General features: G+C 49.3%; 86 protein-coding genes, 2 tRNA genes and 1 riboswitch (1 of these 89 running past the window's edge). Of the genes, 52 read left to right on the plus strand and 36 right to left on the minus strand.

Features of this window, described 5'->3' with window-relative positions; all coding sequences use genetic code 11:
* The first annotated feature begins 579 nt into the window (after nt 1-579).
* The 16 genes from ACSR9A_RS17580 (at nt 580) to ACSR9A_RS17655 (ending at nt 17,430) form a co-directional block, all read left to right on the plus strand.
* Nucleotides 580-1,272: a class I SAM-dependent methyltransferase gene (locus ACSR9A_RS17580; RefSeq protein WP_473758605.1), complete on the plus strand. Its 693-nt coding sequence runs from the start codon at nt 580-582 to the stop codon at nt 1,270-1,272.
* Nucleotides 1,273-1,286: 14 nt separating this feature from the next.
* Nucleotides 1,287-1,484: a Rid family hydrolase gene (locus tag ACSR9A_RS17585; RefSeq protein WP_473758606.1), complete on the plus strand. Its 198-nt coding sequence runs from the start codon at nt 1,287-1,289 to the stop codon at nt 1,482-1,484.
* Between the two features lie 241 nt (nt 1,485-1,725).
* A complete protein-coding gene (gene guaB / locus ACSR9A_RS17590) occupies nt 1,726-3,183 on the plus strand; it encodes an IMP dehydrogenase (RefSeq protein WP_473758607.1) in 1,458 nt (485 codons plus the stop codon).
* 377 nt (nt 3,184-3,560) lie between these two features.
* On the plus strand, nt 3,561-4,850 hold the full coding sequence (locus ACSR9A_RS17595) for a D-alanyl-D-alanine carboxypeptidase family protein (protein WP_473758608.1): 1,290 nt from the start codon (nt 3,561-3,563) through the stop codon (nt 4,848-4,850).
* 153 nt (nt 4,851-5,003) lie between these two features.
* Nucleotides 5,004-5,885 (plus strand): pyridoxal 5'-phosphate synthase lyase subunit PdxS, encoded by an 882-nt coding sequence (pdxS, locus tag ACSR9A_RS17600; RefSeq protein WP_473758609.1) that lies wholly within the window; start codon nt 5,004-5,006, stop codon nt 5,883-5,885.
* Between the two features lie 134 nt (nt 5,886-6,019).
* On the plus strand, nt 6,020-6,601 hold the full coding sequence (gene pdxT, locus ACSR9A_RS17605; protein ID WP_473758610.1) for a pyridoxal 5'-phosphate synthase glutaminase subunit PdxT: 582 nt from the start codon (nt 6,020-6,022) through the stop codon (nt 6,599-6,601).
* A 21-nt stretch (nt 6,602-6,622) separates the two neighbouring features.
* Nucleotides 6,623-7,906 carry a serine--tRNA ligase gene (gene serS / locus ACSR9A_RS17610; RefSeq protein WP_473758611.1) on the plus strand — a complete coding sequence of 428 codons (1,284 nt, stop codon included), beginning with the start codon at nt 6,623-6,625 and terminating at the stop codon, nt 7,904-7,906.
* A 93-nt stretch (nt 7,907-7,999) separates the two neighbouring features.
* Nucleotides 8,000-8,088 (plus strand) — tRNA-Ser (locus tag ACSR9A_RS17615).
* Nucleotides 8,089-8,347: 259 nt separating this feature from the next.
* Nucleotides 8,348-8,695, plus strand: a complete 348-nt coding sequence (locus tag ACSR9A_RS17620; protein WP_473758612.1) for a hypothetical protein — start codon at nt 8,348-8,350, stop codon at nt 8,693-8,695.
* A gap of 15 nt (nt 8,696-8,710) precedes the next feature.
* Entirely contained in the window at nt 8,711-8,869 is a 159-nt protein-coding gene (locus ACSR9A_RS17625) for a small acid-soluble spore protein P (RefSeq protein WP_473758613.1), read from the plus strand.
* 137 nt (nt 8,870-9,006) lie between these two features.
* Entirely contained in the window at nt 9,007-10,050 is a 1,044-nt protein-coding gene (locus tag ACSR9A_RS17630; protein ID WP_473758614.1) for a hypothetical protein, read from the plus strand.
* A gap of 152 nt (nt 10,051-10,202) precedes the next feature.
* Nucleotides 10,203-10,949: a DsbA family oxidoreductase gene (locus ACSR9A_RS17635; protein ID WP_473758615.1), complete on the plus strand. Its 747-nt coding sequence runs from the start codon at nt 10,203-10,205 to the stop codon at nt 10,947-10,949.
* A gap of 296 nt (nt 10,950-11,245) precedes the next feature.
* Nucleotides 11,246-11,617, plus strand: coding sequence for a NucA/NucB deoxyribonuclease domain-containing protein (locus ACSR9A_RS17640; protein WP_473758706.1), 372 nt, complete (start codon nt 11,246-11,248; stop codon nt 11,615-11,617).
* Between the two features lie 404 nt (nt 11,618-12,021).
* The gene (locus ACSR9A_RS17645) at nt 12,022-14,724 is read left to right on the plus strand and encodes a BclA C-terminal domain-containing protein (protein ID WP_473758616.1); all 2,703 of its coding nucleotides are present in this window, start codon (nt 12,022-12,024) and stop codon (nt 14,722-14,724) included.
* A gap of 77 nt (nt 14,725-14,801) precedes the next feature.
* A complete protein-coding gene (locus tag ACSR9A_RS17650) occupies nt 14,802-15,905 on the plus strand; it encodes a tetratricopeptide repeat-containing glycosyltransferase family 2 protein (protein WP_473758617.1) in 1,104 nt (367 codons plus the stop codon).
* Complete coding sequence (locus ACSR9A_RS17655) at nt 15,898-17,430, plus strand: glycosyltransferase family 2 protein (protein ID WP_473758618.1); 1,533 nt, start codon at nt 15,898-15,900, stop codon at nt 17,428-17,430. The genes ACSR9A_RS17650 and ACSR9A_RS17655 overlap by 8 nt, the downstream gene beginning before the upstream one ends.
* Nucleotides 17,431-17,525: 95 nt before the next feature.
* Here ACSR9A_RS17655 and ACSR9A_RS17660 read toward each other — a convergent pair whose 3' ends face one another.
* Both ACSR9A_RS17660 and ACSR9A_RS17665 read right to left on the minus strand, forming a co-directional pair.
* A complete protein-coding gene (locus tag ACSR9A_RS17660) occupies nt 17,526-18,371 on the minus strand; it encodes an AIM24 family protein (protein WP_473758619.1) in 846 nt (281 codons plus the stop codon).
* A gap of 32 nt (nt 18,372-18,403) precedes the next feature.
* Nucleotides 18,404-18,964, minus strand: coding sequence for a TerD family protein (locus ACSR9A_RS17665; RefSeq protein ID WP_341282817.1), 561 nt, complete (start codon nt 18,962-18,964; stop codon nt 18,404-18,406).
* A 717-nt stretch (nt 18,965-19,681) separates the two neighbouring features.
* Here ACSR9A_RS17665 and ACSR9A_RS17670 point away from each other — a divergent pair.
* A complete protein-coding gene (locus ACSR9A_RS17670; RefSeq protein ID WP_473758620.1) occupies nt 19,682-24,382 on the plus strand; it encodes a glycosyl hydrolase in 4,701 nt (1,566 codons plus the stop codon).
* A gap of 49 nt (nt 24,383-24,431) precedes the next feature.
* On the opposite strand, the gene ACSR9A_RS17675 is transcribed toward ACSR9A_RS17670, so the two are convergent.
* The 3 genes from ACSR9A_RS17675 to ACSR9A_RS17685 form a co-directional block, all read right to left on the minus strand.
* Nucleotides 24,432-24,797, minus strand: coding sequence for a hypothetical protein (locus ACSR9A_RS17675; RefSeq protein WP_473758621.1), 366 nt, complete (start codon nt 24,795-24,797; stop codon nt 24,432-24,434).
* Between the two features lie 143 nt (nt 24,798-24,940).
* The gene (locus ACSR9A_RS17680) at nt 24,941-25,333 is read right to left on the minus strand and encodes a MerR family transcriptional regulator (RefSeq protein ID WP_473758622.1); all 393 of its coding nucleotides are present in this window, start codon (nt 25,331-25,333) and stop codon (nt 24,941-24,943) included.
* A 32-nt stretch (nt 25,334-25,365) separates the two neighbouring features.
* The gene (locus ACSR9A_RS17685; RefSeq protein WP_473758623.1) at nt 25,366-26,823 is read right to left on the minus strand and encodes an alpha/beta hydrolase; all 1,458 of its coding nucleotides are present in this window, start codon (nt 26,821-26,823) and stop codon (nt 25,366-25,368) included.
* A gap of 202 nt (nt 26,824-27,025) precedes the next feature.
* Here ACSR9A_RS17685 and ACSR9A_RS17690 point away from each other — a divergent pair, with 202 nt between their 5' ends.
* The 9 genes from ACSR9A_RS17690 to ACSR9A_RS17730 all read left to right on the plus strand — a co-directional run bounded on the left by ACSR9A_RS17690 (nt 27,026) and on the right by ACSR9A_RS17730 (nt 43,951).
* Entirely contained in the window at nt 27,026-28,828 is a 1,803-nt protein-coding gene (locus ACSR9A_RS17690) for a cache domain-containing sensor histidine kinase (protein ID WP_473758624.1), read from the plus strand.
* The gene (locus ACSR9A_RS17695) at nt 28,821-30,443 is read left to right on the plus strand and encodes a response regulator transcription factor (protein ID WP_473758625.1); all 1,623 of its coding nucleotides are present in this window, start codon (nt 28,821-28,823) and stop codon (nt 30,441-30,443) included. The genes ACSR9A_RS17690 and ACSR9A_RS17695 overlap by 8 nt, the downstream gene beginning before the upstream one ends.
* Before the next feature lie 86 nt (nt 30,444-30,529).
* Nucleotides 30,530-31,444, plus strand: coding sequence for a carbohydrate ABC transporter permease (locus tag ACSR9A_RS17700; RefSeq protein ID WP_473758626.1), 915 nt, complete (start codon nt 30,530-30,532; stop codon nt 31,442-31,444).
* Between the two features lie 9 nt (nt 31,445-31,453).
* Nucleotides 31,454-32,293: a carbohydrate ABC transporter permease gene (locus ACSR9A_RS17705; RefSeq protein WP_473758627.1), complete on the plus strand. Its 840-nt coding sequence runs from the start codon at nt 31,454-31,456 to the stop codon at nt 32,291-32,293.
* A 139-nt stretch (nt 32,294-32,432) separates the two neighbouring features.
* On the plus strand, nt 32,433-33,782 hold the full coding sequence (locus ACSR9A_RS17710; protein WP_473758628.1) for an ABC transporter substrate-binding protein: 1,350 nt from the start codon (nt 32,433-32,435) through the stop codon (nt 33,780-33,782).
* A gap of 222 nt (nt 33,783-34,004) precedes the next feature.
* Entirely contained in the window at nt 34,005-35,672 is a 1,668-nt protein-coding gene (locus ACSR9A_RS17715) for an MGH1-like glycoside hydrolase domain-containing protein (protein ID WP_473758629.1), read from the plus strand.
* Nucleotides 35,673-36,071: 399 nt separating this feature from the next.
* Nucleotides 36,072-42,254: a rhamnogalacturonan lyase family protein gene (locus tag ACSR9A_RS17720; RefSeq protein WP_473758630.1), complete on the plus strand. Its 6,183-nt coding sequence runs from the start codon at nt 36,072-36,074 to the stop codon at nt 42,252-42,254.
* 244 nt (nt 42,255-42,498) lie between these two features.
* On the plus strand, nt 42,499-42,636 hold the full coding sequence (locus ACSR9A_RS17725) for a hypothetical protein (RefSeq protein WP_473758631.1): 138 nt from the start codon (nt 42,499-42,501) through the stop codon (nt 42,634-42,636).
* Between the two features lie 376 nt (nt 42,637-43,012).
* Complete coding sequence (locus ACSR9A_RS17730; protein ID WP_473758633.1) at nt 43,013-43,951, plus strand: NADP-dependent oxidoreductase; 939 nt, start codon at nt 43,013-43,015, stop codon at nt 43,949-43,951.
* Nucleotides 43,952-44,124: 173 nt separating this feature from the next.
* Here ACSR9A_RS17730 and ACSR9A_RS17735 read toward each other — a convergent pair whose 3' ends face one another.
* The gene (locus ACSR9A_RS17735) at nt 44,125-45,069 is read right to left on the minus strand and encodes an alpha/beta fold hydrolase (RefSeq protein ID WP_473758634.1); all 945 of its coding nucleotides are present in this window, start codon (nt 45,067-45,069) and stop codon (nt 44,125-44,127) included.
* Nucleotides 45,070-45,166: 97 nt separating this feature from the next.
* Between ACSR9A_RS17735 and ACSR9A_RS17740 the strand changes: the two genes are divergently transcribed.
* Nucleotides 45,167-46,078, plus strand: a complete 912-nt coding sequence (locus tag ACSR9A_RS17740) for a helix-turn-helix transcriptional regulator (RefSeq protein ID WP_473758635.1) — start codon at nt 45,167-45,169, stop codon at nt 46,076-46,078.
* Nucleotides 46,079-46,223: 145 nt separating this feature from the next.
* Entirely contained in the window at nt 46,224-47,195 is a 972-nt protein-coding gene (locus ACSR9A_RS17745; RefSeq protein ID WP_473758636.1) for a YndJ family transporter, read from the plus strand.
* 143 nt (nt 47,196-47,338) lie between these two features.
* Here the strand turns inward: ACSR9A_RS17745 and phnE (ACSR9A_RS17750) are convergent, their stop codons facing one another.
* The 4 genes from phnE (ACSR9A_RS17750) to ACSR9A_RS17765 all read right to left on the minus strand — a co-directional run bounded on the left by phnE (ACSR9A_RS17750) (nt 47,339) and on the right by ACSR9A_RS17765 (nt 50,859).
* Complete coding sequence (phnE, locus tag ACSR9A_RS17750) at nt 47,339-48,145, minus strand: phosphonate ABC transporter, permease protein PhnE (protein ID WP_473758637.1); 807 nt, start codon at nt 48,143-48,145, stop codon at nt 47,339-47,341.
* Nucleotides 48,142-48,948 carry a phosphonate ABC transporter, permease protein PhnE gene (phnE, locus tag ACSR9A_RS17755; RefSeq protein WP_473758638.1) on the minus strand — a complete coding sequence of 269 codons (807 nt, stop codon included), beginning with the start codon at nt 48,946-48,948 and terminating at the stop codon, nt 48,142-48,144. Before phnE (ACSR9A_RS17755) ends, phnE (ACSR9A_RS17750) begins: the two co-directional genes overlap by 4 nt.
* Entirely contained in the window at nt 48,945-49,718 is a 774-nt protein-coding gene (gene phnC, locus ACSR9A_RS17760; RefSeq protein WP_473758639.1) for a phosphonate ABC transporter ATP-binding protein, read from the minus strand. The genes phnE (ACSR9A_RS17755) and phnC overlap by 4 nt, the downstream gene beginning before the upstream one ends.
* A 142-nt stretch (nt 49,719-49,860) precedes the next feature.
* The gene (locus tag ACSR9A_RS17765; protein ID WP_473758640.1) at nt 49,861-50,859 is read right to left on the minus strand and encodes a phosphate/phosphite/phosphonate ABC transporter substrate-binding protein; all 999 of its coding nucleotides are present in this window, start codon (nt 50,857-50,859) and stop codon (nt 49,861-49,863) included.
* A 183-nt stretch (nt 50,860-51,042) separates the two neighbouring features.
* Here ACSR9A_RS17765 and ACSR9A_RS17770 point away from each other — a divergent pair, with 183 nt between their 5' ends.
* Nucleotides 51,043-52,635, plus strand: a complete 1,593-nt coding sequence (locus tag ACSR9A_RS17770) for a bifunctional metallophosphatase/5'-nucleotidase (protein ID WP_473758641.1) — start codon at nt 51,043-51,045, stop codon at nt 52,633-52,635.
* Between the two features lie 236 nt (nt 52,636-52,871).
* Here ACSR9A_RS17770 and ACSR9A_RS17775 read toward each other — a convergent pair whose 3' ends face one another.
* Nucleotides 52,872-56,204 carry an OmpL47-type beta-barrel domain-containing protein gene (locus tag ACSR9A_RS17775; RefSeq protein ID WP_473758642.1) on the minus strand — a complete coding sequence of 1,111 codons (3,333 nt, stop codon included), beginning with the start codon at nt 56,202-56,204 and terminating at the stop codon, nt 52,872-52,874.
* 321 nt (nt 56,205-56,525) lie between these two features.
* Here ACSR9A_RS17775 and ACSR9A_RS17780 point away from each other — a divergent pair, with 321 nt between their 5' ends.
* Nucleotides 56,526-57,821: a galactokinase gene (locus tag ACSR9A_RS17780; RefSeq protein ID WP_473758643.1), complete on the plus strand. Its 1,296-nt coding sequence runs from the start codon at nt 56,526-56,528 to the stop codon at nt 57,819-57,821.
* Nucleotides 57,822-58,182: 361 nt separating this feature from the next.
* Nucleotides 58,183-63,366: an InlB B-repeat-containing protein gene (locus ACSR9A_RS17785; protein WP_473758644.1), complete on the plus strand. Its 5,184-nt coding sequence runs from the start codon at nt 58,183-58,185 to the stop codon at nt 63,364-63,366.
* A 187-nt stretch (nt 63,367-63,553) separates the two neighbouring features.
* Here ACSR9A_RS17785 and ACSR9A_RS17790 read toward each other — a convergent pair whose 3' ends face one another.
* From ACSR9A_RS17790 to ACSR9A_RS17805, 4 genes are all read right to left on the minus strand, one after another.
* The gene (locus tag ACSR9A_RS17790; RefSeq protein WP_473758645.1) at nt 63,554-64,483 is read right to left on the minus strand and encodes a response regulator; all 930 of its coding nucleotides are present in this window, start codon (nt 64,481-64,483) and stop codon (nt 63,554-63,556) included.
* Nucleotides 64,480-66,303 (minus strand): histidine kinase, encoded by a 1,824-nt coding sequence (locus ACSR9A_RS17795; RefSeq protein WP_473758646.1) that lies wholly within the window; start codon nt 66,301-66,303, stop codon nt 64,480-64,482. Before ACSR9A_RS17795 ends, ACSR9A_RS17790 begins: the two co-directional genes overlap by 4 nt.
* 385 nt (nt 66,304-66,688) lie before the next feature.
* Nucleotides 66,689-66,765 (minus strand) — tRNA-Arg (locus tag ACSR9A_RS17800).
* Nucleotides 66,766-66,887: 122 nt separating this feature from the next.
* Nucleotides 66,888-68,087 carry an ROK family transcriptional regulator gene (locus tag ACSR9A_RS17805; protein ID WP_473758647.1) on the minus strand — a complete coding sequence of 400 codons (1,200 nt, stop codon included), beginning with the start codon at nt 68,085-68,087 and terminating at the stop codon, nt 66,888-66,890.
* A gap of 265 nt (nt 68,088-68,352) precedes the next feature.
* On the opposite strand from ACSR9A_RS17805, the gene ACSR9A_RS17810 reads away from it, so the two are divergent.
* From ACSR9A_RS17810 to ACSR9A_RS17825, 4 genes are all read left to right on the plus strand, one after another.
* The gene (locus ACSR9A_RS17810) at nt 68,353-68,982 is read left to right on the plus strand and encodes a chromate transporter (RefSeq protein WP_473758648.1); all 630 of its coding nucleotides are present in this window, start codon (nt 68,353-68,355) and stop codon (nt 68,980-68,982) included.
* Nucleotides 68,983-69,009: 27 nt separating this feature from the next.
* Nucleotides 69,010-69,540, plus strand: a complete 531-nt coding sequence (locus tag ACSR9A_RS17815; protein WP_473758649.1) for a chromate transporter — start codon at nt 69,010-69,012, stop codon at nt 69,538-69,540.
* Nucleotides 69,541-70,080: 540 nt separating this feature from the next.
* Nucleotides 70,081-70,923 carry a methyl-accepting chemotaxis protein gene (locus tag ACSR9A_RS17820; protein ID WP_473758650.1) on the plus strand — a complete coding sequence of 281 codons (843 nt, stop codon included), beginning with the start codon at nt 70,081-70,083 and terminating at the stop codon, nt 70,921-70,923.
* A gap of 559 nt (nt 70,924-71,482) precedes the next feature.
* Nucleotides 71,483-71,677 carry an aspartyl-phosphate phosphatase Spo0E family protein gene (locus ACSR9A_RS17825; protein ID WP_046229618.1) on the plus strand — a complete coding sequence of 65 codons (195 nt, stop codon included), beginning with the start codon at nt 71,483-71,485 and terminating at the stop codon, nt 71,675-71,677.
* A gap of 4 nt (nt 71,678-71,681) precedes the next feature.
* On the opposite strand, the gene tadA is transcribed toward ACSR9A_RS17825, so the two are convergent.
* Nucleotides 71,682-72,152, minus strand: a complete 471-nt coding sequence (tadA, locus tag ACSR9A_RS17830) for a tRNA adenosine(34) deaminase TadA (RefSeq protein WP_341280413.1) — start codon at nt 72,150-72,152, stop codon at nt 71,682-71,684.
* 215 nt (nt 72,153-72,367) lie between these two features.
* Here tadA and ACSR9A_RS17835 point away from each other — a divergent pair, with 215 nt between their 5' ends.
* From ACSR9A_RS17835 to ACSR9A_RS17850, 4 genes are all read left to right on the plus strand, one after another.
* Nucleotides 72,368-74,254, plus strand: coding sequence for an ATP-binding protein (locus ACSR9A_RS17835; protein WP_473758651.1), 1,887 nt, complete (start codon nt 72,368-72,370; stop codon nt 74,252-74,254).
* Nucleotides 74,255-74,290: 36 nt separating this feature from the next.
* Nucleotides 74,291-75,004 carry a 23S rRNA pseudouridine(2604) synthase RluF gene (rluF, locus tag ACSR9A_RS17840; protein ID WP_341280415.1) on the plus strand — a complete coding sequence of 238 codons (714 nt, stop codon included), beginning with the start codon at nt 74,291-74,293 and terminating at the stop codon, nt 75,002-75,004.
* A 288-nt stretch (nt 75,005-75,292) separates the two neighbouring features.
* Nucleotides 75,293-75,724 (plus strand): MarR family winged helix-turn-helix transcriptional regulator, encoded by a 432-nt coding sequence (locus ACSR9A_RS17845; protein WP_473758652.1) that lies wholly within the window; start codon nt 75,293-75,295, stop codon nt 75,722-75,724.
* A gap of 158 nt (nt 75,725-75,882) precedes the next feature.
* Entirely contained in the window at nt 75,883-76,905 is a 1,023-nt protein-coding gene (locus ACSR9A_RS17850; protein WP_473758653.1) for an NADH:flavin oxidoreductase/NADH oxidase, read from the plus strand.
* Between the two features lie 176 nt (nt 76,906-77,081).
* Here the strand turns inward: ACSR9A_RS17850 and motB are convergent, their stop codons facing one another.
* Both motB and motA read right to left on the minus strand, forming a co-directional pair.
* Nucleotides 77,082-77,921 (minus strand): flagellar motor protein MotB, encoded by an 840-nt coding sequence (gene motB, locus ACSR9A_RS17855; RefSeq protein WP_473758654.1) that lies wholly within the window; start codon nt 77,919-77,921, stop codon nt 77,082-77,084.
* A complete protein-coding gene (gene motA, locus ACSR9A_RS17860) occupies nt 77,905-78,705 on the minus strand; it encodes a flagellar motor stator protein MotA (protein ID WP_473758655.1) in 801 nt (266 codons plus the stop codon). The genes motB and motA overlap by 17 nt, the downstream gene beginning before the upstream one ends.
* 163 nt (nt 78,706-78,868) lie before the next feature.
* Between motA and ACSR9A_RS17865 the strand changes: the two genes are divergently transcribed.
* The 4 genes from ACSR9A_RS17865 to ACSR9A_RS17880 all read left to right on the plus strand — a co-directional run bounded on the left by ACSR9A_RS17865 (nt 78,869) and on the right by ACSR9A_RS17880 (nt 83,455).
* Nucleotides 78,869-79,162: a hypothetical protein gene (locus tag ACSR9A_RS17865; RefSeq protein WP_473758656.1), complete on the plus strand. Its 294-nt coding sequence runs from the start codon at nt 78,869-78,871 to the stop codon at nt 79,160-79,162.
* A 162-nt stretch (nt 79,163-79,324) separates the two neighbouring features.
* Nucleotides 79,325-80,608: an EAL domain-containing protein gene (locus ACSR9A_RS17870; protein ID WP_473758657.1), complete on the plus strand. Its 1,284-nt coding sequence runs from the start codon at nt 79,325-79,327 to the stop codon at nt 80,606-80,608.
* Nucleotides 80,609-80,718: 110 nt separating this feature from the next.
* Complete coding sequence (locus ACSR9A_RS17875; RefSeq protein WP_473758658.1) at nt 80,719-82,182, plus strand: aminotransferase-like domain-containing protein; 1,464 nt, start codon at nt 80,719-80,721, stop codon at nt 82,180-82,182.
* Between the two features lie 61 nt (nt 82,183-82,243).
* On the plus strand, nt 82,244-83,455 hold the full coding sequence (locus ACSR9A_RS17880; protein ID WP_473758659.1) for an aminotransferase class I/II-fold pyridoxal phosphate-dependent enzyme: 1,212 nt from the start codon (nt 82,244-82,246) through the stop codon (nt 83,453-83,455).
* 52 nt (nt 83,456-83,507) lie between these two features.
* Here ACSR9A_RS17880 and ACSR9A_RS17885 read toward each other — a convergent pair whose 3' ends face one another.
* The 5 genes from ACSR9A_RS17885 to ACSR9A_RS17905 all read right to left on the minus strand — a co-directional run bounded on the left by ACSR9A_RS17885 (nt 83,508) and on the right by ACSR9A_RS17905 (nt 89,616).
* On the minus strand, nt 83,508-84,035 hold the full coding sequence (locus ACSR9A_RS17885) for a GNAT family N-acetyltransferase (protein ID WP_473758660.1): 528 nt from the start codon (nt 84,033-84,035) through the stop codon (nt 83,508-83,510).
* A 2-nt stretch (nt 84,036-84,037) separates the two neighbouring features.
* Entirely contained in the window at nt 84,038-85,402 is a 1,365-nt protein-coding gene (locus ACSR9A_RS17890; protein WP_473758661.1) for a cryptochrome/photolyase family protein, read from the minus strand.
* Between the two features lie 134 nt (nt 85,403-85,536).
* On the minus strand, nt 85,537-86,007 hold the full coding sequence (locus ACSR9A_RS17895; RefSeq protein ID WP_341282819.1) for a C40 family peptidase: 471 nt from the start codon (nt 86,005-86,007) through the stop codon (nt 85,537-85,539).
* 1 nt (nt 86,008) lies between these two features.
* A riboswitch (cyclic di-AMP (ydaO/yuaA leader) is annotated at nt 86,009-86,180 on the minus strand.
* A gap of 502 nt (nt 86,181-86,682) precedes the next feature.
* Nucleotides 86,683-87,498, minus strand: a complete 816-nt coding sequence (locus tag ACSR9A_RS17900) for a hypothetical protein (protein ID WP_473758662.1) — start codon at nt 87,496-87,498, stop codon at nt 86,683-86,685.
* Between the two features lie 15 nt (nt 87,499-87,513).
* Entirely contained in the window at nt 87,514-89,616 is a 2,103-nt protein-coding gene (locus ACSR9A_RS17905) for a M1 family metallopeptidase (protein ID WP_473758663.1), read from the minus strand.
* 253 nt (nt 89,617-89,869) lie between these two features.
* Here ACSR9A_RS17905 and ACSR9A_RS17910 point away from each other — a divergent pair, with 253 nt between their 5' ends.
* The 5 genes from ACSR9A_RS17910 to ACSR9A_RS17930 all read left to right on the plus strand — a co-directional run bounded on the left by ACSR9A_RS17910 (nt 89,870) and on the right by ACSR9A_RS17930 (nt 93,615).
* Nucleotides 89,870-90,382, plus strand: a complete 513-nt coding sequence (locus ACSR9A_RS17910; RefSeq protein WP_056035079.1) for a YwhD family protein — start codon at nt 89,870-89,872, stop codon at nt 90,380-90,382.
* Between the two features lie 87 nt (nt 90,383-90,469).
* Nucleotides 90,470-91,126 (plus strand): RNA polymerase sigma factor, encoded by a 657-nt coding sequence (locus ACSR9A_RS17915; RefSeq protein WP_473758664.1) that lies wholly within the window; start codon nt 90,470-90,472, stop codon nt 91,124-91,126.
* Nucleotides 91,123-91,758 carry a zf-HC2 domain-containing protein gene (locus tag ACSR9A_RS17920; protein ID WP_473758665.1) on the plus strand — a complete coding sequence of 212 codons (636 nt, stop codon included), beginning with the start codon at nt 91,123-91,125 and terminating at the stop codon, nt 91,756-91,758. Before ACSR9A_RS17915 ends, ACSR9A_RS17920 begins: the two co-directional genes overlap by 4 nt.
* 25 nt (nt 91,759-91,783) lie before the next feature.
* Nucleotides 91,784-92,986, plus strand: a complete 1,203-nt coding sequence (locus ACSR9A_RS17925; protein WP_473758666.1) for a hypothetical protein — start codon at nt 91,784-91,786, stop codon at nt 92,984-92,986.
* Nucleotides 92,983-93,615: a hypothetical protein gene (locus tag ACSR9A_RS17930; RefSeq protein ID WP_473758667.1), complete on the plus strand. Its 633-nt coding sequence runs from the start codon at nt 92,983-92,985 to the stop codon at nt 93,613-93,615. Before ACSR9A_RS17925 ends, ACSR9A_RS17930 begins: the two co-directional genes overlap by 4 nt.
* 74 nt (nt 93,616-93,689) lie before the next feature.
* On the opposite strand, the gene ACSR9A_RS17935 is transcribed toward ACSR9A_RS17930, so the two are convergent.
* The 4 genes from ACSR9A_RS17935 to ACSR9A_RS17950 form a co-directional block, all read right to left on the minus strand.
* Nucleotides 93,690-94,481: an alpha/beta hydrolase gene (locus ACSR9A_RS17935; RefSeq protein WP_473758668.1), complete on the minus strand. Its 792-nt coding sequence runs from the start codon at nt 94,479-94,481 to the stop codon at nt 93,690-93,692.
* A 27-nt stretch (nt 94,482-94,508) separates the two neighbouring features.
* Complete coding sequence (locus ACSR9A_RS17940) at nt 94,509-95,339, minus strand: carbohydrate ABC transporter permease (protein ID WP_473758669.1); 831 nt, start codon at nt 95,337-95,339, stop codon at nt 94,509-94,511.
* 21 nt (nt 95,340-95,360) lie between these two features.
* A complete protein-coding gene (locus tag ACSR9A_RS17945; RefSeq protein WP_473758670.1) occupies nt 95,361-96,248 on the minus strand; it encodes a carbohydrate ABC transporter permease in 888 nt (295 codons plus the stop codon).
* A gap of 97 nt (nt 96,249-96,345) precedes the next feature.
* Entirely contained in the window at nt 96,346-97,611 is a 1,266-nt protein-coding gene (locus ACSR9A_RS17950; protein ID WP_473758671.1) for a sugar ABC transporter substrate-binding protein, read from the minus strand.
* Nucleotides 97,612-98,285: 674 nt separating this feature from the next.
* Here ACSR9A_RS17950 and ACSR9A_RS17955 point away from each other — a divergent pair.
* Nucleotides 98,286-101,648: a GH36-type glycosyl hydrolase domain-containing protein gene (locus ACSR9A_RS17955; RefSeq protein WP_473758707.1), complete on the plus strand. Its 3,363-nt coding sequence runs from the start codon at nt 98,286-98,288 to the stop codon at nt 101,646-101,648.
* Between the two features lie 431 nt (nt 101,649-102,079).
* On the plus strand, nt 102,080-103,066 hold the full coding sequence (locus ACSR9A_RS17960) for a LacI family DNA-binding transcriptional regulator (protein ID WP_473758672.1): 987 nt from the start codon (nt 102,080-102,082) through the stop codon (nt 103,064-103,066).
* A 44-nt stretch (nt 103,067-103,110) separates the two neighbouring features.
* On the opposite strand, the gene ACSR9A_RS17965 is transcribed toward ACSR9A_RS17960, so the two are convergent.
* The 7 genes from ACSR9A_RS17965 to ACSR9A_RS17995 form a co-directional block, all read right to left on the minus strand.
* Nucleotides 103,111-103,839, minus strand: coding sequence for a peptidylprolyl isomerase (locus ACSR9A_RS17965; RefSeq protein ID WP_473758708.1), 729 nt, complete (start codon nt 103,837-103,839; stop codon nt 103,111-103,113).
* A 180-nt stretch (nt 103,840-104,019) separates the two neighbouring features.
* Entirely contained in the window at nt 104,020-104,343 is a 324-nt protein-coding gene (gene cyoD / locus ACSR9A_RS17970; protein WP_341280440.1) for a cytochrome o ubiquinol oxidase subunit IV, read from the minus strand.
* A 1-nt stretch (nt 104,344) separates the two neighbouring features.
* A complete protein-coding gene (cyoC, locus tag ACSR9A_RS17975) occupies nt 104,345-104,977 on the minus strand; it encodes a cytochrome o ubiquinol oxidase subunit III (protein ID WP_338553968.1) in 633 nt (210 codons plus the stop codon).
* Entirely contained in the window at nt 104,977-106,950 is a 1,974-nt protein-coding gene (locus ACSR9A_RS17980) for a cbb3-type cytochrome c oxidase subunit I (RefSeq protein WP_473758673.1), read from the minus strand. The genes cyoC and ACSR9A_RS17980 overlap by 1 nt, the downstream gene beginning before the upstream one ends.
* 24 nt (nt 106,951-106,974) lie before the next feature.
* Nucleotides 106,975-107,940, minus strand: a complete 966-nt coding sequence (cyoA, locus tag ACSR9A_RS17985; RefSeq protein ID WP_473758709.1) for a ubiquinol oxidase subunit II — start codon at nt 107,938-107,940, stop codon at nt 106,975-106,977.
* A gap of 391 nt (nt 107,941-108,331) precedes the next feature.
* Complete coding sequence (locus ACSR9A_RS17990; protein WP_473758674.1) at nt 108,332-108,601, minus strand: hypothetical protein; 270 nt, start codon at nt 108,599-108,601, stop codon at nt 108,332-108,334.
* A 139-nt stretch (nt 108,602-108,740) separates the two neighbouring features.
* Entirely contained in the window at nt 108,741-110,795 is a 2,055-nt protein-coding gene (locus ACSR9A_RS17995; RefSeq protein ID WP_473758710.1) for a transglycosylase domain-containing protein, read from the minus strand.
* A 355-nt stretch (nt 110,796-111,150) separates the two neighbouring features.
* Here ACSR9A_RS17995 and speE point away from each other — a divergent pair, with 355 nt between their 5' ends.
* Together speE and speB are read left to right on the plus strand one after the other, a co-directional pair.
* Nucleotides 111,151-111,978 carry a polyamine aminopropyltransferase gene (gene speE, locus ACSR9A_RS18000; RefSeq protein WP_341280444.1) on the plus strand — a complete coding sequence of 276 codons (828 nt, stop codon included), beginning with the start codon at nt 111,151-111,153 and terminating at the stop codon, nt 111,976-111,978.
* Nucleotides 111,979-112,009: 31 nt separating this feature from the next.
* A complete protein-coding gene (speB, locus tag ACSR9A_RS18005) occupies nt 112,010-112,879 on the plus strand; it encodes an agmatinase (protein WP_046229589.1) in 870 nt (289 codons plus the stop codon).
* 147 nt (nt 112,880-113,026) lie between these two features.
* Here speB and ACSR9A_RS18010 read toward each other — a convergent pair whose 3' ends face one another.
* Nucleotides 113,027-113,578, minus strand: a complete 552-nt coding sequence (locus ACSR9A_RS18010) for a guanylate kinase (RefSeq protein ID WP_056035029.1) — start codon at nt 113,576-113,578, stop codon at nt 113,027-113,029.
* 158 nt (nt 113,579-113,736) lie between these two features.
* Nucleotides 113,737-115,343, minus strand: partial view of a PucR family transcriptional regulator gene (locus ACSR9A_RS18015; RefSeq protein WP_473758675.1) — the 3' portion only. 91 nt of this gene lie beyond the right edge of the window; only the last 1,607 of its 1,698 coding nucleotides appear in the window; the start codon falls outside the window, past its right edge; its stop codon occupies nt 113,737-113,739.

Raw genomic sequence — 115,343 nt, forward strand, 5'->3', positions numbered from 1 at the left:
TCAATAATTTAGATAGCGCCAAAGACCTTTTGTTCAGAGGGTCTTTGGCGTTTTATATTTCATATGCTTACCTACCGTATGCATAACTCCTATATAGGTCTTTTAAGCTTTATAGACGATATGGATTAGCTGTTTACTCGTGTTTGCAGGGGAAATTACCTAATGATTATCGGAGATAGGATTTTAAATAAGGACATTCCGTGACGATTGTTGCTGAGTTTATAATATTATTTATCGCGAAATAAACGCAGTTTAACTTTTAAATAAGTAGCAAATTGCGAATTTTTAAGTAGCATAATATTTCTGAAAATACACCTCGTTTATGGGAATGAATAACTACCTTAGCATAATTTCAGCTACAAAATATAAATAGTGATAGTGATGAGCTATCGATATCCAACCTATTTGATAATATTCTAATTAAAATATCTGTTTGATTTTGTAAAGTATTATTATAGTATGAATATATGCGTTCGGCTCTAAAGCGACTGTATTTTAGTTTGTTTTACAAATACTGTGGCGGTAATATGGACTTGCTGAGCTTTCTAAAAATGCGGAACGCAGCAGGAGGTTTTGGGGATGGAACAGTCTATTAAAACGTTGTTTGATCAAGTTGCGAAGGAATATGATGTACAGCGGCATCAGCTGATTCCCTGCTTTGATGAGTTTTATGGAACAGCTGTGAATTGGGTGCACACAACGAAGCAGAAGCCTCGTATTTTGGATCTTGGTGCTGGTACTGGCTTGTTCGCTGCGTTGGTTCAGCAAAAATATCCGCATGCTGAGTTTACCTTGATTGATTTAAGTGAAGAGATGATGAAAGCGGCTCGATCGAGATTTGAGGACAGTCAGCAGCTCGAGTACATTGTAGCGGACTATACGAAGTACACATTTAAGCAAAAATATGACATCATTATTTCGTCCTTATCCATTCATCACTTGAGCCACGAGTCCAAGCAGGAGCTGTTTCATACCGTGTATGGGCTTCTGGAGGAGGATGGCAGCTTTATTAATGCTGACCAAGCTGCTGGAAGCTTTCCTTGCTTTGATCACGCTTATAAGAGCATATGGGAGCAGCAGATTGGCAAAGGGGAATTGACTGAGCAGGCCATACAGTCCGCGATTGAGCGCAGAAAGCTGGATCAGAACGCAACGGTCAATGATCAGCTGAAGTGGCTGCACGATAGTGGCTTTGCAGCCGCTGATTGTGTCTATAAGCAGCATGAGTTTGCTGTTTTTGCAGCGTTTAAGCAAGCTCCTGAATATATTTAATCGGCAATGACATAATGGAGCAGACGGAGCTAGGTCTAGTACATATCGTCCAAGTAAATGTGTTTCTAACGAGTATGTATGATTTTAAAGCGATGAATGCCGTTTATGAAACAGATTTCCCCGCACCTTACCCGGCAAGTAGGACAATCGGTGGAGCGGCGCTGCTGCTAGGAGCTAAAAAAGAAATTGAAATGTTTTCATACAAACGCTGAGCTTAATACCGTGCAGAAGGTTAAACTTGTAACCTCTTTTATTACAGACAATCCGCTGCTTTTAAATACAAAGCTGCTGCATGTAAGCGTAATGCTTCTATTTAGTGAGAAAATTCAGACAAAATGCTTATTGCAAAACGGGAAATGCCAGCCTTGTGCCAGCCTTGACAGCCCATGACCCCTCTGCTAATATTGCAATAATATACGTGAAGACGGCTCAATTTAAGGGAGGAACATATTCGTGTGGGAATCAAAATTTGCCAAGGAAGGCCTAACATTTGATGATGTGCTGCTCGTTCCAAGGAAATCGGAAGTACTGCCAAGAGAATCGGATATTTCGACAAAACTTTCTGCTAACATCAAGCTGAATATTCCATTGATCAGCGCAGGGATGGACACGGTTACGGAAGCAGCTCTTGCTATTGCAATAGCGCGTGAGGGCGGAATCGGCATTATTCACAAGAATATGTCCATTGCACAACAAGCGGAAGAAGTAGATCGCGTGAAACGCTCGGAAAGCGGCGTTATTACGAATCCATTCTCGCTTACAGCAGATCACCATGTGTATGATGCGGAAGAATTAATGGGTAAATATCGCATTTCGGGCGTACCGATTGTAGATGCTGACAAGAAGCTTGTTGGTATTCTGACGAATCGTGACCTACGTTTTATACATGATTATTCCATTAAAATCCATGAAGTCATGACACGTGACAATGTAGTAACGGCTCCAGTCGGCACGACGCTTACTGAGGCTGAGGTATTGCTGCAAAAGCACAAAATTGAGAAATTGCCATTGGTGGACGATTCGAATACGCTCAAAGGCTTGATTACAATCAAGGACATTGAGAAGGCGATTCAATTCCCTAATGCTGCAAAAGATACCCATGGCCGCTTGCTTTGCGGAGCAGCTGTTGGTATTTCTAAAGATACAATGGATCGTACGGAAGCACTTGTACAAGCTGGCATCGATATTCTCGTTGTAGACTCTGCACACGGCCATCATATCAATATCATTGAGGCAGTTCGCAAAATCCGCAAGCAATACCCAGAATTGACGATTATTGCAGGTAATGTGGCTACAGGCGAAGCTACACGTGATTTGATTGAAGCAGGCGCATCTGTCGTTAAAGTCGGCATTGGTCCAGGCTCGATCTGTACAACACGTGTAATCGCTGGTATCGGCGTACCACAGATTACAGCGATTTATGACTGTGCTTCCGTTGCTCGTGAATACAATGTTCCGGTTATCGCTGATGGCGGTATCAAATATTCCGGCGATATTACGAAAGCAATTGCAGCAGGCGCAAGCGCAATTATGATCGGCAGCTTGTTTGCAGGTACATCTGAAAGCCCTGGCGAAACAGAGATTTTCCAAGGCAGAAGCTTTAAAGTTTATCGCGGTATGGGTTCCCTTGGCGCAATGAAAGAAGGCAGCAAGGACCGTTACTTCCAAGAAAATGAGAACAAGCTAGTTCCAGAAGGCATTGAAGGCCGTGTGCCATTCAAAGGTCCTTTGTCGGATACCGTTCATCAGTTGCTTGGCGGCTTGCGTTCCGGTATGGGCTATTGCGGCACTTCAAACCTGGAGCAGCTGAAAAACGATACTCACTTTATCCGCATTTCGGGTGCAGGACTTCGTGAAAGCCATCCACATGATGTGCAAATCACAAAGGAAGCGCCTAACTACTCGCTTTAATATCCCGACTAACGGGCCAGAGACAGACCACAAGAAAGCGGAACTTCGCTTTTGTCGGGTCTGTCTTTTTTTCAAATATATGCATTTATAGGTTTCATCCGTATAATCAGCTTATATTTCACCTTCGAAACGGAAGCTTTGCCCCCAGAGGATGGCGACAGCTGTTTACGCTTGAATAGCAGGCATTGATTTAGAGCCACTATTTTACATGGTAATTATTGCTTTAGGGCAGTTTCAAGGGGTCTTAGCCGCTCAAATGGGCTTCCTGCAAGGGCTCAGCTGGAGAAAGGGGCTAAGCGCAGTAGAGGTTTAATTCCCCTGCTTGCATGTGATACAATTAACAACGACAAACTTTCGGATGAAAAGGGGAGAAGACGTTGAAGGCAAAGGTAAAGCCGATTAAACTGACATCGGTTGTCGCCGCTTTTATGGCGATGTGGTTGGTTATTCTGTCATTAGGGTCTGGTGCAGCAGCGGCTGCAGGTAAGGAAGATTGGGTCAATAACACTTTGGGCATGGAATTATCATCAGCCATTCTAATAGATGCAGATTCGGGACAAGTCATCTATGAAGTCAATGCGGATACGCCGCGTCCTCCTGCCAGCATGACGAAGCTCATGACGGAGTATATCGTACTTGAGGAAATTACGAATAAAAGATTAACTTGGGATCAGGTCGTTACCGTTAGTGAAGAAGCAGCGAATACTCCTGCAGATGGCTCGCAAATTTATTTGGCGCAAGGCGATCAGCATACGGTAAAGGACTTATATATTGCTATGGCAGTAGGCTCGGCGAATGATGCAACGATTGCTCTTGCTTCGCAAATTAGCGGTAGTGAGCAGAGCTTTGTTGCCAAGATGAATGAAACGGCGAAAGAGCTGGGCCTGACGACGGCTCATTTTACAAGTGCGACAGGCTTGCTTGATACAACCCTTATTTCGGCTCGCGATATGGCGAAGCTGGCACAAACGATTTTGAAAAAACATCCGGACTTTCTCGATTATTCGAAAATTCAGGAATACAAATTTCGTCAGCGGGATACAGCGACCATGAAGAACTATAACTGGATGTTGGAAACGAACAAAAGCAATACGTATTTACGTGCGTATGCCTATGAGGGCGTGGACGGCATGAAAACCGGCTATATTTCGGCAGCTGGCTATACGTTTACGGGTACTGTTAAGCGAGGCGATACGCGTTATATCAGCGTCGTAATGAATACAAAGTCAAAAGAAGCCCGTTTCTTTGAAACAGCAAAGATGTACGACTATGCATTCAACAACTTTGAGAAGAAATCGGTGCTTCCTGCAAAATCTGTAGTAGAAACGCTGGAATCGGTTAAAATTAAGAAGGGTGTCGAAAAGACCGTCCCAGCTGTTACCGAGTCCGACATCACTTTTACGGTTAAAAAGGGTGCTGAACCTAAGATTGAGCTGAAGGAAAGCAACATTTTGAAAGAGGAAGAACTGGTTGCTCCCATTACAGCTGGTCAGAAGCTAGGAACGGTCACTTATGAGTACACGGATGCTGAAGGAAACAAAGTGGACAGAACGGTTAATTTGATTGCCTCGGAGGATGTGGAAAAAGGCGGCTGGCTGCGTCTGATGTTCCGCGCTATCGGCCAATTTTTCGTCGGACTGTTCAATGATATTGTGAATCTGTTTTAATGACATAAATACAGGGAAAACAATAGTTGTCGATTAAGGAGCGTTCCTGTAAAATTAGTGCCTAGAGCTAGTATCGATATTATATTGGGAGCTAAGCGTAAACCTTTCAGAATGAAGGTCGCTGTGTAAAACCTTGAGGAGGATTTTTTGAAAATGGAAACAGGAACTTCGCGTGTAAAACGTGGTATGGCTGAAATGCAAAAAGGCGGCGTCATCATGGACGTTATGAACGCTGAGCAAGCAAAAGTAGCAGAGGCGGCAGGTGCAACAGCAGTTATGGCGCTGGAGCGCGTTCCTTCCGATATCCGTGCAGCAGGCGGCGTTGCCCGTATGGCTGACCCAACCATCGTAGAAGAGGTTATGAAAGTCGTATCGATTCCAGTTATGGCGAAAGCGCGTATTGGCCACTATATAGAGGCGAAAGTGCTTGAATCGATGGGCGTTGACTATATTGACGAGAGCGAAGTTTTGACTCCGGCAGACGAAGTGTTCCACATTAGCAAAAATGAATTTACGATTCCTTTCGTATGTGGCGCTAAAGACCTTGGCGAAGCGCTTCGCCGTATTCAAGAAGGAGCAGCAATGCTTCGTACAAAAGGTGAGCCGGGAACAGGAAACATTGTTGAGGCTGTTCGCCACCTTCGTCTGATCAATGGTCAAATCCGTAAAATTCAAGGTTTGTCGAAGGACGAGCTGTATAATGAAGCGAAGGTTCTGGGCGTTGCTTATGACCTGCTTCTGGGCGTGCACGAGAGCGGCAAGCTGCCAGTCGTTAACTTTGCAGCAGGCGGCGTAGCAACACCTTCTGACGCAGCACTGATGATGCACCTGGGCGCTGACGGCGTGTTCGTAGGATCGGGTATTTTTAAATCCGACAGCCCGGAGAAATTTGCTCGTGCTATCGTAGAAGCTACAACTCATTACCAAGACTACAAATTGATCGCAGAAGTATCGAAAAACTTGGGAGCGCCAATGAAGGGTATTGAAATTTCCAAGCTGGACGCTTCGCAGCGTATGCAGGATCGCGGAATTTAAGCAACAAGCTTGGATAAGGTGAAACGGCCGAAAGCCGTCTTTTGGCGGCGCGGCGCGTTTCAGTCCGAGAAATATAAGCCCATTTATAAGGGGAAACTTATAAATTCTTATATTTTAAGAAAGGCGTGTAGGCGATGAAAATTGGTGTACTTGCGCTTCAAGGCGCAGTTGCAGAGCATATACGCAGTTTGGAGGCGGCGGGCGCGGAAGCGGTCGCCGTTAAACAAACCTCGCAGCTTGATGAGCTGCAGGGTCTTGTTATTCCAGGCGGCGAAAGCACGACGATAGGCAAGCTGATCCGCCAATACGGCTTCTTAGAAGCGATTCAAGCTTTTTCTGAGCAATCCAAGCCGATTTTTGGCACTTGCGCGGGAATGATTTTGCTTGCTGAACGTATTGAAGGACAAGAGGATGCGCATCTGAAGCTCATGGATATGACGGTGGAGCGCAATGCTTTTGGAAGACAGCGGGAGAGCTTCGAAACCGATCTCGACATTAAAGGCATTGATGAACAGGTTCGCGCGGTATTCATTCGTGCTCCTTTGATCAAAGAAGTTGGATCGCAGGTTGATGTGCTTTCGGAATACAAAGGCGAAATTGTGGCGGCTCGGCAGGGACATTTGCTAGCAGCATCCTTTCATCCTGAGTTGACCGATGATTACCGTTTGCATGCCTATTTTGTCGATATGATTAAACAATTGGCAGTGAGCCGGTAGCAGAGAGGAGTCCACCCAAGCGTGATAGATATAAAATGGCTGCGTAATGAATTCGCAAAAGTAGAGCAAGGGCTGACAAATCGCGGTAAATCGCTTGATTTAATCGCAGATTTCCCTGTTCTAGATACAAAGCGCCGTGACCTGTTGCAGGAAACGGATCAGCTGAAAAACCGCCGCAACATCGTATCGCAGGAAGTGGCGAAGCTGAAGAAGACAGGCGGCGATGCCGATGCGCTGATTATCGAAATGCGTGAAGTGGGCGATCGGATTAAGCAATTGGACGAGGAAGTTCGCGCTGTAGAGGTGCAAGTCGACGAGCTTATGCTTTCGATTCCCAATGTGCCGCATGAAAGCGTGCCAATTGGGGCTTCCGAGGATGATAATGTAGAGCTTCGCCGGATTGGCGAGCAGCCAGCATTTGATTTCGAGCCGAGAGCCCATTGGGATCTTGCACAAGAGCTTGGCATTCTTGATTTCGAGCGTGCAGCTAAGGTGACGGGCTCTCGCTTTACGTTTTATCGTGGTTTAGGTGCCCGCCTGGAGCGTGCGCTGATTAACTTTATGATGGATCTACATAGTGATAAGCACGGTTATGAGGAAGTACTGCCGCCTTATTTGGTCAACCGCGACAGCTTGATTGGAACAGGACAGCTTCCGAAATTCGAAGAGGATTTGTTCAAAATTTCCGACTCGGATTATTATCTGATTCCAACGGCCGAGGTTCCGGTTACGAATCTTCATCGTGAAGAGATTTTGTCGCTTGAAGAGCTGCCGAAGCATTTTGTAGCGTATAGCTCTTGCTTCCGCTCAGAGGCGGGGGCAGCAGGCCGAGATACACGCGGCTTGATTCGTCAGCATCAATTCAACAAAGTCGAGCTGATCAAGCTTGCGAAGCCGGAAGAGTCCTACGATGAGCTGGAGAAGATGACGGCGAATGCGGAGAAGGTGCTGGAGCTGTTGGGCTTGTCGTATCGCGTCCTCGCTTTGTGCACAGGCGATATGGGCTTCACCGCTGCGAAAACCTATGACCTTGAAGTATGGCTGCCAAGTGCAGGCACATACCGGGAAATCTCCTCGTGCTCGAACGTAGAGGACTTTCAGGCGCGCCGTGCAGGCATTCGCTTCCGCAGAGACGTGAAGAGCAAGCCGGAATTCGTGCATACGCTTAACGGCTCAGGTCTTGCGGTAGGCCGTACCGTTGCGGCTATTCTTGAAAATTACCAACAAGCGGACGGATCCATTGTCATTCCTGAAGTATTGCGTGCCTACATGGGCGGAATCAGCGTAATTGGACCTAAAGCCTAAAGTTTTTAAAGCTATACTATCCGCAGGTTAAAGATGGGGTTGATTTTCATTTTTAACCTGTGGTATAATAATTTTTGTGATGATTTTGTATACGGAGAGGTACCGAAGCGGTCATAACGGGGCGGTCTTGAAAACCGTTAGGGGGCAACTCCACGTGGGTTCGAATCCCACCCTCTCCGCCAATTTAATAAATGATAACGTCCAGCCTTACGGTTTGGGCGTTTTTTTTGTTGTCTGGGATTGGGGATAACGTCTGAGCAAGAGTTATCCCCAATATCCACTGTAGTCATGTGGATAAAATGTATATAATGTGGATAACTAGCATGGAATGTGTATAGAACTGTGGATAACGCTTGCTTAAGCGTGTGATTATGCTTGATTTTGCCTGAATAATTGGCGGGCTCGCGCCGCATCTTATAGGATGTGGAGGTGTTGATAAAGATGGCTAAAAAAGATGAGCTGACCTACAGCCAGCCAGAGCTGGTGGAGGCATGGAATCGAACGCTGCCGGAAATGATGAACAAGCCGGATAAATGCCAGGTAGCAGCCGATGAGGCAGATCCAAAATCGCTGCGAATTACGATTCAGTCAGCGGGACACCAGTCGTATGAAATTGATTTTAAGGTAACCTATGTGGATAGCCGTGAAATTAAAGTAGAGCTTGTCGATGTGGAAAAGGATCATCAGGCTGTGGATGAACGCACAGATATTCTTCAACAACTGATTCATGATTATAAGCGTCATATCCATGAATGCGCCCAAGCGCTTGGGCAGCTTACACACGCTTAAAAGGAGGACGATGATATGAGCAAGCCAGACAGCGTGCCTGTACCTGAGGCGCAGCGTCAATCTCAAGACAAAAGAAGCCGCAATGATGACTCAGCCCAGCAGGAGCCTTTGTCCGGATCGAAAAAAACAAAGAAGAAAAACCATACTTCGCACCTAAATCCGGAAGGATCTTAAAATCAAGGTAATCATACAAAAGTCCCGTTTCTTCTCGAAGATTCGGGATTTTTTGGATATTGCTTCTATGTGCGGTCGTTTTGTTATAAAATAGGGGGGATGTCATTCAGAGATACAAATAGGGAGGATCAACTAGAATGAAAAACAGACTACATAAAGTGGCTATGCTATTTATCGCTGCTGCTTTAATTATTGTCGCAGGCTGCAGCGCGAGTGCGTCGCCTAAGGAATCTTTGGAGAAAGCTACTCAAAAAATGACGGAAGTCACCTCATATGAGTCCACAATGTCCTTTGGGATAGATGAGCTTACGGTGCCAGACGAATTGCTGCAGGGGGAGGGAGCTGGAGCGCAATACGCCATCAACCTGCTTAAAGGCGCTAAAGTAAATGTTAAAGCAGTATATCAAAAAGAACCGCTGCGCACAGATATGGAAATGGATATTACGGCAGCTGGCCTTTCTGTTAAAATTCCGATGATTTTGACTGACAAAAAGATGTATGTGAAAATTCCAGCGCTTCCGATGCTTATGCTGCCAGAGCAATACACGGACAAATTTGTGGAGATTGATCTGGAGGAGCTGTCAAAGCAAGCGGAAACAGGAGCCATGATGGACACGGCTGCCCAGCAGAAGCTTGGTCAAGAAGTGAGCGGCATTATTTTAAAACATTTTGATGAGAAAACGTATTTTTCTACGCTGAAAAAAGAAGATGCAGCGCTCCCTGAAGGGGTAGAGGCTGATCAAGTGGTTCGCTTCCAAATTAATGGAGGAAACTATCAGCAGGCTGTAGAAACCATCGTTAATCAAGTGCTTCCAGAGCTAATCGACACGTTGACGAAAAACGAAGATTTCATGAAAATGATAGATAGCACGAATGAGGATGTAACGAAGCTGAAGGCAGATTTTGAAGCCAACAAGCAAGAAACATTGGAACAACTGAAAGCAAACTTGAAAATCAATGATTTCTCTATTGTAGGAGCCATTAAAGATGGCTATTTATCGCAGCAGACTGCTAAAATCAATGTAGACTTTACGGATGAAAGCGGCGGTATCGTGAAAATTGGCGGTTCGTTAACAGCTGAATATCACAACATTAATAAAGCGCCTAAATTCCTGTATGAAATTCCGACCGACGCAGTTAAAATGGATGAGCTGATGTCTGGCATGGGACTAGGTCTGTAACTTTATAGCTTAAAATGATACAAAAGGAGCCGCCCATTCTAAGCGAATGAGCGGTTTTTTTTATAACGCTGTGGCAGTAGCCTTAATGATACTATTGCTTTAAAAAGTAAAGTATATTACTATACGTATATGAGTTTAAAGGAGGAATTGTAATGCAAATAGATGTATGGTCAGATTTCGCATGTCCGTTTTGTTATATTGGTAAAAAGAGACTGGAGGGCGCATTAGCAAAGTTTGAGCATGGCAAGCATGTGAAGGTTGTGTTCCGCAGCTTTGAGCTGGACCCTAACGCCGCGATCAGCTACGAGCATGATGTGCATGAAATGCTGTCCCGTAAATACGGCATGCCACGCGAGAAAGCAATCGAGATGAACAGCGATTTGGCGAAGCAGGCGGCATCTGTTGGTTTGACCTTTAACTTCGATACGCTGGTGCTGACGAATACGTTTGATGCGCACCGCTTAACCCATTTTGCAGCAAAATACGGCAAGCAAGACGAGATGTCGGAAAGACTTTTCCGTGCATATTTTACCGATTCCAAGCATCTGGGAGAGCGCGATACACTTGCTGATCTGGCTGCCGAGGTTGGACTAGATCGTCAAGAGGCGCTTGCTGTGCTGGAAAGCGATGCTCATGCACAGGACGTTCGTGGCGATGAGGAGGAGGCTTCGCGAATAGGCGTGCGTGGCGTGCCATTCTTCGTCATTAATCGCAAATACGCGATATCGGGTGCTCAGCCGAATGAAGTGTTCCTGAATGCAATTAAGCAGGCTTGGGATGAAGCGTATCCGGCTCTGACCGTCATCAATGATTTGCCGAATGATGCGGATGGCGCAGCTTGCTCGGATGGCACTTGTGCGCCCTCGGCGGCTCAGGATGCTAATCCAGACAAGGCGTAATTTTATATATAGCGGAGTTTATAAATAGAAGCGGATTTCAGTGAAGGCTGGGGTAGCGGGCAAGTGACGCTGCTTCAGCTTTTTTTGAAATATAAAAAAGGATAGGTATTACCTTGCAGGGATGAAAAATATAATTTGTCCGAGGGTTGTCCTCTGGCCTTTATGATGAGAAAATGAGGAAAAAGAGCATCAGGAGGCTGTGCGCGTTGAAAAGAAAGTCCCGTAAAAAGAAGTTTAAAGTGAAAAATGCCCTTATTTCCTTGCTTATTATGCTGGCCTTGGCCGGAGCGTCGTATATGGGCTGGCTCGATGAGCTGGCGAAAGATTGGAACACGGCAGAAGGAACAGATTACACGTTATATTTTCCGACGGATCGATACCCGGAGACAGGCAAGCATATCAAAGATGCGATTGCAGCGGGGAGATCCCCCATTTGTACGATTGATCGGGAAGGCGCGGATCAGAATCGGAAGAAATCTTTGCAGGGCGTCAAAGTGAAAAAAGGCTTTGATCGCGATGAATGGCCAATGGCTATGTGCGCAGAAGGCGGGAGCGGAGCGCATATTGCTTATATTGACCCATCGGATAATCGCGGGGCAGGGTCATGGGTGAGCAACCAGCTGGAGAAATATCCGAATGGATCTAGAATTGCTTTTGTCATCAAATAAGAAAGCACTTATTGTAGGTTAAAGTCTAATTGTCTGCGTTGCTGCAGAGGATTGGGCTTTTTTTTATATTCAGGGGCTGGGTGAATACCGTGTTGCATATTGGGTTCAAACATAGACTGGTGTAACGATGATAAAAGTCTATTTTTTATATTTTTGAATAGGAAGCAAGCAAATAACCAGGTAAAGAGGGATGAAGATGAACAGGGGACGGAAATCGCAAGAGCTGAGCAAATGGATTAAGCAGCTCCAACACGTAAAAGGTTTAATACGTCAAAATCGTGTTAAACGAGCTAGTGCACATATTCGACATGTCATTTCGGCATGCAGGCGCACAGTGAGTAAAAAGCGTTAATGCTAAAAAATAATGGGAGATGAGCAGGTTGGCGAAAAGAAGAGCAAGTTGTTTGCGTAAATTAAATCTCGCCATTCTTGAATTGAAATTAGCGCGGAGGCTGGCGGGTAGAAATAATATTGTCCGGGCGGAACGCGAAGTGATCGATTCGATTTTGCTGCTGACAGAGGCACTGAAATGTCTCGATGAGCACCGTAATAGGAAACCTCGGCATAGCCATATTCACTGGTCAACACATGCAAGACGGGGGAAACGCGGCCCGAGGGGCGCTAGGGGGCCAAGGGGAGTTAGAGGTTTTAGCGGTTCAGCTGGAACGGATGGGTCAACTGGAGCAACGGGTCCGGCAGGAGCACCGGGAGCAGCAGGAACTCCTGGCGTAGTAGGGCAGCCTGGAGCGATGGGCCTTCCCGGTGCGATGGGTCCAGCGGGATTGCCTGGCGTGCAAGGAGCTGCGGGAGCCATTGGGCCAGCCGGGGCGAATGGCGCTGCGGGAGCTACAGGAGCGACTGGTGTAACTGGAGGAACAGGGGCCGGATTGGGAGGAATAGTGGCCTTTAATCCGCTAGTTGCTGCAGCATATCCAGTAAATCAGGTCGTTACATTCAATGGCAGCACATATATTGTGAATACAGCGCCGCCTAGCGGGGTACCAGGGAGCTCAGCTGACTATACACTGCTTGCCGGTGCAGGAGCCGCTGGTGCAGTTGGAGCAAACGGGGCTGCTGGTTCCGCCGGAGCGACGGGAGCGACTGGCGCAACGGGGGTGGGACTGGTAGGGATGGTGGCTTTTGATCCGCTGGTCGCCCCAACATATCCAGTAAATCAGACAGTTACATTCAATGGGAGCACGTACGTCGTTAATACGGCACCTCCAAGCGGAGTACCAGGAGACTCGGCAGATTATTGGATGCTTGCCGGTGCAGGGGCTACTGGTACGACTGGTACGAAAGGTGCTACGGGGGCAGGAGTGACCGGAGTGACCGGAGTGACCGGAGCGCCTGGTTCTACAGGTACAACTGGAGTGACCGGGGCAACTGGCGTTACAGGGGCAGGGGTTACAGGCTCGACCGGAGTAACCGGGGCAACGGGCATTACCGGAGAGACAGGAGCTTCAGGCTCGACTGGGGCGACTGGTGTAACTGGGCTTACAGGTGTGACGGGCTTGACCGGAGCGACTGGTACAAATGGGGTAACCGGTGTAACAGGAGACACAGGTTCGACGGGCGTGACTGGTGCCACAGGAGCGACAGGTGTGACTGGAGCAACAGGTGTGACTGGAACGACCGGATCGACAGGAGTGACCGGAGAGACGGGAGTCACAGGTGCAACAGGTGTGACTGGAACGACCGGATTGACAGGTGCAACCGGAGTCACCGGAGTAACAGGTATAACCGGAGTGACTGGAGTCACAGGTGCAACAGGTGTGACTGGAACGACTGGATCGACAGGCGTAACAGGTGTGACTGGAACGACCGGATCGACAGGTGCAACCGGAGTCACAGGAGTGACCGGAGAGACGGGAGTAACAGGTATAACCGGAGCGACTGGAGTCACTGGAGCAACAGGTGTGACTGGAACGACTGGATCGACAGGAGTGACCGGAGAGACGGGAGTAACAGGTATAACCGGGGCGACCGGAGTCACAGGTGCAACAGGTGTGACGGGATCGACTGGATCGACAGGAGCGACCGGAGAGACGGGAGTAACAGGTATAACCGGGGCGACTGGAGTCACAGGTGCAACAGGTGTGACGGGAACGACTGGATCGACAGGAGTGACGGGAGTAACAGGTATAACCGGAGCGACTGGAGTCACTGGAGCAACAGGTGTGACTGGAACGACTGGATCGACAGGAGCGACCGGAGAGACGGGAGTAACAGGTATAACCGGGGCGACTGGAGTCACAGGTGCAACAGGTGTGACTGGAACGACTGGATCGACCGGAGTAACAGGTATAACCGGAGCGACTGGAGTCACTGGATCGACAGGAGTGACAGGAGAGACGGGAGTAACAGGTATAACTGGAGCGACTGGAGTCACTGGCGCCACAGGTGTGACTGGAACGACCGGAGTAACAGGTATAACCGGAGCGACTGGAGTCACAGGTGCAACAGGTGTGACTGGATCGACAGGAACGACCGGAGAGACGGGAGTAACAGGTATAACCGGGGTGACTGGATCGACTGGATCGACAGGTGCAACCGGAGTCACAGGTGCAACAGGTGTAACCGGAGTGACCGGGGCAACGGGAATAACCGGAGCGACTGGATCTACGGGTATAACAGGAGCCACTGGCGCCACAGGAGCGACTGGCATTACCGGTACTACCGGCACTACGGGTGTTAGTACGACAGCTGTTTCTTCTTTTGCAGCCAATACGACGGGAGGCATTATTGCGGTTGTGCTTGGAGGTACGAATGTACCGCTCCCAAGCTCTCAAAATATCGCCGCAGGCATAACGGTCAATGGGGCTAACGATACGTTCACAGTTGCTGCAACCGGCAGATATTATATTACGTACCAAATTAATTTGACAGCGTCGTTACTGGTCGGCTCGCGTTTATTAATTAACGGGGTAGCAAGTACGCCCTCAACGTTGGAGCCGGTATTGAGCTTATCTGCTTTCAATAACGATATCATTATTGGGTTGACCGGAGGCTCGACCGTAACCCTTCAATTATTTGGACTTTTGGGTGCGGCAACATTGCTTGGAGGCAGCGCTGGGGCGGCACTGACCATTATCCAATTAAGCTAATGCGCTAGTTGGGCACCAAGGCAAGTATGAATGAATAGGATGGGTCAATAGAATCAACTCGCAGGAGTGTGGTTTCATTGATCGCGATCAGTCTTTGCATGATAGTCAAAAATGAAGAAAAAACATTGGCGCGCTGTCTCTCCTCTATCGCCCCCGCTGTAGATGAAATTATTATTGTCGACACAGGCTCGACCGATGCTACAAGGGAAATCGCCGCCGATTTCAACGCTCGCGTCGAGTCTTTTGCCTGGGTGGATGACTTCGCCGCCGCCCGTAATTTTGCATTCTCGCTTGCATCGAAGCCTTATATGATGTGGCTGGATGCGGACGATGTACTGGAGGTATCCGAGCTGCACAAGCTGAAGGCACTCAAACACCAGCTCGACGATACGGTGGACTCCGTCTCTATGGATTATCACCTGTCATTTGACGAGTTCGGCAACGTAGTTAACAAGCTGCGGCGCAATCGCATCGTTAAGCGTGAGCGGGGCTTTCAGTGGATTGGCGCAGTACATGAATACTTGGAGGTTTACGGAAACATCGTTCATTGTGATGTGGCCGTTACACATAAAAGCCTCGGGCATGACAGCGACCGCAATTTGACCATGTATGAAAATCGGCTCCGCAGAGGAGAGATTTTCACCCCGCGCGACTTGTTTTATTACGCCAACGAGCTGAAAGACAATGGCCGTTACGATTCGGCCATTCGTTATTATGACAAGTTTCTCGCTACCGGAAAAGGCTGGATCGAGGATAATATTCTCGCTTGCGGACGGCTTGCGGACTGCTACCACGAGCTGAACGAGCCTCGTAACATGATGGATTCCGTGCTGCGCTCCTTCTATTACGACAAGCCTCGGGCAGAATTTTGCTGCCGTCTTGGGTATTATTTTTTGCAGCGGGATGAGCTTCAGATGGCTGTGTATTGGTATAAGCAGGCGCTTCACGCGGAGAACACGGACACAACAGGCTGGGGTTTTGCGAATATAGCCTGCTCTACCTGGCTGCCGCAGCTTCAGCTATGTGTCTGCTACGACCGTCTGGGTGACTATGAAGCGGCCCATTTGCATAATGAGCAGGCGGCCAGCTATCGGCCCGAGGATGAGCGAATGATAGCGAACCGGGAATATTTGAGCCAGCGGTTAAGCAAGAGGGATGAGGGAGGGGTCGTGCTTGTCTGAGAAAAAAAAGCGTGTGCTCATTGCTAGTCCCGTTCAGCAGCAGCCGACGATTCTGGCGTTGTTTCTCGCTTCGCTGAAGCGTCTCCATGCAGACCAGTTGGAGCTAAGCTACTTCTTCATTGACGATAATACGGATGTTACGAGCAGCCTGCTGCTGGAGCAGTTTGCTGTTGCTCGCGAGGATGTAACCATTACCCGTTCAGAATCCTCCGATAGCCCTGACGTGTATGTACGCAACGATACGACGCATTGCTGGAGTGAGCAGCTCATTTGGAAGGTTGCCCATTTTAAGAATCGAATTATTGAGCATGCAATAGAACGTCAGTTTGACTACGTATTTCTGCTTGACTCCGACCTGCTGCTGCATGCCAGAACGCTGGAGCAGCTAGTATCGGACGACAAGGATATTGTTTCGGAAATTTTTTGGACCCGCTGGCAGCCGGATGCTCGCCCTCAGCCGCAAGTATGGCTGCATGACGAATACGGACAGTGGGAGCGAGGCAGAGGCGAGAAGCTGAGCGATGAAGAAATTGCGGTACGCTTGGAGCAGTTTTACGCCAAAGTAAGCGAGCCAGGCGTGTATGAGGTAGGCGGTCTTGGCGCATGTACGCTGCTGAGCAGACGTGCGCTGGAAGCAGGTGTGCATTTTGGCCCCATCAGCAATTTAACCTTCTGGGGGGAAGACCGGCATTTCTGCATTAGGGCGGCTGCGCTTGGCTTGCGCCTGTTTGTGGATACCCACTATCCCGCCTATCATATTTACCGCAGTGCGGATTTAGCTGGGGCGGAGCGGTTTCTACAGAAAGAAATAGAAGTCCAGCCTAAGGCGAGAGGACGGCTTACGCTGTCGATGGTCGTAAGGAATGAGGGCAGCCGCTATTTGCGACAGGCGCTGGAGCAGCATCGCCAGTATATTGATGACGCGGTCATTATTGACGATGGCAGTACGGATGACACAGCCGATGTGTGCCTACAGGCGCTGGAAGGCATTCCGGTTAAGCTGATACGCAACGAGTTTTCGCGCTTTAGCAATGAAGTTACGCTTCGGCAGCAGCAGTGGGAAGAGACGTTGACTGTAAATCCGGAGTGGATTCTGAATCTCGATGCGGATGAATGGTTTGAGCAAAGCTTCGTTCAGGAGCTCGACACCCTGCTGCAAAACCGTACTACGAATGTATTTTGCTTCCGGTTATACGATTTCTGGAGCCTTCATTCCTATAGATCGGATGCGATTTGGCGGGCACATGAAAGCTATCGCCCTTTTTTGTTCCGCTATGATCCAACATTTGATTATAAGTGGAAAAATACACCGCAGCATTGCGGGCGTTTTCCCGCTAATATTTTGGAGCTGCCTCATCAGCTGTCGGATATTCGCCTTAAGCATTATGGCTGGGCGAAAGACGAGCACCGCCGGGAGAAGCTGCATCGCTACCAGATGCTTGACCCCGACGCCAAGTATGGCTGGAAGGAGCAATACCTGTCCATTTTAGATGTCAATCCACAGCTCGTGGAGTGGCAGGAATAGCTGGCATAAGTATGTAAAAAAAGCATCCCCACTGATCACGAATGATGAGTGGGGATGCTCTTAATCTTTTTAGCGGATGTACGATTACAAAGGGCTTAACGCAAAATTCGGCCAATAATGCCGCCGATCCCGCCTTCATTATTGTTGTTATTGCCTGCATTTCCGCCCATATTGCCAGCGTTTCCAGCATTGCCGCCATTGCCGCCGTTGCCACCAAAGGTGTTCTGGAAGGCGCTGCCTTGCTCTTGCGGCTGGTAGCGGTTGTCATCAATGCCGAATTTCACGCCGCTTTGACGCTCGAAAGGCTGAATAATAACGACTTGCCCAGGCTCATTGAACTCATACATATACGATTCACCGGAGGTTTGTCCGATAAAAGTTTTCCAGTTCACGTCAAGCTTCACTTTAGGTGAAGGGCCTGTCCATGCAACGATTGCATCGGGATCGACGCGGCATGGAGCTTGCAGAACGAGCGGGTTGCCGTTCGTTTTCACTGCGACTTGAGCGCCTTGGCCGTTATAGGAGAGCTTGGAGGTGAAAAGTCCGCGCTGGGAAATGACACCGGAGCCGATGACCGTAACGCCGTAGTGGCAAGTTTCAGTAAATGCCAGCAGGTCTTCACTTTCAACGCTGACGTGCTGCCAAGGGCCGCCTTGCTCCAGATTAATGACAGTCACATGTGTATTCTGATCAGCAAGATATACGGAGCCTTGTCCTTCGACTTCCATAATTTCAAGGTTTTCGCCTGTAATACGGCGCATGCCGTGGTTCAATACTTGTCCAACAATGTTGCCGGAGTTTGTGCCAAGCAAGCGCTTGGAATATTTAAATTTGCCGTTGTAAGCCTGATCAGCGACCATAGAGCCCTTTTTAGCGAAAAACTTGCCTTGGCCTTCTGCTTTCAGAAACAGCTCGCGTTCCACTTGAAATTGAAATGGCATATGAGTTGACCTCCAGTTAGATGTGTAGTGAATTACATAGCGCCGTAATGCGCGCAAATGCCAGCCAGATCAAGCGTAAGGCCTGTGCCTACTGCATTGAATTTCCATTCATTGTTGTGGCGGTATACTTCTCCCGCTAGCAAGGAAATGGAAGTGGAGTAGTCCTCGGACAGATCAAAGCGGCAAATTTCAGCTCCGTTCGCCTGGTTGACGATCCGAATGTAGGCGTTGCCGATTTGGCCGAAGTTTTGATTTTTGCGAACAGCGTCATCAATCGTCACGGTAAATACAATTTTCTGAATGTCAGGAGACACGCGGGAAAGCTGGATTTCTGCGGACTCATCGTCGCCGTTTCCTTGCCCGGTCCGGTTGTCGCCGTTATAGCGAACCGAGCCATCCGGGCTGTTTAAATTGTTATAAAAGATAATATGACCGTTGGATGGAAGCTTGTCCATTTGGTTTAAAAGGAAGATTTCAACATCAAGGTCGTAGCTCTGACCTTGCAAGCGATTTGTATCCCAACCGAGTCCAACCTTTAAGTGATCGAGTCCGGGGTTATTTTTCGTTAAATCGAGCTTTTGTCCTTTGGACAATACGAGTCCGCCGCCGAAGCCGCCAGCTTGAGGAGCAGGAGCTGCGCCAAACGAGCCTGCATTTCCAGCGTTCTGGAATCCACCCTGCTGAGCGCCGCCTTGAATGCCACCTTGTTGAATGCCGCCCTGCTGGATGCCGCCTTGCTGAATACCGCCCTGTTGAATGCCACCCTGCTGTATACCACCTTGGATACCGCCCTGAATGCCGCCTTGTCCACCAAAATTGTTTCCACCGTTTGAATTCGATCCAATACCCATTTGTATTGCCTCCTCAAATATAAAATAAGAGAACCATCTGCCTCGACAGTTGATCACCTTGAAGCGCTTAACAGGCCAGAATGGTGAAATTTGTCGATTTTGTGTAAGGATATGAAACTATTTGTAGTATAGCAGATTGTCATTGTAGTTGTTAATGGTTTTACAGTCCCTCTGCAGCAGGGATGTCTGATTAGATACGGCGAAGCGATAGCTTGGTTGCATTTTTTGAAATATAGGAAAGGATATGATTTTCCCATCCTTTCTCCATATTTCTCGGAATGAAACGCGCTGCGCCGCCAGAGGACGGCGGCAGCCGTTTACGCTTAGAGCAAAGAAACATAACAAAATAGATGACAAAAGAGAACTATAAAAACAAATTGAATCTCCTATTTTTTTCAAGTAGTTCCTCTATAATGATGTGAAGCGCTTTCAAATCTATTTATCATATAGGAGGATCGCATGAATAAAAAACGCAAATGGATCGCGGCCGCTATGGCCCCAGCTATCGTTGTTTCAATGTTTTCTTCTGCTGCTTTCGCTCAATCAGGGGCGGAAACTAAGGCGTTTGCTTCCGATATTCAGGGGCATTGGGCGAAAGCTGCGATAGAGAAATGGCGTGCACACGGAATTGTAAGCGGTTACTCAGACGGAGCTTTCCATCCCGATGGCAGCATGACGCGAGCGGAATTTGTCGCGGTTATTAATCGAGTATTTGGTTTATCGTCACTGTCTGCTTCCGCCTTCAGCGATGTGCCGGAGACGGCATGGTATGCGGGCGAGCTTAGCAAAGCGAGGGCTGCGGGATATTATGACGGGTTTCCGGGTAACGAGGCAAGAGCGGAGCAGCCTATAACGAGGCAGGATGCGGTGACGCTGCTGGCGCGTGTTTTCGAGCTGAAAGCGGCGGAGAATGCAGCTTACGCGGGCTCCTTCAAGGATAGCAGCCAAATTTCCAGCTATGCGAAAAATGCGATCAACGCGCTGCAAGGTGCTGTCAGCGGCTACGAAAATGGCGCTTTCCAGCCCGCGGGTAAAATTTCTCGTGCCGAGGTCATAACCTTGGTGGACAAGCTGGTGGCCGAGCTGTATGCCAAAGCCGGGGATTATACAGCGGCGCAAGCGATTTCGGGCCATGCGATCATTAATCATGCTGGCATTACACTCAAAGATGCCCAAATTGCCGGCAACCTTTATTTGACCGCTGGTATTGGAGACGGTGAGGCAGCGGTCGAGCATGCCATTGTGAATGGGACGACGTTTATCGCGGGCGGCGGCGAGCATACGGTTAGCTTTCACGATTCTACGCTGGCAGGCTTGGAAATTAACCGCAAGGATGGCAAGGTGCATGTTGAGGCAGACGGTGAAACCAAGATCGACAGCATCGTGACTAATAGCAAGGCCATACTGGAGCTGGGCGACGACGCGGAGGCAGACAGCATCGTGCTGAATCAGCCTACGGAGCTGATCACCGCCCCGGGCACAACGATTGGGCAGTTGACGGTGCAAGCCGATTCTGTCACTTTTAATGGAAAACCGGTAGCTAAAGGCAGCTATGCATTGAAAAATGGTACGCTGACGCCAGTTGGCACAATCACAACGCCGGGAACGGCCACATCCTCAGGCAGCAACAATGGCGGTGGAAACAGCGGAAATACGGAGCAGACGGTCAATTTTGTCGATCAGCATGCAACGGCTGAGACCAAATCATTGTTTGCCTATTTGAATGGCGTGCGCGGCCATGAAATTTTGTTCGGCCATCAGCATGCAACGGATGAAGGCGTGACACTGACCTCTACGGATGGCTCGCAATCCGAGGTGAAAAATTCGGTCGGTGATTATCCTGCCGTGTTCGGCTGGGATACGCTTAGCCTGGAAGGCAAAGAGAAGCCGGGCGTGCCGAACAATATCGAGCAGAGCCGAATGAATCTCACTGCTGCGGTCAAGAACGCCCACGAGCTCGGCGGTATTGTGGCGCTCAGCACCCATTTTCCAAACTTTGTGACCGGCGGCAGCTTTAATGATACGTCAGGCAATGTAGTTGCTCATATTTTGCCGGGCGGCGACAAGCATGCGGAATTTAATGCCTTTTTGGATACGATAGCGAACTTCGCGAACAATGTGAAGGATGATGATGGCAAGCTCATCCCAATCCTGTTCCGTCCTTTCCATGAGCAAAACGGCGGCTGGTTCTGGTGGGGCGCGAAAACGACAACCACAAGCGAATACAAGGAGATTTTCCGCTATACGGTTGAATATCTGCGCGATAAGAAGGACGTTCGCAACTTCCTGTATGTTTTCTCGCCAAATGGCTCGTTCGGCGGCGCAGAAAGCACGTATTTGACGACGTACCCGGGCGACGATTATGTCGATATATTGGGAATGGACCAATACGATAACAAGGAAAATGCGGGTTCGCAAGGCTTTTTTAACGGGCTGGTAAATGATCTTGGCATGATTTCAAGGATGGCCGACAGCAAGGGGAAAATCGCGACGTTCTCCGAATTCGGCTACAGCCCGGAGGGGATGAAGACAACCGGGAACAATAATACGACCTGGTTCACCGATTTGCTGAATGCGATTAAGTCCGATGAGGACGCTTCGCGCATTGCCTATATGCAGACATGGGCGAATTTCGGCCTCGGCAACAATTTGTATGTTCCTTATAAAAATGCGCCAAACGGGCTCGGCGATCATGAGCTTTTGCCCGATTTTATAAACTTCTATAATGATTCCTTTACAACATTCCGCAATGAGGTGCAGGGCGTATACGGCCATACGGTTGTGACAGCGCCGGAGCAGCCGTTCCTGCATATTGCGACGCCAACGGATAACAGTATTGTGGGCAGCTCCGTCACGATTCGCGCGCGGGCGCTGGAAATCTCACCGACGAAGGTCGTCTATACGGTACAGGGGTCGGATACGGAATATCCAATGGCGCTCAATAGCGACGGATTTTTTTATACGGCGGATTGGTCTCCAGCAGCAGGCTTAAATGGCAAGACGGCGGCGCTGAACGTCAAAGTCTATGTTGGCAATCAGGTCGTGTTGACGCAAACGGCGACGGTATCGGTGCAGGCAAGCGAGATTTTAATGAAAACCTACAGCTTTGACCAAGATACAGAAGGCGTAGTCAAAAATGGCGATCCGGGCACGTACCCGGAAACGATGGCGCTGACCATTCAGCATGATGCTTTTGACGGCAACGGCGTATTGAAGCTGGATGCTCAGCAGGCGGCGGCAGCCGATACGTGGCAGGAATTCAAGCTTGCGCTTCCGGCGCTTGACGGCGGAAATGCACTGGCGGATGTGAAGCGCATCAAGCTGGATGCATGGATTCCGCTAAGCGCGGGAGATGCGAATGCGACAATTAGCAGCATTGCGATGCTTGCCCCGGATTGGGATACGAAATATGGGATGACGACGACCAAAATCAAGCTGTCCGAACTCCCGCAAGTAACGGTGGGCGGCAGGGTGTATGCGAAATATTCGCCGGTCATCGATTTGAATGAGGTAGAGAAATCCGCAGCGGCGACGGGGCTTGCTCTTTCTTTTGTCGGCAGCGGATTAGCAGGTGATTTTCCGATCTACATCGATAATCTAAGCCTTTACAGCACATTCGCAGAAGCGGAGAAAGATCCGGCTGTAGTGGACAACTTCGAGACGTACCAAGGCAGCGATGCCGCTCTGGCAGCGAAGTTCATTCATGCGGGCGGTGATGCTACAGCGGTAGTGCTGGACGGCGTGCATAAAAGCTCGGGCAACTATGCGATGAAGCTGGACTACACGCTGGGAACTTCCGGCTATGCAGGCATTACGAAGGTGCTGGGCGGAGTAGACTGGTCCACGTTCAACAACCTGAAATTTTGGATGGTGCCGGATGGCAGCAATCAGAAGCTCGTTATTCAGCTGCGTGTGGATGGCGTCTCCTATGAAGCGTATCCATCGCTCGCGGGCACAGCGGGACAATGGGTCAGCCTGCACTTTAATGAGTTTACCGTTGCTCCGTGGGATACAGGAAATGCGGGCAAAAAAATTAACAAGGTCAGCTTGAAAAATGTACAGGAGTTTTCCGTGTACGTGAATGCCATCAACGGAGCAACGCTCAACAGCACGCTTTATTTTGACGACATTGAAGCGATCAACGATGGAACGGGCGGTGTGCCGAATGGAGGCTCCGGCCCGGGAAGCTCCCCGGCAGAATCGGGAACGCTGTATGGATTTGAAGCGGACACAGCAGGCTGGGCCGTAAGCTCGAATGAGGCACAGGCCACAGATGCAGCGATTACAGCGGATGAAAAGACGGAGGGCGACCATTCGCTGACGTCTACCTTCTCGCTGGCAAGTCCAGCAGGCTTTGAGCTGACGAAGGTTGCGGCAGCCGATTTATCGGCAGCTGCGGCGCTCAGCGTCAAAGTGAAGCTGTCGCAGGGTACCGCCGATGCCCGTCTATATATTAAAACAGGCAGCACATGGGATTGGCATGACAGCGGAACGGGCGTGGTCGTCGATTCCAGCGGATTTAAAACGCTGACGCTCCCGCTCTCCGGCCTGACGGGACTGGAGAGCGTGCAAGCGATCGGGGTGAAAATCGAGCCGACAGCCGGACAGATCGGTACAGCAGCTGTCTATGTAGATGATGTTAATGTGGAAGGTAGCGGGGAGCCAGGAACGAGTGGGCTCACGTATGATTTTGAAAGTGGAGCAGAAGGCTGGGCAATTAACGCTGATGCTAGCAATGCTTATAATACGGCAAACGCCCGTGATATGACCGTGTCCACAGATGCGGCGTCATCAGGAAGCAGCTCGCTGAAGGTGGCTTTTGACCTGAACGGCGGCGAGTTCCAGCTCAGACGGCTTGGTGCGCTGAACTTGGGCACAGCGGGCACGCTGTCTGCCAAGTTCAAAGTAGTGGCGGATGGGAATGCAACGCTCGGAGGAGCGGTTTCCGCGAAGCTGTTTCTGCAAACGGGCGGCGGCTGGAGCTGGTTTGCACCGAATGAGACGGTTTCTTACAGCGGTGATGGATTCGTAACGGTAAGCTATGATTTGTCAGGCGTGGTGGACAAAAATAATGTCCAGGCGCTGGGCATTCAGGTGTTTACACCAAGCGGCTCGACAGGCGCAGCTAAGGTTTATTTGGATGAGGTTAAGGCGCAGTAATTGCGAATGTAACGGCAAACAAGGGAGGCCCTATGCGGGCCTCCCATGTTTATTGTAAAGTCCAATCTCCCAACAAGGAGACATGCCAATTTTTAATAAAAGGTATAACAGTAGTTGTTGCATTCGTAAGGTAAATGGCAAGAACGATTAATGGAATGTGTACAAGCTGCATTTTGTAGAAATGCTTAGCATTTTTAAAATTTAAAAATAGATTTAGTCCTACAACTAATTGAGCTAAAACCAGACTCACAACGATATTAAGTAAAAACATATCATATACAATTTCGCGTGAGGCAAAGAAGGGAAAGGTCGCTGATAAATGAAAAGCAAATTTATCAATTAAAATATAAAACATAATCCAATACACAAAAAGATAGACCAAAGACAGGAGCGATAAGGCAATTACACGCAGCATATGATGCCATTCAACCTTCCTATTGAAAATAAAATCCGGATAATAGATGATTTTCTTAGTAGAATATATCATTGCGGTTTAAAGTTGTATAGCCAGAGTGCGAATCGGGCTTTTTCACGTACAGTATTCGCGGCCTACAGTCATTAATCTTCGGACTTGCGAAACGAATCCAGATAGTTGTGAATGTCTGCTTGAGGCGTCTCAAGCAAGGTCGCCAGCATCGTTTGAATGGAGCGCAGCGATTCGACCTTTTGATCAATCTCAACTATTTTGCCCCGCACATATTCCTTTAAGGTTTCTGCATCCATATCACGGCCTAGCAGATGCAGCACCTCCTGAATTTCCTTGAGGGAGTAGCCGAGCGACTTGGTGTCCTTGATGAATTTGATTTTGACCAAATAATCGTCCGAGTACAGACGGTAGCCACCTTGGCTGCGGCGGGGAGCCGGAAGGATGCCGCTTTCCTCGTAGTAGCGAATCGTCGCCATGCTGAGCCCGGTTCTTTTGGCAAGCTCGCCGCGTGTCATGCCTTCCATGCGTGTTTCCCTCCTTGATCCTGTCCATAGGTTTATTGGGCAGCTGCTTTTTTCGTATAGTTAGGGTCAAAAATAACCTCGGGATAGTCCGGCGATGGCCCAGCCAGCAGCGGCTGTGATTCATTTTTCAAATATTGATTGAAAAAGGCGGTGACATAAGAGCGGGTAATATCTACCGTATGGACGGGGTCGACGCCCTTGGCGAACAGCTTAGGCGACAGCAGCGCGATGTCGGTAAAGCTCTGATGGATAAAAGGCTCCACGGTCATATAATAGGTGTCATTGGTGCTTTTCGTCATGACCGAATCCAAATCGGAAGGGAACTCCTCGAAATAGACATAGGATTTCTCCTTGATCGCCGGGTCAAGGCTTTTGGCTGTGTCGCCTGTCATCAAATACATAAATGGCTGCTTCAAGCCGTTACGGGCTACATCGCCCCAAAATCCGCCCTCCAAGCTGACCCCCGCCTTGAAACGGCTATCCTGTGCCAGTGTTTCCGCTGTTGTCGCCCCGCCATAGGAGTGGCCGAAAATGCCGACGCGGCTCAGATCCAGCTTGCCTTCAAGCTTGTGATCGGGGTCTTCCTGATTCCATGCCGTAAGCGTATCGAGCACAAAGCTCGCATCGGCTGCACGAATGGCGACTTCTTTAATATTATTGTCGTAAAGCTCCGCTGTAGTTGGAAATTCGGGTTCAGCATCGTATAAAATCGAACGGCCATCTGGGAAATCAACCTTCGCTGATGTAAAAGGATGATCCATGCCTACGACGATGTAGCCATTGCTGACCAGCTCCTCAATGGCCGTCATGCTCTGAAAGCGGGTCGAGCGAATACCGGGTGAGAATAGGACAACCGGATAGCTCGCTTCAGCAGCGGATAGCTCGGCCCCTTCAACAACATGCGTCGGAATGTTCGTCACATGGCTGAAAAGTTGCTTCGGTATGCCGAATACGAGGCTGATCGCTTCCCCAATTTCCGAAGGGTAATGCTCAGTTGAAGCACCTTCGGTATTATTTTTATCTACCGGATACCATACATTGATCATCAGCTCGCGCTTGTCGCTTTGATCTTCATTATGCGTTTCGTCGCGGGATTCATCCGTTAGATGGCGTGCGATGGTGCCAATGCCATAGCTGCCGCTAGGCTCAGGCATTGTGAAAACCGGCAGCAGCATGCTCGCAAATCCGGAGAATCCGCTAAGTGCGATGACGATAAGGGAGAGCAGGCTCTTTTTGATAAGAGACCTGGAACGGATATGATCATCGTAAGGCTTCAACAGTCGGCGGACTAGGACAATAATCAAAACGAAAGCAACAGCGTAGGCGGCAACCATTTGAATGCGGAAATGATTGATTAAACCATGCAGCAGCACTGCCAGTACAACCGCGCCCAGCATCCCGGCATCGAGCCGCTTCGTTTTTCTTGCGAATAATAGGCCTCCCGCCGCCGCTAAAATAACCAGAATGAAAATGACCTCTACTATTTTCATTATACAATACCTCCATTTATTTCTGTATTCTCCGTCCAGCAGGCCGGAAATCTTGTATAAACAGAGTATAAAGGTTGAAGTATACTGCAAGGTCAAGGTATTATTTTGGAGTGTTTTTTAGAGAAAAAAGAGCGGACCTAGCAAGCACTGTGCTACTATATTGGCAAATCGTGCACGATGCTGACAGAAAAGGGGACTAGCTGTGTTTTACTCATTAAAAAGCCGACTGATTGCCGTCTTTATTTTATTATTCGTCCTTTCTTTTGGCGCTATGTCTTATCTATTATTTAATGAATCACGCTCTATTATCCGCTCTTATATCGAATCCTCGGCACTGGAGAAGATGGAGGAATACGGCGCCTACGTCGACATGGTCCAGATGCAAATCTATGATCTTGCTTCACTCGTGTTCAATAGCGATACGACGAAAAACTGGGAAGGGGCTGTTTCGGACCCGAAGCTTGCGGCGGGCGAGAAGATGCTGGCCAATATAAAGCTGAGCGGCTTTCTCACGCAGGCGATGAACAGCTACACCAGCGTGTCGCGGGTGACCTTTTACCGCTCGGACGGCACATGGATCAGCAGCGACAATCAGGTCGTATCCGACCCGAGCCTGCTTGAGCAGCAGTGGTACAGCGATTTTAAAGCATCGGGAACCCACTGGGTGGCCAGCCATCTGGACCCGGTGGAGGCGCGCTACAATAACACGCATCCGGTTGTCAGCATGCTAATGCCAATCGGAACCTTCGAGCCAAGCCGTGCCCGAACCGTAATGAAAATTAATGTGAGCAGCGACTACTTCCAGCAGCCGCTCAATCGGATTCATCTTGGTGAAAGCGGTACCATTTATTTAATGGATCAGGGCGGGCAGCTGCTGCTTTCCCCGCCTGAAGCTGGCGCACAGACCGATATGCAGGCTGCTATGGAGAAAATTCGCGGAGATAAACGCAAGCAGGGCGTTATTTATATGGATTCGGATAAGGGGAAAACAGATATTGTCGTATATAAAAAGCTGCAAAGAACAGGATGGATTCTTGTTGGCTTCGTGTCTGAACAGGACTTGTATGCGAAGCTGTTCCAATTGCGCAGCAGCATTATTTTATTCGCATCCCTATTGCTCGTATTATCGGTTTTTCTCGCCATCTGGCTGTCCCAGAGCATTTCGAGGCCGCTATCCCGCCTCATATCCGCCATGCGTCATGTTCAGCGGGGCGACTTCAATCAGGCGGAGCTGCGCCTGCCGCCGGAAATCAGTATCCGCAACGAGGTGGGCTTTGCGACGGTGACCTTCCGCAATATGGTCCGGCAGCTCCGGCAGCATATCAAAAGCGAGTTTGAGCTGAAGCTGCTGCGCCAGCAAGCGGAATACAAGGCGCTGCTAATGCAGATCAATCCGCATTTTCTGTTCAATACGCTGGAGCTGCTGAGCAGCCTCGCCATGCAGAAGCGGACCGATGATACGGTGCAGGTCATCGAGTCGCTTGGCAAAATGATGCGTTTCTCGCTGCGAATGAGTGATGATGTGGTGCCGCTGCGCGAGGAGCTGAAATATGTGAAGGATTACGTGGAGATTTTGCAAATCCGCTTCGGCGGGCGGCTGAGCTTGACCTTGAGGGAGGAAGGCGAGCTTGCGCATCTGACCATTATTAAATTTATTTTGCAGCCGCTAATTGAAAATGCCGTGAAATACAGCTTCCAGCTTCAGCCGGAGGCCCGAGTAGAAATCGTGGTCAGCAGGGAAGACGGCCGCATTGTTATCAGCATAGCGGACAATGGTCCAGGCATCGCAGACGAAATGAAGGGCCAGCTTGCGGAACGCTCGGCCGCCGCGCGTATGGACATGCTGCTAAGCAGCCGGGACAGTCAGATTGGCCTGAGCAACGTCATAGCCAGATGCAGGCTGTATTACGGGGAGCTGTTTGATATTGAGATCAATGCAAGCAGATGGGGTGGTGCGCTAATCGTACTGGCACTGCCGATACAGGAGGAGGGTAAGCATGTATAAGGTGCTGATCGTGGATGATGAACCAGAAATCCGGCTAGGACTGCGGCTCAAGGTGGATTGGGAGGAGCTGGGCCTATGTATTGCGGGTGAGGCGGCGAATGGCATGGAGGCGCTGGAGCAGTTGGGGCGCGATGCATTCGATGTTGTCCTGACAGATATGAACATGCCAGTGATGGACGGGCTGTCTTTTTTGGACGAATGCCGTAAGCTTTATCCCGAAATTACACTGATTATCCTTACAGGCTATGAGGATTTTAGTTATGCGCATGCGGCTGTCCGCCATCAGGCACGCCATTATTTGCTCAAGCCGGTTGCACGGGATGAGCTGACAGAGGCGCTGCTGAAGGTTAGACGGGAGCTGGACAGGGAGCAGGAGAGCCATCGGCAGTCCGAGGATATGAAATGGCGCCTGACCCAGTCTTATCAGGAAATGCAGGAGCATTTTCTGCGTTATCTTATCCGGGGCGAGGCGGGACGAGAGGAAGCGCTATTAGAGCGGGCAAGGCTGTTTCAGTTAGAGGAATGGGGGGAGCGGACGGTTAGATTTATTACAGCAGGGCTAGAGCAGCGCGGTCAGCAGCTGAATCAGGCGGATCAGGCTGGGCGGATGAGCCGTATGCCTGAGCAATTCAGCCTACCGTTTGAATTGATATGCCGTGAGCTGGCAGAGGGTTACTCTGATTCGGTTCTTGCCGTTCGGGATGAGCATTATCACGGCTTGATGCATATCGCCCTGCTGGAAGGAGAGGAGAAGCTAGCGAATTTTGTACAGAAGCTGCGGGATATGGTGTATGCGCATCTCGGATTTGCGCCCTCCATCGGCAAAGGAAATGCCGTGAAAGGCTTTAAGCAGTGGAAGGAGGGCTGCATGTCCTCGCTCATCGCCTGGAATTTGGCGGAGGCGCAAATTAACCAAGGTGAACGGATAGCGGAGGAGTCCTTTCTGCTTCCGAAGGAGACGGTTGATTTAATTCAGCGGCTGCTGGAGCGGGGAGAAATGGAGCAGCTTGTTAAAATGATGGAGCGCGAGCTGAAGGAGGCGCTTGGCGTATCGCGAATCCGGTTCGTTAAAGCGATTTTTCAGTTTAATCTCGTCTTGGAGGCACAGGCGCATGAAGCGCAGGTGCCGATAATGGGAGGCGAGCAGCTGTGGCTGCGCCCGGAAATGGCGCTTAACTTAAGCACGGCGGAGAAAGCCTGCCAATATTTGATGCAGCTTGCCTCGGCTATCCATGACAAGCTGCAAGGGGCGGAGGAGGGCGCCGTAGACTCGGTTTTGGAGGCATCCAGGCAATATATCGCGGAAAACTACATGTATGATTTGAATTTGACGATGCTCGCAGAACGATTTAATTATAATTCGTCCTACTTCTCGGAGCTGTTTAAGGCGAAATCAGGAAAAACCTTTATTCACTATTTAACTGATGTCCGAATGGCGCATGCGACCCGCCTGCTTGAGGAAACCGGGCTAAGCCTATGGGATATATCCGAGCTGTCGGGCTTTTCCAACGCAAGCTATTTCAGCTCCAAATTTAAAAGACTGTACGGCATGACGCCGTCCGAATTTCGCCAGCGTCTATCTGAAAAAAGTGATAACGAACTCCCGAAGAAATGATATGTTGCCAAATGCTATTCCTGCGTATGATTGGTGTACGAATGCAGCTTGCTTGCGTACATCAATCATTAGGAGGGATTTTTGCCATGGGCGTTTCCCGCAAAACACTGGCCCGCGAGCAGAACCAAACCGCTTATTTGTTTCTGCTGCCGTGGCTGATCGGTTTTTTCTGTCTGACCGCTGGGCCGATGCTCGGCTCGCTGTACCTGTCCATGACCAAGTACAATTTGCTGTCCCCGCCATCCTGGATCGGGATGGATAACTATGTACAAATTTTTACGAATGACAGCACATTTACCGGCTCGTTATGGCTCACCTTCAAGTATGTATTCATTTCCGTGCCGCTCAGGCTGGCTTTTGCACTGCTTGTAGCTATGGCGCTCAATAAGGGCATCCGGGCACTGGGCATTTATCGGACGATTTATTATATCCCTTCCCTGCTTGGCGGCAGTGTTGCTATCGCTATCGTATGGCGGCAAATTTTTGACGGTACGGGAGTGGTAAATAAGGCGCTTGCCTGGATCGGCATTAAAGGGCCGTCGTGGATCGCCCACCCGGATTACATTGTGTATACGATTGTGACGCTGTCGGTGTGGCAGTTCGGCTCAGCAATGGTTATCTTTCTGGCGGGGCTAAAGCAAATTCCCGCAGACCTCTACGAAGCGTCCCAAGTGGACGGAGCGAGGAAGTGGAACCAGTTCGTCAGCATTACGCTGCCGATTCTGACGCCGGTTATTTTTTTCAACCTCATTATGAGTGTCATTCATTCTTTTCAGGCGTTTACACCCGCCTTCGTCATCGGTGACGGCCGCGGCGGGCCGCTGGATGCGACGATGTTTTATACGCTGTACTTGTATTTGAAGGGCTTCTCCTTCTTCGATATGGGCTATGCCTCAGCGCTCGCCTGGATCATGCTGCTCATTATCGGATTGCTGACGGCGATTATATTCATCACCTCGAAATATTGGGTGTTTTATGGGGACAACAAGGACGGGAGGTAAGCGTAAAAGATGACACACCGTATAAAATATGGACAAGTACTGAGGCATGTGCCGATCATCGTCATGGGTCTGCTGATGATCTATCCCGTTCTATGGCTGATCAGCAGCTCCTTCAAGCCGAACCAGCTTATCTTCTCTGATCCGGGCATCTGGCCAAGCTCGTTTACGCTGGAAAATTACGTGAATGGCTGGCGCGGCTTTCAAGGCATCAGCTTCAGCCGTTTTTTCGCCAATTCCTTTGCGATATCGCTCACGAGCGTGCTTGGAAATGCGATTACCTGCTCGCTTGCTGCTTTTGCTTTTGCCAGATTGACCTTTAAGTTCAGCAAGCTGTGGTTCTCGCTAATGCTCGTCACCATTATGCTGCCTTACCATGTGACGCTGGTGCCGCAATACGTCATTTTCAACGAGCTGCAATGGATTAATACGTATTATCCGCTAGTGCTGCCGAAATGGTTCGCGACGGACTCGTTTTTCATTTTGCTCATGGTTCAGTTTATCCGGGGTATTCCGCGCGAGCTTGATGAAAGCGCGACGATTGACGGCTGCAGCCAAAAGCAAATTTATTTTCGCATCATTCTCCCGCTGCTCGTTCCCGCACTGATTACGACGGCGATCTTTACGTTTATATGGACATGGGATGATTTTTTCAGCCAAATGATTTATTTAAGCGATATTCGGCTGTTCACCGTCCAGCTTGGCATTCGGGCACTGTTTGATCCATCGGGCTCATCGGATTGGGGTGCGCTGCTGGCGATGTCCGCCTTATCCCTGCTCCCCATTACGGTGGTTTTCCTGACGTTCCAGCGTTATTTTCTGGAGGGGATTGCTACAACAGGCTTAAAGTAGCGAGTGAGGCCATCCAGCATCCGAAAAAATTGCAAATGAACTGCCGAAATAATGAAAGGCCTGGCGGGCGAGGTTTACAGTAAGATGGCGTTGTAAGCGTTTTATACGAACAAAAATATCGAAATTGGGGGAGATTGGCATGAAGCGGCGTATTCTATTTTCAATGCTGGCAGCATTAATGGTAATTGTGACGGCATGCTCGGGAGGTACGGGAGCAGGAGGAACGGCATCCGGCACTAATGGAGGCAAAACAGATGGAACGGGCAATGGCAGTGGCGGTAAAGGACAGGAGCAGGTAGAGCTGCGCATAATGTGGTGGGGCGACCAGGGGCGGGCAGACCGTACAAACCAGGTGCTGGAGCTATTTCAGAAAAAATACCCGAATATTAAGGTACAGGGCGAGTTCGCGCCTTCATCCGGCTATTTTGACAAGCTGAATACCCAGCTCGCATCGGGTACACCGGCGGATGTTTTTTTCCTCGGCGGCAACGTTGTCGATTATGCCAATAAAGGAGTTTTGCTGGAGCTCGACCCGTATGTAGGCAGCGAGCTCGATTTGACCGATATGGATGAATCGATGGTGGAATACGGTACACTGGGCGGTAAGCTGCTTCATATATCTGCAGGGGCGAATGCGAGAGGCATCCTGATTAACACGAAGCTGTTCGAGCAAGCGGGCATTCCGGTGCCTCAGGATGGCTGGAGCTGGGACGACTACGCCGCAATCAGCAAGGAGCTGTCTGAAAAGCTGGGCGATGGCGTATATGGTACCTACAATTTTACGGTAGATGGCATGGATATTGCCCTTAAGCAAAATGGCGCGCAGCTTTACAATATGGCAGAAGGCAAACCAGGCTTTACAGAAGAGCAGGCGCTGAGCTGGTTTAAATACTGGGAGGCAACAACAGCGGGCGGCGGTGTCGTGACACCGGAGCTTGCGGTATCGAACCCGCCGAGCGATCCAAGCAAATCGTTAATCATAACGGGAAAGGTAGCGATGAGCCTTATTCCGTCCAACCAGTTCGCCGCTTATCAAGGCTTGACCGAGGACACGCTGACGATGGTGCAGCTGCCTAGAGGTCCGAAAGGAACGGGCGTCGTTTTCGAGTCCAGCCAAGGACTGTCAGGCTATGCAAAAACAGAGCACCCGAAGGAAGTGGCGATGCTGGTCAACTTCTTCATTAATGATTCAGAGGCAGCCAAGGTGCTCGGCAATGATCGCGGCGTTCCTGTTACATCCAAAAATAGAGAGGCGCTGCAGGCTGAAGCAAGCGATGCAGACCGCATCGTCTACGACTACACGAGCCGTGTTTCGGAAGCGACAAAAACGGAGCCTTTCGCGGTCAGCTACAATCCTCCTGGCTTCGCCGAATTTTCCAAGCTGGCGGAGACGACAGTTCAGGAAATCGGTTTTGGCCGCAAAAAGGTGGAGCAGGCGGTTGCCGACTTCTACAACGGCACGCTGCAAATTTTTGCGAAAAATCAATAAGCAATGAAGTGCATAGGCGAAGGACTCGCTAACCTTCTAATTGCAATTTAAATAAGTGGTAAGCAGGCTGCCTAACGGCAGCCTGCTGCTGTCAGAGCAAGCGGAAGGCAGTGGGGACGCCAAGTCTGAGAATGTGAGTATGCCAAGTCCAAGCATTCATACAATCAAACATGGGAACAGCACACGGATAATCATTAATGAGGAGAAAGCGAGGCGGAATTTATGAGGGAACAGCTGCTGGAGCGGCTCAGGAGCAAGTCTGTGCAGCAAATTTTTGGACAGCGGGGCGAGGATAAGGGCAAGGCTTCCGATCAGCCGTTGAAAAGTGAATGGGAGGCCGGAGGCGTGAAATTTGCTGCGGCTGAAGGGAGGCTGGAGGGCGTACATGAGGAGGCTATGCGCCGCTTGCTGGATTGTATCGTGCCGACGGGGAGTAATCCGGAGCCGATTTTGCATGAGGGTGGCGTCTACTTAGGGTGCTGGCTGGAAAGCACGGGTACGATTAACGCAGAGCTGCTGTCCCGGTTTATACCTTCTGTATCGGAGACGACTTATCTCTCCTTTGCGGCGTTTCAGCGGGAGGATGGCCTGCTTCCGTACAAAATAACGGAAAATGGGCCGTCTTACCGGCAAATTCAACTGGTGACGCCGCTTGCCCGCAGCGTCTGGAATCATTACGCGCTGCATGGGCGTGACAAGACATTTTTGAAAACGATGTATGACGCTATGTCCCGTTATGACGACTGGCTGGCGGCTCACCGCAATACGAGAGGGACGGGCTGCGTAGAAGCGTTTAGCACCTTCGATACGGGCCATGATTTGTCGCCCCGCTTCTGGCATGTGCCAGATACGCCGCATTTGGGAGATGCCGCGCTTTGTCAGCCGGATTCGCCGATTTTGCCATTTTTGGCTCCTGATTTGACGGCAAACGTATACTGCCAGCGGCAGTATTTGGCTGTAATAGCAGAGGAGCTGGGGCTTTCCTCGGAGCAATGGAAACGGAAGGCGGAGGCCTCGCTTGCAAGCCTGTTCAAATATTGCTTTGACGAAGCGGACCATTTCTTCTATGATCGCGACCGCCAGGATGAGCTGGTTAAGGTCCAGTCGGATGTGCTGCTGCGGGTTATGGCCTGTGAGGTAGGCGACCGCGATTTTTTTGATACGATGCTCAGGCGCTACTTGCTCAATACGAGAAAGTTTTTTGCCAAATTTCCCTTCACGTCCATGGCGATGGATGACCCGCGCTTTGATCCGTTTTCCAGCTATAACAGCTGGGGTGGCCCGTCCAACTTTCTGAGCATCATTCGCGCTCCCCATGCGTTTGAGAAGCATCAGCGTCATGTAGAGCTGACGTGGGTTATGTATCCTCTCGTATCGGCGATGGCCAATATGACGCGGTTTTCACAAGCGCTTAGCCCATGGACTGGGGTGGAGGGCTATACGGAAACGTATTCACCGGCGATTTTGAGTGTACTGGATTATGTGGAGCGGTTGTGCGGTATTTTGCCTACGCCGGATGAAACGCTGTGGTTTACGGGGCTGCTGCCTTATGCGATGGATCATGGCGAGGAGCCGGCGGGCGGCGGTACGGGCTACAGCCGAACGGTGAATGGACAGACGTTTGAGCTGCTCAACATGCGTGAGGAATGCATCATTTATTTGGATGGGCAGGAGCATATGCGTTTCCCGTCCGGCATTCGCGTCGTCACGGATCGGGCTGGCAGGCTGAGCGGCATTATTGGGATGAGCGTAAGGACAATTAAAGGGGCTATTTACTACGATGGAGCGGAGCTCGCTTTGGAGATTAAGGGGAATGAACAGCTTCGTTATACAGATGGGGGGTTAGAAAAGGAGCTTGATATCGGAATGATTTATCCAGCATATGGGTGAATAAAACAGGCAGGAGGTAGTTGGCCCTCATTTTGCAATATAGGTATTCATATAAAGCCACCATATACTCAGGAGTTGCTGCTTTGGCGGCAGCTCTGCAATGAAAACCGGATTTTTAATCAAAAAAGACGGTTTTTTTGCTATTATTTCACAAAAAAGAACGTTAATATCAAGTTGAAAGCGCATTCAACAAATGCGCATTGGCCATTAAACATAGAAGCAAGGAGGGATGAAGGCCTCATAACGAACAGACAGCTTGGGATCGTACAGCAGGATGCGGTATTTTGTAAACGCTTACTTAAAATGAGGGTAAAAACGGATACGCAGTTTAACCGAAAGTCGAATCTTGTTGTGAAACGGACAAGCAAATCATTGGAGAAAATGGGGGGATTTTTTTATATGTTAAGTAGTAAAAAAAGGATGATGTTTCTGCTGCTTGCCGCAGCGGTTTTGTGGACCACTGTTTTGCAGAGTCTGCCGCTTGGCGTTCAGACGGCATACGCAAACGAAGCGGAGCAGCTGGTGAAGAGGTTCGACTTTGGCACAGCTTCAAGTCCAGTTAAGGAAGGCTTTATCGGCGTAAGCGAATCGCAGCTTTATACGGCTGAGGCTGGCTATGGGCTGAGCATCGCGCTGGCATCCCGGAACCGCTCTGGCGGCGATGAGCTGACGAATGATTTTGTCCTCGGCACCTCCTTTTCGTTTTATGCGGATTTGCCTAGTGGCGAATATGATGTCACGGTTTATTCGGGCGATTTGCTGACCGGGACAAGCACGACTAAAACGAATATTGCCTTGGAAGGAGTCGCATCTGGCACGCTGTCTACGCGTCAGGCGGTCATTCATGGCACGTACCGGACAACGGTAAATGACGGGCAGCTTACAGTCGATATTTCGGCAACTACAGGCTACGCTTATTTGAACGGCATCGTCATTGAGCAGGTAGTAGCTGCTGCGCCCGAAGCGCCGAGCGGGCTTGCGGTGAGCCGTGTGACACCGCAGGATGTGACGCTTGCGTGGAGTCAGGCCGCAGATGCGGTTAAATATAAGCTCTATCGCACAGAGGGCACAGCCGCTCCCGTCCTTGCAGGCGAGACAGCAGCGACCTCCTATGTGGATACAACGGTTGTCGAGGGGAGCAGCTATAGCTACATCGTTTCCTCCGTCAATGCTGCCGGGCTGGAGTCGTCCTTAAGTGCCCCTACCGCTGTGGTTACAATACCAGCGCTTGAGGTACCAGCGGCACCAAGCCATCTCAGCATCAGCGCCGTACAATCTTCGGCAGTCGTGCTGGGCTGGACGGTTGTCGAGGGAGCGGAAGGCTACAAGGTGCTGCGTGCCGATACGGCAGCAGGTCCCTTTGTAGAAATTGGCCAATCGGCGGTGCTTGCCTATACAGATGCAGGCGTCGACACGTCTGTACCACAATTTTACACCGTGAAAGCTTTTAACGTGCGCGGGGAGTCGGAAGCCTCTGCTGTTGCAGAGAGCGCTGCCTATGTGCCGCCTACTACGCTGCCGGAAGGCGATACCATTCGCTTCGATTTCGGTTCGGGCGAGCTCGCTGACGGCTATGTCCGTGTAACCGCCGAGACCGCCTATACATCTGTGCTGAAATACGGCTTTACCGACATTTCGAATATCGGTTCAGGCAACCGTGGAACAGCTGATCCGCTGCGTTCAGATTTTGTCACGCCTGCGAGTGGAACCTTTAATGTTGATCTGCCTAATGGCGATTACACCGTTTCGCTCATTGCAGGAGATGCGGCCGAAGCATCCGAAATCGCGATCAAGGCCGAGACCATGCAGAAGGTACAGTTGACCAGCAAAGCAGCTGGCCAATATTTAGAGATGGACTTCCAGCTGGCGCTTGTGGATGGGCAGCTCAATCTTGCATTTACCGGGTCCGCGCCCAAGCTGAATGCTCTTGTCATCAAGAAGCAGCAGGAGCGTCAGGCCGGAGAGCGGCAGACGGTATATCTTGCGGGGGATTCTACCGTTCAAACCTATGATCCCTACTGGGAGCCACAGGCTGGTTGGGGCCAAATGCTGCCGCGCTTCTTCAGCAATGATGTTATTTTCAAAAATCATGCCATTGGCGGACGCAGCTCCAAATCCTTTATTGTAGAGGGCCGTCTTGATGAAGTGCTGCGGACGATTCGTCCAGGCGACTACTTCCTTGTCCAGTTTGGCCACAATGATGCGACGATTAGCATCCCAGAGCGCTATGCTTCGCCCGCTGACTACAAAAACTATTTGAAAACCTACATTAACGGCGCGAGACAGCGCGGTGCGACGCCGATTCTCGTAACACCGATGGGCCGCCGCGATTTCAATGCGGAAACAGGTATTTTTAATGTAAGCTTCCCGGAATATGTACAGGCAATGAAGGATGTGGCGACCGAGCTGAATGTAGAGCTGGTTGATCTGAGTGCGCTCAGCATTGCCTATTACAACTCGATTGGACCGCAAGCTTCCTTGTCCGTGTTCCTCCATGTGGAGCCAGGCATTTATGGCGCTTTCCCGAACGGCTCTGCGGACAATACGCATTTCCAGGAGTATGGGGCGATTCAAATTGCTCGCCTGCTGGCTGGCGGCATTGAACAGCTTCCAGTACCGCTGGCAGACTTTGCCCGCGAAATTGAGCAGCCTGATGCTGTGCCTGATGCACCAGTTAATTTGGCTGCGGGCAGCGTCAGCAATGCCGGTGCGGTGCTGAAGTGGAGCGCTTCGGACAACACCGATATTTATAAAATCTACCGCAAGCTGGCTTCCGAGCCGGAATCGGCCTACGCCATGATTGGCACAGCAACGGTGCCTACCCTAACAATTGGCGGAATGCTGGAGGGCCAATCTTATACGGTGCGGGTAACGGCAGTTAATGGCCGCGGCGAATCGCTGCCTTCCAGTGCAGTGTCCATAACGACTAAATCGGCACAGTACCGTTTCGATTTTGGGCCCGTAGGAGCACCGGTTGCAGCAGGCTATACTGAAATTACGCGCGATGTGCTGTATACACCTGAGCTCGGCTATGGGCTGACGAACAGCACAGGCATGATCGACCGCGACAGAGGTACGGGCACCGATGACCTGCGGCGCGATTTCGTTGCTTATTTCAATGCCAGCTATGAGTTTAAGGTCGATTTGCCGAACGGTTCCTATTCGGTCAAAACGTATACGGGAGACTGGATTGGCTCCACACGCACCAATGTGAATATCGAAGGCGCAGATTATGGCACGATCACTTCCGGCCGCGCTTCTATTGCGGAGCGGGTATTCAATCAAATTGCAGTGAAAGACGGCCAAATGAACCTCGTATTCAGCGGCCAAACGGCCCATTTGAATGGCTTGGAAATTACGCCGCTGCTGCTGGCGCCGACAGGCCTTGCCTTAACGGGCCTTGAGCTGGAGAACGAGCCTGTAACGGCAACTCTTGCATGGAATGCAGTGGACGGTGCCGCGGCGTACCGTGTATACCGGCAGGCTGCTGTAGCTGCAAGCGCTGAGCTTTTGACAGAGACCACTGCACTTAGCTTTGCTGATACCACAGCCGATGTCGGTCTGGATTATGTGTATACGGTGACAGCGGTTGACGATACTGGATTTGAGTCGGTAGGCTCCAATGCGCTTGCCGTGTCGATGGTTGATCCGAATGTGCCGAAGGCGGCCATTCCGACAGGCTTGACGCTTGTGGAAACGAACAAAAACGATCTGACTTTTAACTGGGATGCCGTTGGCAATGCAAAAGTGTTCTATGTTTATCGCGCAGTGAAAACGGATGGCGACTATACGCTGATTGGAAAATCGGCGGAAGCTGTCTACACCGACACTACGGTGCTGACGACGATTCCTTACTACTACAAGGTAGCATCTGTGAATGCGGGCGGTATTTCCGAGCTGTCTCAGAGTCTGGAGACGCCTGCGGTGACCGTATTGTACCGCGATATGGAAAACTTGGACCGTGCTCCGGTCGCAGTGAAGCAAGGCGAGGGCAATTACATCGGCTGGCGAATGCTGGGCCTTGATCCTTCGTCGATCGCATTCAATGTATATCGGGACGGGGTGCAGGTAAATGCCGAGCCAATTACAGGCAGTACGAACCTGCTTGACCCAGCGGGAACGGACAACTCCGTCTACCGGGTAACGACTCTGCTGAACGGCGCAGAAAAGCAGGCGACCGCAGATTTCGGTGTTTGGACGCAATCTTATTTGTCCATTCCGCTGCAAAAGCCTGCCGATGATTATACCAAGGACGGACAGCCATATACGTACAACGCGGGTGATGCCAGTGCCGGCGATCTTGACGGGGACGGGGAGCTGGAAATTGTATTGATGTGGACACCATCCAACAGCAAGGATAATTCCCAGGCGGGTTACACAGGCATCGTCTACTTGGATGCCTACAAAATGGATGGCACACGGCTGTGGCGCATCAATATGGGGCCGAATATCCGCTCCGGCGCACATTATACGCAGTTTATGGTTTATGATCTCGACGGAGACGGACGCGCTGAGGTAACGATGAAAACAGCGGATGGAACGATTGACGGCCTCGGTCGTGTTATTGGTGATCCGAGTGCTGATCATCGCAATAGCAGCGGCTACGTGCTGCTGGGGCAAGAATTTTTGACCGTATTCAATGGTTTGAACGGCGGCGCGCTGGATACCGTTGCCTATGATCCGCCGCGCGGCGATGTCAGCGCCTGGGGCGATGCATACGGAAATCGGGTAGACCGTTTCCTTGCGGGCGTCGCCTATTTGGACGGTGAGCATCCGAGCGTTATTTTCAGCCGTGGTTATTATACAAGAACCGTTCTGGCTGCCTATAACTTCCGTGACGGAAAGCTGACGCAGCAATGGAAATTTGATTCGAATACGGAGGGTTATGGATCGTTTGCCGGTCAGGGCAACCACAACTTGTCAATTGGCGACGTAGACAACGATGGCAAGGATGAAATTACGTTTGGCGCAATGGCGATTGACGATGACGGCAAGCCGCTTTACAACACAGGGCTTGGTCATGGCGATGCTTTGCATTTTGGCGATCTGGACCCTACGCGTCCGGGGCTTGAAGTGTTTGGTGTACACGAGCATACGGATTCCAAATACGGTATGGAGATGCGCGATGCAGCGACGGGAGAAATCCTTTGGGGCGTCTTCACCGGTATAGATACCGGACGCGGACTGTCAGCGGATATTGATCCTAACCATATCGGTGAGGAAATGTGGTCGGCTACAATTACGAATGAGCAGCACATTCCCATCACTGGATTGTACAATGCCCGCGGCGAGTTGATCACAACCAAAATCCCTTCCTCGACCAACTTCGGCGTATGGTGGGATGGCGATTTGCTGCGTGAGCTGCAGGATGGCAATCGGATCGACAAGTGGGATTACACGAATGAAACAACGGTCAACCTGCTTACGGCGACCGGCGCTTCTTCAAACAACTCGACGAAGGCCAATCCGAGCTTGCAGGCCGATCTGTTCGGCGACTGGCGAGAGGAAGTCATGTGGCGTTCTACGGACAGCTCAGAGCTGCGCATTTATACGACGACCGATGTAACGGAGCACCGCATTAGAACGCTAATGCATGATCCGGTATACCGACTTGGTATTGCTTGGCAAAATGTAGCCTATAACCAGCCGCCGCACACTAGCTTCTATTTGGGAGCAGGCATGGAGGAGCCGCCAATGCCGCGCATTCAGTATGTGGGTGCGCCGCAGGAGGAGGATACAACTCCTCCTGTTATTGCAGGGCTTCCGCCGCAGCAGATGACCGAGTCGGACAGCTGGACGGTGGCGGTAACGGCAGAGGACCCGGAATCGGGCATTCGAAGCTTGGCGCTGTCTTTTGACGGCAATTCAGTAGCAAACGGTGAGGTGCTGTCTATGGCGGGACTTGCCGGAACGCATACCTTTACAGCAACAGCGGTCAATGAGGCAGGGCTGCAAGCCACACAAACCGTGGCCATAACCGTGACGGGAGCAGAGAAGGCGACCGGCATCCCGGGTACGCCTGTGCTTTCCGACAATAACGGGCATGACAATGGTCTGCTGGATGGCAGCTATAAAGTGACGATGAACCTGTGGTATGGGCAAAATGGAACGGTATATAAGCTGTACGAGAACGGCGAGCTGATTGAGACGAAAATATTGAGCGACAACTCGCCGTCTGCACAGTCCTCTTCATTCGACATAATAGGCAAAGCAAACGGTACGTATACGTACACCTGCGAGCTAATCAATTCATTCGGTACGACCAGCTGCACCCCTCATACTGTAACGGTTAAGGACGCTTATCCAGGCCAGCCGGTGCTGTCCAATGACAATTGGGATGGGGATGGCAGCTACAAGGTATCAATGAACATGTGGTGGGGAACGAACGCCACGGAATACCGTTTGTATGAAAATGGTACGCTGATTGATACGCAGACACTGGCGGCGAATACGCCTGGCGTGCAAAGCGCATCCACGACAATAACGGACCGCGCTGTAGGCACCTACGCTTACCGCGTCGAGCTATCCAACGATAGCGGGATTACGGAAAGCAGCCAGATGGAGGTTAACGTAACCAAATAGGAAGAGCAGCAGCAGCCTGCCTTGGGCGGATTAATCCGCGCCTGAGGCAGGCTGTAGGCATTGAACAAGGCATACGATAGGATAGCCAGACCAGAAAGTGGGCTTCTCAAATAAGGCGGGGATTAAAACGGCAGGAGAGCTTCATTTTTCATAGGAAGGTGTAGGTCGCTATTCCCTTTGAAATATGGTGATGAAGCTTTAAGCTTAGTAGACCAGATTTAAGATAGGAACAGGAGAACCCATCATGCGCATAGCCCTGCAAATACTAGCTGTCCTTGTTATGATTATCTTTACGATTTCCCTGATTTATCCGAGATTTATGTCGATGTACAAGCGGTGGCAGAAGCTAAGTCTGCTTGTTATTGGCGGCGGAGGATTTTAATGTATCTACACAATCGAAGACGTGGGAGCTGATTGAAAGCCTGTTTGAATAAGAACGTTTAGCAGAATGACCTGTGGTTATTAGACGAGGGTGAGGTTGCGCTTATCGAAGCTACCGGTATATTATCACCGGGCTGCCTATAGGGCAGCTTTTTTTATTTATGTTGACGGCAACATATTTAAATGGTATCTTGTTTTTAATCGAATATGTTGACGACCACATAATTGAAAATGAAATCAGTTCGGTAACACATTTTCCCGCAAGCTTCTCTATATTCAGCAAGGCTCGTTCACATTATAGAAATGTAGGGCAGCCGCATCTTTAGAAACCTAACTGTAAATTTTAATAAATATTGAGTGACAAAGGAGAGATAAGCATGTCTAATAAGTCAATGCAAGTCATTATGGTCAATGAATATGGTGGTCCAAATGTTTTGAAGGTAGAAACGGTTGAACGCCCCCAACCGCAAACGGATGAAGTGCTCGTTCGCATCGTATATGCTACGATTATTCCGCTAGACTATAAAATCCGTAACGGTTGGCTCCAAGAGGTTTTTCCTGTAACCTTCCCCTACATTCCTGGATTTTACGCTTCCGGAGTAGTCGAAGAGGTAGGGCAAGGTGTAACGGATTATAAGCCCGGTGATCGTATTTTTGGCAGTATTAGAGGAGCCTACTCAGAATATGGCATTGCAAAAGCCCAGGAGCTAGTCAAGATGCCCGATATACTCACCTTTGAAGATGCAGCAACGATTAAAGCAGGAGCCGAAACAGCTTGGAAAGCGTTGTTCACTGAAGGCGAACTCCAGTCTGGCCAAACCGTTCTTATTCATGCAGCAGCAGGCGGCGTTGGACAGTTTGCCGTTCAGTTGGCCAAATGGAAGGGAGCGACCGTGATCGCTACGGCTTCAACCTCTAACGTGGACTTCGTCAAGTCTTTGGGGGCGGATCAAGTCATTGATTATACGATGACGGCTTTCGAAGACGTCGTCCAAGAAGTGGATCTGGTCGTCGATTCCATTGGAGGAGAGACCGAAAATCGATCATGGGCCGTTCTTAAGAAGGGAGGGATTCTCGTCTCTTTGACTCAGGCCCCATCGCAAGAGAACGCTCAAAAGCATGGCGTTGCAGCTAAATTTAACACCAAATTCCCAACACACGCGAATCTGCAGACCTTAACCGAATTAATTGCGGGCGGTACGATTAAAGCAGCGATTGATTCCATATTTCCGCTAAATGAAGCTAATAAAGCACTGGAGAAAAGCGAATCAAGACATGGACGCGGAAGAATTTTGCTGCACATAAACTCAATCTAACAACAGCATGTATGAAATAGAAGTTAGGATGATAGTAAAACAAGAAAACAACACAAGTGCATTTCACACTTAGTGTTGTTTTCTTCATTTACATCAAGCTATTCTGGGTAATTGTATTGTTCCACCCTCCGGTCAAGCCGGAGGGCAGGCTCAACCTTGAAACACTCTTTGGACTAGGTGGCATCCTGCTGTTCCAGCCATCTCAAAATCGCTTGGTTTGTTTCTTCCGGCTTTTCTTGCTGGATCCAATGACCGCAATCCAGATTGACCACTTCCACATTGGGCACGAACTCTGTCAGGTTTTCAGACTTCGTAACCGCATCTCGATCTCCGTAGATCATGAGGGTCGGCTGTTGGATAATTGGGTTCACGTCTGCCAATAAGCGCCAGTTACGGTCAAGGTTCCTGTACCAATTTATACTGCCCCTGAACCCTGATGTTTCAAAGGCGGATACGAAAACGGCCAGTTCGCTGTCATTCATCAAGGGCTCGCCGAGCGGTGTTTCCGCGTTGGCAAGATTAATCATCGCCATGCCTGGCTCAGGTGCTCTGAGAGGCTCGTTCTTGCGGTACAGGTTGCGAAGAAACCGAAACGTATTCTTATCCAATACGGCGTCTGCGACACCTGGTTGTCGATTGAAGTGGACGAAATAGAAGTCGCCGCCAAGTATTTCTTCCATGAACTCGATCCAGGGTTTTTCTCCGCGCTCTTGGTAAGGCAAGCTCAGATTTATCACTTTGTTTACACGGTTTGGATGCAATAAGGTCAGTCCCCAAACGACCATTGCACCCCAATCATGACCGACAAAGGTGGCATCTTTGTATCCGTAGTGATCGAGAAGTGCGATAAGATCACCCGACAAGTGTTCAATGTCATAGTCTGTTACTTCGGTCGGACGGGATGAGTTGCCGTAACCCCGCTGGTTTGGGACGATGACGTGGTAGCCCGCGGCGGCAAGGGCGGCCATCTGATGGCGCCAAGAAAAGGCATGCTCTGGCCAGCCGTGACAGAGGACAATGGGTTTTCCGACATTTTGTCGGCCTGCTTCAAAGACTTCGAGTTCCACACCTTTGACTGAAATAAGAGTGGGCTTGGGAAAATCGGTTGGATTAAACATTGCAATTCCTCCTTCTTGTAATACATGTAGTATAATGGACAAAAGGTGACATCTTGTTGTCACCGTTCTGAAATCATGTAGAAAAAAGAGGGTAATTATGGACAAAGTGGAGAGACTCATTTCGATTATCATGATATTGCTGAAAAAAGAGGTTGTTTCTACAAAGGAATTCACACAACTATTCAATGTTTCCAAAAGAACGATCCTTCGCGATATGGAAACATTGAGCTTATCGAACATCCCGATCTACTCGGTCAATGGGGTCAAAGGCGGCTACGGCATAATAGATGAATACAAGGTTGATAAACGCCTTTTAAGCAGCTCCGATTTACAGAATATATTAATTGCACTTGGCGGATTGGAACAAATCCTCTTTACTGAAGAAGTTGAAAGAACGATAAAAAAAATAGAGGCAATGGTTAGTCCATTGTCTCTGAATCGTTCCATTCAACTGTCGTTTTATGATTGGGAAGGTCGGTCCGAGATTCTTGAAACGTTAAAGACATGTCAAGAATCCATTTTAAAGAAAAGGCTGGTTTCGTTTGATTATACAGATAAAGACGGGGCTGTAACGAATAGAATGGTCGAGCCCTATGAGCTGCATTTTAGCGAATCGAGTTGGTACTTGAAAGGATTCTGTTTACATCGACAAGGATATCGCACATTCAAGCTATCCCGGATCGATCATATTATGATGGATGAACGCGCGTTTCATCCTAGAGATGATTGGCCAGAGCAAGGACACGAAGCAAGTTATCTACCGCCATTCGTCACGATTAAGGCATGGATATCGCCTAGCATAAAAGATCAAATCATCGAAAGGTATGGTCGAAGAAGTATTGAAGACCATAGTTCTGGATGTTTATTAGCAACCATTTATGTCCCTCAAAATCATATGGGATTTCAATTTATAGCAGGCTTCGGCACTCATCTTAAAGTTGCAGAGCCCAAAACCTATGTTGAAGACTTTCGAAATTATTTATATCAAATGATGGAGAACTATTCCTGATAAAGGCCCCGACTCGGCATAGGCCATATATCGACAAATAAATGTGTTAAACTACTAAAAAGAGAATCGCCTATCTATATTAAAGAATGTTAAACAACTGGATGTAGGCAGGTATTACGCCAAACAAAGGTAGAAAGGAACCGCCATGAATAGTTCCCTGAAGCAACTGATGAAATCATTATTAGTACCAGCGATTCCCGGTGGAATCATTACCATTCTTATATTTTATCTTGATTACTTCCAATTCGAGCTTGTTGATAAATTTCTACTGTTTGCGGCTTTCGTCATTGTACCTCTTGTGATTTTACTTTTGAACCATGACGAAAAGAATAACCATCAACGAATGCTTTATGCTGCTATTAAATGGCTTCAATTTCCCGCAGCGCTTCTTACCCTAGCCTCCGTAATGAGCAATAAGATGTGGGGTTTAGGAAGCACGGCAACACCAGGGGTTCTCTCCCTCGGGTGGCTACTGTTCACACTGCTGCTTGGCATCTATGGCTTGACCACTATTGTTATTCATAAGGGAAAAACAGCGGAAATAGCGATTGGCGCGGGACTCGTTTATTTTTTTATCGGGGGCATTTGGTTTACCTTATATCAATATCAATTTAACCTCTCCAAAGCTAATCCTGCAACGCATGCGTTAAGCTCGGTCCACTTTCATTTTTCAGCTGCTATCGTTCCGATTTTTATTGGTGTACTGGGACGGATCATGACGAAGAAAAGCTGGTATCCCTGGGTCGTTGCCATCGATATCGTCGGACCCATATTGATCGCTATTGGCATGATTTTCTCCAAGCCAATTGAGTACATTGGTGTCACTTTGTTTGCCTGTAATATTGTGATTTACACCACTTATCTCCTTGCTTACTTGAGGAGGAACGCTTTACACAATAAGGCAGCCTTCTTTTTACGCCTTTCTTGCTTGTCCTTTTACACGGTTGTCGTCCTTTCCATTTTCTATCCGTTGCTGAAAAACATGTTTTCCTTAACCATACTCGATTTCATTCCCATTTACGGATCTCTGCATGCGTTTGGTTTTGTTTTATGTGGACTGATTGGTTGGGTGTACATGGTAGTCTCTATGAAGAAAAACACCTGCCTACGAGAATAGATGAGTAATCTACTTTTTTGAATGATTACATACAAAACCAAACGGCCTCAGTCCCATTGAATTCAGGACGAAGGCCGTTTAACAATCTTTACTTTTTTGCACTTTTCACTCTATTTTCTCCTTCCTACTTTGCTTATCCTTCCTCACACCAGCTTCTTGCGCACATAGCCGGAGATGAGATCAATAACGGTAATCATCACAACGATGCCGAGCAAAATAATGCCGACCCGCGGCCAGCTTCGGGTACTCAGCGCGAAGATAAGCGGCGTGCCGATACCGCCAGCGCCAATGACGCCGAGTATCGTAGCCGAACGGACGTTGATTTCAAAGCGATAAAGCGTGTAGTTCAGAAAGCCTGGCAGCACCTGAGGCAGCACAGCGAACCAAAGCTGCTGCATTCGCGTCGCCCCGGAAGCAAGCAGCGCCTCAGAAGGGCCGAAATCAATATTTTCGATATCGTCTGCAAACAGCTTGCCGAGCATGCCAATCGAATGCAGCCCAAGGGCGAGAACGCCGGCGAAAGAGCCTGGGCCAACCGCTTTAATAAACAGAATCGCCATAATAATTTCCGGGAACGTCCGGATAAAGCTGAGCATGATTTTGCCCGAGCCGGAAATCGGCCGATATTTGCTCATGTTGCGAGCAGACCAGAAGGCGAACGGAATGCATAGCACAGCCGAGATCACCGTGCCGAGTATCGAAATAGCCAGTGTATCCAGCAGCCCCCGCAGCAAGTCCTCGCCTTCCGGCAAGTATACATAATCCCAATCGGGAGAAAAAATGCCCGCCATAATCGACTTCATAATCTGGCCTGCCGTCTCTTTAAAGCCGGTAAATGGAACGCCAGAGAACGCCCAAATATAAACGAGCGCGAGCGCAATAATAATCGGCCACCGAAGCGGATTTTTCCGCGGTTTTAGGATGAGATAATCCCCATTTTTCGTCGTCATAATAGTTTCTCCCGCAGCTTCGTGCTTGCAAAATCAATAAATAGAACAATGGCCAGCGTGAATAAAATAATAACAGCGGTTTTGTCATATTCGAGAAAGCCGAGCGTCGCTTCATAAAATAAGCCGATGCCGCCAGCCCCGACAAGGCCGAGAATGGCTGCCGCCCGTACATTAATTTCAAAGGTATACAGCACATATGACATAAAGGCAGCCGATATTTGCGGAACTACGCCAAATACGATGCGCTGAATAGCGTTTGCCCCAACCGCCGTCATCGCCTCAAGCGGTCCTTGGTCTATCGTTTCCAGCGTTTCATAAGTCAGCTTGGCGATTAAACCGACCGAAAAAACAGCGAGTGCGAGAATGCCCGGCACAGGCCCCAGTCCGAAAACCGCGACGAACAGGGCAGCGAGCAGCAGATCGGGCAGCGTCCGCACCAAATTGAGCAGAAACCTTGCCGGATAATACACCCAGCGATGCGGCATTAAATTGCCCGCGCACAGCAGCGCCACGGGTATGGCAATAATCGCGCCAATCGTTGTACCGACTAGTGCCATGCGAATCGTCTCGAGCATACCGTCCACAATATTATCAAAGTAGGTCCAGCGGGGAGGAAACATTTCGCGCAGCAGATCGAGCATGTTTGGAAAGCCCTCAATCAGCTCCTTAAAGCTCACTTCTGTCTGCACGGCACTGCCCCAAAGCAGCAGCAAAATAAGCAGCGCAGTCAGCACATGCTTTGTGCGCGTTGGCGGCAGGGGACGGGCGGTCTGCCTCGTACCAGATTCAAGCGGGCTTTTCATGCCGATACCTCTCCCAGCAGCTCACCTTCAAGAAGAGGCCTGCCATAAATTTCGGCAAACCGCTCGTCCGTGGCTTCAGCTACGGGGCCGTCAAATACGACCTCGCCTGCACGCAGCCCGACAATTCTCGTCGCATATTGCCTCGCCAAATCAACAAAATGAAGATTTACGATCGTCGTAATACCCAGCTCCTGATTAATTCGTTTCAAGTCATCCATGACTTGCTTCGTAGTCAGCGGATCTAGGGAAGCGACAGGCTCGTCCGCCAAAATGATTTTGGCCTCCTGTGCCAGCACCCGCGCAATCGCGACACGCTGCTGCTGTCCGCCAGAGAGCTGGTCGGCGCGGGAGTAAGCTTTCTCTAAAATATTAACCCGCTCCAGCGCTTCAAACGCCAAATCCACATCCTCCTTGGGGAAACGGCCGAATATGGTGCGAAGAGTAGAGTGGTAGCCGACGCGTCCCGCCAGCACATTACGCAGCACGGTGGAACGTTTGACGAGATTAAAGCTTTGAAAAATCATGCCAATGTCGCGGCGAAGCATCCGCAGCCCATGGCCTTCTGCACTCGTAATCGAGCTGCCGTTAATGAGGATATCGCCCTCGCTAATGTCATGCAGCCGATTAATCGAGCGCAGCAGCGTAGATTTGCCTGCACCGGATAATCCGACAACCGCAACAAACTCGCCTTGTTCGAACGTAAGATTAATATTATTCAGACCCTTGGTCTGATTGGGATACACTTTGGATACTTGACGAAGCTCAATCATGACTTCATTCCTTTCGATTCAAGTTCGATTCAAGTTTGGTTCGAGCATAGCGGGCAGTAATACAACAAGCCAGCACAGCGCACGCTTACGCTGAACTGGCTTGTCCTGTCCTGTGTCGCACTGTGCAGGACGAAAAATCGTACTACTCGGTTTTTACTTTTTCATTGTATTGGCGAACAATATCGAACTTACTGTCATCGGATTTCACATAGCCTTCATGGGAATAAATTTCTTTAATGATGGCGTGTCCTTCTGTATCTTTGCCGATATCAATAAAAGCCTGTGTAATTTTAGCCGCCCAGTCCGCGTTAATGTCGGAACGGACAGAAATCGTATCGTTAGGAATCGCTTCTGTAAACGAAAGCACACGCGTATCTTCGAACACGGTAGGATAATCCTTCATGACGGTATTGCGGGCATCCTGGAAAATCGCCGCAGCATCCACATCGCCGTTGAGCACTGCGATAACGCCTTGGTCATGGCCTTTAACCGTTACAGGCTGTACATCGCTAAGCGGGTTCAGGCCCTTGTCCATCAGTAGCGCAGCCGGCCATACAAAGCCAGCGGAGGACGTAACGTTCTGGTAGGCGATTTTTTTGCCTTTAAGCTCTTCAACCGATTGAATCGGTGAGTCTTTTTTTACAACAATCAAGGATTTGTAGAAGTCGACGAGCTGATCGGTAGGAGCACCGGTCTCATCATTTACGCCAAAGCGCTGTGCCTGCAAAATGACTTCAGCTGCGCCTTTTTCTTTAGCCAGCACATAAGCAGTTGGAGGCAGGAAGCCTACGTCTACCTTTTTGGATGCCATGGCTTCAATAATCGTGTTGTAGTCAGTCGATACGCTAACCTTTACCGGAATGCCAAGCTTGTCTCCCAGAAGCTTCTCAAGCGGCTTTGCTTTTGCTTCAAGCGTGTCTGCATTTTGTGAAGGGACGAATTGGACAGTCAATGTTGTAGGCACATAGCCTGTGTCTGCACTTGTTGTTGGTGCTGGCTCAGTTGAGGCAGCTGCGGATGGGCTTGAGCTTGGACTAGCGGATTCGCTGCCAGCCGAACCAGTTGTATTGTTCGTTCCGCAAGCTCCAAGCAAGAGCGAAGTCAGTAACAGAGGCAACATAAAGGCATACATCTTTTTCAATCAAAAACCCTCCAAGAGATTGTATTTTTTGACACTTGCTTACTATATTCAATCTATATTTGCGGAGTATCAACGATAAATGAATTATTTGTAAAATAACCTTCCATACTGCCCAGTTGAAAATGGTTTTGCTAAAATAGTTACATCGGCACAATCGATGCTGCAACGAGGGAGAGGCTTATTATGACGCAAACGAACAAGTACACTTGCGATATTATATTGACTAGCGATTTGCACGGAGCAATCCGTCCGATTCATTACCCGACCAATGCCTACAGCCATAACGGACTGGCTTTATTGGCAGCCCGAATTAAGCGGGAGCGCGAACGGGCACCTGAGCTGCTGCTGGTGGACAATGGGGATTTGCTGCAGGGCTCGCCGCTGGCTGCCTACGCTGCTGCCTTTCAAGACAGCTATAAGACGCATCCTTTTATAGAGGTGTTAAATGAGCTTGGCTATGATGCTGCCGTGATGGGCAATCATGAGTTTAATTACGGTTTGGATATGCTAAACCGAGCTGTGAAGGCTTCCACGTTTCCATGGCTGTCGGCCAATATCGTGGATGCACAAAGTGGAGAGCCCGCTTTTGGACCGCCGTACATTATCAAGCAAATGGCTTCTGGCGTAAAAGTCGCCCTGCTGGGGGCCACCACCCACTACATTCCCAACTGGGAGCAGCCTCAGAATATGAAAGGGCTGCGTTTTCTAGATGCGTTAGAGACGATTCGGACATGGGTCCAGCACATACGCGACAAGGAGCGTCCGGATATCGTTATAGTCAGCTATCACGGTGGCTTCGAAAACGATCTTGCAACAGGTCAACCAGCCGAACCGCTGACGGGTGAAAATCAAGCCTATGCCATTTGCCGTGACGTGGAAGGCATAGATGTATTGCTGACCGGGCATCAGCACCGTTCGTTTGTGGAGGAGCTGCATGGCGTCACGATTGTGCAGACGGGCTATAATGGGTCAACTGCTGCCCATGTTGCGGTACAGCTGGAGCGGCAGGCCGAAGGACGCTGGGAAATGACGAGCAAGCGGGCTGAGCTGCTTTATCCAGAGGAGTCTGCCTTGCCTGACGCCGCGGTCCTAGCGCTTACCGATGAGCTGGAGCAACGCACGCAAGCTTGGCTGGATCAGCCGATTGGCGAAATCATTGGCGATCTGTCTATTCAAAATGCCTCTAAGCTGAGGCTGGCTGCCCATCCGTTTCTTGCTTTTGTCCATCAGGTTCAGATGGAGGCTACGGGGGCGCAGCTTTCTAACGCTGCTTTGCTAAGCGAGGAGGCGCGCGGCTTTGGGAGCAAGGTAACCATGCGGGATGTATTAGCGAATTTTATCTATCCGAACACGCTTACGGTACTGGAGCTAAGCGGGCAGGACATTCGGGCTGCGTTGGAGCAGGCCGCGTGTTATTTTTCACTGGACGATCAAGGGGAGATTATGGTTAACCCGTTATACATGGAGCCGAAGGCGCAGCATTATAACTATGACATGTGGGCGGGCATCGACTATGAGCTGGATATTTCGCGGCCAGAGGGAAGACGGGTGGTCAAGCTTGATCGCGATGGAGAGCCGTTGCAGATGGACGCTCAATATTCGGTTGTGATGAACAGCTATCGTGCGGCTGGCGGCGGCAATTATGCGATGTATGCAGACAAGCCGGTCCTCTTTGCAGGTGATACGGATATGGCGATGCTCGCAGAAAATTATATTCGCAAGCATCAGCCGCTGGATGCGCCTCGTGCGGGGAATTGGAGGGTTACGGCAGGGTAAAGCAGGGGAAAAGCATTCACCAATTCTAATGCGGCGTATAGCTGTGAAATAAGTTTGCGCCGTTTCGAGGGGTTATTCGATACAAAAATATGTGCTCGACGGGCATCAAATCCAGCAAACGGTCGTTTCTTGCTGGAAGGCCATTAAATACTAAAATAGAGGTCAAATATAAAAGAAGCCGTTAAGACTCAAATAAAGTCTTAAACGGCCTCTTTTTCTACTATACGGAGGTTAGCCTAGCTCGTAATGGTTGTTTTCTGAGCCGAAACTTGGACGGTGATCATCTCGCTCGTCGTTACTCCGGCTGCATTCACAAGCTCGGCCCGATATTCGTAAGCACCAGGCAGTCGGTTAGTCAGCGCTGTTACGGCACTTTGAGCAGCCGGAGCAGCTGCCTTCAGAGACTGGGTGTCGATGAGCTCGTTATTTTCATACAAACGGTATTCCGTCGCGTTCGTTCCCCACCACATGTTCATTGTAATGCTGTATTGGCCATCACCGTCCCAGTTGTTTTGAGACAAGACAGATTTGCCTGGAGACGCATCAGTGACACGTACCGTTAAGATCTCGCTGCGAGTTGTCCCCTTGGCATTGGTAAGCTCAGCGGTGTACGTGTACGTTCCATTGGCCTTGCCGCTTACATGGGTTTGCGCAAACTGGGCAGAGGGTGAGACATCAGGCAGCGTCTGGCTATCGACAAGCTCGCCATTTTCATACAGCTTGTAGCTCGTTCCATTGTCGCCCCACCACATATTCAGGGATATCGTATAATCGCCATCCTGCAATCCGGTATCATAACCGTTGTTGCTCGACAGCACAGGCTTTCCAGGAGCACCAACCGCCAGAGGCTGGCCGGTAATGCTGAAAGAAGCTTGATGGGATGCTTCATTACCAGCAAAATCTTTTACAGAGTAGGCAATCGTATGAGCGCCCAAGCCAAGCTCAGCGCCTGTTGTAGAATAAGGGCTGTTAACAGGCTGGCCGTCCAGCAGCAATTGTTCGCTAGCAATACCAGACAAGGCATCCGAGCTGCTCAGCGCAAAAATAAGCGTATCCGTCTCGGAAGCATCAGCTATCGCGCCCCCAGACTGTGTCAAAATAACGTTTGGTGCAGATTTATCGAGCTTGACCGTTAACGTTTGGACGGCTTCTTTATTGCCAGCTGCATCTGTTGAGAAGAAGGAAATGACAGAGCTTCCTTCCTCACTAATAAGGATTGGGGCTTCATAGGCTTGTATGTCGCTCCCGTTAATAGCGTACTCTGTACGCACAGGAGAGGAGCTGCCTGCATCATCGGTTGCTGTCAAGGTGACTGTGACGTCTTGGTTCAGCCATCCCGCCCCATTCGGCGAAGAGGACAGGGAAGCCGTGGTCTCTGGAGCGGCTGTATCGCCTTGCAGGGTGAAATCGCTAAGCCCGCGTGGCTTTAATTGAAAGACATCTCTGAAAATAGCGGCAACGCCCGTAATGCTAATCTGCTGGCCCTCGGCATAAGGGAATGACGCCAGCGATAGGCCTGTGCGCGTGTCTACGCGGATATGATTGCTGATTCCGGCAGCATCGATTGCATCAAACTCGAATGAACCGGCAGGCGTGGCGCTTGCCAAGTTTTGAATCGTTACATTGGAAAGCTGAACAAGCTGCCCCTGGTTATTAGCCGAAATGCGGTCTGCTGCAACGGGAGCCGGCAGCGGCGCTGTGCCGGTTTTTTCGATGGCGATTATATCGGTCAGTTCAAGCTCCGTATTGTATAGAGCAGTAGCGGCGGTCACTTTAATGCGGTCGCCTTGATGGAAGCCGCTTGTGCTTTGAAACACATAAAGGCCGCCTGAGTTATCCTGTAAATAAAAAGCTTGTCCGCCAAATGCGCCCGGCTCAGTCGTCACGATGCCTTCAACCGTCACGGTCGAACCGACGGGCTGCATGCGAGCCTCTGCAATAGGGATTAGAGCTGGAATCGGACCCTCCTCTTCGGGAAGTGGCTCTGCTGGTACATTGCCTACAGTCACCGCATTTGTAAGCAGATTGCTTCCGTTCAAGCGCAGACGCAAATTGGCTGCCCCTGAGGTGCCGGATTTAATACGGACGGTCAAATCTTTAAAGGCATGTCCTTTGCTATCCGATGTGACACTAAAAGCTGAGCTGTAGCCGTAGGCAGTCGGCCATGTACCATTTTCATTTTGAACCATGGCGACCTGTGTGCCTCCGCTCAAATAAATGCCGGCGCTAAAGCCCGATACAGTCGTATTGGCAGGCAAATTGTCGGCGACAACGCGAATTTGAAAATCCTGTGCATTCGGAAGCGTTGCCTGCTTGACGAAGCTGTAAGCGGCGTTGGCACTCGTTGTCGGGCCGCCGTACGAGCCAGGCTTGAACGTAGAACGGTCATACCATTTGTAGCCTGCGCTTGGCGCGGACCACGGTTCTGGCTGCGGTTCAGTGGAGGCAGCGGGATTTTCAAAAGGCAGCAATGCCGTAGCGCTGTCCAATTGCAGTCCGTTAACCTCGGCTAGACTCGTGTAGCTTTCTTGCTCTGCGAGCCAATTGATTAAATTTACGAGCAATACGCCATCATCCTGCTCTTTAAAGCCGTCGTAGGTCGTTTTGCGCGCTCCGGTTTCCTCGCGCAAATATTTTGGAGAAGCATCCTCCACCGGAGAAGAGTCCCCGATAAAAGCAGCCTTTCCTGCTCCCAGCTTGGAAACGGCGACATAAGGACCTTCGGCGACGCCGCCTCCGTTATATACGCCCTGATCTACGGCGCTGCCCCAAGCCTGATTCGTTTGCGGCAAGTATACGATGCCTTTAGCTTTGGTCGGATCGGTAATCGCAAGCGTGGAGCCCGCATGCATCGCAACAGCCGATACGCCAGCGGTGATGCCAAAGGCTTGCTCTTGCGGTACAATTTGATTAGCGGTTATATCGCCAAGCGCATTGTAGCGGAAGCGAACGCCGAAATGGTCGGACAGCCAGTCTGAGCTGGTTACGCCCTGCATAGCCTCTGAGCTGCGCTCGTCAGCGCTCATGCCCTGAGTGGGATCTGTCCAGGCGCCCCGGCGGTAGCCGTTCATCGCTTCGGAGCCATCCCAGCGGTTTTTGTTGCGATCGGCATTATAGTGGTCGCCAACGAAGAAAATGCTGCCGCCGCCCTCTACATACTGTGTCATAGCAGCTTGTTCCGTTGCTTTAAATGGGATGTTGGGTTCTGCGATGACGAACACGCTGTAATCTTTTAAATCATTGTAGGTAAACGGGGTTGTTTTGCGAAGCTCTTGAACATAATAGCCATCATTAGCGAGTGCATCGCCGAAGTCAGAGAAGCCGCCGTCAATGACCCAATCCGCCGCTCCAGCTGTCTGGGCGTGGGTATTGTCGAACAAAATCTTTTTGCCAGCGTTTTCGTTCACCACTTTAGGCTGGATAAAAGGTGCCGGATCGGTGGGGCCTTCAGCGTGAACCGCTGTCGCGGCGCCCCATAAACCAGCTTGCAGCGGAATAGCGACAGATAGAGCGATAAGCGACTTGATCCATTTGTGTGACAATGATGACTTCCGTTGTGTAAGCTTCATCAATTCCATTCCTCCCATGAATCATTAATCTTAGCGTTCGTCCATATTCTAGCATGTGAACATCTGCTATAGTGATAGGAATTTGTAAAAAATAGTGAAATATTCCTATATAGGGCGTGAATTGGGGAGGATGGACTAGGCGTTTAAGAAGATCGTATATATCTTGCATTCTTACCCTACTCTATAGGGGCAAAATTTGAGATAATTGTAATGAAGCCGCTGTAGATAAGAGTTAAGCGATGTATGGCTCAAGTTTAGCTAGTTAATCAAGTCTATTAAGTATAATAAGTCAATTAAAGGTGACATATAGGAGGAATTAAGATGAGTAATCAAATGCTAAATAGGCTGCAAACGTCCGAGGGACAGGAGCTGCTTGTCCAAATGTATGGCAAGCAGCAGCTTGTAGAGCAAACTAGCCGGTATCAATCGCTTGTTGAACAATTTCAGGCGTATTTTGGAAAGCAGGAGGTAGGATTGTTTAGCTCCCCAGGAAGATGTGAGGTTGGAGGCAACCATACGGATCATAATCACGGCAAGGTTCTAGCGGGAAGCATTACGCTGGATACGATTGGAGCGGCGGTGAAGGTAGATGAGCCTGTTATTACCTTTTTCTCGGAAGGCTATGCAACGAAATATGTGATTGATCTTCAGGATATACAGCCTCGATCTGGAGATGATGGCACGACATCGTTGGTTCGCGGCATTGCAGCTGGATTTATTGAGGCAGGCTTTCAGGTAGGCGGCTTCCATGCTTACATATCGAGCAATGTGTTTTCTGCATCGGGGTTAAGCTCATCTGCGTCTTTCGAAATGCTGATCGGTACGATTTTAAACCATTTTTATAATGATGGGGCACTTGATGCCGTCTCCATGTCTAAAATTGGCCAATTTGCTGAAAATCGTTATTGGAATAAGCCGTCTGGTCTGCTGGATCAAATGGCCTGCGCCTATGGCGGTTTAATCGCGATTGATTTTGCAACGCCTAAGGAGCCTGTAATCAAGCCCGTTCGATGGGATTTTCAGAAAAATGGCTACTCGCTGGTCATTGTAAATACAGGCGGGAATCATGCCGATTTAACGGAGGATTACGCGGCTGTACCTAATGAGATGTATGCGGTAGCCAAATCGCTAGGAGCATCGGTATGCCGCGATTTGTCGCCAGAGGATATTTACGCTAATTTGAAGGCGGTTAGAGCAGCGGCTGGAGATCGGGCTGTGCTGCGCGCCTTGCATTTCTTTGAGGAAAATGGGCGCGTCGATGAGCAGGTGCTGGCTCTTGAAGAGAATCGGTTCAATGATTTCTTGACGCTCATTACGGCTTCGGGGAATTCATCTTGGAAATGGCTTCAGAACGTTTATCAAAGCGGAGCTGTTCAACATCAAGAGATCGCGATTGCGTTGTCCCTTACCGAAAACTATTTGAAAAAAATCGGCGCTGGCGCATGCCGCATTCATGGCGGAGGATTCGCAGGGGTGATTTTGACCATTATTCCTAACGAGCACGCAGAAGCCTATATGTCATGGATTGGCGGAATGCTGGAGGCACCAGTGCTGGTCGTGAATGTGCGTGAGCATGGTGCGGTATGCATTAATAAACTACTGGATCGCGAAGGTTAAAGCAAGATTGAAAATCGACTCAGTGTGCACCTATTTTTGATAGCATTTGTGGAACTTGAAGGGAAGTCCATTAAAATAGCGAGATTAAATCGCTATTTCGATGGACTTCTTGTTTTTTGAGCTAAAATTACCTTAATTAATATCTTATCTATTTCCGTATTCGCTTGGATTGTCTGCTTGCAAAAGCGGCCCCGCTTCAAGCTGTCTACAAGAAATCATAAAAAGTGTCATTAGTGAAATGCAAATGAATATAGGAAGTCTCTTCATAATTAAAATCCCCTCAATTGTGTTCAGATCCCATTTAGATCCGTCTGGTAGGATTAGTAACTGACTACAAGTTGAAAGATTAGGAGGAGGGAAAATGAACTTGTATAAACGCCTTATTAGTATTTTGCTATTGTTATGTATACTCGTAACCTTAATGCCTCCGGGGATTTCTACTGCTTCATCGACTGCTGTCCATTATGCGGCAGCAAACCAAACGGCTGCACAGCCCGCGCCTCTAAGCTTGTTTGAAGACGTGACATCCTCGGCCTGGTTCTACGATGCGGTCATGTATGTCAAGCAAAATGGCCTATTCAGCGGCACAAGCAAAGATCGCTTTTCGCCTGATGGAACCATGAGTCGTGCCATGTTTGTTACTGTACTTGGGCGAATCGCCAAAGTGGATGCAAGTAAATATAAAACGTCCGCATTTATAGATGTGCAGTTAGGCGATTGGTATGCGCCTTATGTGCAATGGGCAATTGAACGCGGCATTACAAGCGGAACAGGCAGCAACAGATTTTCGCCGGACGCCGCTATTTCAAGAGAGCAGATGGCAACGCTGACATTAAAGTATTTTGAAAGCGAGGGCGTCCCTTATCAAACAAACGACAGCACATCTACTCCCAACGACATATCCGCCATTTCTCCATGGGCGGTTGATGCGGCGGTAAAGCTTTGGCAGGCCGGCTTGTTTACCGGAGATGCCAACGGCAATTTTGAGCCGCATTCAAAGGCGACTCGTGCTGAAGCGGCCGCGCTTTTTATGCGTACGGACAAAGTCGCGAGTGCCAGCGACGGTATAACCTATACGGTTGCTTTTAATTCGAACGGCGGCTCGCCGATCGACAGCCTGAGTCTAAAGCGGGGCGAATCGCTGAATCAGCTTCCGCTCGGATTCAAGCAAGGCTCCATTTTCAATGGCTGGTATAAGGATCGTGCTTTTACGCAACCAGTCATGAATGACGACACCGTCAAGAGCGACATGACCTTGTATGCCAATTATATTGCATCGTCCGATGATGCTGTCATCATTACTCCGAATGCATACGCAATGGATCAGGCACCGAACTTTAAGGTCGACGTGAAAGATTCTACAGGTAAAATGACGGCGGCGGCCGTTCAAGCCGGCATGACCTTCAAATCTCCGTCCAATCCTGATTTTGCAGGAATTGCGGTAGCTGGCTCGAACGGCAACTATACTGTAGCTGCAAAAAGCGGTGCATTTGAAGAGGGCAGCACCTATCAAATCACTTTGACGGATACAAGACTCACATTTACAGGCAAAGACGCAACGACCAAAAATTATATTTTTAGCATTGCCAAACAAGAGGTCATGCGACTGCCTCTAAATCCTTACATGATTTATTTACAGTTTTCCGATATCTCGCAGATGAGCCAGAATGGCGTACCCGTTGCTTCCCCTTCGATCGCTGTAATGAGCGCGAACGTTGGAGGTGAATCGGGTTCGAATTCGTCCCCTATTGCGAGCGGCACCTTTCAATATGACGGAAATACGAGCTTGAAAGTGGGCGATACCGTCTCCGTTTATGAAGGGACTCGTCCCGATCTGCGCACTTTGGATACTTCCGATGATGGCGATATCGCCTATGTAGCGATCACTGCAATCAAGGGGAATATCTATTCCTACACTAGCGCAAACCCAATGAACGTTCTGCTTAAACCGAACGTGCTGCCGGTCGACCCTGCGTCGGACACCGACGGAGACAGTACGAACCGCTCCATCACAGTCGCTCCGGCGTCGATGGATTATTCCGACGCCAAATATGCGCCTATGGGTCTTAACGGCGCTACCGTTGCCAGAGTCGGGGACTTCCTCGCGCTCGTCAATATGCGTACGGGAGCCTCTTCAGGCTACGGAAAAGTGACGTCCGTCTCGAGCTCAGGGAATCATTATGTCATTGCTTATTCCGATGCTTCGCAAGATGACATCACTCACGCCCTGGATTTTTATAAGGAGGAAACGATTGACGTAGCCGACCTGTTGTCGCAAGCCGATATCGCTTCTTTGGAGGGTCAAATCAAGCAGCAAGCGCTGACAAGCGGATTTGTTGATCAAGCTGCAAACTATTTATCAACCGCGGCTTTGCAAACCGATAGCGTCAAAACATTGCTCGCAGCCAGCGCCTCATCGACCTTGCCGAAAAACAAAAAGCCGGAAGTCCGTACACTATCCGGGGCACCGGGAGAAGAGAACGCGGACGTTACCCTGCACAACTTGCAGGTTTCAGCAGACATCGGATCGAAGTTATCCCATTTCCAGGGAAAGAGCGGCTTGCGCCTGAATCTCATCGTTTCAAGCGATATTCAAGTTTCGACGGGTGCGGACAACGATATCCTTATCCATATGAGCTCTGCATTTACGGAAGAAATCTCTTTGAGCGTGGGTGTGAACGGCAATACGGTTTGGGGATATATCGATCTGGGACTTTTCGATCTTCCGTATCCCAAGGACTATCAAGCCAGCGCCAATCTGGATGCCTTCACGTTTACGAGCATTGACGCGTCTGCGCAGATCGGCACCGTGCCAGCGGACACTCCGCTTGACGCTTACGCGAATATTTGGGGTACTGCCAAAAATAAAGTAGACATCAAGGCTCAGCTGGAAGCGGTTCTGAAGCAGTCTCCTTCCGCTCCAGCCAAGGTAAACGCTGATACGTTGGTGGAAAGCTACCAAGCCATGCTGGAGAACGAGACGGATTGGGTTGACCTGGTAGAAGAAGAAATCTTCGAATACGACAAACACCTATTATTAGGTCTCCTTCATATCAACTTTAAAGGAAGCTTTGTCATCAGCATGAATCCGAATATTGCCTTGGGCATCGGCTTCAGCTATGAATCCGCGAAGAGATATACAGCCAGCTTTAAACTCAGCGAAGGCTCGCCTTCTTTCAGCACGGTGGATTTGCCGGGCGACGGAACCTATAATTTCTATTTCTATGTGATGGGAACACTGGGGCTGAAGGCAGGAATTCGTCTCGAACTGGCGGCAGGCTTGTTCCATGTCGAATTGGACAGTGTCGGAATCACGGCAGAGGGAGGCGCCTACCTCCAGCTCTACGGGTATTTCTATTACGAAAAGTCATCTTCGGCACCGACAAAAACATTAGGAGCACTGTTGCTGGAGATCGGTATGTATGCGGAGGCAGAGTGGGGGGCACAAATCCTCGGCGGGTCAATCTCGTATTCCGACCTCTTTTATAGCGAGTCCTGGCCGCTTTATAGAGCCGGCACGCCGAATGGTCATTTCATCGATTTCGCCTATGAACAAGAAGATGCACCTTCCTTCGTCGCCATGGAGCAAACTACTTTCCCGTCAATTGATGACGCCTTTAAGCTGAAAGATTTGAATTTGGTAACGGGCGAAATCATTACAGGTAAGGATCGTCCACAGAATTACACAATTACTTTTAATAACGATAAATTTAAGTACAATCCTAATACATTACGTGTAACCGTATCGCCAAATGCTGCGGATGAAATTCTCACCAGCAGGATGACCGTAACGTGGAAGGGCTCAACGACGGGTTTAAATTCCCTTCCCTACTCGCGCGATATTAATTTGACCTGGTACAAGAGCGGTTACGGCTCTATCCATTTGAATCCTAATGTTCTAGTATCAGACGAAATTCAATTGTACAATTTCGGGCGGGTTGTACTGCCGGTCAACTCATCAGTCAAAAAACAAGACAGATTAACAAACGTTCCCAAAGTGACTGGGTTTACATTCAAGGGTTGGGCTTTGGATTCTGCAGGAACGAAGCCTTACATTATTCCTGACACTATGCCAACAGGAAATATAACGCTTTATGCGCAATGGACACCGCACACAAATATACCTTACTTGGTCGATTACATTACGGTTGATCCCAACACTGGTGACCGCAACACCTGGAAAGTGGATACCTTCTCCGGTACGGCAGGCGCTTCTGTCTCGCCGGTACCGATAAAAATCGAAGGCTATGATACACCGCCAACACGAACCATTACAATAGCCGGAACCGGTTTATCGAAACTGAGCTACGATTACCTGCCTGCCACGCGCAAAATGACTTTCTATGCCGATCCAGGCGGAACCTCAATTGTGTATTCGGCCAGAAGCTTTTCGAAGGTACTGGGCAGTGCAGTGCCGAATTTCACAAAACCCGGCTATACTTTTGCGGGCTGGTCACAGGCAATTCCAGGCACAATGCCATCAAACGACACCACTTACACAGCGACCTGGAAGGTACGTACCGATACGCCTTACCGTGTTTCGGACAGGCTGCAAGGTCTCGGAAGCACTTCGCTTTATGTTGAAGCCGGCACGGGAAGCTTTCAAGGAACAACCGGCGCGCTTGCGGCGCCAGCGATCCAGCAGTATACCGGTTTTACCTACGACCATAGCACAGCCTATGACAGCAGCGGTAAAGCATTGACATCGAGTACGATTGCAGCCGATGGAAGCCTCACAATCATGCGTTACTATCAGCGCAACAGCTACAATTTGACGTTTAATGCAAACGGGGGCACAGGCGGTTCCACATCTAAAGTTCAGTACGGCGCTGCCATACAGGCACCAACCGTAACGAAGTCAGGCTGTACTTTTACAGGTTGGTCGCCTGCGCTGGCAAGCACAATGCCGGCCCAAGACGTAGCTTATTCAGCACTGTGGAGTTGTTCGACATCGACATCGGCACCAGCACCGACACTGACGCCGACACCAACACCGGCGGCGACGCCAACACCAACGCCAACGCCAACATCGACACCGTCGCCAGTGCTTAGCGGCGCCAAGTCGGTTCTGTCCAATGTGAACGGGAATGTGAGCGGGGGCAGCCTTTCGGTTCCGAGCACCCTGACCGTAGGTCAGTTGTTGAGCGGGTTAACGGTATCGCCGCACGCTACTGCCAACGTTTTGGATCAAGACTTGACACCTGTAAACGATCAGACGTTCGATATCACTTCTGGTATGATCGTACGCGTTACCGCTCAAGACTCGTCCAGTGCGGATTATCTTATTTTGTACAACGACGTAACCTTGACATCGCTGTCGCCCAGCTTTCAAATTGATCCGGTAGCAGGGACGATTACTGTGCCTCTGTATACTTACTATATGACCTTTACTAATGATATCATCGGACCTCTAAATGGAAGCTACAAAGTTTATGATCAGAACGATGCGGAGCTTGGGCACGGAAGAAATCTGCAAAGCACCGATCGGTTAGTCGTAACCGCAGAGGACGGTACGGAAAAGACGTATACCTTTGTCATACAGTAAGTTCATAGAAAATCATTGCACTTAACAATGAAATCGCCCGCATCTGGTGACAGCATGCGGGCGATTTTATTTACGTATAGGAAAGTATATAAGTTTGCTCATACTTTCTCTATACGTCTACGCGAAACGTGAGCATAGCCGCCAAAGGACGGCTAAAGCCGTTTTTGCTTGTCAGAATGCTATTTGTTTAGAGCATTTTTTTCATCTCATAGTACTGGGCTTTTGTCTCATCGCCGCGTTCCCTATGAAACTGGATCAGAATATTCAATGCATGGTCGAAACTTACATCGTAAGATTGCTGTATACTTAACGTCCATGAATAAAGCTTATCTTCAAATAACATGCCTTTGTACAGCTCCACCATTTGCTCGAGAATTTCCATATTACTCTTATCTTCATTATAATTTTTACTGAAGTGATCGAACTCCAACAAATCCACTTTGATGTCTTCGATGTTGAGCCAGATGTTACCGAGTTTACTCTTGATCAAATGATGGATTCCAAAAGCGTTGAATCGCTTCTTTAAATTATATTGCGTCGTATATAAGTTTGCATAACCTTTATTCATCTCCAAATCGGGCCACAACTCATTAATGATCCGTTCTCTGGACACGTACTTGCCGTTCATGCATAGCAAATAGGCGAGAAGCTCTTCCGTTTTTTTGGTTCGCCAATTGTCGTCGATCAATTTTCCGTCTATGAATACGGCAAAATCGCCAAAGCACTTTATCTCCATTTTGTGTCCCACGCTGCTTTTGCTTCTAATCTTCTTTATTTTTTCCAAGGTGACATAAAGCTGTTCGAACTTCACCGGCTTAACGAGAAAATCCAACGCTTTTGTTTCAAGCGTGTCTGTCACATAGGCATGGTAAGCACTTGTGAAAACAAAATCCATTTCCGGTCTTTTTTTGAACATCATCCCGAGCAAGGTTATGCCATCGATTTCCGGCATTTCGATATCCAGAAAAGCAAGGTCGGGCTGTATGCTGCTTATTTCTTCCAAGGCTGTTGCAGGATCTTCATACACCGCAACGACTTCGACATCCGCAATTTTCTCCAACTTGCTTTTAAAGTTCCGCAGCGCATAATATTCATCATCTACAATAATAACCTTCATGGCTGCTCCTTTTTGGGTACGTCAAAACGAACCTCAGTTCCTTTACCCTTCTCACTGACGATTTGAAGCTGCGTTCCATACTCGGCCGTAAGCCGCGCGTTTATGTTGGCAAGTCCAATGCCCTTGCCCGGCGAGTATTCAAGCAGTTTATATTTGTCCGCGTCTTCAATGCCGACGCCGTCATCTTTTACCGCTATCAAGTAGCCATGTTCAAGCTCTTTAACCCTGATTGTGACTGTTCCTGCAATTTTCCTTTTACGTATCCCGTGTTTAATCGCATTTTCTACCAAGGGTTGAATAACGAGGCGCGGCACCTTCAACTGAATATCTGTATCAATTTCATAGTTGATAAATATTTTCCCCGGGAACCTTGCTTGCTCAATGCGAACATAAAACTTGACTGCATCCAGCTCCTCATGGATAGAAATATATCTTTCCGAATTGCTGTAATCGAATATATTTCTGAGATAATGGGATAAATCGTTGACCAAGCTTCCTGCTTGTTCTTTGTTTTCAGCAATGACCCCTTCTATCACGTTCAAGGTGTTGTGAATAAAGTGCGGATCCATTTGTGCCCTTATAAAAGCAAGCTCAAACTGCTTGGATTGAATTTCGGAATTTTCAAATAGAATTTGATTGCGTTGCTTCTCTTTATTTAAATCATTAATAATTTCTGCGAGAGACAGGGCAAAGGCGATAGCGGATACACAAGAAAGAAAAAATAAGTAATAAATAATAATGTAACTTTGAGGCAATACTCCGAAAACCATCAAATAAAACAGGATTACCGACACAAAACACAAGAGCCATGCCGTTATGAGCTGCGGTGAACGGATGATTTTGTTCCTTATTCCTTTAAACATAATTATAAAATACAATACAAACACAATAGAAGATGCACCCGCACCAAATGCTCCCAGCTCTTTACTGATGAAAAAAAACAGCAATAAAGTGATCGGAAAGTAACCGATGAGCAGTTTTAAACAAAAATCGATCTTGGGGAACTTGGTTTGGGTCTGAAAAATCGCTCTCATAAAAATGGCGATAGCAAGCGACATGAGAATGCCGATGCCTGTGGAATATTCCGCAAGCCAATAGGCGTACTTGAAGCCCGTGATGTTTAAAAGTCCCGTCGTTGCTGCGTTCCATAACAAGGTGGTGAGAACAAAAAAGCAGTATTTTATAAAAGTTTTGTTTTTTATGGCCAAGCCCATGAGCAAGTTATAAAAAAACAATGCCGCCAAAACGCCGAATAAGATGCCTCCTGCCCAGACATTTATCATGCTTGTCTTCCTAAAGAGATCGTCATTTACGAGCCCGACAATAAAGTTCTGTCCGTATAACGATTTGCTTGTCATGTATATGTACTGATTATGATCAAAAGGAGGCGGGATTTTAAATGCGGGGTAGACATAGCCGGTCTCATCGGAATTGCTCTTATACGCGTACCCGAAATGCTTTATTATGTAATCGTTACTTGTCGGGAGGTAAATCGTTACATCTTCAAAAAGAGGGTTGTTTATTGTAAGGTAATTGATTTCATCTGCGTTATATCGGTTTAATTTTATTTTGAACCATAATCGGACTGGAGAATAGCCAACCTTGGAATAGTTGCTAGGCAAAGTAGCAAATTGATCGCTGACTTTAACATCGGATAAGGTCATGTTTCCTGAACTGTCTTGTAGAATCTCCATACTGATATCATCTTTGGATTTGTTTGCATCCTGAAAGTAAATGACGAAAACGAATGCGGTGCAAAGCGATATCGCTAAAAATATGGTCACTATTTTCATTGAAAACTTAATAGATTCCGATCTCATAAACAGACTCCCCAGTAAACTCGGATGGTGTCGATTCTTGGAGCAATTTTACCATGGTTCCGTCGATCCTTCAATCTGTCCTGCCGGCTCGCCTGTTCCATGCTTACGATCCGAACGAGGCGCAGATCGCAGCAGCAGTTCTGACTTTTATCGTTTCGTCACTTTACTCAAACGTAAGGGTGTAATTTAAAATCCCAAACGATTGGGAATATAAATCCCCGTCAATCATCAGGTTGACGGGGATTCTTTTCGAAGCAAAGAAAGGCCAAAAAAAGAAACAAACAAAAAATGTTCCCAACTTGTTCCCAATTTTCGTTTTCGACGCACTTATATAAAAATGGAAAAAGAAAAACCCTTATGGAATAAGGGTTTAAAGGCTTTTTTATGGCGCGCCCGATACGATTCGAACGTACGACCTGCAGTTTAGGAAACTGTCGCTCTATCCTGCTGAGCTACGGGCGCGCAGCATTGATTATTTTACCATGGAAGGCGTGATCAAGCAACATTGCCTATCTGCCGATCCCCTTGTTCAGCCTATCCAGCTCAAGATTCAACATACTACTGCGCCAATAGCACCACGTTTATTAAACCCGCATCTTATTGCGCACAGTCAGCGCTGCCCCGGTCACGACGGCATCCTCTTTGAGCTGGCCTTTGGAAAACCTCGGCTCATAGGCGGGGGAGTAGTAAGTGTTTTTCTTCGCAGTATCTGTAGCGGTCTGAAAATACATAGGCTTAGAATTAATTAAAGCACCGCCCAAGATAACAAGCTCCGGGTGAAAAATATTAATCAAATTCGCCAAGCCGACGCCGAAATAGACGGCGGACTGCTGAAACAGCTCCTGCACATACGGATCATCCGCCGACAGGGCTTGCAGCAGCACTTCATAATTCAGCTGCTCGGGTGTAACGGAATAGGCTTTGAGCAGCGAGTCCTGCCCCATCTTCGCATGGGAGCGTGCCTGGTGCTCCAGTGCCTGAATCGAAGCGTACGCCTCCAGCGCGCCGTAATTCCCTGCCGGAGACAGCCGTGGCCCATCAGTGTGAATAATCATCTGTCCGATCGAGCCTTCCATATCCATCGTGCCATGGACGATACGGCCGTAGGACATCATCGCGGAGCGCAGGCTGACGCCGGCATGCACGTATAGCGCATGCTCGATATCTTCATGGCGCAGCGCCCAGCGCTCACCGAGTAGCGCGGTATTGGCGCCATTTTCGAGAAATGCCGTAAATCCGGTTGCTTCCTCAAACATTTGGCAAATCGGCACCTGCGTCCAGCCGCGGGCGGCAAAATACAGCGGGTCCAAAATCATTCCGCTGCTCCGGTCAAGCGGCCCAACCGCCCCAATGCCAATGCCGAGAATTTGCTCCCGTTCGATCCGGTGATCCCGAAGCAGCGTACGCATCAGCTGCGACGCGTAGTCGACCAGCGCCTGCGGCGTCATCGCCTCATCCATCCGCCAGCGCACGAGTGATTTCTGATTCAGCTGCATATCAAATAAGCCTAGCGTCGAGGAGAAACGCGAAATTTCCAGTCCGAAAATGTACCGGTAACCCGCATGAATCTGGTATAAAATCGGCCGTCGGCCGCCGCTGGAGGGACCAAGACCCGTCTCCTCAATCAACCCCTCCGCCACCAGCTCCTCCAGTACACGCGTGAGCGTACTGCTCGTCAGCTTGTGCCTGTCCAGCAGCTCCGCTTTCGACACGGTGCCCTGCTCGGCGATTTGTGTATAAATAAGCTCTTTATGAGAGGGAACGTCCCGTTCCGCTTTGTACATAACTAATCCCTGCTTACTATAGATAGGATGAAAAAAATGAAAGTACCACTCCTCATTATATCGTAATTCATGGACAGTCGCTATGTTCAAGGGTGCCTCAAACATTATTCCAAAAAGAAATTAATTCGGTTGAAATCACTCATAAATTAAGCGGATAGTATCAATAAAATGAAATTATGAGTCTTTTTTGAATAAGTTAATACCAAAATGGAATAAAGGTGATATAATAGAGAGAAAGCATCACCCCATCAATGGAGGGAACCTCATGGCAAATGGACAAAATAAAAAGCTGGGCATGCTGCTGCAGCTGTTTTGGATATTTTTTCGAATTGGGCCTACAACGTTTGGCGGCGGTTACGCAATGATGCCGATGATCGAGCGGGAGACGGTACAGAAGCGGCAGTGGATGGATGAAAAGGAATGGACGCAGCTCATTTCGCTCGCAGGGTCCGCACCCGGCGGAGTAGGTGTCAATGCAGCAGCGATGGTCGGCTATCGGCAGGCGGGCGCAGCAGGGGCGGTTATTGCCATTGTCGGCATCACGCTTCCTACGCTGCTGCTCGTTTTGCTGCTTGGTTTGTTTATGCGCGTCTTTGGCGATCATCCGAAGCTGGTTGCGGCGCTTAAGGGGATAAATGGAGCGGTCATTGCCTTAATGGTGATGGCAGCTTACCGCATGGCGCGTGCGGCGCTGTTTGATATTGCTACGACATTCGTAGCGGTTGTGACGCTGGCCGTGCTGCTGTTTACTGCGATTAATCCGATATACGTTGTCATGGCGGGGCTGCTTGGAGGCATCTTATTCACGAAGGGTAAGGAGCTGCTGGGGATGAAGGTGCTGACCGAGAAAGCTTCCGTCCGCAGAAGCAGCAGCGAAATTGAATATTACATTTAGACGGGAAATGGAGAGGGGGTACGGAGCATGCTCGGAGAACTGTTTATTGTTTTTTTGAAAATAGGTTGTGTCTCGTTTGGAGGGGGCTACGCGGTTATTCCGATTATTCAATACGAGGCTCTATCCCGAGGCTGGATGACGCAAGGGGAATTTCAGCAGGCCGTCTCCCTTGCCGGGATGGCGCCGGGTTCGATTGCAACAAATGCCGCGACGCTGCTCGGTTATCAGTCCGCCGGCATCACGGGCGCGATCATATCGACTGCTGGCATGGTGCTGCCGTCGCTGGTGCTCATGATTGTGGTATCAGCGTTCATTCTCCGCCTCCAAAATAATAAATGGTTGTCGGCCTCTTTTTACGGATTAAAGCCGATGATTACCGGCCTAATGGTCTATGCGGCCATTCATTTCGGATATCCGAATGATGGTGCGATGCTGAGCTGGCCGTTCGCGGGAATGCTGCTCATTGTTGCAGGCAGCTTGTATTTACTGATGCGCTACAAGCTGCATCCGTTTATCATCATTGCTGGAGCAGGAGCGGTTGGCATTATTTTATTTTAAAATATAAGCATTTATAAGGATCACCCTTATAATGGGCTCATATTTCACCCATGAATCATCAGCTTTGCCTCCAGAGGACGGCGGCAGCCGTTTCACCTTGAAATATAGGAAAGGATATCGTAACGCTATCCATTCTCTATATTTCTCGGAATGAAACGCGCCGTGCCTCCAAAGGACAGCGACAGCCGTTTCACCTTGGCGTGCGCTGTCGAAGGCTGCGCAACGAAAAGGCTGTTCATTCGCTTGCCAAAAGAACATTATATTCAGGCTTAAAGCTGTATGAAGTCGATTAAAGCCGCTTGCTTCGGGAGCTTGCTGTAAGCAGCAATTTTCCGAAACAAGCGGCTTTTGGTTTTCCTTCGGATCGTGGATTCAACAGCATTCGAGGAGGATAATGTTCCATGTGGAACATATTGTCGAACCTCTATAAAGAATTTCACTAAAAAATGAATAAAAAAATAATTCGAAAGACCTACAAATTTGCCTGTTTTTTACCGAAATATAATTAAACAACTTGAATAGACAGTGAGGGATACTAATATGAATACAGTTCAAGCTATGCTGCACGTGATGCCTTACATTCAGAAAATGATGCGGGAGAGTGCAAGTCTGACTCTATATGACCGCACTCATATGCTCTATTATTTGCCTATGCCGGATGTGGATATGGGGTTCAAATCAGGCGACCTGCTTAATGAAGGCTTTAAGAACTTCGTCGCGCTTAAGAACGGCAGGGAGGAAAGCATTACCCATATACCTGAGGAAGCGTTTGGAATTGCGATGGATGTTGTAAACATACCCATTAAAAATGAAAATGGCGAGGTAGAAGCTGTATTTTGCGTAGCTTATAATTTAACGAGTCAGAATGAACTGGAGCATCTTGTACGGGAAAGCCACTCCATTACGGAGCATCTGGTGCAGATGGTGCAGCAAATGGCAGCCCATTCCGAGGAGTTGCATGCGGCGAGCGAGCAGATTTCGGAAAATTCAAAAACAACAGCGGAAAACTCGAAGCAAATCACCAAGGTTGCAGGCTTTATTAAAGAGGTATCCGAGCAGACAAATATGCTAGGGCTTAATGCGGCAATTGAAGCAGCGCGCGCAGGCGAAGCGGGAGCAGGCTTTGGTGTTGTGGCCACCGAGGTGCGGAAGCTGTCTGTTGACTCCAAAAAAGCGACAGTTGAAATTGAAAAGGCGCTTGGCGACATCCAAACGTCGATTAAAGGCATGGAGCGCGAAATTTCGCAAATTGTGGCTTCATCCGAGGAGCAGGCTTCCATGGTTAGCGCTTTTACGAGTGTAATCGAGCGTCTGCAGAGCTCAAGCCAATCGATGAAAGACATTGCGGATCAGATGATTTCCTACAATCTGACGGAATCCTGAGTTCAACGCCAGACATTAGGTTTGAGATAAATGCGTGCAGCATCTTAAAAGCGTGAGAAGCCTTGCCCCATGACGATAATCGTCAGGCGGTAAGGCTTTTTTTAAAAGAATATAGGCGCTGTATTTAGGATTTACCTATAGGTTTGCCACTATGCTATGCGAATCGCATAAGGAAGCCGTAGCGATAGCCGCGGTCCTCCTACTAATGTCAGCTTTCATTTACAAAAAAAGATGTAATACGACAAAATCGCGGTTGATAAATCGACATTGCTTGTCGGGAAAATAAAAAGGACTTTCCCAAATGAAGAAATGAACAGCAGCAACCATTCATGAATGTCAACTTTACCAATATGTTGCTGTTTTGGTTAATCATCAAAAATCAAAAAATGGGTAATATGGACTACTATTTTGGAAGCTAATCCTGATTTTGTCGAAAGTTGCCTGAAAATTATAGGTGATTGTCGACACGTTTTTACAAACAGCCCACCGGAATAAGCGTATAATAAAATAAAATTGCCACACGAGCGCTATATTTAAGGAGTGGGCCACGAAGCGAGCTATGGACAAAATAATTCTACTCGATCAATTGCAATCGCTAAGGCTAAAGCTCCATGAGATAGCCGAAGCACGAGGTAGTCTGACAGACCCTGACGTTCTTGCGATTAGCGAGGAGGCAGATCAATTAATCGTTGCCCTTCAACAGATGCAGCGTGATGAAATGATTGGTTCTTCCATGCGCCGTAAAAACGACTAGTCAATTATATATTTTTCCGTCGCAGCTTCCTGAAGAACTGGGTAAGCATTGTGGCGCATTCTTGTTGTAATACGCCGCTAGTCAGTTCCGTTTCGTGGTTGAAACGCGGCTCCTGCAGCAAATTCATTAGCGTGCCTGCGCATCCTGCTTTGGGATCGCCGGTTCCATATACGACACGCTTTACTCTTGATTGCACGATAGCCCCAGCACACATTGGACAAGGCTCCAATGTTACATACAAGGTACAGTCGAGCAGCCGCCAAGCGTCTAGCTCCTTGCAGGCATCGCGAATGGCGACCATTTCAGCGTGGGCAGTAGGGTCGTGCTGCGTTTCACGCAGATTGTAGCCTCTTCCAATAATTTCACGATCCTTAACAACAATAGCTCCTATGGGAACCTCACCAATTCGCTCGGCTTTTCTGGCTTCCTCAATAGCCTGTTGCATCCAAAATTCATCTTCCTTTTCTCTCAGCATGATGAAATCCCTCCTATATCTGTAAAATCAATAGCATTTATTCAGCGAACAAATATTCTGTTGTTAACATGTGGTGGATAACATTGGGGATAACTTTCTAGTTATACACCTTTTTATGCACAAAATATTCGACCTATATGTGCATAAGTAGGGCTTATTGTTTATAGAATGTGGATAAGTCGTTCGAATTTACGACGATAAAGGTGGTCTTCGTAGTGCCATTCAAACTCAAGCTCTGCTTACTTATTGCGATAGCATTCTTCTCCATGTTTGTCACCCTACTCATTGTGGACCAATATTCAATGTTTCGCAATATGCACAAAAATCTGGGCAGCATGCTGAGCAAAGCATCTGTACAGCTCGCCGAAACGCTATCTTTATCAGATAGCCAGGTTGCTGAGGGCACACCTCTTGAGGCAGGGACGGAGGAGCAATTTCACAGCATGATTGAAGACTGGAAGCGGTGGGACGCCCGCATTTTGGATATCACGATATTACGGCCGCGGGATCATGAGGAGCAGGTTGCGAGCGTAGCTAGCTATGATCTTATTTATGGCGAGCAGGGCCATTATGAGGCCGAGCTTGAACAAGAGCTGATTAATCAGACAGCCAGGGATCACCTTTTTCGGGTCAATGAATTTGAAACGGACGGGGTAGCTTATTTAAAGAGCTACTACACCAATGAAAATATGCAGCCTGCCGTTATTCGCATCGTCTATAGCTACGAATACTTTCATGATCGTGCTGCGTACAAGGTGAGGGATTGGCTGAAGTATGCCGGCATTTTTATGTTATTTATCCTTTTGGGCAGTTATTTGCTGTCGGGTATGCTGCTCCGTCCGCTTAAATCGATTTTGTGGAAGGTCAATGAAGTATCTCACGGCCGTTTTGATTCATTCATTAAAGTGAGAAGCAGGGATGAATTTGGTCTGCTTGCAGTGAAAATAAACGCGATGTCGCAAAATCTCAGCATTTATATGGACAAGCTGCGCAAGGCTTTTGAAGAAAACCGCCGGATGAAAAATTATTTGCAATCCTTCATTAATCATACGAGTGATGCGATCCATGTGGTCGATTTGCAGGGAATCATTATTCAAGTAAATCAAGCCTTCGAGCAGCTGTATGGGTATACAGCGGAAGAGGCGCTTGGTTGTTCGCTCGTGCTCACGCCGGAAAGCCACCGGGGAGAAATGAAGCTGATCATTGCCTCGCTCCTTGCGGGCAAGGTGCTTCCTGCGCAGGAGACAAAGCGTTTAACGAAACTGGGTGAAGTCATCCCTGTCAGCGTTACAATATCCCCGATTCGAGACAGTGCAGGCGAGGTGAAGGCCTTCGCGAGCATTACCCGCGACATGAGGAGCCGCAACAAGATGGAGGAGCTGCTGCGCCGCTCCGAGAAGCTGACGACGGTAGGGCAGCTTGCGGCTGGCGTTGCCCATGAAATTCGCAATCCGCTGACGACGCTTCGGGGATTTCTCCAGCTTCAACTGAAAAATCAAACGGGCAATGCTCAGCATACAAGCTTGATGCTGTCGGAGCTGGATCGCATTAACCTGATCGTCAGCGAATTTTTGATTTTGGCAAAGCCTCAGGCAACACAGTTTACCGTAAAGGATGTTAAGCAGGTGCTGCGCGATGTGCTGCTGTTTCTGGACAGCGAGGCACATCTGCATAATGCGGAGTTTCTGACCGTTTTCACCGAAGAGTCCTGCGAGATTTCCTGTGAGGAAAATCAGCTCAAGCAAGTATTCATTAATGTGCTGAAAAATGCAATCGAAGCGATGCCGAGCGGCGGTCCGATATACATACGCTTGAAACGCAATATAAGCCACATTACCATAGAAATAGCTGATGAAGGCATCGGTATTCCGGAGGAAATGATTCCACAAATCGGAAGCCCATTCCTCACGGGCAAAGAGAGCGGCACCGGACTTGGCATGATGGTCAGCCAGCGCATTATCCAGAGCCATCAAGGCATGATTGATATTCAAAGCCAAGTGAATGCCGGAACAACGGTGACCATTACGCTTCCCACTTTGAAAGAAGGGGGCGACGGAGGTATACTAGTAGAAAAAGCAGGCGCTGCAGGTTTATATGGATAGCAGATTGAGCGGCATACTTGGATGAGGTGAGTGCAGTTGAGGATTAATAAATTTATTAGTGAAACCGGTTATTGCTCGCGTCGGGAAGCGGACAAGCTGGTAGAAGGCGGACGGGTGACGATTAATGGCAGCCCAGCGCTTCTGGGCAGCCAAGCGGAGCACGGAGATGATGTGCGTATTGACGGTAATCGAATTGGAGAGCATAAAGGCCATGTATATATTGCTCTAAACAAGCCCGCAGGCATCACTTGTACGACCGAGCTGCATATTGAGGGCAACATTGTTGATTATGTGCGCCATCAGGAGCGGATTTTTCCTATTGGCAGACTCGATAAAGATTCTGAAGGGCTTATTCTCATGACGAATGACGGAGATGTTGTGAATCCGATTTTGCGTTCGGAGGGCAAGCATGAGAAGGAATATATTGTGACGGTAGATCGTCCGATCAGCGAATCGTTTGTCATTGGCATGTCCGAGGGCGTCAAAATTTTGGGCAGCATGACGCTGCCCTGTAAAGTGACGCGCAGTTCGGAGCGCGTGTTCCGCATTGTATTAACTGAGGGGCGCAACCGCCAAATTCGCAGAATGTGCGAAGCCTTCGGCTACCATGTGCGGAAGCTTCAGCGTGTCCGCATTATGAACATTCAACTAGGCGAGCTGCCTATTGGCAAGTGGAGAGACTTGACGGAGCTGGAGAAAGCGCAGCTGTTTGACCTGCTGGATTATACGCCATCAGCACCGACAAGCTGAGCAGGAACTGAAATAAGGGGAGGGGCAGTCGATGAAGCGGCTGCCCTTTTTATTTGAAGAAACGGGCAGTCATTTTGAATAGAATGTTGCCCGAGTTCCTATTTTAAAATAGATAGCCTAAGCCAAATACAGAAGGGCAAGGATTTCTCTGCTACTGGTTTAGCTATAGAAAAAACGTTATAATACTTGATATATAAGAATGAAAGCTTAAGCTCGCATCTCTTATGCTTAATAGATTATGAATATGCGAATGACTATATTCTATGGAATAGAACAGGTGAAACTTGTATGAATGATAACACCAATAACGAATTTTTAGATAATTGGCTCGCTCTTACGAGCTTACAGGCGAACATAAATAATGAATTAGAAAATGTTTTACAGGAGAAATACAGCTTAACCTTAAAGGAGTTTTATGTTCTCTATTTCTTATCTCAATCCAGCGAGAAAAAATTAAGATTACTGCAATTGCAAGAAATGGTCGGTTTAAGTCAAAGTGCGATATCAAGGCTGGTTGGCCGAATGGAAGCCAAAAATTGTGGTGCTCTGCAACGACATGTTTGCGAAGATGATCGCAGAGGGGTTTACACCTGTTTAACTGAGCTTGGTGAAGACAAATTTAAAATAGCGCTGGCTACTTTTAATGAATTTTTTGCTCAATCTACTTCTCTAAGGGATGTCCTCCAGCAAGAACTGCAGTCTTTAAACAAAAAATGGTGATCGCCTTGCCCAGAAAGGTTCTTCTGGGTATTTTCATATAGCCCTCTGAGTTGACAAAGAAAAAATAATCATGCTACTATAAATGCACGCGCATGCATTGATTTGTTTTTTAGAAAAGCACAGTCTAACTGATTAAATATTCAAAAGGAGTTTTTTTGATGAAGGATCTATTTAGCACGTATGAGTTTAAAGGAATGTCCTTGAAAAATCGTATTGTGATGCCTCCAATGTGTCAGTATTCGGTTGATAAAAAGGATGGGACAGCTACCGATTGGCACTATCTGCACTACGTAAGTCGAGCTGTTGGCGGAGCAGGCTTTATTATGATTGAAATGACCGATGTCGAACCGGACGGACGCATTTCAGACTTTGATCTGGGCTTGTGGTCGGATGAGCAAATACCGGCTTTGAAAAGAATTGTAGATGCCTGCCATAGCTATGGTGCAAAAGTGGGTATTCAAATCGCTCATGCCGGACGGAAAGCGGAAGATGCTGAAGTGCCAGTTGCTCCATCCGCCATTCCATTTGATGAGAATTCAAAACAACCGAGAGCTCTTTCAACACAGGAAGTCAAAGAAATGGTAGAAAAATTTCGCGGTGCAGTACAACGTGCTGTAAAAGCTGGCATGGATGCCATTGAGCTTCATGGAGCCCACGGCTATTTAATCCACCAGTTTCATTCGCCGCTTACAAATAGAAGAGAAGATGAATACGGGAAGGACCTAACCCGGTTTGGCCGAGAAATTATTCAGGCTGCTAAGGCCGAGATGCCAGAAGACATGCCGTTAATTATGCGCATATCTGCTAAAGAGTATGTAGAAGGCGGATACGGAATAGATGAAAGCATTGCATTTGCCAAGGAATATCAAGCGGCGGGAGTAGATATGTTTGACATCTCTTCGGGTGGAGAGGGACCTATTGCTGCTTGGGGCAGACCGGGTACTCATGCTGCTTATCAAGTGCCATTGGCAAGAGAAATCAGACAGGCGCTGGATGTTCCAGTTATTGCAGTTGGCAGATTGGAGGATCCTATTCTAGCTAATGCTGTGATTGGAAATGAAGATGCAGATCTAGTAGCTGTAGGCAGGGGAATGCTCAGAAATCCTTATTGGGCTCTAGAAGCTGCAGCTGTGCTGAAAAAAGAAACAACCGTACCAACACAATATACAACAGGTTTCTAATCGTATAGCAGCAAGAAAAGCCGTCACTTCCGATGCATTCGCATGGAAGTGACGGCTTTTCTGTTAATATATAGGCTGATTATAAGCTTTACCCTCATAAACAGCCTATATTTCTCAGAATGAAACGCGCTGCGCCGCCAAAGGACAGCGACAGCCGTTTCACCTTGCCAACTCGATTATTCTTTCGGTTTGACCTTGAGCTCCTGCGCTTTCTCCAAATCTACATAGTTGCGGATAATGGATACTTCAACGCGGCGATTTTGCGCTCGGCCTTCCTCGGTGTCATTGCTGGCAAGCGGGCGATTTTCTCCGTAGCCGCTGGCGGTAAATCTGGTCGGTGAGAGCTGTTGATTTTCAAGCAAAATGTCCATAAAACGTACAGCACGGGAGGTGCTTAAATCCCAGTTCGATCTGAAGAGATAGGTGTTAATCGGTTTGTTGTCCGTGTGTCCCGATACGATAATTTCATAGTCCGGATACTGCTGGAGCATCGTGCCGATGGATATGGCCAGCTCGCGTGAATCTTCCTTCACTTCAGAGCTGCCGGATGCGAACAGCGCCTCATCGCTAATGGTAATCATGAGCTGAGACTGATTGAGCTTCGTCTCCAGGTCGGAGGTGAGACCATTTTTCTTAATATAGTCATCAATTTGCTTCTTAAGATTCTCCAGGTCTTCCTGCTCCTGCTTCATCAGCTCTTCACGGCGTTTCTGCGCATCGTCTTCCTCGTCATCACCGGCAGCCGGCTTTTGCGTTGAATCGCTAGGCGACGGTTTCTGCGTCTCTCTTTGATCTCCCGTAGTGATCGCTGCCGGATCAGTAAGCAAGCCGGTACCGCCAGTGAAGGCGATATTAAAGGCATTGCTCATTTCCTGGAATTTTTTTACGTCGACCGAGTTCATTGAATACAATACGATAAACAGTGCCAGCAATAGAGTGAGCAAGTCGGCATAAGGAATGAGCCAGGATTCGTCAACATGCTCCTCATGTTCTTCGTGCCTATGCTTTTTGCTCAACGGCCCCTTCCTCCTTCTCCCTCATCTTCTCACGCTCGGTCGGAGTCAGGAATACCGACAGCTTCTGGTTGATTGCAATGGTGGATACGCCGGATTGGATAGAGAGCAAGCCTTCTACCATCATTAGACGGATTTGCACTTCAGCCTTCGACATTCGTTTCAGCTTGTTGGCAAATGGATGCCATAATACGTAACCTGTGAAAATACCAAGCAGTGTTGCGATAAACGCACCAGCGATGGCGTGGGACAGCTTCTCAATGTCACTCATATCCGACAAGGCGGCAATCAGACCAACAACGGCACCGAGTACGCCGAGTGTAGGCGCATATGTACCCGCTTGGGTGAAAATAAGAGCGCCGACTTTATGGCGGTCTTCCGTAGCGGCAATATCCTCAAGCAGAACGTCGCGAACGAATTCCTGATCGTTCCCGTCAATAATCATCCGCATGCCGTTACGCAGGAAGTTATCTTCGATTTCATCTACTTTAGCTTCAAGAGCGAGCAGGCCTTCGCGGCGTGTAATGCCGGCCCATTCCATAAATTGAGTAATAAGTTGTTCACGTGATGTCAAGTTCTGTGTGCCAAATACCATTTTAAACAGCGTGCCTGTTTTTTTAAGCTCTGACATGGGGAAAGCGATCATAACAGCTGCGACGGTACCCAAGATGATAATCATGTAGGCAGCAGGATTCAAGAGACTGGAGATTGGAGCTCCCTTTACCACCATCCCGCCAAAGATACCTATAATAGCTAGAACAATACCGATAATAGTTGAATTTTTCATTATACACCCCGTCCAATACAATTTCGAAAGTTCTCTATCTTTATTATCGACAGAAGGGGGCAAGGAGATTAGACCTGAAAAGGATTTAAACAGAAAGGCATTAAAAAATGTGGAAATGCGGTAAAATGAATAATACAAATCAATGAAAAGGTGGAACCTTATTATGGGCGTAAAGCATGCAAGGGAATATGCGGATATATTGAAGGAACTTACAACGGCGGTCAGCGCGATTGAAGGTAGCTACTCTTTTTTTGAAATGGAGAAGGAAGAGTGGGAGGCGCTTGGGGAGGAAGAGAAGCACGAGGTGATGGAGGCATTGGCCGACGATGTGTTTTTCGGACTGGGCGAGCAAACGATGATCGAGGTGGGGGAAGGCAAAGTTTCCTACCACGCGAAGCATCATGTCATTGAGGTTGCACAGGGCGATAATGTCACGCATATGGTACGGTTGATTTAGAGCATAGGGCAAGCAAGACATTTGGGGCCAGGTCTTATGGGGAAAAATCGGACTTTGCGAACGCTGTCGCTTCTTTACAACGAATGTCGATTCCGCTACAATAGGGTCTAACTTTAACAATGGAAGAATATATGACATCGTTTTTATGTAGAGGAGCACGCGATGAAGGACCGACAAACGATGCGAAAGATACCGGAATCGCTAGGCTTAAGGGATGAGCGGCTGGCTGCCTTCTATCAGCCTATCTTGGCGATGGACACCAGAACCATAATGGGATATGAGGTGCTGGGCAGGGCTTGTGCAGGCGAGCGCGTACGCAGCTTGGGTCCGTTTTTTGGAGACGCCTCCATTTCGGTAGAGGATCATATTGCGGTCGATCGGATTTTGCGAGAGCAGGCGATGCGCAAGCTGGGTGCAGAAAATACAGAGTCGCTGCTGTTTATTAATTTAAAGCCGAACTGGATTCATCGCTATCGGCAATCTGGCGAGCTGTTTACGCTGCAGTTGATTGATAAATACGAGATTGATCCACGCCGCATCGTCATCGAGATTACCGAGGAAAGCTTTAATGGCCCGATGGATGAGCTGCGCTCCATTGTAGATCTATACCGTTCGAGAGGCTGCCTCATTGCGATTGATGATGTGGGTAGCGGATTCAGCAGTACGGATCGTATTGCCCATATCCAGCCTAATATACTGAAGATCGACATTCATATGATCAAAAAGAGCGCGACGCACAATGGTTATCTAGGCGCCCTTCGCTCCTTCTCCGCGTTAGCCGAGCAGATCGGAGCGTCACTGCTGGTTGAAGGTGTAGAGACGCGCCAGGATTTGGTGCGTGCGATTGAAGCGGGAGCCCGCTATGTGCAGGGCTTCTTCTTCTCCAAGGCGGAGCCGGAGTTTCAGCGGGCGGATCGTTTCGCCGGAGCGCTGGAAGCCGAGCTTGCGGAATATGTCCAGCAGCGCTTACGCTCCGAGACGACTTGGCAGAAGGAAGCGGCACAGCTTGCGGCCCTCATTGATAAGGATTGTATTTTCGGGCAAGAGAGCGAACTAGGCAGACCAGGGGAAGCCAATGGATGGATCGCCGGTTTGCTGGAGCAGCTGCCGCCGGGTTGCGTTCGTATTTATTTGTGCCGGGAGGATGGCATTCAGCTATCTGCGAACTATTGCAGGGTGGAGGCTGGCGAGTGGGAGCGGCAGGATGAATATTACGGGGCGAACTGGAGCTGGCGTCCTTACTTCATTCCTACCATTGCGCAGCTGAGCGAGACGCAGCGTACCCTTGTGTCGCGTGCCTACGTCGATTTGGATACATGCGAATGGATTCGGACTGTATCCATTCTTGCTGGTCCTGGACTTATTTTATTTGCAGATATGAAGGATTATGAACAGCAGACGGACCGGCAACGAGAGGACGCTGCCTGCAGAACCACGACAGGATGAAAAATCCGGAGTCGTGGTTCTTTTGTTATTATATAGGAAAGGATATGATGGTTTCAGCCGTTTACGCTTGACTGGGAGCATATGCCATGATAAAGGTGGGGCGATGAGAAGTGTATCATGATTTCAAGCTCATAGAAGGCCGTTCAGTATCGATTCAAGTGAAAGATTATATGAAGCGTTTAATGATAAAAGGCGCGCTGCAGCCGCATCAGAAGCTGCCGTCGACACGTGAGCTGGGCATATTGCTCGGTGTAAGCCGCAATACGGTCATCGCCGCTTATGCGGAGCTGGCCGATGAGGGCCGTGTATATGCCCTGAAAGGCAAAGGCAATTATGTGTCAGAGGATTCGGCGGGCAGCGCCGCCCCGCCATCCTTGTCCTGGAAATTGCCGTGGAAGGAGCGGCTAAGCAAGCAGGCTTTGCTTGCAGAGGAGCTGGATCTCATGAAGCGCGGCATTCGCGCAGGCAAGAGTACGATTTCTTTTACGAGCATTGCCCCGGATGAGAAGCTGTTTGATCTGGATCATGTGAAGCAGGCGTTTCTGGGCCGTATGTCAGTGGAAGGCCATGTGCTGCTGAACTACGGCTATGCCAAAGGCTATAAGCCGCTGATAGAGTATCTGATGACATATATGGAGAACAAGGGCGTGGATGTGCAAGGCAAGGATATGCTCATTACGGCCGGCTTTACGGAAGGATTTGACCTTGTGCTGGCAGCGCTCCGGCCCGAGCACGGCGCAGTCATCTGCGAAAATCCGACCCATCATACCGCGATTAAAAATCTCAAGTTGCACGGCTTTGACATTAAAGGCGTTACGATGGAGCCTGATGGCATTCATTTGGGAGAGCTTGAACGGGCTTTGGAGGAGCAGGCGTTCGACTGTGCTTATTTCGTACCCTCCTACCATAATCCGACAGGCATTGTGATGTCGATGGAGAAACGGCTGGCGCTGATGCAGCTCATGAGCCGTTATAAAATTCCCGTCATTGAGGACGGATTTAATGAGGAGCTGCGCTATTCCGGAGCGCATGTGCCGCCGCTCATCGCTTCGGCGGGCAGCGGCAACAGCGTTATTTATATTGGAAGCTTCTCGAAGGTGCTGTTTCCCGGCCTGCGGGTCGGATGGGTGCTTGCGGACCGCGAGCTGATTGATTATTTGGAGAGCATGAAGCGGGCCCGCAACATTCATACGTCGACGCTTGACCAATCGCTGCTCTATCAATATTTGCATAATGGCAATCTGCATAAATATTTGAAGCGTGCGCGGGCGGAATACAAGCGGAAATACGAGCTGACGCTGCAAACTTGCAAAGCTTTTGTTCCCTATCAGACGCTGTCGGGGGATGGCGGGCTGCATTTGTTTGTGACATTTCCGGAAGCCTGCAGCGCGCGTGAGCTTCTGGAGGCGTGCACGCAGCAAGGCGTTATTTTTACCTTAGGCCATCCTTTCTTTACGGATGGACGGGGCAGCAATACGCTGCGAATAGGGTTTTCCCGCGTGGCGGATGAGGATATTGTGCGCGGTATTCGGATTGTTGGCGATACGGCAAAGCAGCTGTGGGGCCTTGCATAAGAAATAAGAGTTAGAGCGAAGCTGATACATTTTATTATTTTGAAAAGGGGATGCAGGCATTATGGTACAGTATAACGTTTCACCGCTTGTAAAGAGCTTGCCCGCTTCGGGCATTCGCAAGTTTTTCGATATGGCCGGGCAGGATGAAAATATGATTTCGCTGGGCGTAGGCGAACCGGATTTTGCAACACCGGAGCGTGTGCGCGCCGCGTGCATAAGAGCGCTGGAAAGCGGTCAGACGATGTACACGCCAAATGCCGGTCTAATGGAGCTGCGCGAGGAAATCTCCGCATATTTGGAGAGCAGCTTTCGATTGAATTACGAGCCGAAGGACGAGATTCTGGTGACGGTAGGCAGCAGCGAGGCGCTTGATCTGGCCATGCGCACACTGATTTGTCCGGGCGACGAGGTGCTGATTCCGGTTCCCAGCTATATTGCCTATTCGCCCATTGTAGCACTGCAAGGTGGCAGTATCGTAAACGTTGAGACGCATGAGCATGAGCAATTTAAGCTATCGGCACAATCGCTGCGGGCAAAAATTACCCCGCGCTCCAAAGTGCTGCTGATTAACTATCCGAACAACCCGACGGGTGCGGTCATGTCCTACGAGGATTGGCTCCCCATTGCCGAGCTGGTGAAGGCGCATAATCTGATCGTCATTTCCGATGAGGTTTATGCGGAGCTGACTTATGAGAGCCAGCATGTAAGCATCGCATCGCTGCCTGGCATGCAGGAGCGGACAATCGTCATCAGCGGCTTCTCGAAAGCTTTTGCCATGACAGGCTGGCGCATTGGCTATGCCTGCGGCCCTGTAGAAATGATTTCGCAAATGCTGAAAATCCATCAATACACGGCGATGTGCGCACCTATAATGGGGCAGATTGCTGCTCTGGAATCGCTGCGCAGCGGATTGGGCGACAAGGACCTAATGATGGAGGCCTATAAGCAGCGCAGGGCGATGTTCGTGGGCGGCTTGCAGAAGCTGGGGCTTTCCTGCCATATGCCGCAAGGGGCGTTTTATGCTTTTCCATCCATTGCCCATACGGGGCTGAGCTCGGAGCAGTTCGCCTTTCGGCTCATGCAGGAAGCAGGCGTTGCTGTCGTGCCAGGGCATGTATTTGGCCCGGGCGGTGAAGGACGCATTCGCTGCTCCTATTCGGTATCGCCAGCGAAGCTGTCTGAAGCTTTGGAGCGAATGGACTGTTATATGAGCCAGATGGGGCAGGGTGAACCCTTACAGCAGATGCAGCAGTTAGAGCGGATTGGCAGTTGAAGGGAGCAGTGAGGAAGGGGTTAGGAAAGAAAGAAGAGGGGTAAAAGAGGCGCTAAGCTTCTTCCCCTCCTCCGTAGACCATGCAATGGAATTCTGCCGCGCCTTGCGGTGTTGGGCGGATATACGTATCGGTAATGAGGAAACCTGCCTTCTCGTATACGCGAATAGCGCGTGCATTCCAGGTCAGCACCTCCAAATCCAGCTCGCTGTGTGGAGCACGTCGGCGAGCCTCTTCTACCAGCAGCGCAACAAAGGCGGTGCCTGAGCCCCTGCTGCAAAGCTGTGGATGCAGGCCGAGGCCAAGCCGCAGCACTTCATCTCCCAGCGGGAAAAACTGTGCAAAACCAACGAGCTTCGCTTGGTCATCTAGAATAGCGGCGTATTGCTTCTGGCGAAGCTCGGGATCACCGAACTCCATTTCTGCTTTCTCCATAGCCTCCCATGCGGGCCATTGGTAGATGCCGTAAGGCGGTTCGTACCGCCAATCGCACAGCTGGCGGGCATGGGAGGCGTCCATTGCGGCAACCTTCCAGCCAAATGGCGGCTGGGTGCCGTCAGGAGCAGCACTCGCATTTGTCATGATTACACAATCTCCTTATAGACCTCAATCGCGCGGGCACGTGAAGCCTTCAAATCTACAATGGCATGCGGCTGCGGCAGGTGAATTTGCTTATCGGACAGATGGGCAAGCTCAGGCAGCCAGCGTCTAATGTAAGTGCCGCTCGGATCATGAGTTGCGGACTGCGTAGCCGGATTCATAATGCGAAAATACGGCGCGGCGTCATAGCCGAGCGACGAGCTCCACAGCCAGCCGCCCCGGTTCAGCGTATTATCATAATCGGCCAGCTGGCGGCGGAAATGCTGCTCGCCCAGCGTAAACGGGCACAGCAGGTTTTTCGTCAAAAACATGGCGGTTACCATCCGCAGTCGATTCGGCATTTCGCCGGTTTCATTAAGCTGCTTCATAGCGGCATCAATAACAGGAATTCCCGTTTTTCCTTGGCTCCATGCCTCGAAATGCTGATCGTTCAGCCCAGATAAATCAAACTTCTGCTCATAGCGGTAGAAGTCCTCATTGTATTTTCCTTGGTACAGAAAAAAATCCCGCCATGCCAGCTGTCTAATCCACGACTCGGCTCCATACTGCTGCTGCGCTGCTTCATAGGCTTGTCTTGCCGACAGCGCTCCTGTATTCAAATAACGCGCCAAATGGCTTGTCTGGTCTTTCGCAAACTGGTCGCGGCTGCCTTCATAGCCAGCTAGGCGGCGGTTTAGAAATTGCTCCAGCGCATCGGCTGCACTCAGCGTTCCCGCGTCCGCCGTGCCAGATGCTCCCGCTACCCGCAGTAAGGCTGCCGCAGCGGGATGCTCCCGAGGAAGACTGAAGCGCTCTGCTATGCTGGCATCTATATTTTTCAGCGTATCCAGCTGTTTCAGCGTTGTTTCGCCCGCAGGGGAATAATGGCTTTGCATAAAGGACTGCCACATGCGGTAAAAGGGCGTAAATACCTTGTAAGGCTCACTGCGCCTGGAAAACGTATGAAGCTCCTCCAAATCGGCGAGTGGCGCATCGTCGAGCGGCAGCCAGCGACGTCCCGCTGCGCGCACAACCTGCGCAGTCGCATGGTCGCGCATTCGGGCATAAGGCGTATAGTCCATGTGGACGAGAACCTCTTCAATGGGATGGGCCAGCAGCAGCGCTTCGGTAATGGCAGCGGGATCGCCGTAAAGCACATGCAGCTGCTCGCCCGCCGCCTTGTACTGTTCCAATAGGAAGGTGGCTTGGGACAAGAAGGTTCTGCCGCTGTGGCAAGAGAGCCGGTCCTCGTCCGCCAGTGACGGGTCTATTATAAGCAGATGAAAGCCGCGCTGCCCAGAGCGGCGCACATAATCAAAACTGCGCAAATCGTTTGAACGCAGGTCTTTGCGGTGAATATATACATACATGGAAACGAGCCCCCTTGTGTCCGTGCTAGAAAACAGCAAAGCCGCAAGCTATTTGTCCGAAGACAAACAACTGCGGCTTTGCTGATTGAGACAGCAGCTTTTCGTTATGTAAGCGAAAAAAGCATGGCCTGGCTCTATTGCTCGCTTGCGTACTTGTCGTAAGCGTCTTGGCTCATAATGCGTGTAGCTGACACGTAACGATCAGCATAATAAGACTCGCTAAGTTTGCTAATAATAACGCCTCTGCTCGAGGAAGCATGTGCAAACTTTCCATCTCCAACATAAATACCAACGTGGGAGATGCCTTTGCCGCTCGTGTTGAAGAATACAAGATCGCCAGCGATCAGGTCACTCTTCTTCACTTCACTGCCATCGTTCGATTGCGCTTGGGAAGTACGGGAAAGATCGATGCCCATTTTATCGAAAACATATTTCGTAAAACCGGAGCAGTCGAAGCCTTTCGTAGTTGTTCCGCCGCTTTGGTACGGTGTGCCGATCAGATCAGCGATAACACCATCCATCTTCGAACCTGCGAACACGCTGCCTGCTTGGAAAGCAAGCATTAATACAAGACCAACGAGTAGTGCAGTTACCTTCTTCAAAATTTGAAACTCCTTCCGGTGCCGACGAGGTTAGCTGTGGGGTTCGGTTGTGAAGGTTCCCTATGATTTCCAAGACACTTGAATCAAGCCGTCCAAGCATCGAAATCAATTCACCCAAAGTGGTTCCCCCGTATTTCTATACCTTTGCGGTATAAAAAATTAGGCTGGTTTAATTTTGCTCTGCGCTAATAATTCGTTTTTTTCATGTGATTTCCTCCTATATGAATGAATTTCTAATAATTCTCATGTAACCTTTTGGCTCAATTTTGCGTTAAAACAAGTTTCTTGCCTAATAAATGCTCGTTCTATCACCGTTCGCAAGCAAAAAAACATTTTGTCAGTTTATATGAGAAATAGGCAGCCAATATGCTAAGAATCGTACATATAGGCTAGAATTATAGCGTAAAATGAAGAATTAGAGAGTTTAGTGTGCATCAGTCTAGGGGTTGGTAAATAAATAGAAGCGTTGCCTGGAGATGTCGGATAACCGAAAAACCCCGATTGCGGCCTCTTGTCCGCAATCGGGGTTTTTATGAGAAGGACTTTAGAAAAATGAGAATACTAAATGAGAATTAGGGAGGGCTGCCTTCATTTTTCTAAACTTAATTTCCTATTTATGGATGATAAAAGTTGTATAAAAGGGTCCTAAAAGGAGTCTGAAACGGTCTTAAAACGGTCTCAGCTCTGCTTCGATTGCAGGCAATCGTATTGTGCAGCGAGCGTCCATACCTTTAATAAGGTACGGAGCAGATGATAGGCTTGATGCATGATGAGCGCCAGTATTCCCGCCCAAGCATAGGAAAGGCCGGATACCAAGAGCGAAGCGGCGACTGCCAGCAGCCACATCAGCAGAGAGAGGCCGGCATAAGGAAAAAGATTTCGGAGCGCAATGCTGAGCGAGCGCATCGAGCCCGTGCCGGAGGCGGCGCCGAACTGCATGGCGAGCAGCAGCAGGTGAACGAGAAAGCTCCACAGCAGCCAACCGCCAAAGCTTGGAAGCGTGCTTTGCAGCAGCTCGCTCAGCGAATGGCCCTCCATTAGCAGCTTGAAGGCGCGAGGAAGAAGGAACCAGCCAGGCGCGAAAATAAGCAGCGTGCGCAGCCAATAGAGCAGCGTCACAGGCTTCCAAGCTTTGCGAATGCCTTGAAGAAACTGCGTTCCACCTTTTTCGTCCATATGATGCAGCGAGTAGAGCAGCCCCGCATGGAACAGCGGGCTCAGCAGCATGCGGGCGGCGAACAAGCCGCCCAGCAGCCATAGATAGGGGTTGATCAAATCTGTTTTTGTCAATTGAAACTGGGCTTCGCTGAGGAACAGCGAAACGGCCGAGTCCGACGGATGCTGGAGGGGAAAGCGCCGCAGCAGCGGCAGTACAGTCATATCAATAAAGCGGTAAAGGAAAAGTCCCCATAATAGCTGGTACAGGAACAACGCAATGACGATATAGAAATGGCGGATGGCGAGCCGCCAGCCTTGCTTCATATGCTGCTTCATTTTTTAACCTCCTCTCTACCAGCCTACGGATGCGAGCAGGCCTTCAATAAGCTTCGTCAGGCCGAGGCTCCACCGAATGCGCGACTGCTCCGGCACTTCTGCACGCATAAAATTGTTAATATGCCTATTGTCCAGCACATTGCTGTTTTTCGGATCCACCGCTACCCATGCGAGCGGAGCAGCATGCATCACCTTGTACTCCATATGCGACTCGGCGGCGTCCCAGATTTTAGAAGTTGTTTCACCGTCGGTAAAGGAGAAAACGAGCGGTATGGACCCGTTTTGTCCGCCATTGCGCTTGATCAGCACGGTAGACTCGTACTCTGTTTGGCCATCCTGCTGCACTTCATTCACTCGAATAGCCTCTACTGAAAAATCCGCCATCAGGCTGCCATATACATACTGGTGAAAATAATCCTGCCATTTTCCCTTCGTAACCTGCTCGACGACTCGCTGGAAATCGGACGTAGTTGGATGCTTGAATTTGTATTTTTGAAAATACGTGCGCATAATTTTTTGCATCGTCTTTGCTCCGACCTGCTTCTCAATGCCGACCAGCACAAGCTTGGCGCGCATGTATACATTTTCCGCATACTCATCGCTATTGTGATAGGCCCATGAAGGCTGCTTAAGCGGGGCAGGGGCTGTAATATAGCTGGCTTCCATAGCTAAATTGGGTTCAACGCCATAGGCGTTCTCCATCACTTTATCCTCGGCATACGATGTAAAGCCTTCGTCGAGCCAAGCTTCTTCGAACTCGTTCGATGCGACCATCCCGTACCAATACTGATGACCGATCTCATGCACAACGGTTCGCTCCAGGCTGTAGCCAGGGTTATCGGATTCAGCAGCTAAAGCGGTTACGAGCGTTGGATATTCCATGCCGCCGGCGCCATTCGCCCCTTTCGGCGGAACGATGATGGACAGCGTTGAATACGGATATTCACCGTACCACTCCGCGTATTTGGACAGCGACGATTTCGCTGCATGCATATAGCGGTCCTTCAGCCCTTCGTGGGCAGGGTCCAGATAAAGCTTAATGCGCACGCCCGGAATGCCCGTTCCTGACAAGGTGTCCTCCGCATATATGAAGTCGGGCGAGGCGGACCAAGCAAAGTCATGCACATCCTCGGCATAAAACTGATAGACGCTTGTGCCATTTTGCGTCACAGCTTCCTTCGTCTGAATGCCGGTTGCGGCTACCGTAAAGTTTTCTGGCACAGTAATCTGGGCGCTGTATAAGCCGAAATCGCTGTAAAATTCCGAGTCGCCATGATACTGGTGGACGTTCCAGCCTTCATTAGTTCGGCCGCGTGTGCCATCCGTTTCATAAACGGCAAGCTTCGGAAACCACTGGCCCGCCATGACGAAGCTGCCGGAATAGCCCATGCGTGCGAATACTTCGGGCAGTTTAACCTCGTAGGTCATGGCAAGCGTTATTGATTTGCCCGGTGCGAGTGGAACGGGAAGGTTAAGCTTCGTCAGCGTATAATCGTCCGTATTTCCGTCATCGGGCTGGACATAATGCAGGCGGGGAAGCAGGCTCTCGCCCTCCAGCGTTTGCAAGGTGAGCAGCTTCAAATAACCTTGGCTGTCTACCGTAGCCTTGTCACCGCGCAGTTGGCCGCCAGACTCGCGCATGAACGTCGATTTTTCGGATTGAAAGGCATTGGGATACAGATGAAAATACAGCTCGGACACCGTTTTTTTGCCTGGGTTCGTCCAAGTCACGGTCTGGGAGCCGTCCAAATAGCGGATGTCCTCTCGAAGCGCAACGTGCATGTTGTATTGGACGACTCTTTTGCTGAGCGTCTGCACGGCATCAGGCTGGACAGAGTCGGGCTGCACCGGTGCTGCCGGGGCAGGCGGGGCAGGCGGCTTGGCCGTTTGCGGTGCAGCCTGTGTGTCAGCTGGTATACCGGCCGCACTGCTCGGTGGGGCAGTAGTGGTGTGGGCTGCGGCGCTATTTGCCGAACCAGCAAGTGGCGGGTCTGAGGTGCCGGAGGCGTACGTATACTGGGATAGCCAAGCGTTGCCGAAGCCATGATGCAGCGACAGTCCGAGCAGGACAGCCGAGAGCATAATGAGCGCGATTCGTTTGAAAGGTCCTGGAGTCATTGAACGTTTCCCTCCCGTTGACAAGCATCTACAGCATGTATATGTCGGCTTGTACAGGAATAGTCTTGTGGATTTTTGCAGCGGCGCTGCTGAAGGCGTGTAAAGCGGCAGCCACTTGCGGATACAGCAGGAAATTGTGCCGTGTGCGCTTGTGTTATTGCGTAAAAACGGTCAAAATGGAAAGGAGAGATTGGCTGCAAGCTGCTGCGGCAGTACAATAGATGAAATGTGATGAGAGGACGTGTACGAACGAATGGAACAGCAAGGACAACCGGAGAAAAAAGAAAAGAAATCACTCGCGCTTAACGTCGTTAGCAATAAACAGCATAAAGGCTTTGGTGCAGGCACCATTGATCTAAGCCAAGTATCCTGCGTTATTATTGATGCGGGCGTCGCTTATATCGACGACGGCGCAATGCATGCGAAAAGCAAAGTGGAGCGCGGCATCAAGTTTTCACCTAATAAAGAGGATACGCCGAATGGCCGCCAATGCTGGATCGTATGGGTTGCGGTAGAACGTGGAGAGAATGGCACGAACTACGCTGGCGCAACGGCTTGCGAAATGTGGATCGACACGGAAGCGCGCCGCGGGTGGAAAATTCTCGCCGATCATGTCAACAAGCTCGATCATGCGATTAAGCGCCGCTATAACTTGGGCGAGCTGGGTGCGGAAGAAAAGGCTGCGTTCCGCAAGCTGTTAATAGAGCATAACGAAGAATGGTGGACCAATTCTTCCGATGAGCTGAAGCAGGCTTTGGAGGCGTAGGCCTACAGAAAGCACGACTAAGACAGCTCCCAGCCGGGTGCTTATAGGTGACGGGTTCCGCCCAATGCGGCAGCGATTGCTGCGCTGGTGCGGGGCCTTTTTATTTTTTTTCTAAAAAAAGAAGTTGCAGGTGCAGGGGATAGCCGAGGTTCCGGCGTCTATTATAACGGGAAGGGGGAGAGCAAGATTCAAGATGAAGCATGGTTAATAGCGCTCCGCGACGGCGGGCCTGCGGAATTCCAGTCATTCGTGCAGGAATATGGCGCTCATATATATAAAACGGTTTATGCTGTGCTTCATTCGCCGCATGATGCGGAGGATGTTACCCAGGAAGTGCTGCTGCAAATTCACCGCTCTCTCCCCGAGTGCAGGCTGGAAGGCTTTAAAACCTGGGTGACCCGCATTGCTGTAAACCGTGCGATTGATTGGAAGAGGAGCAAGGCACGCAAGCCGGAAGAACTGAGCGAATATGTGGACAATCTGGGACCGGACACCGATGGGCAAGGAACCGCAATGCCCGCGGAGCGCGCTGCGATTGAGCGCGAGGAAAAACGCTACATACGAGAACAGGTCGAGCAGCTCCCGGAAAATTATCGCGAAGTCGTAAACGCCTATTATATAGAACAGAAATCATATGAGGAAATTTCGTCCTCAACCGGACTGGAGCGCAAAAGCGTAGAATCGCGCCTGTACCGGGCAAGAAACTGGATCAAGCGGCACTGGAGAAGGGAGGACTTTGAATGAGTCAACATGAGGAGCACAAGCATGGCGAGAGTTCGAGGACGAAACAGCAGGGCAAGCATGTGAATCATGTGGAGGCCTCCCTCCTGGAGCAATATGTGGCGAATTTGCTATCCGAGCCGGAACGCGAGCAGATCGAGCGGCAGCTTGCTGGCTGTGACGAATGCTTAGAGCGATTTATGCTCGTATTGGAGGCGGACATAGCAGGGAGCGCCTGTATGGCCGAGCCACATATAGCTGAAGCCAGTCTGTTAAAGCAGGCGATTGAGCTCCCGGATTTTGAACAGATGGGTAGTAGGCTCAGCAGACAGCTTTTCGGACCATCTGAATCAGAAAAACAGCAGCTGTCCATGCCGGGTCCGTTCCTTCAAGAGAAATCATACCGCCGCAAATCCTGGCTCCAGCATCCAGCCACTCATTATACCGCTGCGGCGGTCATTACCCTATTGCTGCTCGGTACAGGCGTACTGAACAACATTTCACAGGAGCTTGAAAAAATGGACCATAGCAGACTGCAGCATAAAGAGGAGCAGCTCATCCGAGACAAGGAGCAGCGCGAGCCCTCCTGGTCGCAGCAAATGATGAATCGCACTTCCCACTGGCTGGACGGCATCGCCTCCAAACGGTTTAAATAATGAATGATGAAGGAGAGATTAACGGATGAATAGGGAGAAAAAGCCCATTGTTGCGCTGCTGCTGTCCATGCTGCCGGGCTTCGGCCATGCTTATATGGGGCGTCCGATAAGATTTGTACTTTATGCAGCAGGAGGGTTTGGACCGCTCGCGATTTTGATTATGATTTCAATCGTAAGTTATATTGAAGATGACACGGGCTTTATTCTGTGCTTGATTTCGTTTCTATTTTGGGGCATCAATATGCTTGATATGATTGTAACGCTCATTGGCAGGCGGCAGCCGTATCCGAATGAAGCTGCTTATGGTGCAGGAGCACCTCCAAGTCCAGATCAGATGTACAACAGCATGCCGCCGGGAGCGATGCACGCACAAGCAGACCTCTTAACCTACAGCGAGCAGAAAGAGCGCACGAATACGCTGCTCCTGTCCATCATTCCTGGCTTGGGCCATATGGCGCTAGGGCTGATGCAGCGGGGCATTGCGTTCCTCATTGCATCTATCGGCTTGTTCGCAGTTGTTATTTTTATATCGATGGTAACGGGGACAGGAGAGTTTACTATTTTCCTGCTAGGCGTGCCAGTCATCTGGATTTACAGTATTTTTGATGCTTCACAGCAGCTGCAGCGCAAAAAACGGGGCGAGCCCTTGGAGGATCGACCGTTTTTTGAAGAGCTGGAGGAGTACATGAACAAGGGGCGCAAAAATAAAGCGCTCGCTGCAACGCTGTCGCTCTTTCCTGGCGCAGGGCATCTATATCTCGGGCTTCAAACACGCGGCCTGCAAATTATGGCTGGCTTCCTCGCCTCCGTCTACTTAATGGATGCGATGCGGCTGTCGATGTTTCTATTCCTGATGCCGCTATTCTGGTTTTTCGCTTTCTTCGATGTGATGCGGCAGCTGTCGAGTGAACCGCAGGAAGGCTTAAAGGATCAAGCGATTATTACGCAGTTTGCTCCTTATCAGCGCTGGATCGGCATCGCTCTGCTGCTGATCGGGCTGTATTTTATGGGTGATCGTGTTCTGGCCGAATACGCTGCGAATTATTTTCCAAGATGGTATGCCCAGTATCAAAATATAAAATATAATTTGCCGACCGCGCTGGTAGCCTTTGTCATGATTGCTGCTGGCCTGCGTATGGCATTTGGCAGAGGGTTTCAACGAAACAAAGGGCTTCCCCCTAAAGATTGGAAACAGGCGGAATCGCTGCGGAAGGGGAAAAGCGAATGAAGCAGTGGCGTGTAGGCACGCTTTCGATGGGCGTTACCTTATTATTGATGGGGGTCGCTGTAGCGGTCTCCATCTGGAGCGGGACAGGGGCATACAATATGCTGCTATGGGTGGCGCCGCTTGTTTTTATTTTGCTCGGTGCGGAAATTATATTGTACATTTGGTTTGCGGGAAGCGAGCGAACGACGCTGCGTTACGATTGGATCAGCCTATTTATCGTTGGAATGATCGGGAGCTTCAGCCTTGCGATGGCGGGGCTGATCTCTACGGGGATATTGGACGAGCTTAGAGGGACGATGCACCAAATGGAACGGACGGCACTTATTGAGTCGGCGCCGATTTCCGTGCCGGAGAAGATCGATAAAATCGTCGTACAAGCGCTCCGTCCAGTAAGTGTGGATCAGGTGGATGGAGGAAAGGTGCAATTACTGGGGCAGGTGCAGTACTGGGCTGCTGAGCCGATTGACACTTCGGAACAGCTGGTTAGCACAAGCGTAATAGGAACGGTCATGTATGTCATGGTCGGCGAATTTGAGCGGCATAATGGCCCGCTTCAGTCGAATATGTATAACGCTCAAATGACGCTGGTATTGCCAAAGTCGATTAAAATAGAGCAACGCGGGTTTTAGAACTCATCTGATAGATAAAAGAACCTTAAAAGCGCCTGCCCCGATTGTTATCGGGAGCAGGCCCTTTTAAGGTTCTAGCGGGAAAGCGGCAGCCAGTCAAGGACGCGCTGGATATTGCGATCCCAGTAGCCCCACTCATGCATGCCCGGCTCCTCGTCATAGGTGAGAGTCAGCCCGTAGTCCTCCATTGCTGCCTTGAAGCGAAGATTATCCTCATACAGAAAATCTTCTGTCCCGCAGCATTGATAAAACTTCGGCTGCTGATCAGGGGCAAGCGCAGCTGCAGAGGCTAAAAGGTTAAATAGATTGCTACTCCCCGCTTCGAGCTTCTCCATACTGCCGTACAATCGTCCAAACTCGCCTTCATCCGTATAAGAGAAGTCCGGGTGCTGGAGACGGCTCGCAACATCAAGCGCGCCAGAAAGGCTTGCCGCAGCGGCAAAGCGGTCAGGATGATGCAATCCCAGCTTGAACGCGCCGTAGCCGCCCATCGAGAGGCCGGCGACAAAGTTGTCTTCCCTGCGAGCTGACAGCGGGAAGAAGGAGCGGGCCACCAGCGGCAGCTCCTCGCTTACAAAGCTCCAGTAGCGTCCGCCCTGTTCCATATCGGCATAGAAGCTGCGATGCACGCCAGGCATGACGACAGCAATTCCTTTGCTGGAAGCATAACGTTCAATGGAGGTATAGCGCGTCCAAGCGGTATGGTCATCGGACAACCCATGCAGCAAATACAGCACCGGATATTTGTAATCCGTTTCTTCCTGGCGGGTAGAAAGGTCAGCTAAAGATGGCTGTGGCAAAATAACCGACATGCCAGTCGAGAAGCCCAGCTTTTCCGAGAAAAAATCACATTGAAACAAGGCCATTGCGATGGAACCTCCTTGACCCAGCGTTTATTTAATGCCGGAAATCGAATAATTCTCAATAATTTGCTTCTGGAAGAAAATAAAGACGATGACAACTGGCAGTACCATGAACGTGGAGCCTGCCATTTGCAAAGCATAGTTGCTGCCATGCTCGCCCTTGAGCAAAGCGAGTCCGACGGACAGCGTGTACAGCTTCTCGTCATTGGCAATAATAAGCGGCCACAGGAAGCTGTTCCAGCCGCCGATAAACGTCAGAATGCCTTGAATGGCCAGAATAGCTTTAGAGATCGGAAGCACGATTTGGAAGAAGGTGCGAATTTCGCTAGCTCCGTCCAAGCGAGTTGCTTCCAGCAGCTCGTCGGGAATCGTGGACATAAATTGGCGGAATAGAAAAATGCCGAATGCGCCAACGAAGCCCGGAAGCACGATACCTACCATCGTATTGGTCAGATGCATTTCATTAAGCAGCAGGTAGACAGGAATCATCGTTACCTGGCCGGGAATCATCATCGTTGCGAGTACGAGATAGAACAGCTTATCCTTGCCTTTGAACTTGAACTTGGCGAAAGCATAACCAGCCATCGCATTTAGGAACAAGCCGATAAAGGAGAAAAAGACAATCAGCAGCGTGTTGCTCAAATACGTGCCAAAATGCATATTGACGAACAAATTGCTGAAGTTTTCGAACGTAATATTTTTCGGCCATAGGGTTGGAGGCAGCTGCTTGACCTCGCTCTCCGTCTTGAACGCCGACATAATCATCCATGCGAACGGAAGCATCATTACTATCCCGCCGCCAGTCAGCAAAATGCCGAGCAGCCATTGAAGGGCTGTGCCGCTTTTTGTTTTCGGTGCCATAATTATTCCCCTCTCCTTTCTTTAAACATCTGTTTCCTTGTTCTGGAACTTGAATTGAATAAGCGTAATGATAATGATCGAAATAAATAGTATAAAGGATCCTGCCGCAGCATATCCGAATTTGCTGTATTGGAAGCCGTTGTTGTAAATGAACAAGGCTACGGACATCGTGCCGTTAAGCGGTCCGCCTTTAGTCATAATGAGCGGCTCTTCAAAAAATTGAATCCAGCCAATCATCGTGGTGATGGATACGAAGAAAATAGCATAACGCAGCAGCGGAAGTGTAATCGTCCGCATTTGCTGCCAGCTGCTGGCTCCGTCAATTTGTGCAGCCTCGTAATAAGAGCGTGGAATGCCCTTGATAGCGGCAATAAAAATAAGCATATTCAGTCCGATCGCCCGCCATAAGGCAAGAATGATCAGCGAGATTTTAGCTATAATCGGGTGCTGGAGCCACTGGACATCGGGAAGATGCACAAGGTTCAGCAAATAGTTGAACAAGCCAAGCGATGGGTTGTACAAATAAGTCCATACGACCGCAACTGCAACGACGTTGGTCACGGACGGCAAATAATAAATGACGCGGAACGTCGTAAACACTTTTGATCTGCCGAAGTTAATCAGCAGTGCAATCGCAAGCGACAAGGCGATAACCGAAGGAACGCCAATAATGACATAATAAAGCGTATTGGTAATCGCTTGAACAAATAACGGATCAGTCAATACGTCCAAGTAGTTTTGCATACCTACAAATGAAATGTTGGAAAAATCGGCAAGGCCGGCGAGATCCATATCGGTGAAGCTGATGACGAGTGCAATAACGATAGGCAGCAGGGAGAACATAGCGAGCAAAATCAACGTTGGCGCTATAAAGAAATAAGGTGTTTTATTATTCAATATGCCTTTCATCGGCTAAGTCACATCCTTTAAATTTACGCTTTTGCGCAAATGGACAATAATAGGGATAACCGACAGCCCTATACAAAAGCAGCTGCCGGCTAAAAGATTATTTAATTAATTTCTCAGCTTCAACGTTCAAAGCATCCATTTGCGTCTGCACGTCAGCGTTAGCGCGATAAATTTGCTCAAAGCGAGCTACATATTTTTGCGAAATTTGGTCATAAGCCGTAAGAGCTGGTGTTGCTTCAGCATGCTTGAGCTGCTCCCCAATGACTTGAAGGTTAGGATCAGCAGTCATAGAAGCATCTTGCCATACGCTTTGTACAGCTGGAAGCGCATCGGACAGCTCTTTCCATTTCAACTGAACTTCTGGCTTGCTCATGTAGGCAATAAACTTCACTGCCGCTTCTTGATTTTTGCTGTATTTGAATACAGTCAGATCTGAGCCGCCGAGAATCGAGTTGTTGTTCACCGAACCGGATGGAAGAACAGCGGTTGCCCATTTACCCTCGATATCTGGCGCTTGCTCTTTAATCGGCTTGATCATCCAAGGTCCGCTGATGAACATCGGGATAACACCGTCGCCAGCAAAGCCTTGAACAGCATCAATGCCGAGATCTACAGGAGAAAGCTTCTCTTGATAGAAGCTGCCTACATATTTTACAGCGTCAACAAATTCCGGCTGATTGAACAAAGGTTTATTTTGCTCATCAAAAATCTTGGAACCGTTCTGGCGGGCAAACATAATGCCCAGAGTTGGCTCGCCTGGAACGAGGTCAATACCGTATTTGCCTTCGCCACGCGCAGTCAATTTCGTTGCCGCATCCTTCAGCTCATCCCAAGTAGCAGGCGCTTTGTCATAGCCTACTTCTTTCAGCAGGTCGGTGCGGTAGAACAGGACGCGAGTTTCAGCATACCAAGGAATACCGAACGTTTTGCCGTCAAATTGCGTTGTATTTACGATACCCTCGAAAAAGTTCTCAGGTTTAAATTCAGGATATTGGTCGATGTAAGGCGTCAAATCAAGCAAAGCGCCCGCATTTGCGAATTCCGGCATCCAAGAAGTACCCATTTGCAGCACGTCAGGACCGGATTTGGAAGCAACAGCTGTCAGCAGCTTGTCATGCGCCGAGCCCCAAGGGATAACCTGTACATCGACTTTAATGTTCGGATTGTCTGATTCGAATTGCTCGGAAATGGTTTTGAGCGTCTGTTCTTGGTCACCCATACCCCAAACTTTAATGGTAACGGGCTGATCGCCAGTAGCAGCCTCGCCTGTTGTATTTGTATTATTGGATGTAGAGCAAGCTGTCAAAATACCTGAAAGCAGCATTGTACTAATAAGTGCAGTTTTAACGGATTTATTAAACATTCCAATCTTCCTCTCTTTAAGAAGCTGTGATTTTAAGGTGCAGTAGCTTAAGTAAATGATGACTCTATTGTTGCCGGTTTATGCAATGGCGCTGGCAGTTAAGCAGCTGGCTTCCCTCTGAACATATGCCTTAAGCGACATGCCTCCTCTCCCATATTCCTGAAAAGCTCCCCTTAGTTTATAAGCCTGATGAAACATAGAAACGTTTCGATTTTAGATTATACGCGAATGCATCATGAGATGCCAGTGATCATAGAAACGTTTCGATGTCATTATAAAACAGAATGTAATCGTATTCAACACATTTTTTTTGGCTATTGAAATTTGCTTCTGAAGCGTTAAAATGATAATAGAAACGTTTCACCTACTTGGTATTCGGGTAATGGAGGCAATTGACGGAAGGATGAAAACGTTCTATAATCCTTTTAGTTGTAAAATAGAAACGTTTCGATTGATTTCGGCAAATGCCGTCAATCTGCATCAACTTCGCAAGTATCAGCTGTTTATTATGCGTTTATTGTTGAAAGCCTATGTATACAAATAAGCAAGCGTAAACGACTGAAGCCGTCCTCTGGCGGCAATGCTACCGTTTCGCGGTGAAATATAAGCTGATTATAAGGGTGAAACTTATAAATTCTTATATTTTAAAAAAGTCAGGAAAGTGAGTGATGACCATGACAGCAGCAAGCAGAAGCAGCTTTCAAGTAGAGGCCGGACAACTATCGTTCACCTTTCTCAGCAGCGGCGATCTTTATCAAATTACCCATAACGACACCATGATTAATCAACTTCTATCCAATGCGGTAGACGGTTCACTAAATAATATATATTTGCGTTTGCACCGTGAATCTGGCATTGTAGCCGTTCCTTTGCTTGGCGTGCGCTCGAATAGCCATGTCTCCTATAGTGCAAGTCAAGTTGTATGGGCGGGAGAAGCAGAAGGCGTTCGTTACCAGGTACGTTTTCTACTATCGGAAGCAGGCGTATGGTTTTGGGATGTGTTGGTAGTCGGCAATGGCGAGATGGTCGATGTCATCTATGGTCAAGACATCGGGCTTGCTGACCAAGCCGCTGTTCGCAGCAATGAAGCTTATCAATCGCAATATATTGACCATTCTGTATTTGAGGATGAGCAGCGCGGTTATGTCGTTTGTTCCCGCCAAAATATGCCGCAGCGCGGAAGCTTCCCTTATTTGCAGCAAGGAGCATGGACAGGCGCAGCTGGCTATTCGACAGACGGCTTCCAGTTCTATGGCCTAAGCTATAAGGAAACGGATATGGCTGAAGCCTTAATGAAGCCATCGCTGGCTAATGAGGTTTACCAATATGAATTTGCCTACACGGCTCTGCAAGCGCCACTTGCCAAGCTGGACGGCGAGCTGAATGTTGTTTTTTACGGCTTATTTAAGGAAAATCATGCGGAGGCGGTAACCTCGCTAGCCTTTACGGCTGAAGTGCAGCAAGCGTGGGAGCAGGTATCTGCTGCGCCTGCTTTACAATCGCAAGAGGCAAATCCGGTGCGCAAAGCGGCGGCTATTGGCTCTCCTTTGCAAACCGTATCGATGACGGCGGAAGAGATTAATGGCTTGTTTCCTGAACGCTCGCAGGAGGAGTATGCGGGAGAGTCTCTGCTTTCTTTTTTCACTGCGACCCATGAGCACGTTGTATTAAAGGAAAAAGAGCTGCTGGTCGAGCGTCCGCATGGCCATATTCTGATGACGGGCGGCAATGACCGCTTGAACACACATGTGCTGACGACAACCTCATATATGTACGGTCTGTTCAACTCGCAGCTGGTTGTAGGCAACACAACGTTCCACAAATGGGTGACGAATGCCCGCAATGCGCTGAATGTGCCGAAAACGTCGGGACAACGCATTTATGTAGAGTTGGATGGCGTATATCGTCTGCTTACGATGCCGTCGATGTTTGAAATGGGCTTTAATTTTGCAAAATGGTATTACAAAACGTCAGATGATCTCATCATCATTACAAATTATACAACTGTAGATACGCCGGAAGTTCGGATGCATGTCCGTTCGACAAGCGGAAGGAAGCACCGTTATCTGGTCACGAACCAAGTGTCCATGAATGATAATGAATATATTTTGCCGTATCATATGAGCGAGCATCAGGATGGTCTAGAATTTACGGCCGATTCGGCGGCACTAAGCTCAGGTGTATATTCGAAGCTTCGCTACCGACTGCGTGTGGATGGAGCGGAAATGACTGTTGCGGATGAGCAAAAGCTCGTAACGGGAATGGAGTCAGGCGGCGCATCGCTGGTCGTTCTGGAGCTCGGGGCTAGCAGCGAGTGGTCATTAACCGTGCAAGGCTTGCTGCAAGGTGAAGAGCTTCCAGCGAAATCCGCTAGCGTAGAGGATGCGGAAGCACAGGCACAGGCCTATCGTGCTTTTTACAAGCAGGTTATGAATGGGTTCCAGCTAACGCAAAAAGGCGGCAATACCGCTGATGTGGACAAGTTTAATACGCTGGCATGGTGGTACACGCACAATATGCTTGTCCATTATTCGGTACCGCACGGCTTGGAGCAATATGGCGGCGCTGCTTGGGGAACGCGGGATGTTTGCCAAGGGCCGACCGAATATTTTATGGCGATGCAAAATTACGGTGCGGTTCGTGAAATATTGCTGACGGTCTTTTCCCATCAATATGAGGAAGACGGCAATTGGCCGCAATGGTTTATGTTCGACAACTACGTGAACGTGCAGCAGGAAGAAAGCCATGGCGATATTATCGTATGGCCGCTCAAGGTGCTCAGCGACTATTTGACAGCGACGCAGGATTATTCTGTGCTGGAGGAGCAGATTCCTTATACGACGAAAGAAGGCTTTGCTTTCACGTCGCACACGGCATCGCTGCTTGAACATGCGCAGAAGGAAATTGCCTATATTAAGGGGCATTTCCTGCATGATACCCATTTGTCCTCCTATGGCGATGGGGATTGGGATGACACGCTGCAGCCTGCCAACGCCCAGCTTAAGCAATATATGGTGAGCAGCTGGACAGTGGCGCTTACTTATCAGGTGTTTACGCATTTGTCTGCGGCCATGCAAGCGAACAATAAAGAGTGGGCAGCAGAGCTTGGCACACTGAGCGAGGGCATTAAAGCAGACTTCAATCGTTACATGCTGCAAACCGACGTCATTCCGGGCTTCTTGTATATGGAGCAGCCAGAGCAAGCGGAGCTGATGCTGCATCCATCGGATGCGGTGACAGGCATACAATACCGCCTGCTTCCGATGACCCGCAGCATGATTGCCGAGCTGCTTACGGCTGAGCAGGCCGAGGCGCATTATGATCTCATTAAGCGAGAGTTATATTGTCCGGATGGCGTGCGGCTGATGAACCGTCCAGCGAAATATACCGGCGGTGTCAGCACGCATTTCAAGCGTGCTGAGCAGGCGGCGAACTTTGGCCGCGAGGTAGGGCTGCAATATGTACATGCCCATATCCGCTACGTAGAAGCGATGGCTAAGCTCGGCAAGGTAGATGAAGCATGGAATGGACTTGCGATCATTAACCCTGTCGGCTTGAAGGACGCTGTCCCTAATGCGGAGCTTCGCCAAAGCAATTCATATTTCAGCAGCTCGGACGGCAAGTTTAATACGCGTTACGAGGCGCAGGAGCGTTTCGCGGAGCTGCGTGACGGCTCTGCTCCGGTTAAAGGCGGCTGGAGAATTTATTCCAGCGGGCCGGGAATTTATATGAACCAGCTCGTAGCCAATGTGCTTGGTATTCGCCAAGTGCAAGGCAAGCTGATTGTTGATCCGGTGCTGCCGCAGTCGCTCAATGGCCTGCGATTCGATTTCGAATATCAGGGCATTCCGATTACCTTCGTCTACCATTTGAAGGGCGATGGCAATACGACCGTGAAAAGCGTGAAAATAAATGGAAATGAAATGGAAGCTGAATTCGGCTCCAATCGTTATCGTACAGGCGGATTAGAAATTTCCCCGCAGCTGCTGAAGCAGGATCAGTCTGGCGAAAACACGATTATCGACATTTTCATGTAAGGAATGGTGTACGGCGATTCGTTTTGGATCGCCGTATGCACATAAGGCGATCCAACTTTAGCCTGTTATGATATAGTTAATTAATCAGGAATAATTTAAAATATAAGTGTTTATAAGTTTATATGCCTTTAATAGGCTTTTATATGATTTAGGCTTACATTTCTACGCGAAACGAGCTTTTCCATTTGAATGGAAAAGCCGTTTACGCTCGAAATCTAAGAATAATAAGGGGTAACTCTTATTATTAGGCTTACATTTCTACGCGAAACGTGCTTTGCTACCGAAGGTAGCGACAGCCGTTTACGCTTGAAATCTAAGAATAATAAGGGATAACTCTTATTATCAGGCTTACATTTCTACGCGAAACGTGCTTTGCTACCGAAGGTAGCGACAGCCGTTTACGCTCGAAGTAACAGATTGGAGAGAGTGCAGTGGTCAGTATTAAAGATATCGCTAAGAAGGCTGGTGTCTCGATATCGACAGTTTCCTACGCGCTGAATGGCAGCCCAAAGGTGACATCGGAGACATGCGCCAAAATTTTAGCTATAGCCAAAGAGTTGAACTACGTGCCGAACGCAGCTGCCCGAACGCTTAAGACGCGTGAGACTAAAATTATTGGCGTATATTTGACCGACTTCAGTGGGGCCTTTTACGGGGATTTGCTGCAAGGGGTGAATGAAATGCTGCACCGCAAAGGCTATGATATGATCGTATGCAGCGGCAAACGTTCGCATCGCATGCTTCCTGAGCGGATGATTGATGGGGCAATTGTGCTCGATGCCACGTTCGATAGCGATGAGCTGCTGCGGTATGCGGCGCTGGGGCATAAAGTAGTCGTGCTCGACCGCGAGCTGAACCACCCGAACATCAATCAGGTGCTGCTTGATAACAAGGCAGGAGCTACGCTTGCGATGGAGCATTTGCTGGATCGGGGCTTTCGGAAAATCTATGCCATAATGGGTCCGGATGAGTCCTATGATGCAGGTCAGCGGCTGCAGGCGGTCAAGCAGGCGGTGGAGCGCTGCGATGACTTAACGTTTAAAGCGATTGAAGGCAGCTTCCGCAAGGAATCCGGCGAGGAGGCGGCTAAAAGAATATTGGCTGAGTATACGGAGCCAGCTGCTGTTTTTTGCATGAACGATGAGATGGCGATTGGCGTACACAACTATGTATCCCTGACAGACTATGTTGTAGGGGAGCATATTCATATTATCGGTTTTGACAATGTGGAGCTGGCGTCGTATATGCAGCCAAAGCTGGCTACGATTGATTATTCCAAGCATAAATGGGGAGCGCTTGCATCTGAGCAGCTGCTGAAAATCATAGCCGGAGAGCCGGTCGAGAACGAGCGAATTTATGTGACGCTGGTTGAAGGCGACTCTGTTGGGATAAATAAAGAGGCTAGCGCCCGGCGCTAGCCTCTTTCCTTGTTGCCATGCAGATCAAATGCAACTATCATATCCTACTTTGTTTGCTCCGGCTCCTCGAATGTCATGCCCTTCAAGTCGACGGTCACTTTCGTCATCGCAAGCGGCTCATTCGGGCGATCTTGGCTGTTCGTTGGCTGGTTGACGATTTCATCAACGGCATCCATGCCTTCAATGACGGCCCCGAAGGAAGCGTACTGGTTATCAAGCGTTGGCGCATCCGCTACCATAATGAAAAACTGCGAGCCGGCGGAGTTTGGTTCACCCGTTCTGGCCATTGAGATTACACCGCGTGTATGCTTTAAATCATTTTGAAAGCCATTTGATGTGAATTCCCCTGGAATGGAGTAGCCAGGGCCGCCAGCGCCTGTCCCGTCTGGGTCGCCGCCTTGAATCATGAACCCTTGAATGACACGGTGAAAAATCAACCCGTCATAATAGCCTTTTTGGACGAGTGCTATAAAATTGTTAACCGTATTCGGCGCAATCTCCGGGTACAGCTCAACTTTAATAATGGTGTCATTGCTCATTTGAATCGTTACGAGTGGATGCTTGTCCGAATCAAGAAGATTGGCCGCCGAGTCTGGTGATGGCTCGGCCGATGCAGCGGGCGCGGAAGACTCGCTGGACGCGTTTGCTGCCGTTCCAGCGGCTCCTGAGCTGGAATTGCTGCCCGCAGTGCTACCTGCACCACAAGCGGATATAACAAGCATCATAGCTACCAGAAGCACTAGCAGCGAAAAAGCTTTTTTAGTGCTTTTCATTTTCAACATGTAAATGGTTCCTCCTAAAAATAATGTGGAGACGCAGCATTAGCTGCAGTCTGATCGGGTTAAAAGCTATTCCAAGTGTACTATAGCTGAATTGGAAAATAAAGCGAAACAGCAAGAACCTCCGCCAGCGTCCAAGGAGCGCCAGCGGAGGTTCTTGCTGTTATGCGTAAGTTAACCTACTACGTTGTAGGCCATAATCCAAATGGAGCCTGCAACGATGGTGAGCAAGATGACGAGCCCGAATATGAGTGCCATCGTATTGTAACGCGGCTTTTCCTCGTCTCTTAAATGCATGAAGAATAACAATTGAACGACGAACTGCAAAGCGGCCATAATCAGAATGACGATTACCGTCAGCTGCTTGCTTAGCATACCGTTCATGACAATGACAATCGGGATAATGGTCAAAATAATCGACAATACAAACCCGATGACATAGGATTTCATGGAACCATGTGTTTCATGAGACGGGGAATGCGAGTTGTGGTTATCCATGCTACATCACCCCCATCAGATAGACGACCGTAAGGACGAAAATCCATACGACGTCCAAAAAGTGCCAGTACAAGCTAATAATATTAACCTTGCGCTGTGTAACTGGCGTAATGCCGCGACGGTACAGCTGAATCATCAGCGCCGTCATCCATACAATACCGACCGATACGTGAAGTCCGTGTGTACCGACGAGTGTAAAGAAGGCTGACCAGTAAGCGCTAGTGCCAATTGTTACGCCTTCGTGTACCAGCTCGATAAACTCGCTAACCTCCAAATAGATGAAGGCAAGACCGAGAACCGCGGTAACAGCGAGCCAGCCAATGAGGCCCTTCTTATTGCCTTTGTGCATTTGAAGCACAGCGATACCGCTTGTGAAGCTACTTGTGAGCAAGATGAATGTCTCGGCGATGACGCCAGGCATCTTGAACATCTCGGCGGCCGTAGGGCCGCCATCCGTGCTGAATCGAAGAACGACAAATGTTGCAAATAGCGTACCGAACAAAATAACGTCGGTAATCAGAAACATCCAGAAGCCGAATGTTTTGAGTGATTCATGTTCATGCTCATGGTGCTCGTCATGATGACCGTGGCCGCCATGGCCGTGCTTGTCATGACCGGTTACTGCTTGTGCCATTATTTTGTCCCTCCTAATGCGGCTTCCGTCCGCTCGATCTCATCTACAGGAATGTAGTAGTCGGTATCGTAGCTGAAGGAACGTGCCAGCATGCAAATGGCAATGCCGATTGCGCCAGGTATAATCATCCATTTCCAATCCCAGACGAACCCGAAGCCCATAACGAAGAAGGAAACGGATATCAAAAATGGAATGGCAGAGTTTTTCGGCATATGAATCGGTTCAAGAGGAGCAAGCGGCTTAGGCTTTCCGCCATTTGCCAGACGCTGCTTCTCTTCCCACCAAGCATCCTCTGTTTCTACAACCGGAACTCTTGCAAAGTTATAAAGCGGTGCAGGAGATGGAATCGACCATTCCAGCGTACGGCCATCCCATGAATCGCCGTTTGGCTCTTTTTTGTAAAACTTAATGCTGTGCGCGATTTGCCATACTTGGAACAGGAACGCCAGACCCATAATAAACGCGCCGACAGTGGAAACGACGTTAAGCGGCTGCCAGCCCATATCAAAGTTGTATTCGTTGAAACGACGGGTCATGCCCATCAGGCCAAGCGCGTACTGCGGCATGAAACAAACGTAGAAACCGATGTTCCACAGCCAGAATGCCCATTTTCCAAGGCCTTCATGCAGCTTGAATCCGAACATTTTCGGCCACCAGTAGTAAAGTCCGGCGAAGTAACCGAATACGACGCCCCCGATCAGCACTTGGTGGAAGTGAGCAATCAGGAAGTAACTGTTGTGGAACTGGAAGTCAGCAGGGGCGACGGAAAGCATAACCCCAGTCATACCGCCGACGACAAAGCAAGGAATAAACGCGATCGTCCAAAGCATTGGCGTTGGGAACGTCAGCTTGCCTCGGAACATCGTAAACAGCCAGTTAAATACTTTAACGCCTGTAGGAATCGCAATAAGCATCGTCGTTACAGCGAAAAAGGCATTGACGTTGGCGCCGGAGCCCATGGTGAAGAAGTGATGCGCCCATGTGAAGAACGAGAAGAAGCTGATCGACATGAGGGCGAATACCATGGATTTGTAGCCAAACAGCTTTTTCTTCGAGAAAGCCGAAACGACCTCGGAGAAAATACCGAAAGCTGGCAAAATAACGATATAAACTTCGGGATGTCCCCACATCCAGATGAGGTTGATGTACATCATCGGATTACCGCCGCCATCGAGCGTAAAGAAGTGAGCGCCGAAGTAACGGTCAATGAACAGCAGGAACAGTGTAACGGTCAAGATTGGGAAAGCGAACATAATCGTAATACATGATGAAAGGACGGACCAGACAAACATCGGCATTTTCATCAGCTTCATGCCTGGTGCGCGCATTTTCAGAATCGTTACGACAAAGTTAATACCGGTGGCCAAGGAGCCGATACCGGAAATCTGAATGCCCCAAATATAGAAATCCTGTCCTAGACCTGGGCTTCCTGACAGCTCAGAGAGCGGTGGATAGGCCAGCCAGCCTGCATCCGGCGAACCGCCGATAACGAAGGAAACGTTAAACAGCATGGCGCCAAAGAAAAACATCCAAAAGCTGAGCGAGTTTAGGAACGGATAAGCGACGTCGCGTGCGCCGATTTGCAGCGGCACAACGATATTGAATAAGCCGAACATAAGCGGCATCGCCATAAATAAAATCATAATTACGCCGTGCGTTGTAAAAATTGCATTATAGTGATCGGCGTGGAGGAACTCTACCTGCGGTACTGCGAGCTGCACCCGCATCAGCAGGGCATCGACGCCACCACGGAAAAGCATGAGAATCGACGCGATAATATACATAATCCCGATCCGTTTATGATCGACGGTGGTCAGCCATTCCGTCCATAGCCAGCGCCATTTTTTGAAATACGACAAGGCGAATACGACGGCAACCATGGACAAGCCGATGGATACCTGTGCTCCAAGAATGAGCGGGTCGCCAGTGATGAAAAAATCATTGAGCAGGAAATCGATTAGATTCTGAAACATGCGGCGTCTCCTTTCGTCTTGTGTTTAATGTGAATGCTCGTTCGTTGAAGATTCTTGGTCATGATTCATATCCATACCGTCCATATCTTTCATGTCCATATCACTCATATCCATATCCTCGTGATCCTTGCTTGAGTCTTCTTCTGTAGCTGCGGAGCCGCCATGATGATGGGAAGAGCCGCCTTCGCCAATATATTGCATCACGACTTTCTGGAACAATCCTTCAGGGAAGGAGGAGAACGATTGTACAGTCTCAACGCTTGGCTCAGTCAGCTTCTCGAAGCCTTCTTGCGTCAGAGCGGGAGCAGTTGTTTTCACCTCTTGAACCCATGCCTTATAATCATCCTCGGAAGTTGCCTTCACATTAAAGGTCATTTGCGCAAAATGCTCCCCAGTGAAGTTGGCGCCCGAGCCATAATAATTGCCGATTTCATCTGCCTGCAGATAAAGGGTCATGGCCATGCCGGACATCGTATAAATTTGGCCGCCCAGCTGTGGAATCCAGAACGAATTCATCGCCGTATCAGAAGTCAGTCTGAATTGAATCGGAGTGCCCTCTGGTATTTGAAGATAGTTGACTGTAGATATGCCCTCTTCGGGGTAAGTGAACAGCCATTTCCAATCCAATGAGGTTACTTCAATCGTTACCGGTGCTTTAGCAGAAACAATTGGTTTGGATGGCTCCAACTCGTACGTATACTTCACCGTCACGATCGCCAGAATAGCGATAATTACGATTGGAATGCTCCACCAAATAATCTCCAGCTTCGTGCTGTGATTCCAGTTTGGCTGGTAGGGAGCGTTGTTGCCCTTTTTGTCGCGATAGCGCCATACAATGAAGCCGGTCAAAATCAGAACGGGCACGACAATAACTAGACAGAGGATCGTCGAAAAATAAATCAAATCCTTCTGGCTTTCGCCAATCGGTCCTTTTGGATCGAGCACCAGATACTGCTCGCCGCAGCCAGAGAGAAGAACGGCCATCAGCATGATGAGCAGGGGTGTCAATACACGAATATAACGTCTCAAATGGTTCAACTCCTTGGATATACTCTTAGCCTTAACATTAGCAGAAGTTACGGAGAATAACTGCTGACTTAACAATTACGTCAACAATTCGTCTTTTTTTCGTAATAGAAAGTTCACTAGTTCGACAATTGTCATTCACTGGCTCTCAGAAAAACGTGACTTTATCTAAGATGAAGCGGCTGTCACCGTCCTTTAGCGGTTTGCGCGGGCTAAGGCTTGTCCCTTCACATGAATCCTATCGTCATAATTGTAGCTACATTAAATAGGCTGAAAAAAATAAAAAGCCCCACTGTCAATTCGACGGTGAGACTTTAAATTGTGCTTTCTCCATTGTGGTGCTGCTTCAATACGGTTACTTGTGTTCTTCAGCCTGCGCCCGTCTTGCATGAACAAGGCCAATTGCAGTGCCGATTGTGTAAATAAATACACTGCCGACCATAAATCCGAGCCCGACCATAAGCCAAACGTTCTTGTCGCTGAAGTGGCTGAGATTTATTAAGCAAAGGACTACGCCTATAGAGAGAACGGTCCAAGCGATGATCGTCATTGCGGTTACCAAACGTTTCACACTAGCTGCAGTTGCTGATTTAACGTCGCTGATTGTTGCTGTTTTCGTTGTCATTATAAACACCCCGTTTACTTGTAAGTGCTTTCTTGAACTCATTATAACACACTTTATGCAATTTGTTCAAAGAAAATTCACGATTTGATCAAATTTTCGACAAAATTAGGTGAAGTAGCTTTACTTTTAGGTTTTTGTCTTAGTTGTGCTGCCACCAGCGTTTCAAATCATTCCACCATGGTTTTCGTTCTTCGGCTGTTTTGCTCTCATCTGTTCCCTGAACGGAGGAGTCGCCGGGATCGCCAGAGGCTTCGCCGCACACTTCAACAGGCTCAGTGCCTTTGACGAAATATTCGAGCTGTTTCCCCGAACAGGTGGCTTCTGCAACTCTGCCGCTGACTGGATCGACGTAGACGCTGACGACATCTGCGGGTATTGGGAAAATTTTTGGCGGAACCGCTGATAGCGCCTGCTCCGTATAGGCTGCGAAAATCGGCGCTGCGTGGTGCGCTTCGGCCACGGTCAGCTTGCGGCCTTTGTCAAAGCCTGTCCACACCGCGGTAGCAAGCTCTGGCGTATAGCCAACCAGCCAAGCATCATTAGCAGTCGTTCCCGTTTTGCCGGCAACGGGCCGTTTGATCATGGCGGCCACGCGATTTCCGGTGCCTCCGCTCTCGAAGACGCTTTCCATCAGGCTGGTCAATACGAACGCATTTGCGGGATCAACAATCTGCTGGGCCTGCTGCTTCGCTTCATATAAAATATGTCCGCTGCGATCCTCGATTCGCATGATGGCGATCGGCTCTACCCGCTTGCCTCCGTTCGCCAGCACAGCGAAAGCGGAGGCCATCTGGTAAGGGCTGACCGGGAAGGTGCCCAGAGCGAGTGAAGGCAGCGGGCTCATGGGGCTCGTAATGCCCAGCTTGCGCGCCGTCTCAATTACTTTGTCCGCGCCAACCGTCATAATGGTATCTACAGCGTAAATGTTATCGGAGCTGGCAATCGCTTGCCGCATCGTAATAAAGTCGTTGGTGTACTTGTCATTGTAATTGCTGGGCTTATATACTTTGCGTCCCTCATCGTAGATGAAGGAAGTGGGCTCGCTCTTGAATCGTGAAGCAGGCGTTAAGAGGCCGCTTTGGAGCGCGGTCAAATAAACAATCGGCTTGAACGAAGAGCCGGGCTGGCGTGTATCGGCAAATACACGATTAAATTGATTATTTTTGTAATCGCGCCCGCCAACCATCGCTTTAATGTAGCCATTGCGCGGATCGAGCGAGATGAGCGCTGCCTGCTGCCCTTCGCTGCCTGACAATTCCTTGTCGATGGCGGTTTCGGCAGCATTTTGCGCCACAGGATCAAGGGTTGTATAAATCGTAATTCCGCCCTCGTTCAGCAGCTGTTCGTTGATGCCGAGCTTGTCCACGGCCAAATACTTCACATAGTCGCGAAAATACGGCGCGAATCCGCTCTGGTTGCCGGCTCCAAGAGGCTGAAATTGCAGCAGCTCTTCATAAGCCTTATCCGCCTCCGACCTCGAAATCACGCCATCCTCCGCCATAATGGACAAAATGGTAAGCTGCCTGTCCTTGGCGTTTTTCATATCCATGTACGGGGAATAATATTTGGGTCCCTTCGGAATGCCCGCCAGCATGGCGCTTTCGGCGAGCGTCAATTCCGATGCTTTCTTATTAAAATAGAGCGAAGCTGCCGCCTCAATGCCATAAGCGCCATGGCCGTAATAAATTTGGTTCAAATAAAGGCTCAAAATTTCATCCTTGGAATAATGCATCTCCAGCTGCATGGTGTAGATCGCTTCCTTGAATTTGCGCTGCCACGTTTTCTCATGCGTCAAATACAAATTGCGGGCGAGCTGCTGCGTCAGCGTGCTGGCCCCTTGCTTGGCTGATAACGAAACGGTATTTGCTACAATGGCGCGCCCCAATCCTTTAATATCGAAGCCGGGGTGGTCGTAGAAGCGCCTGTCTTCAATAGCGATGGTCGCCTTCACCAGATTGGGGGAAATTTGATCGAGCGGAACCGAACGGCGATTTTCGCCAGTATGGAATGTATCGATAACCTGACCATGCAGGTCGAGCATTTGAGAGGTTTGGCTAATGGATGCTGCGGGCAGCGACTGCATGCTTAAATACAACAGAGCGCCGACAAGGCAGGCGGTCAGCAGCAGAAACAGCGCGGCGATTCGCCCCGTCCATTTTTTAAATCGATGAAAGGCCGTAGGCTGCTGGACCATGCCAGGCGTTTGCTGCCGGGATGCTTGCTGTGCGGATGCTTGGGCCGCTTGTGGGCGCCTCATTCGGTTCATGCTTGGCCGCTGGTGGAGTCTAGGGAAAAACCGCTCAGAAAACGCGGAAAGCTTGCGTCTTAAGGACGGCTTGACGGGCTTGATTTTGTGCTTGTTCATGGAGCGTGCTCCCTTCGGATGAACGATCATTCCTCTTTAGTATGGAAAAAGCAGGGAGGCTATATTCATCCTATGTTAGCGGAGTGTTAATTTTTTGGGCGGATATGGTGTAAAAGGTTGCTTTTTGACCTCGTTCTACTATAATACAGATTGAACCATTGACGGAAAGAAGGGATATCACGCTATGGAATTGTGGTACACGGAGAAACAAACGGACAGCTTCGGCATTACGGCGAAGATTACAGAAACTTATGTTACGGAACAAACGGACTTTCAAAAGCTCGATATGATTGAGACGGAAGAATTCGGAACGATGCTCGTATTGGATGGCATGGTTATGACGACAGTTAAGGATGAGTTCGTTTACCACGAGATGGTGGCGCACCCAATCCTGTTCACGCACCCGAACCCTGAGCATGTGCTCGTTGTGGGCGGCGGCGACGGTGGCGTTATTCGCGAAATCATGAAACACCCTAAGGTGAAAAAAGCAGTCCTCGTTGACATCGACGGCAAAGTTATCGAATATTCGAAAAAATATTTGCCAACCATTGCTGGCGAGCTGGACAACCCGCGCGTAGAAGTTATCGTGAATGACGGCTTCATGCATATCCACGATCACAAAAACACGTATGATGTCATTATGGTTGACTCCACAGAGCCAGTTGGCCCTGCAGCTAACCTGTTCACACGCGGCTTCTATCAAGGTATTTACGAAGCACTGAAGGAAGATGGCATTTTCGTTGCACAGACAGACAATCCGTGGTTTAAAGCTGACCTGATCCAAAGCGTCAATAAAGATGTGAAAGAAGTGTTTCCAATCGTGCGTGTATACGGTGCGAACATTCCTACGTATCCAAGCGGCCTGTGGACATTTACGCTGGGCAGCAAAAAATACGATCCGCTTGAGGTTGACGAAGCATCGATCGCCGAGATCGATACGAAATATTACACTCCGCGCCTTCACAAAGCGGCATTCGTGCTGCCTAAATTTGTGGAAGACCTGATTAAATAAGCAAACGTACAGAAAGCGAGGACAAGCCCTCATGAAACTCGATCAAAAATATTCCGGCAACGTCTTCATCCTGAGCTCTGAGGATTATGCGGCTTCCAAAGCGGTAATCTACGGCATGCCGATGGATTTTACCGTCAGCTTCCGTCCGGGCTCGCGCTTCGGTCCTCCGCGCATTCGCGAGGTATCGATTGGCCTGGAAGAATACAGCCCGTATCTCGACCGCAGCCTGGAAGAGATTGAATACTTCGACGCAGGCGACCTGCTGCTGCCATTTGGCAACGCGGCACGCAGCCTCGAAATTATCGGCGAATTTGTTCGTGGCGTTCTGAACGATGGCAAAATGCCAGTTGGAATGGGCGGCGAGCATCTCGTATCGTGGCCGATTTTCCAAGAGGTATATGCGAAATATCCGGATCTTGCGATCATTCATTTTGATGCGCATGCGGATCTGCGTGAAAGCTATGAAGGCGAGCCTTTGTCGCACTCCACGCCGCTGCGCAAAGCAGCAGGACTGCTTGGCGGCAAAAACATTTACCAATTCGGTATTCGTTCGGGCTCCCGCGAGGAGTTCCAATATGCCCGCGAGAACATTAATTTCCACCCGTTCGAGGTGCTGGAGCCTTTGAAAAAAGTGCTTCCGGAGCTGGCAGGACGTCCGGTTTACTTGACGATCGACATCGATGTGCTTGATCCTTCGGCAGCGCCGGGCACAGGTACGGCAGAAGCAGGCGGCATTACATCAAAAGAGCTGATCGAGGCGGTTCACGCTATCGCAGCTTCCGGTGTAAACGTTGTTGGCTGCGACCTTGTAGAGGTAGCGCCTGCTTATGACCCAACGGAGCAAACGCAAATCGTTGCTGCGAAGGTCATTCGCGAAATGCTGCTTGGTTTTATTAAGTAGCCAATCGCAAGCAACAGGCTCAGAAGAAAGTTGTGAATGCCTGCCTAGACGAGCGTTATTGCATCGTCAGGCGGGCTTTTTTTATGCATGCAAAAGGAGCCGCTCTGCTGTTGCAAAGCGGCTCCTTTTGTATGCAATTAACTCTGATTATAAATGCGATTGAATCGCCTCGCGAATTTTCATCATCGTGCGATTCAGGTCGAGATTTTCCAGCACATGCTCGCATTGCTTGCGGTAGACGACCTCTTCGGTGTAAATCGACATGTAGCTGTTGATGACCTCCGCAGGAAGTCCCTTCGCCTCCAGCCGCTCAATGACCGTGCGTTTTTCTACGTACAGGAAGATGCGGACAACTTGCTCGCCGTACAGCTTCTTGATTAGCGAAGCGCCATCGCTGTTGAGAATCATGTACACATGCTTGCCCTCGCTCAGTAAATCAGTGAGCTCATGAGTGCGGATACCATAATGATGCTTATGGATAACGGCGGTTTCAATAAAATCGCCGCTTGCGTTCATGCGGTCAAAGCGTTCTTGCTCAATATAATGATAGTCGCGGTCAGGCGGCTCAGAATCTCTTGGAGGGCGTGTTGTGTAAGAGCTGACATGCTTGATGCCAAGTTCCTTGCCAATCCGGTGAGCCATCGTTTTTCTTCCAGATCCGCTAGTACCGGTAAAAATGAAGATATAAGGTCCAGCCATAGCCTGTCGCCTCCTTCTCCGTATGAAAATATAAGGCTTCTATAAGCCTATCGCTTATAAAGTCTTACATTTATGAAGGATAACATTCGACAAAAATCGTGCGAATCCTTCTTTATAGAAGTAGTCGCCATGTTAATATTCAATAAATTGGTAAAAAATTACGATCCCGGCGGCTCTAAAATTTGGCCGATGAGATAAGCAATACGGAAGCGCAAATTGTCGTTGTCATTTCGCAGCTTGCGGCCTGTAAGCTGCTCGCATTTTTCCAAGCGGTAAATGACGGTATTGCGATGTACGAACAGCTGCTTGGCCGTTTCGGCGATCTGGCAGTTGTTGCTGTGGTAAACGACGAGCGTTCGCATCAGCTCGCTGCGCTCTTTGTCCTCCAGCCGGTTCAGCTCCTTGAACATGTCGTTGTGAAATTTTCTCAGCTCCTGAGCCGGCAGCAAGCGAAGCAGATCCGTCAGCTCCTTGGCATGGTAAAACTGCACGAACCGGCGCTTGCGGCTGGTGAATGCTGTCTCCCAGGCGTCAACCGCTTCCTTGTAGGTCGCTGGAATGTCGGTCAGCTTCTTGACCGGGTTGCCAATGCCTAAGGAGACGGCGATGCCTGTGCTTTCGAATACCTGATCACTGATTCGAGCCAGCAGCTCTGGTGCCACCGTCTGTGCTTCCTCGGGCTGGAAGGTGAGCAGGAGAACAAGCCAGCTTTTCTTGCTGAAAATGATAAAGGACAGCCCCTGCTCCTTGAAAGCGGCCTTCAGGCTGTCATACAGCTCCTCATAGTCGGCTAGCTGCTGTTCTTCAAACGGCTTTGCTTTGAATGATGCTTGGAAAACGGCTTTGGATGCTGTGGTGGTGGTGGCGGTGGTGGGTTCATCAGCGCTGCTATCTGGCCTTGCCACAATACACAAGGAGGAAGTGGTGCCAGCGTTCAGGCCATACCGTTTGCTGCGGCGCAGCATTTCCTGCTCGGAGGTGACGAGGCCGTCTACAAAATCCGAAAATAGATCATTTTTGTAGCGCCGCGACCGCTCCTTGACCGCCTGCGTCTTCAGCAGCTCAAAGCTAATGACGTTGGCAGCCTGTTCCATAGCGAGCGCCGGAAGCTGCTGGAGCTGGTACGAATGCTGGAGTGAGACGAGAAAGCCTTGCGGCTGATACGTCTTGATCGGATGCACGGCAACATGGTTGAAGACGCCGGGCTCAGGGGCAGTCAGGCAGAAGACGGCTTCCTTGTCCTGTGCGCTCAGCGAGCCTACTGCCAAGGAGATTTGAGGGAGCATGCGGGAATACGGCTCTTTCTGAAAATGGGACGAAGCCGCAACTAGCGTAAGCCTCGAATCAAACAGCAGCGTAGGGCTGCCCAGCAGCGCCGAAAGTTCCTGAACGATTTCACGAATCCCCTGCCCCTTGAGCACAATATTGGAAAAGTGGCGATGGCTCTCCAGTGCGTATCGCAGCTCATCGGTCTGCTTCTCCAAAATAAAGCCCAGCGATTGATTGAGTATATCGCCAAGCGACACATCAAGCGACAATTCAATAAGCGGGAATTGCAGCTCAATCGCTCGGGCGATAGCGGCTTCCGGCATTTCGGCAAGGAAACGCTTCGTTTTGATTCCGAGGCCTGCGCAGCCGACGGCGGCCATTGAAGTGATTAGCGCGACGAGATCCTGCGGCGTATCTTTAAGCGCATAAGCAGTCGTCACAAGCAGCTCATGCGGCTTAATATAATGAATGATATCCGGGGCATCCATCAAATTGA

It is taken from the genome of Paenibacillus sp. R-74696 (assembly GCF_055814915.1).

Coding starts and splice junctions, on each gene's coding strand:
- phnC (WP_473758639.1), bottom strand. CDS start 49,718: ATGATTGAGCTTCGTCAAGTATCCAAAGTGTATCCCAATCAGACCAAG.
- speE (WP_341280444.1), top strand. CDS start 111,151: ATGGAATTGTGGTACACGGAGAAACAAACGGACAGCTTCGGCATTACG.
- pdxS (WP_473758609.1), top strand. CDS start 5,004: ATGGAAACAGGAACTTCGCGTGTAAAACGTGGTATGGCTGAAATGCAA.
- ACSR9A_RS17850 (WP_473758653.1), top strand. CDS start 75,883: ATGAAGGATCTATTTAGCACGTATGAGTTTAAAGGAATGTCCTTGAAA.
- ACSR9A_RS17635 (WP_473758615.1), top strand. CDS start 10,203: ATGCAAATAGATGTATGGTCAGATTTCGCATGTCCGTTTTGTTATATT.
- speB (WP_046229589.1), top strand. CDS start 112,010: ATGAAACTCGATCAAAAATATTCCGGCAACGTCTTCATCCTGAGCTCT.
- ACSR9A_RS17935 (WP_473758668.1), bottom strand. CDS start 94,481: ATGGCCTTGTTTCAATGTGATTTTTTCTCGGAAAAGCTGGGCTTCTCG.
- ACSR9A_RS17680 (WP_473758622.1), bottom strand. CDS start 25,333: ATGGAAGGCATGACACGCGGCGAGCTTGCCAAAAGAACCGGGCTCAGC.
- ACSR9A_RS17640 (WP_473758706.1), top strand. CDS start 11,246: ATGGGCTGGCTCGATGAGCTGGCGAAAGATTGGAACACGGCAGAAGGA.
- ACSR9A_RS17700 (WP_473758626.1), top strand. CDS start 30,530: ATGGGCGTTTCCCGCAAAACACTGGCCCGCGAGCAGAACCAAACCGCT.
- ACSR9A_RS17820 (WP_473758650.1), top strand. CDS start 70,081: ATGAATACAGTTCAAGCTATGCTGCACGTGATGCCTTACATTCAGAAA.
- ACSR9A_RS17775 (WP_473758642.1), bottom strand. CDS start 56,204: ATGAAGCTTACACAACGGAAGTCATCATTGTCACACAAATGGATCAAG.
- ACSR9A_RS17965 (WP_473758708.1), bottom strand. CDS start 103,839: ATGAAAAGCACTAAAAAAGCTTTTTCGCTGCTAGTGCTTCTGGTAGCT.
- ACSR9A_RS17625 (WP_473758613.1), top strand. CDS start 8,711: ATGAGCAAGCCAGACAGCGTGCCTGTACCTGAGGCGCAGCGTCAATCT.
- ACSR9A_RS17990 (WP_473758674.1), bottom strand. CDS start 108,601: ATGACAACGAAAACAGCAACAATCAGCGACGTTAAATCAGCAACTGCA.
- ACSR9A_RS17585 (WP_473758606.1), top strand. CDS start 1,287: ATGGAGCAGACGGAGCTAGGTCTAGTACATATCGTCCAAGTAAATGTG.
- ACSR9A_RS17745 (WP_473758636.1), top strand. CDS start 46,224: ATGAATAGTTCCCTGAAGCAACTGATGAAATCATTATTAGTACCAGCG.
- ACSR9A_RS17685 (WP_473758623.1), bottom strand. CDS start 26,823: ATGAAAATAGTAGAGGTCATTTTCATTCTGGTTATTTTAGCGGCGGCG.
- ACSR9A_RS17715 (WP_473758629.1), top strand. CDS start 34,005: ATGAGGGAACAGCTGCTGGAGCGGCTCAGGAGCAAGTCTGTGCAGCAA.
- ACSR9A_RS17695 (WP_473758625.1), top strand. CDS start 28,821: ATGTATAAGGTGCTGATCGTGGATGATGAACCAGAAATCCGGCTAGGA.
- ACSR9A_RS17865 (WP_473758656.1), top strand. CDS start 78,869: ATGGGCGTAAAGCATGCAAGGGAATATGCGGATATATTGAAGGAACTT.
- ACSR9A_RS17705 (WP_473758627.1), top strand. CDS start 31,454: ATGACACACCGTATAAAATATGGACAAGTACTGAGGCATGTGCCGATC.
- ACSR9A_RS17675 (WP_473758621.1), bottom strand. CDS start 24,797: ATGCTGCGTGTAATTGCCTTATCGCTCCTGTCTTTGGTCTATCTTTTT.
- ACSR9A_RS17950 (WP_473758671.1), bottom strand. CDS start 97,611: ATGTTTAATAAATCCGTTAAAACTGCACTTATTAGTACAATGCTGCTT.
- ACSR9A_RS17730 (WP_473758633.1), top strand. CDS start 43,013: ATGTCTAATAAGTCAATGCAAGTCATTATGGTCAATGAATATGGTGGT.
- ACSR9A_RS17810 (WP_473758648.1), top strand. CDS start 68,353: ATGGCAAATGGACAAAATAAAAAGCTGGGCATGCTGCTGCAGCTGTTT.
- ACSR9A_RS17785 (WP_473758644.1), top strand. CDS start 58,183: ATGAACTTGTATAAACGCCTTATTAGTATTTTGCTATTGTTATGTATA.
- ACSR9A_RS17925 (WP_473758666.1), top strand. CDS start 91,784: ATGAATAGGGAGAAAAAGCCCATTGTTGCGCTGCTGCTGTCCATGCTG.
- ACSR9A_RS17870 (WP_473758657.1), top strand. CDS start 79,325: ATGAAGGACCGACAAACGATGCGAAAGATACCGGAATCGCTAGGCTTA.
- ACSR9A_RS18010 (WP_056035029.1), bottom strand. CDS start 113,578: ATGGCTGGACCTTATATCTTCATTTTTACCGGTACTAGCGGATCTGGA.
- ACSR9A_RS17790 (WP_473758645.1), bottom strand. CDS start 64,483: ATGAAGGTTATTATTGTAGATGATGAATATTATGCGCTGCGGAACTTT.
- ACSR9A_RS17825 (WP_046229618.1), top strand. CDS start 71,483: ATGGACAAAATAATTCTACTCGATCAATTGCAATCGCTAAGGCTAAAG.
- ACSR9A_RS17580 (WP_473758605.1), top strand. CDS start 580: ATGGAACAGTCTATTAAAACGTTGTTTGATCAAGTTGCGAAGGAATAT.
- tadA (WP_341280413.1), bottom strand. CDS start 72,152: ATGCTGAGAGAAAAGGAAGATGAATTTTGGATGCAACAGGCTATTGAG.
- ACSR9A_RS17995 (WP_473758710.1), bottom strand. CDS start 110,795: ATGGTCCAGCAGCCTACGGCCTTTCATCGATTTAAAAAATGGACGGGG.
- phnE (WP_473758638.1), bottom strand. CDS start 48,948: ATGAAAAGCCCGCTTGAATCTGGTACGAGGCAGACCGCCCGTCCCCTG.
- ACSR9A_RS17815 (WP_473758649.1), top strand. CDS start 69,010: ATGCTCGGAGAACTGTTTATTGTTTTTTTGAAAATAGGTTGTGTCTCG.
- cyoA (WP_473758709.1), bottom strand. CDS start 107,940: ATGCTGATGGCCGTTCTTCTCTCTGGCTGCGGCGAGCAGTATCTGGTG.
- ACSR9A_RS17885 (WP_473758660.1), bottom strand. CDS start 84,035: ATGACAAATGCGAGTGCTGCTCCTGACGGCACCCAGCCGCCATTTGGC.
- ACSR9A_RS17725 (WP_473758631.1), top strand. CDS start 42,499: ATGCGCATAGCCCTGCAAATACTAGCTGTCCTTGTTATGATTATCTTT.
- ACSR9A_RS17945 (WP_473758670.1), bottom strand. CDS start 96,248: ATGAAAGGCATATTGAATAATAAAACACCTTATTTCTTTATAGCGCCA.
- ACSR9A_RS17710 (WP_473758628.1), top strand. CDS start 32,433: ATGAAGCGGCGTATTCTATTTTCAATGCTGGCAGCATTAATGGTAATT.
- ACSR9A_RS17880 (WP_473758659.1), top strand. CDS start 82,244: ATGGTACAGTATAACGTTTCACCGCTTGTAAAGAGCTTGCCCGCTTCG.
- ACSR9A_RS17940 (WP_473758669.1), bottom strand. CDS start 95,339: ATGGCACCGAAAACAAAAAGCGGCACAGCCCTTCAATGGCTGCTCGGC.
- ACSR9A_RS17660 (WP_473758619.1), bottom strand. CDS start 18,371: ATGCCATTTCAATTTCAAGTGGAACGCGAGCTGTTTCTGAAAGCAGAA.
- ACSR9A_RS17920 (WP_473758665.1), top strand. CDS start 91,123: ATGAGTCAACATGAGGAGCACAAGCATGGCGAGAGTTCGAGGACGAAA.
- pdxT (WP_473758610.1), top strand. CDS start 6,020: ATGAAAATTGGTGTACTTGCGCTTCAAGGCGCAGTTGCAGAGCATATA.
- ACSR9A_RS17780 (WP_473758643.1), top strand. CDS start 56,526: ATGAGTAATCAAATGCTAAATAGGCTGCAAACGTCCGAGGGACAGGAG.
- ACSR9A_RS17720 (WP_473758630.1), top strand. CDS start 36,072: ATGTTAAGTAGTAAAAAAAGGATGATGTTTCTGCTGCTTGCCGCAGCG.
- ACSR9A_RS17980 (WP_473758673.1), bottom strand. CDS start 106,950: ATGTTTCAGAATCTAATCGATTTCCTGCTCAATGATTTTTTCATCACT.
- ACSR9A_RS17795 (WP_473758646.1), bottom strand. CDS start 66,303: ATGAGATCGGAATCTATTAAGTTTTCAATGAAAATAGTGACCATATTT.
- ACSR9A_RS17805 (WP_473758647.1), bottom strand. CDS start 68,087: ATGTACAAAGCGGAACGGGACGTTCCCTCTCATAAAGAGCTTATTTAT.
- ACSR9A_RS17955 (WP_473758707.1), top strand. CDS start 98,286: ATGACAGCAGCAAGCAGAAGCAGCTTTCAAGTAGAGGCCGGACAACTA.
- ACSR9A_RS17900 (WP_473758662.1), bottom strand. CDS start 87,498: ATGAAGCAGCATATGAAGCAAGGCTGGCGGCTCGCCATCCGCCATTTC.
- ACSR9A_RS17890 (WP_473758661.1), bottom strand. CDS start 85,402: ATGTATGTATATATTCACCGCAAAGACCTGCGTTCAAACGATTTGCGC.
- ACSR9A_RS17740 (WP_473758635.1), top strand. CDS start 45,167: ATGGACAAAGTGGAGAGACTCATTTCGATTATCATGATATTGCTGAAA.
- phnE (WP_473758637.1), bottom strand. CDS start 48,145: ATGACGACGAAAAATGGGGATTATCTCATCCTAAAACCGCGGAAAAAT.
- ACSR9A_RS17910 (WP_056035079.1), top strand. CDS start 89,870: ATGGAACAGCAAGGACAACCGGAGAAAAAAGAAAAGAAATCACTCGCG.
- ACSR9A_RS17930 (WP_473758667.1), top strand. CDS start 92,983: ATGAAGCAGTGGCGTGTAGGCACGCTTTCGATGGGCGTTACCTTATTA.
- ACSR9A_RS17670 (WP_473758620.1), top strand. CDS start 19,682: ATGAATAAAAAACGCAAATGGATCGCGGCCGCTATGGCCCCAGCTATC.
- ACSR9A_RS17770 (WP_473758641.1), top strand. CDS start 51,043: ATGACGCAAACGAACAAGTACACTTGCGATATTATATTGACTAGCGAT.
- motA (WP_473758655.1), bottom strand. CDS start 78,705: ATGAAAAATTCAACTATTATCGGTATTGTTCTAGCTATTATAGGTATC.
- ACSR9A_RS17620 (WP_473758612.1), top strand. CDS start 8,348: ATGGCTAAAAAAGATGAGCTGACCTACAGCCAGCCAGAGCTGGTGGAG.
- ACSR9A_RS17735 (WP_473758634.1), bottom strand. CDS start 45,069: ATGTTTAATCCAACCGATTTTCCCAAGCCCACTCTTATTTCAGTCAAA.
- ACSR9A_RS17630 (WP_473758614.1), top strand. CDS start 9,007: ATGAAAAACAGACTACATAAAGTGGCTATGCTATTTATCGCTGCTGCT.
- ACSR9A_RS17845 (WP_473758652.1), top strand. CDS start 75,293: ATGAATGATAACACCAATAACGAATTTTTAGATAATTGGCTCGCTCTT.
- cyoC (WP_338553968.1), bottom strand. CDS start 104,977: ATGGCACAAGCAGTAACCGGTCATGACAAGCACGGCCATGGCGGCCAC.
- cyoD (WP_341280440.1), bottom strand. CDS start 104,343: ATGGATAACCACAACTCGCATTCCCCGTCTCATGAAACACATGGTTCC.
- ACSR9A_RS17905 (WP_473758663.1), bottom strand. CDS start 89,616: ATGACTCCAGGACCTTTCAAACGAATCGCGCTCATTATGCTCTCGGCT.